Source organism: Qipengyuania sphaerica (genome assembly GCF_019711595.1).
GTDB lineage: Bacteria > Pseudomonadota > Alphaproteobacteria > Sphingomonadales > Sphingomonadaceae > Qipengyuania > Qipengyuania sphaerica.
This window is the reverse complement of the sequence record NZ_JAIGNR010000001.1, coordinates 57672-168453: the sequence shown is the minus strand read 5'-3', so window position 1 is coordinate 168453 and position 110782 is coordinate 57672. Positions and strand designations below refer to the sequence as shown.

Here is a 110782-nt window from a genome sequence, read left to right as displayed (position 1 = left end):
TCCGGGCTTGAGCGTAACGCTTTCGGCGGCGAGCACGTCCATGCCGGCCGCGCCGCTCGTCGCATAGGCGGGCAGCTCGAGCCCGTGTCCATGCGGCAATCTCTTTACTTGCACACCAATCGGATCAGTCACGCGGGTCTTCTTCCGGCTCCACTAGCGCTTCGGCTGCGCGACGTACCAGTTCGCGCGCGACTTCTTCCTTGGGCATTTCAGGCAGGCTTTCAACCCCGTTCGGGGTGACGATGTGGACCTGGTTGAGGTCCCCGCCCATCACGCTCTCGCCCTCGGCGAAGGCGACATTGTTGGCGACGATCCAGTCGGCACCCTTGCGCTTGCGCTTGGACTTGGCGTTCTCGACCACGTTCTCGGTCTCGGCAGCAAAGCCTATGAGCAGGTGCGGACGCTTGCGGCCTGCTGCCACGGCGGCAAGGATATCGGGGTTTTCGGCAAGGATCAGAGCGGGCGGTGCAGAGCCGCGCTTCTTCATCTTTTCGGCGGCCACGTGGCGGCTCTTCCAGTCGGCCACGGCGGCGACCATGAAGGCGGCATCGGCGGGCAGCGCATTGCGCACTTCCTCGGCCATGTCGTCGGCGGTTTCGACATCGATGCGATCGACGCCCAGCGGCGTGGGTAGGTGGACCGGCCCGGTGACCAGCGTCACGCGCGCGCCTGCAGCTGCGGCCATGGCGGCAATCGCGAAGCCCTGCTTCCCGCTCGAGCGGTTGGCGATGTAGCGCACCGGATCGATCGGCTCGCGCGTCGGGCCGGCGGTAACCAGCACGTGCTTGCCGTGCAGCGGACGGTGCTCGGGATCCTCGTCGAAGATCGCCTGGCCGTAGAGCGGGTCGGCGGCAATCGCCTCGGCCGCGTCGGGCTCCTCGTCATATTCTTCGGGCAGCGGCTGCGCCTTTGCGCGTGCGTCCTTCTTGCCGACCTGGTCGTTGATCGCTTCCTTGTCGGTCGGCGGCGCAGCAGCGGCCCCGCCCTTCTTGGCGAGCAGCGGGCCGTCGAGATCGGGAGCGAACTTGCCGTCCTCGTCGAAGACGTCCTCGTCGAAATCGATCTCGCCTTCCTCGAAGTCGGCTTCGTCGAAATCCTGTTCGATTTCCTCGTGGCTGCGCTTTTTGGTGCTGCGCGGGATGATCGAATTCAGAAGGCTGCCGAGGCCCGAACCCGAAGAGGAGCTTTCCTCCTCGTCGTATTCTTCCTCGTCGACATCGGGCTCTTCGAGCTCGACCTCCGCGACTTCCTCGACGAGCTTTTCGTCCTTGCCCTTCTTGGCGACCGGTGCGGCAAGCTGCGGCGCGGGCGGCGCAAGCTCGGGCACGTCGATATCCATGTCGAGCGTTTCGGCAATCTTCTGCAGGATGGCGACCGGCTCGGGCAGGCGTCCGGGGCCGAATTCGCCGCAGGCCATCGCGCCCTCGTCCGGGTCCATCACGGTGACACCCGCCTGGCGCAGCCATTCGGCGTTGCGCTGGGTGGCCGAATGCTCCCACATGCGGACGTTCATCGCCGGAACGGTGATGACCGGCTTGTCGGTTGCGAGGATCAGCGTGGTCGCCAGATCGTCGGCAATGCCGGCGGTCATCTTGGCGAGGAGGTCCGCCGTTGCCGGGCAGACGACCACGAGATCGGCATTCCGGCTCAGCTGGATATGCCCCATCTCGACCTCATCCTTGAGGTCGAAGAGCGAGGTATAGACCTTGTTTTCGCTCAATGCGGCAAGCGCCATCGGCGTGACGAACTGCTGGCCGCCTTCGGTCAGCACGCAGGTGACATCGCCGCCCGCACGCTTGATGAGGCGAACGAGCTCGCAAGACTTGTAGGCGGCTATACCGCCCCCGATCACGAGCAGGATCTTCGGGCCGCTCACGCCGCCATTCCCGCTGTTGTCATGGCGCGAAGCACTGTCCGCGCCGATCGGCTGGTGAATTCCCATTGCGTCATCGATGCGCTTGCTAGCGCCCCCTGTCCGTCATTGCCAGCGCACAAAAGCACGCTATCCAAGTCCAGCCTTGGCAGCCTATGGTGAAGAAATCGGTAACGAGGGGGAAACGACATGCATTTCATTCTGGTGGTCCTGCTGGCGCTCGGCGCGCTGCTGAACCTGTTCCTGGGGTTGAGCTTCTTCTTCGACCCCGCCACGGCGGGCGCAGATTTCGGGCTGCAATCGCCAAACGAACAGGGCCTGTCCTCGATGCGCGCCGATTTCACGGCATTTTTCCTCGTTGCCGCATTCTGCGAAGGCTGGGCCGCGTGGAAGCGCCGGGGCGATATCTTGTGGCCCGCACTCATGCTGTTCGTGATCGCTTTCACCGGGCGACTGGTGAACCTGATCGTCGTTGGAGACTACGACCTTTGGTACGGCCCGATGGCGGTCGAGGCGCTGCACGTCATAGTCATGTTGCTGGCCATCAAGACCTTCCCCGCGGGCAAGGTCAGCCCAGCAGGCCCTGCGTAACCGCGGCCCAAACGCCGAGCCCGCCGACAGCGGCGGCGGCGATATAGCCTAACCAGCTGCGGTCCTTCTGGCGGCGCTCGCGGCGGTCCCACATCAGCTCGATGTCGGGCAGCGGCGGCGGTTCGGGCGCCCCGCCCTTGGGGGGGAAGCGGTCCTCGATCCGGCGCACGAGATCCGGGATGCGCAGCAACGTCTCGGTATCCTCCCGGATACGGTCGGCAATCGCGGCTTCGGGGCCGAGTTCGTCGCGAATCCAGCTGCGGACATAGGGGGCCGACACGTCCCACATGTTGATGCTGGGATTGAGCTGGGTTGCGATGCCTTCGACCATCACCATGGTCTTCTGCAGCAGCAGCAAATGCGGCTGCGTCTGCATGTCGAAATCGCGGGTGATGGCGAACAGCCCGTCGAGCATCTGGCCGACAGACAATTCGCTCACCGGCTTGCCGCGCATCGGCTCGCCCACCGCGCGCAGCGCCGTCGCGAACTCGTCGACATTGTGATAGCTGGGCACGTATTGCGCCTCGAAGTGGATTTCGGCGACGCGGCGGTAGTTGCCCGTCGTCAGCCCATAGAGGATTTCCGCCAGCCACATACGCGCGCGCCGGTCGATCCGGCCCATGATGCCGAAATCGATCGCAGCTATGGTGCCGTCGGGCTTAACGAACAGGTTCCCCTGGTGCATGTCGGCATGGAAGAAACCTGCCGAAATCGCCTGCTTGAGGAAGGCGAGCACGAGGCGGCTCGCCAGCTCGTCCATATCGTGGCCCGCAGCGCGCAGTTCCTCGGTATTGCTGATCTTGATCCCGTCGATCCAGTCGACGGTCATCACCCGGCCATTGGTGCGGTCCCAGTCGATGCCGGGGATTTCGTATTTCTCCGTGCCGACCATGTGTTCGGCCAGTTCCGACGCACTGGCAGCCTCGCGCCGCAGGTCGAGTTCGCGATTGGTCCAGCGCTTGAAATTGGCGATGGTCAGGCGCGGGCGCAGGCGCGCGGCCTCGCCGCCGAAGCTTTCGAGATGCGCGGCGGCCCATTCATAGGTGTCGATATCGCGCGCGAACCGCTCGCGCACGCCGGGGCGCAGGACCTTCACCGCGACCTGCCGGCCCTCGGTCGTCACGGCGCGGTGGACCTGCGCGATCGAAGCGGCGCCGACGGGCACGGGGTCGAATTCTGACCATAGCGCCTCGAGCGGCTGTTCGAAGCTCGCCTCGATGCTCGCCTTGATCTGCTCGAAGGGGACGGGCGGCAAATTGTCCTGCAGGCTGAGCAGGTTCCTGGCCGCTTCCTCGCCCACGAGGTCGGGCCGCGTCGCCAGCGTCTGGCCGAGCTTGATTGCCGCAGGACCGATATCGCGGAAGGCCCCGGCATAGTCGGGCGTCTTCGGCTGCACCGTGCCGAAACGGGCGATGCGCGCGAGCCGCTTGACCGGCGGCGGCGTGTTGGGATCGCGCTCGATCCCGCGCAGCGCACCGTGGCGCGCAAGCGTGCGGCCCCATTTGAGCAGCCGCCAGATATGCGTTGCGGGTTTCGCCACCCTTTAGACTTTCCACCCCGAATGGATGTTGACCGCGCCGCCGAGGATTTTCTCGACCCGCGTGTTCTCGAAGCCCGCACCCCGGATCATCGCTTCGAATTCGGGAGGCCTGGGGAAACGGCGGATCGATTCGGCGAGGTAGCGATAGCTGTCCTCGTCATTGGCGATGGCCTTGCCGATCTTGGGCATGAGCTGGTGCGAATAGAGGTCGTAGACTTCCTTGAAGCCGGGCCAGTCGGTCTGGCTGAACTCCATGCAATAGAAGCGCCCGCCGTACTTCAGCACGCGGTGCGCCTCCTTGAGCGCCTTGTCGATGAAGGTCACGTTCCGGATGCCGAAGACGATGGTGTAGGCATCGAAAGTGCGGCTCGAAAATGCCAGCTCCTCGGCATTCTGGCGGGACCAGACCAGCCCGTCGATCCCGCGCTCCATCGCGCGTTCGATGCCGACGTCGAGCATGTCCTGGTTGATGTCGGACACGGTCACGCTCGCGCCCTTGTCCGCCATGCGGAAGGCGATGTCGCCCGTGCCGCCCGCCATGTCGAGGATCTGCTCGCCCGGCTGCGGCTTCACGCGGCGCACGAAGCGGTCCTTCCACAGACGGTGCATCCCGCCGCTCATCGCGTCGTTCATGATGTCGTACTTGGCCGCGACATTGGAAAAGACCTCGCCCACGCGGCCGGTCTTTTCGCTCGCATCGATATCTTCGTATCCGAAGGAAACGGTGTCACTCATGGCGAAGCGCCTTAGGGGGAATTGAGCCGGGCGCAAAGGGTGTTAGAGGGGAATTCATGCCGGAGCTTCCCGAAGTCGAAACCACTGTGCGCGGGCTTGCGCGCTTCCTCGAAGGCGAGACGATCACGCGCGTGACCGTCAACCGCCCCGATATGCGCCGCCCCTTCCCGCCCGATCTGGTGCAGGCGCTGACCGGGGCGAGCGTGACGCATCTGACGCGAAGGGCGAAATACGGCCTCATTCACACCAGCCGCGACCACGCGATGGTGTTCCACCTCGGTATGAGCGGGCGCTGGCGGATCGATCCGGAGGTGGACGAGAAGCACGACCATCTGGTGATCGAGACCGCGGGCCACCGCTTCGCCCTCAACGACCCGCGCCGCTTCGGGTCGGTCGATTTGATGACCAATGGCGAGCTGGTGACATGGAAACCCTTCGCCGCGCTGGGGCCGGAGCCGCTGGGTGATGGCCTCACGCCCGAACACCTGCGCGAGGCGACACGCGGGCGCAAGCAGGCGATCAAGCTGCTGCTGCTCGACCAGAGCATCGTGGCGGGCCTCGGCAATATCTATGTCTGCGAGGCGCTGTGGCATGCGGGCATCCACCCGCGAAAGGCCGGCGGCAAGGTGACCATGCCGCAACTTCGCCGCCTCGTCCCCGCGATCAAGGACGTGCTGGAGCGATCCATCCGCGACGGCGGCAGCACCTTGCGCGATTTCGCCCAGCCCGACGGCAACCTGGGCTATTTCGCCACCCGCTTCCACGTCTATGGCCGCGAGGGCGAACCCTGCCACCACGAGGACGGCGGCACGATCCGCCGCATCGTACAGGGCGGGAGAAGCACGTGGTTCTGTCCGGTGTGTCAGAGGTAATTGAGCAGAAACGTCTTCAAGCTATTATTCGCACATGCCCGAAGCATCTGAACCCCTGCCGCCGCAGAAACCTGCAACCCTGACCAAAGAGGAAGAGAGCTTCATCGTGGAGACGGTTAGACGGTTCTACGGCGACAATGCCGTGGTGCGGAACTTCGGTCCCGCTCCAGACCGGATCGACCTACATGTCGAGGCCGAAATCGGGCGCGACATGACACTATATGACTGCCTTGGAGTGCTACTTACTCGGATTGATCGCGCGGCTATTTCACTGGAGATTACCAAACGCGGCAGCAAGGTCTACGGACCTGCAAAAATCGCCTATCGCCAGGGTGTGATATTGTAAGAGCGGCCAGTCCTCACAAATCCAGCGAAGCATATTCCCGTGGCGGGGGCAGGCCATCCATCTTCTCGCTCAGCAGCGGGCGGAAGCTGGGACGGCTTTTCATGACCATGTACCAGCCCTGCGCCTGTTCGTGCCCGCGCCAGTCGACCGCGCCGAGGTAATCGACCACCGAGAGATGCGCCGCGCAGGTGAGGTCGGCGAGGCTTAGCTGCGGCCCGGCCAGCCACTGCCGCGTGTCGACCAGCCAGTCGATATAGTCGAGATGGCCGTGCAGCATCCGCCCCATCTGGCGCAGCACCTGCCCGTCGGGCGGCTGGCGCGTGATGATGCGCTTCTTCATCTTCTCGTGCAGCGCGGGCTCGGTCACGTCGGCGTAGAAATTCTCGTCGAACAAAGCGGTCAACCGGCGGATTTCCGCGCGCTGCGAGGCCTTTCCGGGGATGACCGGATTGCGCTCGACCGTCTCTTCGAGGAATTCGCAGATCGCCTGGCTGTCGCATAGCGTCACCCGGCGCGCCGGGTCGTGCAGCACCGGCGTGCGGCCTGCCGGATTCAATTGCCAGAAGGCATCGCGCCCTTCCCAGGGGTTCTCGCGCACCAGTTCATAGGCGATGGACTTTTCGGCCATCACCAGCCTCAGCTTGCGGCTGAAGGGGCATAAAGGGAATTGGTGGAGCTGCCACATGACTGGCCCACCCCATGCATCACCCGCGCGCCCGCGTCCACATGGCGCAGGCGCAGTGTGTCAAAATTTTACATGGATAATCAGTCGGCGGGGACTTCGATGTCCTTCATCCGCTCGGCCATGACCTCACCCATTTCCTGCAGGGCGGGCATCATCTTCTCGAACGCCTCGGCCATCGAGCCCATCGCATCGAGCGCGCGCGGCAGGTTCTCCTCGATTTCTTCAGGGATCCGCTCGGCCTGAGGCGACATCGAACGCAGTGTGGCGTCGGGGTCGACATCCGGCATATCCTTGCCGGTCATGTCCTTCGACATCTCGCCCATCGCCTCCATCATCGGGGCGAGCGGCATGTCGAGCAGGACTTCGCTCATCGTGCGCAGCATCAGCGCCATCTGGCGCTGGCGCTCGGGGTCCTTCATCTTCTCCGCCATTTCGGAGAAGGGCTTTTCGGGATCTTCCAGCGCAAGCGGTTCGTCTGCCTCGGCATCCTGCGCGAGCAGGGGTGCAGGCGCGGCGATCGCGGCAGCGGAAAGGGCGGTCAGGACAAGTTTACGCATGGGAATCCCCCGGTTTTCTGCGACTTTCGCGGTTTAGCAAAAGCTCGCTGAAAGGGGGCTGAACGCGGGGATTTAGAGGCCCGAGGCCTCCAGCAGCAGCAGGCAGGCCGGGAATTCCTCCGCCACATCGGTGAAATCGGTGGCGACGATTTCCTCGACCTGGCCGAAGACAAGCGCCTTTACCGCATCGCGGTCGAGGTTTTCATCGTCCATCAGCTGCGCGGTGGTGCGCACGAAAAACTCGCGGCCGCGCTCCTTCATGGCCGGAAGCTCGAGCGCGGCTTCCTCGCCCCGGTCCTGCGCCGCCGCGACCGTGCCGAACACCACGCCGCAGCGCAGGTTGGTCGCCTGCTCGAGCGAGAGCTGCGGGCTGGCGGGAGCGTCTTCCTGCGCGAGGGCAGGAGCGGCAAGGGCGAGTGCGACGAGCGGTGCGATGATCTTCATAAGGCCAGCCCTATGCGCGCAAGTCTTAACACAAAGCAACTTGCCGCTGCCCTTCGCCGTGCCTACCGATTGCGGAAGAGGAGATTCGTTTCAGATGAAAACCCGTGCCGCCGTTGCGTTCGAGGCCAAACAGCCGCTGGAGATCGTCGAACTCGATCTCGATGGGCCGAAAAACGGCGAGGTGCTGGTCGAAATCAAGGCGACGGGCATCTGCCACACCGACGCCTATACGCTCGACGGGCTGGACAGCGAGGGGATCTTCCCCAGCGTGCTGGGCCATGAAGGCGCAGGGATCGTGCGCGAGGTCGGCAAGGGCGTGACCAGCGTCAAGCCGGGCGACCATGTCATCCCGCTCTACACGCCCGAATGTCGCCAGTGCAAAATGTGCCTTTCGGGCAAGACGAACCTGTGCAGCGCCATCCGCGGAACGCAAGGGAAAGGCCTCATGCCCGACGGGACGACGCGGTTCAGCTACCAAGGCAAGCCGATCTACCATTACATGGGCTGCTCGACCTTCTCGAACTTCACCGTACTGCCCGAAATCGCAGTGGCGAAAATCCGCGAGGACGCGCCGTTCCAGACCAGCTGCTACATCGGCTGCGGCGTGACAACCGGCGTGGGCGCAGTGGTCAATACCGCGCAGGTCAGGCCGGGCGACAATGTCGTGGTCTTCGGGCTGGGCGGGATCGGCCTCAACGTGATCCAGGGCGCGAAGATGGCGGGCGCGGACCGGATCGTCGGGGTCGACATCAACGACAGCAAGAAAGAATGGGGCGAGAAGTTCGGCATGACCGACTTCGTGAACCCCAAAGATGCGGGCGACGTGGTGGCGACACTGGTCGAAATGCTCGACGGAGGGGCGGATTACAGCTTCGATTGCACCGGCAATACGGACGTGATGCGTCAGGCATTGGAATGCTGCCACAAGGGCTGGGGCACATCGATCATCATCGGCGTGGCCGAGGCCGGCAAAACCATCGAGACGCGCCCCTTCCAGCTGGTGACGGGCCGCAACTGGCGCGGCACGGCCTTCGGCGGGGCCAAGGGTCGGACCGACGTGCCGAAGATCGTCGACTGGTACATGGACGGCAAGATCCAGATCGACCCCATGATCACCCACGTCCTGAAACTGGAAGAGATCAACCAGGCCTTCGACCTGATGCATGCGGGCGAGAGCATCCGCAGTGTGGTGGTCTACGACTGACAGGATTTTTGAGGAGACGAGAAATGTATTCGCACATGATGGTCGGTTCGAACGATATCGACCGCTCGAAAAAGTTCTATGACGCCACCTTCAAGGCGATGGGCGGGCGCGAGGGCAGCCTCGATCCCAAGGGCCGGCTGGTCTACATGCACAATGGCGGGATTTTCCTCGTCACCCCGCCGATCGACGGGCAGCCGGCAACCCACGGCAATGGCTGCACCATCGGTTTCGCGATGACCCCCGAACAGGCAGATGCCTGGCACGCAGCGGGCGTCGAAGCCGGCGGCACATCGATCGAAGACCCGCCCGGCATCCGCGAAGGCGGCGGCATGAAGATGTACCTCGCCTATCTGCGCGATCCGGACGGCAACAAGCTGTGCGCACTGCACCGGGTCACCGATTGAGCGATAGGCTGCGCGGCGAAGAAGGATTGCGGGCGGATTTGGCCTCGCTCGCGATCCCCTTCGAGCATCACGAACACGAGGCGGTGTTCACCGTCGAGGAAAGCCGCGGGATCAAGGCCGCGATCCCCGGCGAGCATACCAAGAATCTGTTCCTCAAGGATGCGGGCGGCGCGTTCTGGTTGGTCACCGTGCCTGCCGAAATGCGCGTAAACCTGAAGGCGCTTCCCCAAGCCATCGGCTGCAAGCGGGTGAGCTTCGGCAAGCCAGAGGACATGGAGCGACTGCTCGGCCTTACGCCCGGGTCGGTAACGCCGCTTGGTGCGATACACGCCGAACCCGGCAGCATCACCGTGGTGCTCGACCGCGGCCTTGCTGATGCTGAGCGCATCAACGTCCACCCGCTTCGCAACACCGCGACCATCGGCCTGTCCGGCGCGGATTGCTTGCGGCTGCTCGAAGAGTGGGGCCATGCGCCGCTGATCGCAGAAATCCCGGTTCAGGAGACCGCATGACGCTCGAATACCTCTCGCAGAACAAGGCCCATGGCGGTGACCAGTTCGTCCTCACCCACCAGTCGGAGGCGACGGAGACGGAGATGATGTTCTCGGTCTATGTCCCGCCGCATGAAGAGGGCGCGAAGCTGCCGGTGCTGTGGTATCTCTCAGGCCTCACCTGCACGCATGCCAATGTCACCGAGAAGGGCGAATATCGCGCCGCCTGTGCCGAGCATGGCGTGATCTTCGTCGCGCCCGACACCAGCCCGCGCGGCAAGGCCGTGCCCGATGCGGCGGAGGAATACGATTTTGGCAAGGGCGCGGGCTTCTATGTCGATGCAACCCGCGAGCCGTGGTCGAAGCACTACCGCATGCGCAGCTATGTCGAGGACGAGTTGCCCGCACTGGTCGAGGCAAACTTCCCCGCCGACATGGCGCGCCAGGGCATCACCGGCCATTCGATGGGAGGGCACGGCGCGCTGACAATCGCGCTGCGCAATCCCGGACGCTTCCGCTCGGTAAGCGCCTTCGCCCCCATCGTCGCGCCCTCCAAGGTGCCATGGGGCGAGAAGGCGCTGTCACGCTATCTCGGTGAGGACCGCGAGGCCTGGGCCGAGTACGACACAGTCGCGCTGATCGATAACGGCGCGCGGCTCGATCACCTGCTGGTCGACCAGGGCACGGCGGACAACTTCCTCGAAAAGCAGCTCAAGACCGGCCTGCTCTCGATGGCATGTGCCAAGGCCGGCATCCCCGCCGAAATCCGCATGCAGGAGGGCTACGACCACTCCTATTACTTCATCTCGACCTTCATGGCCGAACATGTGGCGTGGCATGCGGAGAGATTGGGGTGATCGCCGGGCGAGAAATTTCCCCCGGCCAAGGAGCTCAAGCGCGCGAGCTCACAGTGCTCTCAGTGCTTGACCATGCCATCGCTGGTCCCAACAAGATGCTTCGGAGGTACGGGGTCGTTCCTCAGTTTCTCGATTAGTTTTTTGCAATTCGTAAGTTCTTCTACGGACGCGAAGACTCTCGGCGGAATGTAATATCCATGAGCCGGTCCGGTCTTGATCCAAAGTGAACCTTCTTGCTCGATTACATCGATAACACCAAGCCAGCTTGTATAGTCCTCGCTGGTTTCGGTGCTCCAGGAGACCCCCGAAGAATCCAGCCAAACAGAATTCCAACCAACTCGTTTGGGATCGACTGCTTGCAATCGTTCAAGCATTCTAATGAGAAAAATCTCAACCCCGAGCGAGACCCATATCGAGAGGCTGGCGGCCAGCACGATCCAAATCAGCACGAAAAAATCGGTATCCGGCAGCAAGGCCTTCGCCACGAAATAGGTAAGGACAAATGCAACCACCCGCGAGAAAATCGCAATTGCGTAGGAGTGGTCAAAACCGATCATCTCGCGCACATTCTGTTCGTGCGCTTTCGTATCGCCGACTACCCATTGGAAGGAGATGTGAGCGGTATCACCCTCTTCTTCATACATGCCCAGCGTCGCCCATTAGATTCATTCAACCGTAGTGTGACAACTCTCACCCATGCGCCGCAATGAATTCCTCTACCACGGGGGCGATCTTGCCGCGCCACTTGCTGCCGTTGAAGATGCCGTAATGCCCGGCACCTTCGGCCATGTAGTAGCGCTTTTTCGAGGCATCGAGGTTCGGCGTCAGCTCCAGCGCAGCGCGGGTCTGGCCCAGCCCCGAGATATCGTCGCGCTCGCCCTCGATGGCTAACAGCGCGGTACCGGTGATGTCGCCGAGGTCGATGCGCTTGCCGCGATGCATGAAGGTGCCGTTGGGGATCGAGTGGTCCTGGAAGACCTCCTGCACCGTCTGGAGGTAGAATTCCGCTGTCATGTCGCAGACGCTGCGGTACTCGTCGTAGAAATCCTTCGTCGCCTGCGCGGAGGCCTCGTCGCCGACCGTGAGGTGTTTGAACATCTCGTAATGGCTCATCATGTGATTGCCGAGGTTCATGCTCATGAAGCCGGCGAGCTGCATGAAGCCGGGGTACACCTGCCGCCCTGCGCCGCGATACTGCATCGGGACAGTGGCGATGACATTGTGACGGAACCACTCGATCGGGCGCTCCATCGCGAGGTCGTTGACGCTGGTGGGCGAGCAGCGCGTGTCGATCGGTCCACCCATCATGGTCAGCGTCTTCGGCGCGCATTCGTGCCCGTCGCGGTTCATGATCGCGGTGGCGGCAAACACAGGAACCGAGGGCTGGCATACCGCCATGGCGTGCGCGCCGGGGCCGATATGCTCGAGGAACTCGATCACGTAATCCATGTAATCGTCGAGGTCGAAATGGCCCTCGTGCAGCGGCACGTTGCGCGCATCAGCCCAGTCGGTGACGTAGACGGTGTAGTTCTGCAGCATCCGCTCGACCGTACCGCGCAGCAGCGTGGCGAAGTGCCCGCTCATCGGCGCGACGATCAGGAGGCGCGGCGCATCCTCGGGCAAATCCTCGCGGCGGAAGCGCTTGAGATCGCCGAAGGGCTTGTTGACGACGGTGGCCTCAACGACCGGGTGATGCCTGCCATCCTTCTCGACAGTCTCGATGCCCCAGGCGGGCTTGCCATAGGTGGCGGTTGCGTGCGCAAAGACCTCGAGCGCGCTCGCCGCCATCGGACCCATGCCCATGTAGCCAAAGGGCAGCGCCGGGTTGGAGAGCATCTCCGCGCCGATCGAGGCCCATGTGCTGGCGCCCGACAGCCAGCTCTTCTGCAATTCGTGTACGTGATACAGCATTCAATGCGTCCCCTGCTGGCCGCGCTCTTGTTTTCTATGCTGCGGCCCGTCCGAAAGCGGACTTTGTGACGGTAGAAACGTCATTGTGCAATGCACAAATAGGGTAAAAGTGCCATATACGCCTTTCGCCTGTGGATTTTGCCGCGCCCCGGGCCTAGTTGGGCGGCGATGGACGAGACGGGCAGCAATCCGAAACAGAAACGCGGGCTTTTCCGGCGCAAGGGCGAACGCGAGAAGCGCGACCTGCGTCCGCTGGCAATGGTCTTTGGCGCAATGCGCAAATATCCCGGCCACGTGGCGCTGGCGCTTGTCGCGTTGCTTATCACGGCGGCAGCGACGCTGGCGATCCCCGCCGGCTTCAAGATGGTCATCGACAGCGGATTTGGCGCAGACGGCGATCCGGGCGAGATGGAGCGCTGGTTCCGTTACCTGCTGATGATCGTCTGCGTTCTTGCGGCCGGTACGGCTATGCGCTTCTATTTCGTCAGCTGGCTGGGCGAGCGCGTGGTCGCCGACGTTCGCATGCGGGTGCAGGAAAACCTGCTGCGGCTCGCGCCTGGCTTCTACGAAGAAAACAGCCCCAAGGAAATTTCCAGCCGCATGACCAGCGATACTGCGCTGATCGAGACGACCGTCGGCAGCACGGTCTCGGTCGCGCTGCGCAATACGCTGGTGGCGATCGGTGGCACGATCTACCTCTTCTTTCTCGTCCCCAGTCTCACCATGGGGATGCTGCTGATCATCCCGGCGATCGTGGTGCCCATCACCCTGTTCGGGCGGCGACTGCGCAAGGTCAGCCGCACCAGCCAGGACCGCGTGGCCGATATCGGCGCAATGGTGACCGAAGTGCTATCCGCGATGAAAATCGTCCAGGGCTTCAACCAGGAAAGCCGCGAGCAGGGCCGCTTCCGCGAGGCGGTGGAGCGCACCTTCACCGTCGCCAAGCGCCGCATCATCATCCGCGCGGCCTTCACCGCGATCATCATCTTCGTGGTCTTCGGCGGCATCACCATGCTCGTCTGGACCGGCGCGGAGGCCGTCAATGAAGGCACGATCTCGGGCGGCACCATCGCCGCCTTCGTGCTTACCGCAGGTCTGGTCGCAGGCGCTTTCGGCGCGCTCACCGAAGTCTATGGCGATCTGCTTCGCGCAAGCGGCGCGGCCAGCCGCCTCTCCGAGCTGCTTACAGAGCAGCCCGGCATCGCCGCGCCGGAAAACCCGATGGCGCTGCCCAGCCCACCGCGCGGCAGCCTGTCCTTCCGCAACGTGACCTTCCACTATCCAACGCGGACGGAAACACCCGCGCTGGTGGACTTTACGCTCGAGGTCGAGCCGGGCGAAACCGTCGCCATCGTCGGCCCATCGGGCGGCGGCAAGTCGACCATTTTCCAGCTCGCCGAGCGGTTCTACGACCCGCAATCGGGCACGATCAGGCTCGACGGCATCCCGCTTACCAAGGCCGATCCTGCCGAAGTGCGCGGGCGCATCGCTTTCGTCCCGCAGGAAGGCGTGCTGTTCTCCGCCAGCGCGCGCGACAATTTGCGCTACGGCAATTGGGATGCGAGCGAGGAGCAGATCTGGGCGGCAGCCCGCGCAGCCAATGCCGCAGAATTCCTCGAACGCCTGCCTCGGGGCCTCGATACCTATCTGGGTGAGAACGGGACACAGCTATCGGGCGGCCAGCGCCAGCGCATCGCCATCGCCCGCGCGCTCCTGCGCGATGCGCCGATCTTGCTGCTCGACGAGGCGACGAGCGCACTCGATGCCGAGAGCGAGCGACTGGTACAGGATGCGCTCGACCACCTCATGGAAGACCGCACCACGCTGGTCATCGCCCACCGCCTCGCCACCGTGCGCGCGGCGGACCGGATCGTGGTGATGGAGGAAGGCCGCCTGGTCGAGCAGGGAACGCACGACCAGCTGGCAGCAAACGGCGGCCTCTACGCTCGCCTTGCGCAGCTCCAGTTCGGGCACGAGACCGCCTGATCCATCGATCAATAGGCGTAAATCGTCGATGAACCGCGACTCCCGGCCCAAATAGCTGATAGAGGTCGTTGCATGGTCGCATGTGCGCTTAGGGGAGCGTGCACGACCGGGACTGACCGGAGAAATTTACATGAAGACCAGAATCCTTGCCCTCGGAGCGTCCGCTCTGGCCCTTGCGCTGAGCGCTCCCGCCGTCGCCGAAGATGCGGCTGCCGAGGCCACTGCCGCGCCCACGATGAGCTTCGGCGAATGGGGGGTCGACCCCAAGCTGCTGTCGGAAGACATCGATCCGGGCGACGACTTTTTCGCCTATGCCAACCAGAAGTGGCTCGACGCCAATCCGCTGCCGTCCGAATATAGCCGCTTCGGTGCCTTCACCCTGCTGGGCGAAAAGTCGGTTTCCGACGTCAAGGCGCTGATGGATGACCTGATGAAGAAGGACGCGGCCGCGCTGACCTCCGACGAGAAGCGCCTCGTCGATGCGTACCGCTCCTACCTCGACACCGATGCCATCGACGCTGCCGGCCTCGCCCCGGCGCAGGTCTATCTCGATCGCATCATGGCCGCCGACACGTTGGAAGGTCTCGTGACCCTGTGGTCGACCCCGGGCTATCCCTCGCCGCTCGGCGGGCAGGTTGAAGTCGATGCCAAGGAGCCGGATCGCTATTCGGTATATCTCGGCTCGGACGGCCTCGGCATGCCCGACCGCGATTATTACCTCGACGAAACCGAGAAGGGCGAAGGCATCAAGGCCGCCTATCGCGAATATCTGACCTTCCTCTTCACCGAAGCAGGCTATGCCAATCCGGAAGCCACCGCGACCGCGGTATACGAGATGGAAGACACGATTGCGCGCGAGATTGCCTCTGACCGGGCAGCGAGCCGCAACCTCGACCTGATCTACAACCCCTTTACGCCCGCCGAACTGCGCGAGCTTGCGGGCGACTTCCCGATTGCCACCATGGTCGAAGCGAGCGGCTTCGGGGAGACCGACCGCCTGATCGTCTTCAACCTGCGCCCGAGCGAGGAGCGCGCCAAGGAACTCGGCCTGACGGCGGAAACCATGGACAAGCTGGGCAGCGGCTTCGAAGGCATGCTTGGCCTGCTTCAGGGTACGCCCATCGACACGCTGAAGGCGTGGACCGTCGCGCAGTTCCTCTCGAACAATGCCTCCATCCTGCCGACCCGCTTCGACGAGGCGAGTTTCGCCTTCTTCGGCAACAAGCTGCGCGGCACGCCCGAACAGCGCCCGCGCTGGAAGCGTGCCATCGGTTCGACTGAAGGAATGCTCGGCGAACTGCTGGGCGCAACCTATGTCGAGCGTTACTTCCCGCCGGCCAGCAAGGCCGCGATGGACGAGCTGGTCGCCAATCTGCGCAAGGCAATGGCGCAGTCGATCGACGAAATCGACTGGATGGGCGAGGAGACCAAGGAGCAGGCCATGGCCAAGCTCACCAGCTTCGACCCGAAGATCGGCTATCGCGACAATCTGGAAACCTATGAGGGCCTCGCCATCGAAGCAGGTAACCCGCTTGGCAACCGCATGGCGGCAGCGCACTGGGCATGGCGCGATATGCTCGACAAGCTGGGCCAGCCGATCGACCGGACCGAATGGGGCATGCTGCCGCAGACGGTGAACGCCTATTACAACCCGCTGAAGAACGAGATCGTCTTCCCGGCAGGAATCCTGCAGCAGCCGTTCTTCGGCGCGAATGCAGACCTTGCGGTAAACTACGGAGCCATCGGCGGCGTCATCGGCCACGAAATCGGCCACGGTTTCGACGACCAGGGTTCGAAGTTCGATTCGACCGGCGCGCTTGAGAACTGGTGGACCGATGCCGACCGCGCTGCTTTCGACGAACTCGGCAATGCGCTTGTCGAGCAGTATAACGCCTTCTGCCCGCTGGATTCCGGCGAGACCTGCGTCAACGGCCGCCTCACGCTGGGCGAGAATATCGGCGACCTTGGCGGCCTCAGCCTCGCCTACCGGGCCTACAAGATCGCTACCGAAGGACAGGAAGTCCCCGTGATCGACGGCTTCACCGGCGACCAGCGCTTCTTCCTTGCCTGGGCGCAGGTATGGCGTTCGCAGCAGCGCGAGGAAAACTATCGCAACCGCCTGCGCACCGACACGCACAGTCCCGAAGAATACCGGACCAACGGCGTCGTGCGCAACATGGACGAATGGTACGAAGCTTTCGGCGTGACCGAAGACGACGACATGTACCTGCCGCCCGAAGAACGGATCCGTATCTGGTAAGTCGCGCCGCGGCGCAAAACGATAGAAGGGCAGAGCAGGTCGCTTGACTTGCTCCGCCCTTTCTTCATGGGAGTGAACCCATGACTTTCCTTCAAGAATTGATCATCGCGATCGTCCAGGGGATCACCGAGTTCCTGCCGATTTCCTCGTCGGGACACCTGATCCTCATCCCGAAGCTGACCGATTTCCCCGACCAGGGCCCGCTGATCGATGTGGCGGTGCATGTCGGCTCGCTGCTCGCGATCATACTCTATTTCCGCAAGGACGTGATGGGCCTCGCGCGCGGCGGTTTCGCGAGCGTTGGCCTCGGCAAGGATGACGAGCAGCGCCGGCTGTTCTGGTTCATCGCGATCGGCACGATCCCCGCCGTGCTCGCCGGGCTGTTCATCAAGCTGGGCGGCTATCTCGAAGGTTTCCGCTCGACCGATCTCGTCGCGACCAATCTCATCATCTTCGGCATATTGCTCGGCCTCGCCGACAAGTTCGGCAAGCAAACCAAGGCCTATGAGGACATGAGCCTCAAGGACGCTATTCTCGTCGGGCTGGCTCAGGCGCTGGCACTGATTCCCGGCACCAGCCGCTCGGGCGCGACGATGACCGCCGCGCGCGCTCTTGGCTACGGACGCGTCGAATCGGCCCGTTTTTCCTTCCTGCTGGCCATTCCCGCAGTTTTCGGGGCGGGCCTCCTCGCCGCTTTCGACCTGTCGGAGGCGACCGCCCAGATGCAGCAGGATGCGCTCGTATCGGGCGTGCTGACCTTCTTCACCGCGCTTGCCACGATGATGTTCCTGATGAACTTCCTGAAGAAGGCCTCGATGCTGGTCTTCGTTGTCTATCGCGTCATCCTGGGCGTGGCCTTGCTGACCCTTCTCTAGGCCTTTGTCCGGCGCTGTTCGTCGCATTTGCGGAACCATTCGGCAGCTGTGTGGATTGGAGTGCGGAATACGCACGTAAGGAAGTTTGAATGGGCCTGATTATCCTGATCGTTACCGGAGCCTTGCTCGGCTGGCTGGCGACGATCGCCTTGCAGATCGAAGACGGGCGCGGAATTCTGCGGAATGTCGTGGCCGGTGTCGTCGGTTCGCTGGGCGTGGGCATGGCCACTTCGGGCGGTGTATTCCTCGGCGCGATCCGGGCCAGCACGCTGATGTGGGCGATGCTCGGCGCTATCGTGCTGATCGCGCTCTACAATGTCCTTCGCGCAAGAGCCTTGCCATAATTTAGCCACACGTTATCCATTCGATCCGGGACAGACGGCCAGCGCCGCGAGTCCCTTTAAAAAAGGGGAATCATAATGAAGTTCACCAAAGCTACCCTCGTCGCTTCGGCCGCAGCCCTCAGCCTCGGCCTCGCCGCTTGCGACAGCCCGGCAGAAGAAGCTGCTGAAGAAGAAGCTGAAGCCATGGAAGCTCAGGCCGACGACATGGAAGATGCCGGCATGATCAGCGACGAAGAAGCCGACGCCATGGAAGCCCAGGCCGACGACATCGAAGATGCTGCCGAAGGCGACACCGATGCGATGACCGAGGGCATGGAAGAAGCCGTCAACTAAGACGCTGTTCCATAGGAAAAAGAAACGGCCCGGAAGCGCTTTCGGGCCGTTTTCTTTTGCAGCGGCGGAACCAATCGCCGCCCTGACACATTTTAGCCATGAAGATTGCATCCGGACACGCCGGAGACGCGATCATAACCACTCAAGGGGATACCCAAATGAAATTCGCAAAGACCGCTTTCGTCGCTTCTGCCGCTGCCCTGAGCCTCGGCCTTGCCGCATGTGACGGCCCGCAGGAAGAAGCCATGGAAGACCAGGCTGAAGCCATGGAAACCGATCTCGAAAACCAGGCCGACGCTGCTGAAGAAGCCGGCATGGAAGCCGAAGCCGATGCTCTCAACGAGCAGGCTGACGACGTCGAAGACGCTCTGGAAGAGCAGGCCGACGAAATGGACGGCATGTAAGCCAGTCCATTCCTTCGGGAATAATTATCGAAGGGCTCCGGAGCGATCCGGGGCCCTTTCCTTTTGCCCTAGACAGGTTTCGCGCCGCTGCCCCTGCCCCCGCGCAGCGTGTATTCGAGCGTGCCGCGATTGACCACGTAATCTACGTCGATCACCGCGGTATTGGCATAGGTGAACCCTGCCCCGAGGCTCTTGTAGAGCTTGTCGAAATCGCGCTCCACCGTCTGGCGGTAAAGGTCCTCGAAGCTGGGAATGACGAAATAGGTCGGCTGCAGATCGCTGATCACGTAATCGGTGCGCATCACGCGGTCGACGTTGAGCATGATCCGGTTGGGGCTTTCGGCCTCGACCGAATAGACCGCCTCGGTCGGACCCGACAGGATGCCCGCACCATAGGCGCGAATGTCGCCCGGCTTTTCCTCGATCAGGCCGAATTCGACCGTGTACCAGTAGAGCGAACCCAGCGCCTTCAGCCGGTTGTAGCGCATCGCCTTCCAGCCGGCCTTGCCATATTCCTGCATGTAGTCGGCATAGACCGGATCGGTCAGCATCGGCACATGGCCGAAGACATCGTGGAACACGTCGGGTTCCTGGATGTAGTCGAAGGTCTCGCGCGTGCGGATGAAATTGCCCGCCGGGAAGCGGCGGTTGGCAAGGTGCCAGAAGAATACGTGATCGGGGATGAGCATCGGCACGGGCACCACGCTCCAGCCCGTCAGCGCCCCCAGATCCTCGCTCAGCTTGCCGAACTCGGGCACGCCGCCGCGATTGAGGTTCAGTTTCTGCAGCCCCGCCATGAAGGAACTCGCAGCGCGCCCGGGCAGCATGTCCATCTGGCGCGCGAACAGGTCATTCCAGATCGCATCGTCCTCGGACGAATACTCGGTCTGCTTGGGCTCCAGCCAGTCGTCGCCGACGTGGTCCGGTTTCTTCAGCGGCGCGGTAAAGACATCCTCCGGCATTTCGGGAAGCCGGGTAAAGTCCTGTTCGGGTTCTGCTAGCGTAGCCATATCGTTGCGCTAGATAGTCTTTTTGGCGGCCGCATACAAATCGGGAGGAGCCACGGGTGAAGGGCAAGGATTACGAAGCGGCTTTGGAGCCGATGCAGGAGGAGCTGGTGGCCATGGCGCGCTGGGCGCGGGTGACAGGCCAGCGCATCGTCGTGCTGTTCGAAGGGCGCGATACCGCGGGCAAGGGCGGCGCGATCCGCGCGGTGTCCGAAAGGCTGAATCCGCGCCAGTGCCACATCGTCGCGCTGGGCAAGCCGACCGAGGACGAACAGGGCCAGTGGTATTTCCAGCGCTATGTCGCACACCTGCCGACGGCGGGCGAAATCGTGCTGTTCGACCGCAGCTGGTACAACCGGGCAGGCGTCGAAAAGGTGATGGGATTCGCCGAGCCCGAGCAGGTCGAGCGATTCCTCGATCAGGTACCGACCTTCGAAAAGATGCTCGTCGACGATGGCATATTGCTGTTCAAATACTGGCTCGGCGCGGACCAGGAGCGCCAGGAAGAGCGGCTGCGCGAGAGGCTCGAAGACCCGCTGAAACGCTGGAAGCTCTCTCCCATCGACCTCGCCGCGCGCGACAAATACGATGCCTACACTAACGCGCGGGAGGAGATGCTACGCGCCACGCATACCGAATGGGCGCCGTGGACGCTCGTAGATTTCAACGACCAGAAACGCGGGCGGCTGACTTTGGTGCGCGACCTGCTCGACCGCCTGCCCGATACCCAATGCGAGCCTGCCGCAATCGACTTTCCCGACCTGGGCAGCGAGCCGCTCGAAGAGACCTACGGCGTCCTCAAGCCGATCGAGAATTTCCCCGAAAGCTAGGGTCAGGACTCATTACTGGCACGGGCGTGGCGGCAAAATGACGAAGATATCGGGCGAAACTGCGTGCAGCATAGGCTCATTGCCTTTGCAAACGCGGTTTTGTTCGAGATCGAAATCATTTTGCCGTCCTGAGGATTGAGTCAATTGGCCACTGTGCAGCGTCACGAAAGCTTGAAAATGCCACGGCATTTCCTGCGCTCCCGTTTCTCGCACACCGCTCCGCTGTGGCCAATTGCTCCCAACCACGCTCCGCGCCAGTAATGAGTCCTGACCCTAGGCCGCGCGTTCGAACACGGCGGCCATGCCCTGTCCGCCACCGATGCACATGGTCTCAAGCCCGTAGCGCACCTCGCGCCGCTGCATCTCGTGCGCCATGTCGGCAAGGATGCGGATTCCGGTCGCGCCGATGGGGTGGCCGAGCGAAATGCCCGAGCCGTTGACGTTGACGATCTCGCGGCGGCTGTCGTTATCGGCGAAACCCCAGCCCTTCATTACCGCCAGCGCTTGCGGGGCGAACGCTTCGTTGAGCTCGATGAGGCCGATATCATCCCAGCCGAGGCCGTTTTTAGCAAAGAGCCGCTCGACCGCCGGGACCGGGCCGATGCCCATGCGCGATGGATCGCAACCTGCAGCGCTCCACGAATGGAACCACAGGATCGGTTCGAGGCCGAGCTCCTCCACCTTGTCCTCGGCCACCACGAGGCAGGCAGCGGCCGCATCGTTCTGCTGGCTGGCATTGCCAGCCGTGACGATGGCATCGGGATCGCGCTTGCCGTCGATCGGGCGCAGCGCGGACAGAACTTCCATGCTCGCATCGGCGCGGAAGCCTTCATCCTTTGCGAAGAGGACCGGGTCGCCGCGCCGCTGGGGGATCTCGACCGGCACGAGTTGCTCGTCGAACTTGCCCTCCTCCCATGCCTTGGCTGCATTGAGATGGCTGCGCACGGCAAATTCATCCGATGCCTCGCGGCTGATATCGTAATCCTTGGCGAGGTTCTCGGCCGTCTCGATCATCCCGGTGATGACCCCGAAGCGCTCGATGGGCTGGCTCATCAGGCGCCCCCGCGTCAGCCGGTCCCACAGCACCATGTCGCCGAGGCGAGAGCCATGCCGCGCCTTGGTGGTATAATGCTCGACATTGGACATGCTCTCGACCCCGCCCGCGAGCACGCAGTCGGCCATGCCGGTCTGCACCATCATCGCCGCGGTCGCGACGGCCTGCAGGCCCGATCCGCACCGCCGGTCGAGCTGGAAACCCGGCACCTCAATCGGATAGCCCGCCGCGAGCCAGCTCCAGCGTCCGATGGCCGGCGCCTCGCCGCTGCCATAGCCCTGGCTGAATACCACGTCGTCGATGCGCATAGGGTCGATGCCCGAACGCTCGACTAGCGCCTTGATGATGACCGCACCCAGTTCGCCCGCCTCGAGCGGGGCAAGGCTGCCGAGGAACTTGCCGACGGGTGTGCGTAACGGCTTGCAGATGGCTACGCGGCGTAATTCAGTCATGCATCAGTCCTTATCGGAAAGGCGGGCGATATCGCGGTCGACCAAGGCGCCGATCGCGCCCGATGAGAGGCCGAGCCTTGTCGCAAGGACCTCTTCGGTATGTTGCCCGAGATAGGGTGCAGGCGCCGGCGCACCCGCCCCGCGCCCCGGGATATTGGCGAAGCTGCGGGTGGCCGGATATTCGAAGCCGCTGGGGTTATCGGCAGTGCGCATGAAGAGCGGATTGTCCTGCACCAGCACCGGGTCGTTCGCTGTCTCGTGCATGGTGCGATAGCGCTCGAAGGTGCAGCCTTCAGCGCCCATGCGGGTTTCCAGTTCCGACCAATCAATAGTGTCGGCGCGGGACTGGAACAGGTCGAACAGCGCATGGCGATGCCTGAAGCGCGGATCGTCGCCATCTGCGAAACGCACGCCGCATTCCTGCTCGAGCGCGGCAATCTCACTTTCGAGTGCGAAGGCTGCCACCAGTCCAGCCCATTGCTTGGCCGTCAGCGCGGCAACCATGAAGCGCACGCCGTCCTTGGTGCGGAAGTCGCGTCCGAAGGCGCCCCAGATGGCATTGCCCAATCGCTCGCGGTCGCCGCCGCGATAGAGCATCTCGGCCATCGCCCCGCTATTGGCAACCGTGCCGATGGCGACATCGCCCAGGGGAACGCGAAGCTCGCTGCCCTCACCCGTCTGGTCACGGTGACGGATCGCGGACACCATCGCGAAGGCGCAGTAGGCCCCGGTAATGAAATCCCATGCGGGCAGCACCTGGTTGACCGGCGGCGCGGTTGCCTCGTCCCATTCCTCCGGGCCGCACATCAGCGGATAGCCGCTGGCCGCGTTGACGGTGAAATCCATCGCCTGCCGCCCGTCGTGCCAGCCCATGATCCGCACGCTGACGAGGTCGGGACAATTCGCCGCCACGGCCTCGTGCGAGAGGAAGCTCCTCTCGGGCAGGTTGGTGATGAGATTGCCGGTCTTTGCCGCCAGTTCCACCAGCAGCTCGCGTCCTTCGCCGCTGCGCAAGTCGAGCGCGACCGACTTCTTCGCCCGGTTTAGGTTCTCCCAGCTGAGCGATCGACCTTCCTTCGTCAGCATGTAGCGGTCGTAATCGAGACCGCCCTCCTTGTGATCGACGCGGATCACCTCGGCGCCCATTTGCGCACAATACAATCCGGCGGTGGGCGAGGCGACGAAGCTGGAAGCCTCGATGATCGAGAGGTCGCCTAGGAGGTTATACACCCCTCAGAGGCCCGCGGCATATTCGCGCAGCATGCGCTTGGCGATCTGCAGCTGGAGGATCTGCGTGGTGCCTTCGTAGATGCGGTAGATGCGCGCATCGCGGAAGAAGCGCTCGGCATCGTATTCGGCCAGATAGCCCGCCCCGCCATAGATCTGCACAACGCGGTCGACCACGCGGCCGCACATCTCGGAGGCGAAGACCTTGAACGCGGCGGCATGCTTCACCGTATCCTCGCCGCGATCGACGCGGGCGGTGACGTCCGCCATCATCGCCTCGGCAGCGTAGATCTCGGTCCAGCTTTCGGCGAGCATCTGCTGGATCAGCTGGAAATTGGCGATCGGTTCGCCGAAGGCCTGCCGCTCGTTCGCATATTTGATCGCGCTGTCGAGCGCACGGCGCGCATAGCCCGCGCTCGCCGCGCCGACCGAGATGCGGCCATTGTCGAGGCTCATCATGGCGAAGCGGAAGCCCTGCCCGGTCTCGCCGCCTAGCAGCGCCTCGCCCGGCACATGCACGTCGTCGAGCATCACGTCGGAGATATGGCTGCCCGACTGGCCCATCTTCTTGTCCGGACTGCCGGTCGAGATGCCGGGCGTATCCATCGGCACGATGAAGGCGGAGACATGCGCATTCTTGGGCAGCGCTTCCTTCTCCGTGCGCGCCATGATCAGCGCGACATCGGCATGCGGGGCATTGGTGATGTAGCGCTTGGTGCCGTTGAGGATCCAGCCATTCCCGTCCGGGTCTGGCCTCGCCATGGTCTGCATCGCTGCGCTGTCCGATCCGCTACCGGGTTCGGTGAGGCCGAAGCAGGCGATCTCGCCGCCCGCGATGCGCGGCCACCATTCGGCCTGCTGCTCTGCCGTTCCGCCATTCTTGATCGCCGAGTTGAACATCCCGACATTGATCGAGAAGATCGAGCGGAATGCCGGCGCGGCATAGGCCATGGTCTGCACTACTCGCGCATATTGCGTGATGTTGAGACCCGCGCCGCCATGGTCTTCGGGCACGGTGAGGCCGAACAGGCCCATGTCCTTCATCTCGGCAAGGATATCGTCGGGGACTTTGTCCTGCTCGATGACGTCCTTTTCAGCCGGGATCAGCCGCTCGCGGACGTAGCGTTCGAGCTGTTCGAGGAACTGGTCGAAAGTGTCCTGGTCCATGCCGGGATTGGGAGTGCTCATTCGCCTGCCTCCTCGCCGGCTTCCGGCACGGGCGTTTCCGAGACCATCCGCTGTTCGTTGAGCATCGAGGCGGCGTCGTCCAGCGCCTCGGCCTCCTCCTGTGTGACGGGGCCGGGATCGGCACCTTCGGTGGAGGAATTGCAGGCCACCAGGGCCAGCGCGGGCAGCAGGACGAGTCGGTTCATGGCGGCGATGCTATCTCCCCTTGGTGCGGCTGCCAAAGCCGCTACGGAAAAGGGGCGGGCGAACCAGCCGCACCGCCCCCTTTTCGGCATTACTCTTCGTTCATCGCGTCGAGCGCGGCTTCGGCCGTGGCAGCGGCCTCGTCGCCTGCTGCCTGGACCGATGCCGCTTCGGCCTCGGATGTTGCCGCATCGTCGGCAGCTGCCTCGAGATCGGCAGCCGGATCGGCGACCGGCACTTCGGTGACCGGCTCCATCGCTTCGTCCGCAGCGACTTCGACGGTGTCGGCTTCAGCTTCGGTCGAAGCGTCGTTCGAGCTGCCGCAGGCGGCGAGGGCGAGGCTGGCAGCAGCAACGGCGGCGATATGGAATTTCATGGCATTCTCCTTGGGATTGGGTCTGCGGCGTGGTTAATCGCAGGGAAGCTCCTTCGCCAAGGGGAAAATGCGCGGAGCACGGTTGCGCGGGGCGCGCCGTGTGGCAACAGGGATGGATGGTCGCCACTCTCGACACTGCCCGCGAACACTTGCGCGCCACATTCGGCTTCGACGATTTCCGCGGGCGGCAGGCCGAGGTGGTCGAGCGCACGCTTTCGGGCCGGTCGAGCCTTGCGGTGATGCCCACGGGTGCGGGCAAGTCGCTGACCTACCAGCTTCCCTCGACCATGCTTGAGGGCACCTGCGTGGTCATCAGCCCGCTGATCGCGCTGATGCACGACCAGCTACGTTCGGCGCGTGCAAACGGCATCCGCGCCGCCACACTGACCAGCGCCGATTCCGACTGGCGCGAAACGCAGGACGCCTTCCGCGCCGGGGAGCTCGACCTCCTCTATGTCGCACCCGAACGCGCGAGCCAGCCTGCCTTTCGCGATTTCCTGAATTCGACAAGACTCGCGCTCTTCGCCATCGACGAGGCGCATTGCGTATCCGAATGGGGCCATGATTTTCGCCCCGACTACCGCATGCTGCGGCCACTGATGGACGCCTTCCCGCAAGTCCCGCGCCTAGCGCTGACAGCGACGGCGGACCGGCAGACGCGCGCCGACGTGCTCACCCAGCTCGGCATACCCGAGGACGGGTTGGTGCTGGCGGGCTTCGACCGTCCCAATATCCGCTACGCCATCCGCCACCGCGACAATCCGGTGCGCCAGCTCGCGACGCTGATGACCGAAAGGCCGGGGCCGGGCATCGTCTATGCGCAGACCCGGAAGAAGGTGGAGGACCTTGCCGAGAAGCTCGCGGCCTCGACCGGACGGAAGGTCCTGCCCTATCACGCCGGTCTCGACCCCGAGACGCGCGCCGCCAACCAGGCCGCCTTCGTCGTGTCGGAAGACATGGTCATCGTCGCCACGGTCGCATTCGGCATGGGCATCGACAAGCCCGACGTGCGGTTCGTGGCGCATGTCGGCGTGCCGAAATCGATCGAGGCCTATTACCAGGAGACCGGCCGTGCAGGCCGCGACGGAGATCCCTCGGCGGCGACGATGTTCTGGGGCGCGGGCGATTTCGCCACCGCACGCATGCGCTTGTCCGAGGTGGACGAGGAACGCCGCAATGCCGAGCGTGCGCGGCTCGATGCGCTTGCCGCACTAGTCGAGACCCCGCATTGCCGCCGCGCCGTGCTGCTCCGCCATTTCGGCGAGGACCCACCCGAGACCTGCGGCAATTGCGACAATTGCCTCGACAAGCCGGGCGTGACCGATGTGACCGAGCTAGCCCGCAAGCTTCTTTCCGCCGTCTATCGCACCGGCCAGAGCTTCGGCATGGGGCATCTGCAAAAAGTCCTCACCGGCGCCGAGGACGACCGCATACGCCAGCGCGGGCACGACCGGCTAAGCGTTTACGGCATCGTGGAAGGCGAGGACGCGCGCCTGCTCCAGCCATTGGGCCGCGCATTGCAGGCGCGCGGCGACCTCGTCCCGACCGAGCACGGCGGGCTGGCGCTGGGCGGCAGCGCCCGCGAGATCATCAAGGGCGAACGCGAGGTCGAAATCGTTGTCCCGCCGAAGCGCCAGCGCAGCCGGGGTCGGCGCGGCGGAGACGAGGCCAACCCCGTCGGCGATCCCCTGTTCGAGGCGCTACGCGAACTGCGCCGCGAGCTGGCGAGCGAGGCGCAGGTCCCGCCCTATGTCATTTTCCACGACAGCACTTTGCGCGAAATGACCGCCGCGCGGCCATCGACCATGTCCGAAATGGGCCGGATCGGCGGCATCGGCGGCAAGAAACTCGAAGCCTATGGCGAGCGCTTCCTGATGGAGATCGCGCGGCACTGAGCGATATCATTTGACATTTGCGCCTCGCGATATAAATATGATATCATAATTATATCGGAGGAGTTACACTCATGTCTGTCGAAATGACCGGAATGAAGACCAGCCGCGAAACCGCGGCGACCAGTTACAATGGCTATATCATGCTGCTGGTGCTGTTGGTGGTACTCGCAGCGCTCGCCTTCATCATACCGGGCATGGCGCCCGGGGATTATCCGACGAAGGGCGACAAGGTCGCCTTTGCGGGAACGCTGTTCGCCTCGCTCATCGGCGTGCTCATCCTCGCCTCGGGCTTCTTCATGATCCAGCCCAACCAGGCCGCGGTCATCACGCTGTTCGGCGAATACAAGGGCTCCGAACGTACCGAGGGGTTGCGTTGGGTCTGGCCGTGGATGGGCAAGAAGAAGATTTCCGCCCGCGCCCACAACATCCATTCCGAACGCGTGAAGATCAACGATCTGCGCGGCAACCCGATCGAGATCGCCTGCAACGTGGTGTGGCGCGTGCGCGATACGGCGCAGGCGAGCTTCGACGTCGACGATTACAAGGAATTCGTGAACATCCAGATCGAGGCGGGCCTGCGTACGGTCGGCTCGCGCCATCCCTATGACGATTTCGAGGGCGAGGAAGTCACGCTGCGCGGCGGTGCCGAAGTGGTGAATGCCGAACTGCTCGAAGAACTCAACGACCGCCTCAAGGTCGCCGGCGTGGTGGTCGACGAGGCGGGGCTCACCCACCTCGCCTATGCCAGCGAGATCGCCAGCGCCATGCTCAAGCGCCAGCAGGCCGATGCCATCATCGCGGCGCGTGCCAAGATCGTCCTCGGCGCGGTCGGCATGGTCGAGGATGCGCTGACCAAGCTCGCGCAGGACGATATCGTCGACATGGACAACGAACGCCGCGCGGCGATGGTGTCCAACCTGATGGTCGTGCTGTGCGGAGAGAAGGAAGCGCATCCGGTCATCAATACGGGCTCGCTCTACTAGGGCGGGCCGATGCGCTGAGGCTTCACCATGTCGCAGAAAAAAGCCTTTGCCTTGCGTCTCGACCCGGCGGTCCACGCCGCGGTCGAGCGCCTTGCCGCAGATGAATTGCGCAGCGCCAATGCGCAGATCGAGATGCTCTTGCGCGAAGCCCTGAAGACGCGCGGGATCGAGGTGAAACCATCGAAACCGCCGCGCAGGGGACGGCCGCCTTCGGGGGACTGACAAAGGTTACCGCGCAGGAAACCGCAAAATTTTATGGTGTTTCACCATGATGCGGCTTGCACCGCTCTTAACCTTTTCGCCGTATAACTTTCCTCATGGCAAAACTGGCCGCCTCGAACCCCCAGCGGATCCCCGAGTGGATCGTGGGGGCGGTTGCGGCAGCTTCGGTCGGCCTTATCCCTCTCGCCGCACTGCTGTTCTGACGGAACGCCCTCGGCTTCTCGCCCGTTGAGGGCGCAAAGGAGCTTTTCATGGCAGGCGGTTGGGCGCGCGATGGCGCGGTTCAGGACCAGATCGACGATACGGTGAGCGACGCAGTCAGCGCCGCCCGCGCGCGCATGCCACGCGGCGAAAGCGCGAAATATTGTGATGAATGCGGCGAGGAGATTCCGGAGAAGCGGCGCGAGGCTCTCCCCGGTGTGCGCACCTGTGTCCAGTGCCAGTCGGGGCGCGATGCTGCCACGCGCCAATCGGGCATCAACCGGCGCGGGAGCAAGGACAGCCAGTTGCGCTGAGGCGCGGCTCGGTCCAAGGCCCTGTCCATGAGTTCACCCTTCATCTGGCTCCAGCATGCGCTCCCCCACCACGCCGTCTCGCGCGGAGCTGGCAGGATCGCCTCCTCCGAGGTTCCGTGGCTCAAGAACCTGCTCATCCGCCGCTTCATCGATGCCTATGATGTCGACATGAGCCAGGCCGCGCGCGGAGTGGAGGAGTTCAGGAGCTTCAACGACTTCTTCACGCGCGAACTGAAGCCCGGCATGCGCCCGCTGGCAGATAGTACGACGCAAATCCTGAGCCCCGCCGATGGTGCGGTGAGCCAGATCGGACGGATCGAGGAAGGACGCATCTTCCAGGCCAAGGGGCGGCACTTCACCGCCGCACAATTGCTCGGCGGCGACGAGGAAGCAGCCAGGCGCTTCGAAGGCGGCAGTTTCGCAACGATCTACCTTTCGCCCCGCGACTATCACCGCGTCCACATGCCCGCAGAAGGGTCGCTGGCGTCGACCACCTATGTCCCGGGCGAATTGTTCTCGGTGAACCAGGTCACGGCGGAGAATGTCGACGGGCTTTTCGCGCGCAACGAGCGGCTGGCTTGCATCTTCACCGGCCCCGACGGTACATTCGCCAGCGTCATGGTCGGCGCGATGATCGTGGCAGGGATCGAGACCGTTTGGTCGGGCCTCGTCGAAACGCACCATCCGCGGCTCGTGCGCGAAAGCTTCGAGCCGACCGCCCACCAGCTCGCGGCGGGCGATGAAATGGGCCGCTTCATCCTCGGCTCGACCGTGGTGCTGCTCTTCGAACCCGGCAAGGTCGAATGGGATACCTCGCTGAAAGCTGGCGATGCCGTCCGCATGGGACAAGCGATCGGCAAGCGGCTTCAGCCGAAAGCGGGCGCGTAACGCACGGTCCCGCCCGGCGCATCGCCGTCGAGCACCAGACGCTGGAAATAATCGGGCGGAGGTCCGGGATAGGTGAGCTTCGGGTCGTGCTCGAAGCCGAAACGCGAATAATAGGCAGGCTCGCCAAGCAGGACGATGCCCTTCGCGCCCATTTCGCGCATGTCCGCAATCGCCCGCTGCATCAGCCGCAATCCGACGCCTTCGCGCTGGTGCTGCGGCAATACGCTGATCGGGCCTAGTCCGTACCAACCCTCGTTCCCGTCCGAGATAGTGACGGGCGACACGGCAACGTGGCCGATAATCCGCTCGCCGTCTTCCGCGACCAGCGAGAGGGCGAGATCGCCATCCTGCCGCAAACCTTCGACGATCCGCACCTCGCTGCCGTCGCTATGCTCGACTTCGGCAAAGGCTGCATCGGTCAGCACCGCAATCTGTGCATGGTCGGCGGGCTTTTCGGGGCGGATGGTGAGCGCGGTCATGGACGTGCTTCCCTCGTAAAAATCGCGGCGATTTCCTCGGGTGAAATCATGGTCCCGACCTTGTGCACTGCATCGAGCATTTGGGTCAAACGCTCTCGCCGGGTGCTTGATATGATGAGCGTGGCTTGCGGGACCCTCACCGAGACCAGAGCGAGGATCGCAGCGATCCTGGCCGCCCCCATGGGACCTGAAACAGCCTTGGCCGCGACATCCCAACGAGCCGAGAACCCGGGATCGGAACGCGCCAGCCATTCGGCGGTGGGGAGAAGCGAATGCAGCTCCGCTCGCTCGCGGGTTGTCGGGATGCTGTCGCCGACCAGCCAGACAGGATCGATAGCGGTCTGGGAGATGAAGTGGACAGGAAACGCAGCGTCGGTCGCCTGATCCCAACGTGCCTGATTGCCGTATCCCGGCGCGGCCGCCAGCCCCGCAGAAAGCGCTTCGAACTCGCCTAGCAATTCCGGTGTTGCCTCTTCAGGCCCGCAATTATGGAGCAGCACGGCATCGATCCGCCCCAATGCCTCGTGCGATCGCGCCAGCGAATCGCGCAGGGCCGGGTGCGAGAAATCCGCCAAATCATATCGCGCCGGGGGTTCGAGGGGCGCAAATCCCTCGAACGAGCGCGGGGCTGAGGAGCCGAGCCCTCGCTTGGCCGCACGCGCCACGCTCTTGGTCCAGCCCAAGTGTGGGCGCGGGATACCGACCTTGGTCGTCACCCTGACAGATGCATGATCGCGCACGGCCCGGCCCACCACCTTTTCGGCCAGCCCGAGGCCATAGGAAGGCGCCACATCGACAGCGGTGATACCGCCATCGAAAGCCTGCCGGAGCAAGTCAGCCGATGCGCCTGCGGACACTCCGCCTGCCAGCCTGCCGCAGCCGTATATCAGCCGGGCCGCAAGGTTCAGCGACATTGCTCGATCAGGCGATCTGCCAGCCTTTGGCCCAGCGCGATCGCAGTAAGAGTGGGATTGGCATAGCTGCCGGTCGGAAACACCGACGCCCCCGCAACATGGAGGTTGGCCGTGCCGAACACGCGGCATTCGGCATCGACGACCCCGCTGTCTGCGCTCGTCGCCATGCGGGTGCCGCCCATGTGATGGTAAGCATCGTGGAATGCGCTGATGGCGCCCGGATCGCGCGCGGCGAAGGCCGGGTCGAGCGTGACCTTGCCAAGCCCCGCCGCCACTAGCGACCTGCCCGCTTCCTCGACGAAATCGGCGATATGCGGTACCAGCGCGGGATCGACCGACCACGCCACCCCTGCCCGTGCCTCCTCGGGCGGAACCCTGTCTTCCAGCACGACCCTTCGCTCCGACGCCGCAATCTGCTCGACCTCGATGCCGAGCGGGATCGTGTCGTCGAACATGGAGGCTATGCGGCGATGGCGCACATAGCGCCACGCCGCCGGGATAATCGCCCGCGCCAGTTGGACTGCCGTGCCGATCCGTCGCCCCGTGGCAAGCGCGTCGCGCACGATCATGCCGGGCGTGCTGGCATTGAGCGTCATTGCCATGCTCGGCCTTGTAGGCGGCGGGGAGGACGGCTTGATCTTCACACCGTACTTCCGCCCGCCCTCGAAAATCCCGTCGAACAGCGCGCGTATGCGCCTGGGGTCTGCGGGCGCTAGCGTACCGACGATGCCGTGAAGATGGTCGAAATAATGCGCGCCGAGATGGGCATTTGCGGCGAAGGGCAACGCTGGATCGATGGCGGCGCTACGCATCAATATCGCCGAATTCTCGATACTGCCGGCGGCGAGCACGATATGGCGGGGCGAAAAGGTTTCGCTCCCGCCCGGCCCTTCCAGCCCTACCGTGCAAATGCCGTCTTCACCGCAGGAGATACGGCGTGCCGAAGTCGCGGGGCGGACGTCAATTTTCGCGATATCGGTTTCGAAAAATTTTGCGAAATCGGGCTGGGGTAGCCACAGATTGAGCCCGGCAACGAGCCCTTCGGCAAACTCCACCGGAGAGCCGGACTTGCGCGCGAATACGGCATCGGTGGCGCGGGCCGCTTCGCTCACGCCCAGAATGTCGTAAGCCGCGTCCAGAGTGGCGCAATATTCGTCCCAGTCGATCGGCCAGAGCTGCCTTCCCGACTCGTCCACCCGGGCAAAATCATGCCTCGAGAATGGATTGAGCTGCCCGCCCCACAGGCGGGTCGTGCCGCCCACGACTTTCATCCTGCCTTCGGTCAGGCCGGGATAGGGCTGGAGCGGCTCGGGCCCTTCATTGCGGGCCTGCCAGCTGCCGTCGGGCTGCGCCGGTCCGGCATCGATCACGACAACGCGAAGCCCGGCGCGATGGAGACGCACCGCCAGGGGAATGCCGACAGCACCTGCGCCGACCACGAGGACATCGGGACCCGGAGCATCGCTCATGGCAGGATATGCCCTGCCCGGTCGCGCTTGGTGGCGAGATAGCGCGCGTTATGCGGATTGTCGGGAAGCGAATGGGGGACGCGTTTGGCAACGGTGACACCCTCGCCCTCGAGCGCTTCGACCTTGGCAGGATTGTTGGTCATCAGCCGCACCTCCTTGACGCCAAGCAGGTCCAGCATCCGGGCAGCCGTCGGGAAGTCACGCGCCTCGTCGGGAAGGCCGAGCCGGGTATTGGCATCGACCGTGTCGAAGCCCTGGTCCTGCAAGCGATAGGCGCGCAACTTGTTGACGAGGCCGATGCCGCGCCCCTCCTGCCGCATATAGAGCAGCACGCCCCAGCCGCCCTTGTCCGCTTCTACGCTCATTGCGCGAAGCGCCGCATCGAGTTGCGGCCCGCAATCGCATTTAAGGCTGCCGAGGATATCGCCGGTGAGGCATTCGGAATGGAGGCGAACCAGCGGCGGCGTGCCCGAGCTTTCCTTGCCGATGACGAGCGCGACATGTTCGCGCGTGTCGTCGGGGCTGCGGAACGCGACGATGCGCGCCCCTTCGGCAGCAGCCACGGGCAGTTTTGCGCGCGTCGCGATGTTCAGCCGCTGCGGATCGGTGAAGGCGGCGACATCGCTGGCTTGGAGTGACGCTGCTTCGCCCGCCCCTTGCGGATCGACGATAAAGGCCGGCAGGATTCCCGCTATCCTCGCCAGCTCAAGCGCGGCGCGCGCCTGCTCTTCCCATTCGAGCGGCAGCGCCTTGAACGGCCCCTTGAGCGGGCTCTGCAAATCGAGCGCGGGGTCGGCCACCGCCAGCGCGGCGGGCAGGTCGAACACATCCGCGCCGCGCATCAGCACGGGCTTGCGCGGAGCAGCGGCCTCGATCTGGTTGGCGAGCTTCAATGTCGCGGCGCGGCTGGCCGAGACCAGCATCGCTTCGCCCGAGACATCCGAAAACGCCGTCTCCACCGGCTGCAGCAGCGGCGCTCCATCGATCGCGAGCGGCCAGCCGTGGCGCAGCGCGTCCACCGCCAGCGCTGCACGCCGCGAGGGAGATGGCTCGCTCAGATGTCGAACTCCGTTACCAGCGGCACGTGGTCCGACGGCTTTTCCCAGTCGCGCGCATATTCATGAACCGAGTGCCCTGTGGCCTGTTTCGCCAGTTCGGGGCTCGCCCACATGTGGTCGAGACGGCGGCCGCGGTCGTTCGCCTTCCAGTCCTTCGCGCGGTAGCTCCACCAGCTGTAATAGCGCTCCGGCGCCTTGATATGCTCGCGCCCGATGTCAGACCAGCCATGCGCATCCATGAAGCGCTGCAGGCTCTCGACCTCGACCGGCGTGTGGCTGACGACTTTCAGCAGCTGTTTGTGGTTCCAGACATCGCTTTCGAGCGGCGCGATGTTGAAATCGCCCACGATCAGCGTCGGCCGGTCGACTGTGTCGGCCCAGCGCGTCATCCGCTCGAGGAAATCGAGCTTCTGGCCGAATTTCACATTGATCTCGCGGTCGGGCTCGTCCCCGCCGGCCGGGACATAGACGTTCTCGATGATCATCCCGTCATGGTCGGGAAGTTCCACCCCGACATGGCGCGCCTCGCCATTGTCCTGCCAGTCGTGGCGCGAGAATTCGCGGATCGGCACACGGCTGACCGTGGCGACCCCGTGATAACCCTTCTGGCCGTGCACCGCGACGTGTTCGTAGCCCAGCGCCTTGAACGCCTCGTAAGGGAACTGGTGCTCCTGGCACTTGATCTCCTGCAGGCAGAGGACGTCGGGAGCGCTCTCCTTCAGGAAACGCTCGACGATCGGCATGCGGAGGCGGACGGAATTGATATTCCAGGTAGCGACAGAAACCATCGCGCGGAGATAGGGCGCTCACGCCACCCGGTCCACACCTCCATACAAAAAACCCTCAAGCCGGGGGCATTGGCTTGAGGGTTCCTTGTGAGCGTTCGTCACGCTTGGATACCGAGCGACCTTGAGGGCTGAGGCAATCAACAGGGGGGAAATTGCCGCCCGCCGCTTCGATGTCCCTAGGATTACGCCCCTTCGGCTTGCTGCTCAATGAACATTCGCTCTCGAGAAACCGCAAACAGAAAACGGGCTGTCGCCGAAGCGTTTATCCCGGGCGACGAGACGTGCGGCGCGGGTCCTTGAAGGTGAATGCGCTGTCAGCAACGGCGACGCCATAGCGGTTGTTGTTCAGCCGCACAGTGGTCCGGTGATTCTGCGCATCGAGCGCCACCCAGTGCGTCAGGCGAAGACCGCCGGGCGCAGAAGCATCGCGCGCGAAGATAAGCGTGATGACACCGAATTCGGGGCGCTTGGGATCGCGCACTTCGATGCTGACCACATCGTCATGACCGGTCGGAATCAGCTTGCCGTATTTCTTGACGTCGCGGCTAGGGTCGAGCAGCGCGCCGAGCGGGGAATTTTTGATGGGCCAGCGCTGGACCTGGTTCACCTCGTAGTCGATCATGTACATCGACTTGCCGTTCGACACGACGAGAAGCGGCACGCCCTTTTCGTACTCGAAACGGATCTTGCCGGGGCGCTTAAGCGTCATCACGCCCGAAACGGCCTGGCCGTTGCGGTCGGTCTGGACGAAATTCGCCTTCATGGTCGAAATGCCGCGCAGCGCCGCGACCGCCTGGTCGAGGTCGCCGGCCGCCGCCTCGACGGGGGCGGGTGCAGCGTAAAACGTCGCGGGCACGCCAACGCTGAGTGCGAGGGCGAGTGCAGAGGCGACGGGGCGATTCTTGAAGATAGACAAGGTGCTCATGCTCCTGATTTAGGTTCGGAGCATTGAACTGTCACTGAACTAAAGGCGTTCCCGCCGTTCAGCTTATCGGCCACACGGGCCGGCCAGATCACTTGATCTTGGCTTCCTTGAATTCGACGTGCTTGCGCGCCACCGGGTCGTACTTCTTGAAGACGAACTTTTCGGTGTGGTTGCGCGGATTCTTCTTCGTCACGTAGTAGAAGCCCGTGTCGGCGGTCGAGACGAGCTTGATCTTGACGGTTGCGGGCTTCGCCATGGCGTGTTCCTAAAGATCTTTCTGAGGGGCCGATTTCAGCCGAAATAATAAGGGCGGCGCGAGCTGCACCGCCGTCCGGCGCGCCCTTTGTGTGATTCACGGGGAAAAGTCAAGCGTCGAAGCCTTCCGCGCTACCAGTCCACCTTGCCGCGATTGGCCTTCACCTCGCCGCGCGCCTTCTTCGCCTTCAGTCGTTTCACCTTGCCCACCCGGTTGACGCGGCTCTTCTTGCGTTTCCTGGGCGGCGTGAGCGCCTCGCCCAGCAGCGCCACCAGCCGCTCGCGCGCGGCCTCGCGATTCTGTTCCTGCGTGCGGTATTCATTCGCGGTAAGCACGATTTCGCCCGCCTTGGTAAACTTGCTCCCCGCCACCTCCTTCAACCGCTCGAAGGCATCGGGCGGCATGCCGAGCTGGAACACGTCGACGCGCAGCTGGACGGCAGTGGCCACCTTGTTGACGTTCTGCCCGCCCGGGCCCGAGGAGGCGATGAACTTCTCCTCGGCTATTTCCAGCGCCTTGTCGGCAATCCTACCCATCCGCAAAGCCAAGCGCCGCAAAATCGCGCGGCAGCGGCGCGGCGGCCTCGATCGTCGGCTTGGTTCCGCGCGGGACGATGAGCCCCGCGGCATGGAGCATGGTGCGCGGCGCACCTTTCGCCGAACCATAGACCGGATCGCCGAGCAGGGGCATGCCGAGCCCCGCCTCGCAATGGATGCGGATCTGGTGGGTGCGGCCCGTCTCGGGGCGGAATTCGATGAGCGCCTTGCCGTCGTGCTCCATCAGCTTGCGCCAGTGGGTGATAGAGGGCTTGCCCTTCTTCGCCGCGATCATGCGCCAGCCCTTGCCCGCACTGCTGATCTTGGACAGCGAGAGCTCGATCGTGCCCTCCTCGCCCTCGGGAATGCCCGACAGGATGCCGAGATAGCGCTTCTCGACCAGCCGGTCCTCGAAGGCCTTGGCGAAGCGCTTCAGCGCCTTGGGATTGCGCGCGAGCAGCAGGCAGCCGCTGGTATCGGTGTCGAGCCGGTGGACGGGATGCGGCGCGCGCTGGAAGCCCAGCTTCAATTGCTCGAAATGGTCTTCGAGGCAGGGACCGCCACGCTTGGGGCGATCGACCGGAAGGCCGGCAGGCTTGTCGATGACGAGCGCTTCGCCGTCTTCGAAGATGATCGGAATCTGGGTCATTTCACTTTCAGTTCCGCGCGCATCAGGCCGCGCACGGCATTGCCGAGGAAGAAGCCGTCCTCGAGATCGGCGATGGTCAGCTCAGCCTCGCGCGCCTTGCCTTCTTCGAGCAGCGACTGGCGGTACACACCCGGCAGCAGGCCGAGCGTCGCGGGCGGCGTGAGCAATAGGCCGTCGCGCTCGACAAAGATACTGGTGATGCAGCCCTCGGTCAGCAAGCGGTCCTCGCGCACGAACAGCGCCTCGTGCGCGCCGCGCTGGCGGGCCACTTCCTGTCCGGCTTCGTAAAAGCCGCGATCGGTGGTCTTGTGGCGCAGGCGCCAGTCGCCCGGGTTCACCGGCAGCGGCAGGACCACGCACTGCGCAGGTTCGGGCCAGCCCTCCGGCATGGCGCACGCCTCCAGCGCCACCGCGCCGCTGCGCGAGGCGAACAGGCGCACGCGGCTCGGTCCATCGAGGACGAAGCAGCAGGCGTGCATCTGGTTGCGTGCCTCGTGGCGGTCGAAACTGAAACCGAGTTCGGCGGCGCTCTGCTTCATCCGCGCGAGGTGCATTTCGAGCAGCGGGATGCCCTCTTCGGGTGTGAAGCGCATGGTCTCGATCAGATCGAACTGCGCCGCCCTGTGATCGGGCGAGGACTTGGACGCGAACGCGCCCTTGAGCAGCGCCTCGCGCCATTCGGTGCGCGGCTCGCTGTCGGCAACGATCGCCCCGCCCACCCCGAGCACGGCCTTGCCGCGCGCATTCTCAATTTCCGTGAGGCGCAGCGTGCGGATGGCGACATTGAACGCCGCATCGCCGTCTGCGCCGATCCGTCCGATGGCCCCGCAATAGGGGCCGCGCGGTTCGCGCTCGACCTGGTCGATCAGTTCCATCGCGCGGATTTTCGGCGCGCCGGTAATCGACCCGCAAGGGAACAGCGCGCGCACGAGATCGGTTGCGCCCATGCCCTCCTTCAGGTCGGCACGGACCACACTGACCATCTGGTGGACCGTCGGATAGCTCTCGATGGCGAAGGGTTCGTCGACGCGGACGCTGCCCGCTATCGCCACGCGGCTGAGATCGTTGCGCATCAGGTCGACGATCATCAGGTTCTCGGCCTTGTCCTTGACCGAAGAGGCCAGCTCCTCTGCCAGAGCCTTGTCCTGCGCCTCGTCGGCCGAGCGCGGGCGCGTACCCTTCATCGGCTTGGCCTTGGCCTCGCTGCCCTTGAGCGAGACGAAAAGTTCGGGCGACAGGCTCAGCAGCCAGTGCGAGCCGTCGAAGATCACTCCGCCATAGCCCGCCTGCGCCGCCGGTCGCAGCGCAGCATAGAGCCCCAGCGGGTCGCCGGTGAAATTGCCGGCCAGCGGAAAGGTCAGGTTGGCCTGGTAGATATCGCCTGCGCGGATCGCTTCCTGCAGCTGCTCGAAGGCCGCTTCGTAGCCGCCCGGTGACAGCTGCGGCTCAAGCGGGCCGACGCCGCCCGGTCCCTGCACGCGTGATGCCAGCCAATCGGCCATGGCATCGGCGGCAATCCGTGTCGGTGCATCGAAAAGGCCAAGCCAGACGAGCGGCCCTGCGCCTCCAGTCTTCGCTGCAGCCAGACCGGCAAGCCGTACCTCCAGGGCAAGTCCCGCCTCATAGGCGATATAACCCGCCAGCTCGCCGCCTTCGCGCCGCGCGGCCTCGGCAGCTGCAAGCACCTCCTCGACCTCGTCTGGCCGGTTGGCGACGAAAATGGCGCGCGGGTTCTCGTAGAACAGGGCGTCGGCAGCGCCGCTTGTCCGTGCATCGTCCAGCAATACAAAGGGATGTCTGCCCGCCATCGTGGCCCCAGCATTTACAGCCCTGTGCGCCCAAGTCGAGCCATTGCTTGACCGCAAGGACCACGCTGCGCCACATCGATACACGCAAATTGACTGGCGGGAGCACTATGAGCACGATTTTTCTTGGCCTCGGCGCGAATGGCGAGAAGCAATATTTCCGGCTCGAACAGGCCAACCGCCACGGCCTGATCGCGGGCGCAACCGGCACTGGCAAGACGGTGACGCTGCAGGGCCTCGCCGAGAGTTTTTCCGCCAATGGCGTGCCGGTCTTCGTCGCCGACGTGAAGGGTGACCTTGCGGGTATCTCGATGGCCGGATCGCCACAGTTCAAGCATGCCGACAAGCTGGAAACCCGCGCGAAGGAACTGGGCATGGAAGACTATGCCTATGCCGACAATGCCGCGGTTTTCTGGGACCTCTACGGTGAAAAGGGTTTCCCCATCCGGACGACGATTTCGGAAATGGGTCCGCTGCTGCTCGCGCGCCTGCTCGATTTGAACGACACACAGGAAGGCGTGCTCAACATCGTCTTCCGCTATGCCGACGAGAACAATCTCCTGCTGCTAGACCTCGGCGACCTGCAGGCGATGCTGACCTTTGCCTATGAAAACGCCAGCGAATTGTCCGGCACCTACGGCAATGTCTCCAAGGCCAGCGTCGGCGCGATCCAGCGCCAGCTGCTCAGTTTCGAAAGCCAGGGAGCGGACCGCTTCTTCGGCGAACCGGCTCTCGAGATCGACGATTTCCTCGCCACCGATGAACAGGGCCGCGGGATCATCAATGTGCTCGCCGCCGACAAGCTGATGCGCAGCCCGAAACTCTACGCGACCTTCCTCTTGTGGCTGCTCGCCGAACTGTTCGAGACGCTGCCAGAAGTGGGCGATCCGGAAAAGCCGAAGCTCGTCTTCTTCTTCGACGAAGCGCATCTGCTCTTCGACGATGCTCCGGATGCGCTCGAGGACAAGGTTGAACAAGTTGTGCGCCTGATCCGGTCCAAAGGCGTGGGCGTCTATTTCGTCACCCAGAACCCGATCGACATTCCGGAGAAGATCGCCGGACAGCTCGGCAACCGCATCCAGCATGCCCTGCGCGCCTTCACCCCGCGCGACCAGCGCGCGATCAGGGCGGCGGCGGAGACATTCCGCATCAATCCCGATCTCGATGTCGAAGAGGCGATCACCCAGCTCAAGGTCGGCGAGGCGCTGGTCTCGACCCTCGACGAGGACGGCGCACCAGGCGTGGTCCAGCGCACGCTGATCAAGCCGCCGCATTCGCGCCTTGGTCCGGTGACCGAGAAAGAGCGCAAGATCATCAATTCGGTGAGCGACCTCGACGGCAAATACGACGAGGCGGTCGACCGCGAGAGCGCCGAGGAAGTGCTTGCGCAGAAGGCCGCCGATGCCGAAGCCACGGCCAAGGAGGTCGCCGAAAAGGGCCGGGAGGAAGTCGGCAAGCGCGAGCGCAAGTCTCCTTCCATGTGGACCAAGGCCGGCAAGGCCGCGGCTACCGCCGCAGCCGGCTCGCTGTCCTCGATTGCAGTAGCGACGGTCCTGGGCAAGAAATCGCGCGCCGATCCGGTTCGCACCGGCCTTAACGCCTTCGTGCGCAATATCGTCGGCGGCTTGATGCGTTAGAGCGGTAGACGGATTTCCGCGCGCAGACCGCCTTCCTCGCGATTTTCGAGGACCAGCCTGCCACCGTGTTGCTCCGCCACCGCGCGCGCGATGGCGAGGCCGAGCCCGGCACCGCCGGTGGCCCGATTGCGGCTTGCCTCGCCGCGCGCGAAGGGTTCGGCGATGGTATCTATCAGTTCGGGCGCGATGCCGGGTCCGTCATCCTCGACCGCAAGGATCGCAGCGCGGTTCTCGCTGGTCACCGACAAGCGCGCCGAGCCGCCGTAGCGGATCGCGTTCTCGATCAGATTGCGCAGCGCGCGCTTTAGCCAGGTGACCTGAATTCCCCGCTTGCGCCGCTCAGTCGTCCCCAGAGTGACAGGCTTGCCGAGATCCTCGAACTCCTCGACCAGCGTGGCGGCCAGCGCGGATAGGTCGACCACCTCGAATTCGACATCATGGCGGCCGACGCGGGCGAGCATCAGGATATCGTCCAGCGTGCGCGAAGTCTCGGCGATGATCTCGGCCATTTTCGCCTTGGCTTCGGCGTCGCCCTCGAGATTCTCGATCCGTACGCGCAGCGCGGCCAGCGGGGTCTTGAGGTCGTGCCCGATCGCACCGAGCATGACGTCCTTCTCGTCGAGCATGGCGCCGATCCGCGCTTCCATCTCGTTATGCGCCTCGATAAGGACACGCACGTCTTCAGGTCCGCGCGGTTCGACCTGCCCCACTGCCGCAGGATTCTCCGAAAATCGCTGGGTGCGCTCGGTAAGCTGCGCGAGCGGGCCGGTGATACGGCGCAGGACGAGCCAGAGCACGATGACAAGAAGGCCGGTCAACATCGCCGCCCTCAGCAGCGGAAACAGCGGGCCGAAATGTTCGTGGGGCCGATAAATCGGTGCGCGGACTATTTCCCAGCCTTCGCCGCTGCTGATTCCGGCGACGGCGATTTTCTCGGGCAGGTCCGCCGGAGTCATGCCGCGCCGCCGGGCCAGCCGCTCCAGAAAGCGCTGCGCGACGGGATCGTTTGAGACTTCCCGCTCGACGATACGGATATCGGCGAAGTCGCGCCCATTATTGCGCAAGGTTTCACCCAGCCTTTCCTCGAGAGCTGGCAGCCTCCGGTCCCCATCCAGGGTCAGGAAGGTGTCGGCACGCGCAAAATCGGTTCCGGCGAAAGCCCTGCGAGGCCGACGCGCCCCGGGCGGGCCACGCCTCTCGCTATGAGGTCGGAAGCGGCGTCGCTCCGCATTTTCCAGTTGCGGCGTGAGATCGACGACAAGCTCGCCATCGTCCATATCCGCAATACGACCCATCGCCACCAGGCGCAGGCTCAGCGTGTTGACAAGTCCTGTTTCGACCCGGTCCTTTTCGATGGTCCATGCAAGGTAGGCGTTGATGCCCTGCACGAGGAACAGCGTCACCGCGATCGCGAGCGTGACCTGGCCGAGCAGGCTCTTGGGCAGAAGTCGCTTCATTGCTGGCCTGCGCGCGTCACTTCCGCACCGAAGCGGTAACCTCCGCCGCGCACGGTCTGGATGAAATGCGGGTTGCGGCTGTCGGCCTCGATCTTGCGGCGCAGGCGGCTGACCTGGTTGTCGACCGCGCGGTCGAACAGTTGCGCCTCGCGGCCCTGCACCATGTCGAGCAGCTGGTCACGATCGAGCACCCGGCGCGGATGATCGCAGAAGGCGCGCAGCATGCGGAATTCGGCAGTGGAAATCGGGACGAGCGTGCCGTCGGGATCCGTGAGACGCCGCTTCAGCGGGTCGAGCGTCCAGCCTTCGAAGTGGTAGAGCTGGTCTTCGGCAGGAAGCACCGGCTCGCGTTCGGACCGGCGCAGGACCGAGCGAATGCGCGCGACCAGTTCGCGCGGCTCGAAGGGCTTGGTGACATAATCGTCGGCGCCGATTTCAAGGCCGATGATGCGGTCCATCGCTTCGCCCTTGGCCGTCAGGAGGATAACCGGGAGCTTTTTCGTTTCAACGAGGTGGCGGCAGAGCGAAAGGCCGTCCTCCCCCGGCATCATGATGTCGAGCAGGACGAGATCGGGGGTGTCACTGCCCAGCACCGTTCGCGCAGCAGCGGCGCTTTCCGCCTCGCGCACGGCGAACCCCTGGCCGGTGAGATACTCGGCCAGGGGTTCGCGAAGGCTGCGTTCGTCGTCGACGAGCAGGAGGGTGGTTGGCGCGGTGTCGGTCATGTAATCCTCGCCGCGCCTACCGTGCGGCGCTTGCCATGCGCAAGCGCGTTACTGCGCGGCTTCGCGCTTTGCCTTCCGCTCGGCACGCATTGTTTGGTGCATCGCCTCGCGCTCCTCGGCGGAGATTGCACCGTCGCCATTGGCATCGGCCTTGGCGAAATGAGCCGCGAGAGCCGCATCGAATTCGGCGCGGGTGACGGCCTTGTCGCCATCGGCATCGGCCATGCGCATCATGTGCATGCCGCCGCGCATGCCGTGACCACGCTTGCCTCGCTTTCCGGCATGACGTTCGCTGCGTGCTTCATGCATCGCCTTGAGTTCGTCCTGCGAGAGGCCACCAGAGTTGTCGGTGTCCATCTTGGCGAAACGCGCGGCCATGCGGTCTGCGCGGCGATCGGCACGGGCTTCGCGGCGTGCTTCACGCCGTTCCATGCGCGCTTCGTGCATCGCCTTCATCTCGGTCTGCGACAATTCGCCATCGCCGTCGGTATCGGCCTTGGCGAACATTTCCGCGCCATGTGCCTGACGGTCATTCGCGTCGATTACGCCATCATTGTTCGCATCCATCTTTGCGAACATCTCGTCGGCATGCGCGGTGAGTTCGGCGCGGGTGACGTTGCCGTCACCATCGGTGTCCATCTTGGTCATGTGGCCATGCGCCAGCGCGGCAGTCCCGGTTAGGGCCAGCGCAGCGGCGGAAAGGGTCAGTGCGGTCTTGTTCATCATACTCTCCAGCAAAAGGGGAGAGCTGCGACGGTCCGTCGGGAGGGGAGGGGAGAAACACTTCGATCCCGCCGCAGCTCATGTATCACTTTTAGGAGTGTATTGTCGCAGCTTTATGCCGAAGAGAGGCTGAATTGTAACGAAGTGTCGCATTCAGCCCGCCATGTTCACATGACCGAAAGCCATCTCGCTCAGCCGACCTTGTCCATCAGATAGGCGTTGAGCTTGTTGCCGTCCGGATCGCGGAAATAGGCGGCGTAGAACAGCATGCCGTTCTCGTCGGGTTCGCCGCGCGGACCGGGTTCGCCTTCGCAGGACCCGCCGTTGGCGAGCGCGATGTCGTAAAGCCGCTTGACCTGGTCGCGGTCCTTGGCCTCGAGCGCCACCATCGTGCCATTCCCGACACTCGCCGCATTGCCGTCGAACGGCTTGGTCGCTGCAACGCCCGCGCCGCCATCCCACTTGCCCCAGGCGATGAAGGTTTCGAATTCCATCATCCGCCCCACGCCCATTTCGGCCGCGATAGCGTCATAGAATTTGGCCGCCTTCTCGAGGTCGTTTGTGCCCACCGTAACGTAACCGATCATTCGCCTGCTCCTTCAGAAAACGACTCGCGACCGCCGGAACATTACGTGAACATACGTAATCCTACAAGGGGGCGCATTCCCGCTCGAGCCAGGCGAGGTCCTCGCCCTCGAGCTGCGGCGCGAGGATCTCGCGGGTGCGTGCATGATAGGTGTTCCACCACTCTATCTCGCGTGCCGTGAGGAGCGACTTGTCGACCAGCCTGCGGTCGAGCGGCACATGCGTGAGCGTTTCGAAGCCGAGATATTTGCCCTCGCTGCCCTCGATATCGGCGTCGACCACCAGCACGAGGTTCTCGATCCGGATGCCGTATTCGCCCGGCTTGTAATAGCCCGGCTCGTTCGAGAGGATCATCCCTTCGCGCAAAGGCGCGCCGGTCCCGGCAAAGGCACCACCGGGCTTGGAAATGCGCTGCGGACCTTCGTGGACCGAGAGGTAGCTGCCGACGCCGTGGCCGGTGCCATGGCCGTAATCCATGCCGACCTGCCACAAATGCATGCGGGCCAGCGCATCGAGCGCGCCGCCGCTGGTCCCGTCGGGGAAGCGTGCAAGATCAAGCTCGATATGGCCCTTGAGGACGCGGGTGTTGCGATCGACCATTTCGGCCGTCGGTTCGCCCGGACCGACCCAGACGGTACGGGTGATGTCGGTCGTACCATCGAGATACTGTCCGCCCGAATCGCACAGGTAGATGCTCGAGGGCGGGATGGGGATATTGCTGTCCTCGTCGACCTTGTAATGCGGCAGCGCGGCATGGCCAGCAGCCGCGCTGATCGTGTCGAAGCTGCTGTCCTTCATGTCCGGGCTTAGGCCGCGGAATTCGCGCAGCTTGGCTGCAGCGGTCAGTTCGTCGATTTCGCCCGAGGGTGCGTTTTCCTCGATCCAGCGCAGGTATCTGACGACAGCCGCCCCGTCGCGCGCCTGCGCATCGCGGTGGCCCTGCTGCTCGGCCTCGGTCTTGATCGCCTTGGGCAGCACGGCAGGATCGTCCTCGCGCACGACCTTCGCCCCGCCCGCTTCGAGCGCGTGCAAGATGCCGGCGACAGCATGCTTGGGATCGACCGCGACGGTCTTGCCCTTGAGGTCCGCAAGCGCGGGCTGGAAATCCGCGCGATCGCGCACCCTCACCGCATTGCCGAGATGCTTGGTCAGCTCGGGCGAAACCTTTTCGGGCGCAATGAAGAGGTCAGCCGTGCCGTCCGAATTGACAAGGACGTAGGACAGCGCGACCGGCGTGTTGTCGACGTCCTGCCCGCGCATGTTGAGCAGCCAGCCAACCGAATCGAGTGCGCTGATGACAGTCGCGTCGTAGCCTTCCTTGTTGAGCCAGTCGGCAATGACCGCGCGCTTGTCGGCGCTCGAGCGGCCCGCATATTTATCGTCATGCGGGACGGCTGCAGCCTTGCTCGGTTCAGGGCGGTCGGCCCAGACCGCGTCGATCGGATTGCCGTCGACCGCGACCAGTTCGATGCCCTTCTTGGCGAAAAGCTTTTCCGCGCCTTCCGCCCACTCGATCCCGTGCAGCCAGGCGTCGTAGCCGATCTTTGCACCCTCGGGCGCATTCTCGGCGAGCCATTTGGCGGGCGAGGTCGCGGGCACGTCCTCGTAATCGTAGAGCTTGCCGTCGACCTGCTCGCGCACCTGCACGGTATAGCGGCCGTCGGTGAACATCGCGGCCTTGTCTTTCAGCACCGCCGCGCTGCCTGCGCTGCCGCCAAAGCCGGTCAGCCAGTGGAGACGCTGGGCGTAGGAGCCGACATATTCGCTCATATGCTCGTCGGAAATCGGGATGACGAAGCCGTCGAGGCCGCGCTTCTCCAGTTCGGTGCGCAGCGCGTCGAGACGGGCTTCATGGGTTTGCATCAGCATGGCGGTAATCCTTTCGTCGGTGCTGCATGCGCATTGGGCGATGCAGCGCTTGCGGCTTGTGCCTGCCGCTCGTAATCGCCCCTCTCCAATAGGGACTTGCGGCGGTTCTTTCCAGTTCTGTGCCGCGAACAAGGGATCGCACGTGACTTTCATTCGACTGGCGGCATGCCTATCTGCCGCTTCGCTGGCTTTCGCCGCTCCGACACATGCCCGGACAGAAGGGAAATCCGTGACCGAACCGACCGCTCCGCCGACAGCCGAGAAGCGCGACCATGCCTATACGCATCACGGGATCACGATTTCCGATCCCTATTACTGGCTTAAGGACGAGAGCTATCCGACCATCGATGACGAGGACATCCTCGACTACGTAAAGGCCGAGAACGCCTGGTTCGAAGCGCGGATGGAACCGCACAAAGCGCTGGTCGACGAGCTCTACGAGGAAATGAAGGCGCGCGTGAAGGAGGACGACAGCTCCGTCCCCCAGAAGGACGGCGACTGGCTCTACTGGACCGAGTTCGAGAAGGGCAGCGAATACAAGAAGTTCTACCGCCGTGCGGTCACAGGCGGCGATGCCGTTCTGATCCTCGATGAAAACGCGCTTGCGGAAGGGCACGAATATTTTCGCCTCGGCGCATTCTCGGTCTCGAAGGACGGACGCTACCTCGCCTATTCGACCGATACCGACGGTTCCGAACGCTACACCGCGCGCTTCAAGGATTTGCAGACCGGCGAGATGCTGGCCGATGAAATCCCCGGCATCCGCACCAGCCTCACCTGGGTCGCGGGCGGCAGCGCGGTGGTATACGGCGAATCGACCGAACAGTGGCGCACGCTCAACGCCAAGGTCCACACGATGGGCACGCCTGTTTCGGACGATGTCGAGATCTACCGCGAGGCCGACGAGAGCTTCGGCGTGTCGACGGGCCTCACCGCACAGGAAGACTGGCTGGTTATTTCCACCGGCGACAACGAGACCAGCGAAATCCGCCTCGTTCGCGCCGATGATCCGACCGGCGAGCAAATCCTCATCGCACCGCGCCAAAAGGGCCGCGAATACGATGTCGATGTGCGCACTGTGGACGGAAGGGGCACGATCTACGTCCACACCAACGACGATCACGTGAACTTCCGCCTCGCCACCGCCAGTATCGACAATCCCGGCAAATGGACCACGCTGATCGCGGGATCGGACGAATTCTATCTTTCAGGCTTCGAACTGTTCAAGGACTTCTACGTCACCGAAGGCCGCCTGCGCGGGCTCGACCAGATCCAGCTGCGCAGCTACGCCGACCCCAATCTTGTCAAGCCCATCGCCTTTGCCGAAGCGAGTTTTTCGACCGGGCTTTCCGACAACCCCGAATACGATGTCGACAAGCTGCGGCTCGTCTATGACAGCATGGTCACGCCCGACACGGTCTATGATTACCACGTCGCGAGCGGCGAACTCGAACAGCTCAAGCAGGTCGAAATCCCGAGCGGATACGATGCGAACCTTTACAAGGTCGAACGCATCGACATCGCCGCGCGCGACGGAACGCTGATTCCCGTCTCGATCGTCAGCCGCAAGGATCGCCCGAAAACCGGACCGCTCCACCTCTACGCCTATGGTGCATACGGCTATGCGGTGCCGCCGGGCTTCTCCTCGACGCGCCTCAGCCTCGTCGATCGCGGCTATGCCTATGCCATCGCGCATATCCGCGGCGGCGATGACCTCGGGCGCAATTGGTACCTGCAGGGCAAGCTCAACGAGCGCACCAATACCTTCAACGATTTCGTCGACGTGGCGAAGGGCCTGATTGCCGAAGGCTATACCGAGCAGGGCAAGATCAGCGCGAGCGGCGGTTCTGCGGGCGGCGAACTGATGGGCGTGGTGCTGAATACCAATCCCGAGCTCTGGGGCGCTGTGGTGGCGCATGTGCCTTTCGTCGACGTGCTCAACACCATGCTAGACAAGGATCTCCCGCTCACGCCGGGCGAATGGCAGGAATGGGGCAATCCCATCGAAAGCAAGCAGTCCTTCGCTTATATTCTTAGCTATTCGCCCTACGACCAGGTTGTGGCGCAGGACTATCCGCCGCTGCTGGTCACCGCCGGCCTCAACGATCCGCGCGTGACCTATTGGGAACCCGCAAAATGGGTCGCCAAGCTGCGCGAACTGAAGACCGACGAGAACGAACTGCTCTTGAAGACCAACATGGGAGCGGGCCACGGCGGCAAGTCGGGCCGATTCGCCTCGATCTACGAGGTGGCCGAGGAATACGCCTTTATCCTGTGGCAGATGGGAGCGGCCTCGAGCAGCCAAGCGGCGGGTCAGACAAGGAAATGACCGCGAAGTTCGAGCAGACCTTCACCGCACGCCCCGAGCACATCGACGAGCTCGGCCACGTCAACAATACGGTCTGGGTGCGCTGGATCCAGGACCTCGCGGTAGCCCATTGGGAAAAGACCGCGGCCCCCGATCACAGCGCACAGTTCTTCTGGGTCGTGACCCGGCACGAAATCGATTATCGCGGCAATGTGGCCGAGGGCGAAACAGTGACTGGGGAGACCTGGATCGAAGGCACCCCGCGCGGTGCCACCTCCACGCGCCGGGTCGATTTTCGCAACGAGGCGGGCAAGGTCATCGTTTCAGCTGCCACAACCTGGGCCATGCTCGACCGCGAGACCCAGCGGCTGGTCCGCGTAAGGCCCGAGGTGCTCGCGCCTTTCACCTGACGGCTCAGGCCGTTTTCAGCTCGCCGCCCACAGCTTCTTCACCTGTCAGGATCTCGAACTGGTAGATATTCTTGCCGAGCCGCTTGGCCTGGTAGAGCAACTTGTCGGCATGGGCATAAAGCGCGTTGAAGTCGCCCCGGGCACCCTCGTCTGCACCGTCGAAAATTACGATGCCCATGCTTGCGCTTACCCGCTGGCGGATCGCGGGGACCGAACGCTTGACAATCTGCGTCAGGTCGAGCCGGCGCATTTCGGCGCGCTCGATGGCATTGGGGCCGCGCAACAACAGCATGAATTCCTCGCCGCCGAGGCGCACTGCGACAACATCGGGCCCCGGTGCAAGTGCCCTTGCCGCGGCGACTAGGACCTCGTCGCCCACGTCATGGCCGTAGAGGTCGTTTACATCCTTGAAGTCGTCGATGTCGTAGATCGCCATGGCGGAAAATCCCTGCGCCACTAGCCCATCGAAATTCCTGCGGATCGCGCGGCGGTTGAGAAGCCCAGTAAGCGGATCGCGCTGCGAGATGTCTTCAAGGTCGCGCTTGTCCCTTAGCGCTTCGTCGCGTTCGCGGCGAAGCACCATGATGCGGGTAACCACACCGACACCCGTTACGCAGACTTCGAAGGCCATGGCATAGAAGGGGGCGGTCACCCCGAGCGTACGCGCGCTTTGCAGACCAAGTCCGTTGGCGATCATGTCGAAGCCGGTCAGTATTGCAGGTACCCAGCCCACGATGATGAACCAGACCATGCGGCTCCTGCGCACAAGCGCATCGCCTATCGCCCAGGCCACGGCGAGGAACATGGGCAGGAAGCCGTACATGTAGAAATTCTGGTCGAGTGGCCCGAACCCTCGCTGGGCAATTGCGAGCAGGCCCGAAGTCGCCAGCATGATTGCGATGGCGGCCTTCAGCAACCGGCGCGACCATTCGCCAAGGCATTCCCGCTCGATGAAGGTCATCGCGAAGAGGGCAGCCGAACCGACGATGGTGACATAGCCGAGCTGCGTCAGCGTCACGAGCGTTGCAAGCCGTGGTTCGAACAAGGCCGTGAACAGGCCATTCGAGGAATTCAGCACCATAAGCATCCCGACGCACATGCCGGCATGCGCAAGCATGAAACGCTGTCGGAGGATTGCATATAGGCTGGCATCGAAGAGTAACGGCATAATCACGAGGCCCGCCAAAGCAGCGAGGATCAGCGCCGTTGCCCGTGAAAACCCAACATCGTTCTCGCTCGCGACCAGCCGTGCCTCGGAACCCGCGCTGCTGAGGTCGGGGCGCACTATTTTCACGAGCAGCCTGTCCGCTTGTCCGTCGGCCAGTCCGATCTCATCCAGCGGCACGGACGCGAAAGGGCCGAAGAGCGCCGGTTCAACCTGCGAACCTTTCCAGCTGCGCTCGGACAAGGTTTGATCGCCGGCCAGCGCGTAGATCGTGATGCTCTGAAAATGGGCGTGGCGCATCGCGAAGATTCTCGGCTCCGCCTGCGCCCCCACTCGATCGAGCGGAAAGGTGAGCCAGGTGGCGCCGCGTTTGCTTTCCCAACCCTCGTGATCGCAGCGCCAGGCGAAATCTTGCTGCATCACTTCGGACACTTTCGTGGTCGCGCTCGTCGCTGCATGGCAATCGTACAGTTGACCCGGTGCCTCTTCGCGCGCTTGCGCAGATCCAAGGCCGAGCAACATCGAGCACAGCAACACTGCGATCATCGCCAACAACCGGCGCGATGCATGCAGTGTACGGGCGGTCATGCAGCTGCCCTCGAATGCGCGATGCGCCTGTCCGGTTCGCCTGTCACCATTGAGCGCGTGCAATTTCGTCCCGCGCACTTGGCATCGTAGAGCAGTCGATCGACCTGTGCGTAGAGCTTGGCGAAGCCGTCTCCCGCATTTTCTGCCAAGGCGGAGAAATCGAGATAGCCCATGCTTGCCGTCACCGGACGCGCCAATTCGGTTACATCGGCCGATATCCGCTGGCGTACGGCCAGGCGCCGCTCCTCCGCCTTTTCGACCGCACCTTCGCCGCGCAGCAGGAGCAGGAACTCTTCCCCGCCGATACGGAAGGCGGCAATATTCGGGTCATCGCCCGGGCTCAACGCAACCGCCGCGCTCCGGATCACGCGGTCTCCGACGGGGTGGCCGTGAATATCGTTGATCGACTTGAAGTGGTCGAGGTCGACCACCGCCATTGCGTGGAAGCCCTCCTCCACAAAACGCGCAAAACGCGTGTCGAGCGCGCGGCGGTTGCGCAGGCCGGTAAGCTCGTCGTGCTCGCTCAACACCTCGAGGTCGCGTGCAGCGCTCAGTGCGTGATCGCGCTCGCGGCGGATGGTGATGAAGCGGTCTGCTACCGCAAGCGCAGTTGCGACGACTTCGAACAGCAGCGCGAAATTCTGCGGCCATGTCTCGTCGATGGTGGCAAAAACCGCCTCACCATAGACCGTGACGGCCTGCATCAGCACCACCAGCGCGAGCGGCGCGATGCCCCAGGTGAGATAGGGCGCCATCCGGCTGCCCTGACCGCGCGCCTGGTACAAGACATAGAAATAGGCGGCAAAGACGCAAAGCAACACGCCGAAATAGAAATGGTCGACCCACGGGCCAAACAGGTCGATGGCAAAGGTGGTGGCAAAGCCGTTGGCGATCTGGATGACCGGCAGGAACAGAAGCCAGCGCCGGTAACGCCGCGGGAGGCGGCCGTCCTCGATGAAATGATAGGCGAACAGGAACGTCGCCGAGATCATCACGTCGAGGCTGAGATAGGTGACGTAAAGTTCGTAGTCGTAGCTCAGCGGGAGAACCATCGGCAGCAGGCCAGACACCGCCGCGGTCTGGATAACCGCCATGACGCAGAACAGCGCGTGGTAGAGCGGGAAGGGTTCGCGCAGCGCTCGGTAGAAGCCGAGGTCGAAGATGATCGGAGCGAGCAACAGTCCGCACAGGACTGCGGCGAGTATGTGCACCCAACCGGCGATCGCCGGGACTTTCGCTTCCTCGCTCAGTCGCGCAGTGACGAAGGCTTCGGGGAACCAGCCTCCTTCATGAACGAAGGTAACGGCAGTGACCCGCGAACCGGGATCGGGCAGATCGACCAGCGCCTTGAGGCTTGAGGAGCCGAGCTTCAAGCTTTCGAAACTGTAGCTGCGCACGGCGCGCGCGCCGTTTTCACCGTCGACGATCAGGGTGAGCTTTTCGAATTCGTGACGATCGAACTCCGCCACCCGCGGCGAGGCCGCAGTTTCAGGCGCATTGGTGAGATCGTGGCGGACGAAATGGCGCTCGGCGTGCCAATCGAATTCTGCGCCTTCACAGGTCCACAGTTTCGGGTTTTCCAGCGCTTCGGCGAGCTCGATATCGGCCTTCACCGAGGCATGGCATACCGATCCGGAAGACAGCGGTGCTTCGGCGGAAAGCGGAGCGGGGACGAGCGAAAACATCGCGCATAACGCGAGTGAAAGCGCGGCTCGCACAAGGGCTAGCCGCGGAAAGATGAAACCGTCCCGTCCCATTGGACGCGGTGCATAGCAGCGAAGGCCTTAAAGTCCCATTACCTATTAGCTAAGGCTAAATTAGGCCTCTTCAGGCGGTCAGGACCTCGGCAACAGGGCGATAATCATAAGACAGTTCGCGGGCCACGGCCTCGTAGGTGACCTCGCCTGCGTGAACGTTGAGACCCTCGGCCAGATGCGGGTCGTTGCCCAACGCCTTCTTCCAGCCCATCCGGGCGATGCGCAGCGCGTGCGGCAGGGTCACATTATTGAGCGCATAGGTGCTCGTGCGCGCGACTGCGCCCGGCATGTTCGCAACGCAGTAATGCACGATATCGTCAACCACATAGGTCGGATCGGCATGGGTGGTGGGCTTCGACGTTTCGAAGCACCCGCCCTGGTCGATGGCGACATCGACGAGAACTGCGCCCTTCTGCATGTCCCCCAGCATCTCGCGCGTCACCAGCTTGGGAGCGGCCGCGCCAGGGATCAGAACCGCACCGATCACGAGATCTGCGCCGCATACGGCATCGTAGAGGTTGGCAGCGTTCGAGAAACGCGTGCTTGCGCGGGCTTCGAAATGCGTGCCGACCTTTTCGAGAACGTCGGGATCTCGGTCGAGAATGGTTACGTCGGCACCGAGACCGGCCGCCATCTGCGCCGCGTTGAAACCGACCACGCCGCCGCCGATCACGACGACTTTGCCGGGCATCACGCCCGGTACCCCGCCCAGCAGCACGCCGCGTCCGCCATGCGCCTTTTCAAGCGCGGTGGCACCTGCCTGCACGCTCATGCGTCCAGCGACCTGGCTCATCGGTTTGAGAAGTGGCAGCTGGCCGCCCGGTCCGGTCACGGTTTCATAGGCGATGGCGGTGACACCGCTCTCGACGAGTTCGCGGGTCTGGTCCGGGTCGGGGGCAAGGTGGAGATAGGTGTAGAGGATCTGCCCTTCGCGCAGCTTGGCGCGTTCGACCGCCTGCGGTTCCTTGACCTTCACCACCATTTCGCATTCGGCGAAGATCTCGTCGGGCGTGTCGACGATTTTCGCGCCTGCCTCGACATACTGCTCGTCGGTCGCATCGATGCCGCAGCCTGCCTGCGTCTCGATCCAGACCTCGTTGCCCTGGACGATCAGCTCCTTCGCGCTCTCCGGCGTCAGGCCGACGCGATATTCGTGATTCTTGATTTCCTTGGGGCAACCGATACGCATTTGCCGAGTCTCCTTCTCGGCGCACCCGTTACAAGTGAAACCGGTTTGCGGCAAGCGCGGTGCAAGCCAAGCGGATCAGCGCGGCATATCGGCCCATTGCACGGTGACGAAGGGTCCGGGTCCTTCGATCACCTCGTCGACGATAGCATCGCCATCGCGCAGCCGCTTGGCCAGCGCCCCGGTCTGGGGGGCGGGCCCCGTAAGCACGATGGGCAGTTCAAGCCGCTGGGCCGCCCAGAGGACGATGCCTTCCGAAACGGAGCCTGCGCCGGTCGGCCCCTTCTCTCCAAGCTCGATCGCCGGAAGGCGCTGCACCGGCGGTCGCAGGACTACCGTCCAGCCCGGCGTCTTGCCGGCAACGCGACGTTCAAGCTCGCGGTAACCCTCAAGGGTGAGGCCCGGCAAAGGCCTTGCGCTGGCGATCATCCGGCGTGTGTCGCGATCGAGCATGACGTCGCCCCGATCGACGCCCGCAGCCATCGCCATGCGCGCAACCATCGCGGCAATCTGCCGTTCCGTCGCCGCAGCCTGTTCCGCTGCGCGCGCACGGGCCAGTTCGGCCTGTTCGGCCGCGCCCGGGTCGGCGCCGACACGGAACTGTTCGACATTGACCGTGACCTCGCGACCGAGCTGCTGGCCCAGCGAGCGTGTGAGATCGGAATTGGCATCGGTGTCGAATTCGGGGGTGAAGACCGTTGCCGAAACGGACATGGGTTCACTCTCCCAATCGATCGACTGCTCGCTGATGCGCGAGCGCGCACCGAACTCCGCCTGGATTGCGTTGCGGACCACCCGCTGGGCATTTGCTTCCCATGCGATGCTACGCAGGGACAGACCCAACGGAACAGCCATGGCGACGAAGATGAAGAAAATACCGACATTCTGGAACCAGCCCTGGCGCCTCGAGAGGGTCGTGCGAAAACCGTAGAGGCGCGCCATCAGCGTGGCGGTCAAAGCAATGGTCAGGAAGTTGGTGACGAACAGTCCCAGCGCGCCGAAGAACACCGTCCAGTTGAATGTCGCAAGCCCGAAGCCGACTACCGCGAGCGGCGGCATCAAGGCAGTTGCAATGGCGACGCCGACAATCGTCCCTTCGCGCCCGCGGATCATGGCATAGGAACCCGCGATCGAACTGAACAGGGCAACAAGGAAATCGAGCAGGTTTGGCCGGGTTCGCGAAGCGATCTCTTCGGTAATGGTTTCGAGCGGCGAGACCAGGACGATGAAGGCAGAGAACAGCACCGCTGCAAGACTGCCCAGCGCAACCGAGCGCGCGCTGATCCTGAGCCATTTCTGCTTGCCCGTCGCAAGCGCGAAACCGACCCCGAGGATCGGGCTCATCAGCGGCGAGAGGAGCATCGCCCCGATCACCACGGCCGCCGAGGAAAGAAGCAGGCCGAGAATGGCGATCCCGGCCGACATCATGACCATCAGGAAGTAGCGTGCGGTGGCTGGACACTCGAGTGCCACTTTTGCGATCACGGCTTGATGATCGACATCCGCCACGACGGCATCGCGCCAATAGCGACGTAGCGGCGCCAGCGAACGTCCCAGGGGCGAGAATACCCAGCTGGCCCTGCGATCGGCTTCCTGGTCGGCGGTTTCGGTGGGTGCGTCGGTGGCAGCAGCGTTCATCGATCCGCCCTAGATCGGATTGCCGTCCTGGTCGCGATAAATTTCGCGGCGGCCGACATGGTTGGCGGGGCCGACGAGACCGTCCGCCTCCATCCGCTCGATCCACTTGGCCGCGGTGTTGTAGCCCACGCCCATCTGGCGCTGGAGCCAGCTGCCGCTCGCCTTCTGGTTCTCGATCACGATCTGGCAGGCCTGGCGATACTTCCGCTCTTCGGGATTGTCCGAGGCGGTGAAATCGTCCTCGAAATTGAAGCCGCCATCCTCGGGCTCTTCGGTGACCGCATCGACGTAGTCGGGCTTGCCCTGCGCACGCCAATGATCCGCCACGCGCTCGACTTCGTCGTCGCCGACGAAGGGGCCGTGCACGCGTATCATCGCTCCGGTGTTGGGCTTGTAAAGCATGTCGCCCTTGCCCAGCAGCTGTTCTGCGCCCTGTTCGCCGAGGATCGTGCGGCTGTCGATACGGCTCGTGACCTTGAAGCTGATACGGGTCGGAAGGTTTGCCTTGATGACGCCGGTGATGACATCGACCGAAGGGCGCTGCGTCGCCATGATCAAGTGGATGCCCGCCGCACGCGATTTCTGGCTGAGACGCTGGATCAACACCTCGATTTCCTTGCCCACGGTGACCATGAGGTCGGCCAGTTCGTCGACGATCAGCACGATCAGCGGCAGCGGTTCGTAGTCGAGCTGCTCTTCCTCGTAGAGCTCCTCGCCCGTTTCGGGATCGAACCCGGTCTGCACGCGGCGGCCCAGCGGTTTGCCCTTCGCGATGGCCGCGGAAATTTTCTCGTTGAAGCCAGCAATATTGCGCGAGTTCACCGAGGACATCATCCGGTAGCGCTTCTCCATTTCCTCGACCGCCCATTTCAGGGCGCGGACCGACTTGGCGGGCTCGGTCACCACCGGACTGAGCAGGTGGGGAATGTCGTCATAGGTGTTGAGTTCGAGCACCTTGGGATCGATCAGGATCATGCGGCACTCGTCGGGCGTGAAGCGATAGAGCAGCGACAGCAGGATCGCGTTGAGACCCACCGACTTGCCCGAGCCGGTGGTGCCGGCAACGAGCAGGTGGGGCATCGCGGCAAGGTCGGCGATGATTGGCTCGCCCGCGATATCCTTGCCGAGGATCATCGGCAGGCTGCCCTTGTGGTCCATGAAGGCGCTCGATGTGGCGAGCTCCTTGTAGCTGACCATCTGGCGGTCGGCATTGGGCAATTCGATCCCGATCACGGTCTTGCCCGGAATGGGCGAAACGCGTGCGCTGATGGCGCTCATGTTGCGGGCGATGTCTTCTGCGAGGCCGACCACGCGGCTCGCCTTGATGCCGGGCGCGGGCTCGAGCTCGTACATCGTCACTACCGGCCCGGCACGCACCGCAGTAATCTCGCCCTTCACGTTGAAATCGTCGAGCACGTTTTCGAGCAGGCGCGCGTTGCGTTCGAGCGCGATCTTGTCGAGTTTCACACCCTTGTGCTCGGGCTGGTCGGCGAGCAGGTCGTGGCTCGGCAGCTGGTAATTTGCGAACATGTCGCGCTGTTTGGCTTTCGCCGGACGCGACTTTGCGGGTGCGGCAACGGGATCGGCGATTTCGGGCGCGCGGCGCGGTTCGCGGGCGGGTTCGTCCTCGTCTTCGTCTTCGACCACCGAGCGTTTCGCACGCTTCTGCTTTTTCGGGCTGACCGGCAAATCGATGTCCGAAAGCTGCGGGCGCCGCTTGAGCATTTCGGGCAAGGTAAAGAACTGCGCCCAATCGATGGCGAACACCTTGGTTACGAGCGCAAGCCCGCCGCCCAATGCGACCAGGCCGAGCGCGCCGATGATCCAACCCGAATAATCGCCGCCGAAGCGCGTTGCGACAGCATCGATACCGCCCGCGCCGAGCAGGCCGGCAAGGCCTCCTGCCCCGGCAGGAAATGGACCGGGAGTTCCTGCGAACAAGAGGGAGATGACCGTGCCGAGCAGCACCATGGCCAAAATCAGAAGCGCAAATGGGCTCCACCACTTTCCGGGCGTTTCCTCTTCGTCCGGGTCCTCGACACCGGTCCACAGGCGGCGGGCCGAAATCCAGAGGAGTGGGAGCAGGAGCAGCGCAGGCAGGCCGAAGAAGAAATAGGCCCGTTCGGAAGCCCATGCGCCGCTTGCGCCCATCCAGTTGGCGATGCCCGTTCCCGCAGCTGCGGTGGACAGACTCGGGTCGGTCTGGGTGTAGCTGGCGAGCGCCAGGGCAAGGAACAGCAGGAGCACGAACAGCAGCCCCGCCCCCGCCATATGCGTGGCGCGGCGCAGCGAGCGGCGGAAAGCCGCCCGCCAATCGGATTTGGCGCCTGCGCGCGTGGCCATTGAAATTCCCTTCTACCGTCTTGGCGCGCAGTATGAGTCCTCGGCGAGTCCGAGGTCAAGTAATGTTCGTCGAGGTGAGTCCGTCGATCGCCCCCCAGCGCGGCCAGTCGAGTTCCCGCGCCCGCTCGTGGTTCATGCCGCCAAGGGCGATGACCGGCACGGAGGATTGCTGGGCGAGGACGTGGAAGCCGTGCACGCCCAAGGTAGCGCTGGCGGGGTGCGAGGCCGTCGGGAATACGGGACTGAGGAAGATGCCCGCAGCTCCGGCCGAGATGGCATCGCGGATCTCGTCCCCGTCATGCGTGGTGGCGAGCCAGAGTCCGCTTCCTTCAACGCGTCTTGCGCCGTAATGGCCGTCTTCGCCCCAGCCGCTCGCACGAGACAGGATGACAGAATGCGATCGCTCTCGTGCGATGCGGGAAAGGGTCTCGAACCGCTGACGACGCTCTGCCTCGGGCAGATGGTAATGGCGGAATACGAAGCCCGACCCGCGCGGCAGCGCAGCGAGCGCATCTTCCAGCCCCGCATCGTTGCGGGCATCGGAAAGCAGCCACAGCAGGGGAAGGGTCTGGCGCGAGGTCACGGGGACGCTATAGCGCAGCCCCATGGAAAAGGCAGATACTCCGCTCCGGTCGGTTCTCCACACTATCCAGCAGGCCTGCAAGCGCGCGCGGCGCGATCCAGGCGATGTCACGCTGGTGGCGGTGAGCAAGAAACATCCCGCCTCGGCGATCGAGCCGCTGCTGCTCGAAGGCCAGCGCCATTTCGGCGAGAACCGCGTTCAGGAAGCGCAGGAGAAATGGCCCGCGCTGCGCGAAGCCCATCCCGGCGTCCAGCTACATCTCGTCGGACAGTTGCAATCGAACAAGGCCGAGGATGCCGCCGCTCTGTTTGACTTTATACACTCGCTCGACCGAACCAGCCTCGTGACGGCTCTGGCCAAGGCCTTCGACAAGACCGGGCGACAGGTCCCCTGTTTCGTGCAGGTCGATGTGGGTGACGAACCGCAGAAGGGCGGCTGCCCCGTGTCGGAATTGCCCAGCCTCCTCGAACAGGCGCGTGATGCCGATATCCCCTTGGCAGGACTGATGTGCCTGCCGCCCGCCGATATCGAACCCGCACCCTTCTTCGCCTTCCTCGACAAGCTCGCTCGCGATCACGGGCTTGAAGGCCGCAGCATGGGAATGAGCGGCGATTACCCGACCGCCATCATGCTCGGCGCAACGCACATCCGCGTTGGCACCGCCTTGTTCGGACAGCGATCCGGCTGAAACGAAAAAGGGGCGCCTCGCAGCGCCCCTTCCCGATTGGGTAATGCCCGGTTCGATCAGAACTCGAACTGCGCCTCCACGCCGACCTGACGACCCTTCGACAGCGGCGAGAGCGTGCCTAGCGCAGGGAAGAAGTCGAACGGGCGGTTCACACCATTGCTTAGCGGTCCGCCGAAGGGCAGCTGCGTATCGCCGCCGGCCTGCACCTGGTCGAGCAGGTTCTTGCCGTAGAGCGAGAAGCTGAGCCCTTCCATCGGGGTTTCCCAGGTGATGTTGGCGTCGAGGTTCTGCGCATCCTGAATGTAACCGAAGTTGTTGTCGGTATAGGCGAACTCGTCGCGGAACTGGTAGTTCACGCGGGTCGTGATCGATCCCGATCCGAGATAGAGCTCGTGGATCATGCCCACACCCCAGGTGATCTCAGGGACACGAGGTAGCGCGAGCGCAAGGTCCGCATCGTCGATCACGCCGTCGCCCGAAATGTCGAACTTGACGCTGTCATACTCGGCATCGATTAGGCCCAGATTGGCGGTGAACAGCAATGAATCGGAAACCCGCATGCGGCTTTCGGCCTCGAAGCCGAGGATTGAAGTGTCGGCCGTGTTCAGAATGTTCTGGACCACCCCCGCACCGGGTCCGGAGGTATTCACCTCGCGCTGCATGTCCGAAATGTCGGTGTAGTAGACGGCCGCATTGAGTGTGAAGGCACCGTCGTCGGTCTGGAATTTCCCGCCCAGTTCGTAATTGTCGACTTTCTCCTCATCGAAAGAGAACTCACCGCCATTGAGCGGCACGACGACATTTTCGAACGTCGGGACATCGGTGACGCGGAAGTTGTAGCCGCCCGAACGATAACCACGCGTCCAATGCGCATAGATCTGGCCGCGACCGAACTCGTATTGCAATCCGAGCTTGGGCGACCAGTTCGACCAGCTGTTGTCATCGGTGAACCCGTTATTTTCGCCGGTGAATGGATTGATCCCGCTTGTCGGGCATGTTCCGTCGACAACCGAACATTCGGGACGAGGACGCACATAGGTAACGCCTGCGTCCTTTTCTTCGCGGCTCCACCTGATCCCTGCAATCACCGAAAGGGCATCACTCAGGTAAATCTGCCCGTTAACGAAAGCGCCAAGGACCTGGTGATCCTGCTCGCCGCCACCGTAGAAGGTGAATGCGGTGAGCGGCGGAAGGTCGCGTACCTCGTCATAAGCAATACTTTGGTCGAAAAAGAATCCGCCGAAGGTCAGGTCGAAACCGTCGCCCGACATGGCATAGCGCAGTTCGTTGGAAATCTGCTCCTGATCGGTCTTCGTGCTGGAATGGAAACCGAAGATCGGCAGGCTGTCGATGTCGCCAAGCGTCGTCGCGCTATAGGTGCGATAGCCGAAGATATTAGTCAGCGTGCCAGGGCCGATATCGAGTTCGGCATGGACCGAGCCGGTCCAGATCTCGTTATCGTAGTTCCCGCGCTCGTCGATCGACATGTCGAAGGTGTCGCGGCGGAAGAGGCCGCGGTTCTGGCCCGAGGGGCCGTCGCCCTCGCTGGTGAAATAGTCGAGCTTGCCGCGGATCATGAAGTCGCCGAAGCGCCCTTCCAGCGCGCCGCGCAGGATTTTTGTCTCGGCCTTGCCGTGGTTCGAATTGTCGAACAGGTTGGTGAAGTAGCCTTCGTCCTTGTTGTAGTAGCCGCCCAGCTTGAACAGCAGAGTATCGGGGACGATCGGGCCTGAGACTACGCCGCTGACGGTGTAGTTCGACCCGCCGCGATCATCGAACCAGGGGCCATCGACCGATGCACGGAACTTGCCGGTGAAGTCCGTGGTCGGATTGCCGGTGTTGAGCAGTACTGCACCGCCGGTCACGTTGCGTCCGAAGAGGACGCCCTGCGGGCCGCGCAGGATTTCCACGCTGTCGAGATCGAACACGTCGAACACGACGCCGCCGTTGAAACCGAGATAGACGCCGTCGACGAAGACACCCACGGTCGGGTCGATCGAGGGAATGGAGGAGTTGATGCCGAGACCGCGGATCGAGAAGTTGGCCGTACCACGGCTGGTGCCGATCTGGTCGAGCGAAACGTTCGGCGCGGCGTAGGTCAGCGACTGGACATCGCGTACCTTCAGGGCATCGAGGCTGTCCGAATTGAATGCCGTCACTGCGAGCGGTACGTCCTGCACGTTTTCGGCGTTGCGTGTCTTGGTGCCGGTTACGACGATGGTGTTATAGGCATCGATCGCCCGGTCGCTTTGCGGCTGCTCGTCCTGCTGTTCGAGCGTGTCCTCGTCGACCTCGTCCTGCGCAAGCGCGGCTTGCGGAAGCAGGGTGAAGCCGGCGCCGAGAACGGCGAGTGTGCGCAATGAAAGCGTTGTTGAACGCATGGGTGCTCTCCTCAGGGTTAATCTCTCGCAAGAATCAGTGGCGGATTTGCAACCTATCTGCAACAAACAATGTGCATAGGTATGCTAGGCATCCTCCAAGCGTGCCTGTAAAGCATCACTTGCCGCCTCGATCAGGCGGGTTTCGAGCTGGTTCTGGCGATCGCCCTCGGCCAGTTTCCCGCCTGTCAGATCGGTCACATAAAAGGTATCGACCGCGCGTTCGCCATAATTTGTGATATGCGCGGAATGGACCACCAGCCTGTTCTCGAACAGCACGCGGGCCAGGCGGTTGAGCAGCGCAGGACGGTCGCGAGCGTTCACCTCTATGACGGTAAAGCGGTTCGATGCCTTGTTGTCGAACAGCACCCGGGGTGACACGTCGAATGCCTTGGACCGGCTGTGCGCCAGCGGGCGCTGGGCCAGTTTCGGCGTGAGGTCGACCCGGTTTGCCAAAGCATCCTCGATGCTTTTCTCCAGCCTTTCGAGCTGCTGCGCCTCGCGGAACGGCGCGCCGTGCGGATCCTGCACGAGAAAATTGTCGAGCGCCCAGCCCGTGCGCGTGGTGTGGATGCGCGCGTCGATGATATTCCCGCCCGCGAGGTGGATGCCGCCGGCAATACGATAGAACAGGCCTGGGTGGTCCGAAGCGATCACCGTCACCAGCGTCGCCCCGCGCGCCTCGTAATATTCGCAATGCACCGAAAGCTCATGGCCCAGATCACGCGCGGCGGCATAGTGGACAAGGTTGAGCGCGATGATGTCGAGCGGCTCGGCCACCCAATACGCATCGCCGAAGGTCTCACCATGCACGTCGACCAGCGCTGCCTTGTCGCCGAGCAATTCGGATACCTGCGCCCGCTTGGCAGCAACCTTTTCCTTGCGGCCATGGCGCATGTGGCCGAGCCTGAGCCGCTCCGACGAGACATCGTAGAGCTCGCCGAGAAGCTGGCCCTTCCAGCTGTTCCATGTTCCCGGCCCCACGGCGCGAATATCCACAGCAGTCAGGATCGCGAGGTGACGCAGGCGTTCGAGGCCCTGCACCTGCCCGACGAAATCCTCGATCGTCTTGGGGTCGGTCAGGTCGCGCTTCTGCGCCGTGTGGCTCATCAGAAGATGGTTGAGCACCAGCCATGCGACGAGCTCGGTCTCGCTGTCGTTGAGGCCGAAGCGCGGGCACAGTTCATGCGCGACCTCGGCCCCGAGCACAGAATGATCTCCGCCGCGCCCCTTGGCGATATCGTGCAATAGCGCCGCGACATAGGCGACCCTGCGCGAATTGACCTTGTGGATCAGGCGCGTGGCGCGCGGGTGATCGTCCTTGAGTTCGCCCTTCTCGATCTGGTTGAGCAGGCCGATCGCGCGGATCGTATGCTCGTCCACCGTATAGTGGTGGTACATGTCGAACTGCATCTGCGCGTTGACCTTGCCGAAATCGGGCACGAAGCGGCCGAACACGCCCGCCTCGTTCATCCAGCGCAACACCATTTCAGGATCGTTTCGGCCGCACAGCAAGTCGAGGAAGAGCTGGTTGGCGCGCGGATCCTCACGCACTTGATTGTCGATCAGCTTTGCATCGCGGCCCGCCTGCCGCATGGTTTCGGGGTGGACTTCCAGCCCCTCTTCCTCGGCAATCTGGAAGATCTCGACAAGCCGCACCGGGTCCTTGCGGAACCAGTCGTCCGAAGGTGCGCGGATGCGCCCGCCGAAGACGCGGTACCCCTTCACCTCGCGCGACTTGGGGCGCCAGCCTGCAAAGAAGCCCTTGCGCGCGGCATTCTTGGCAAGATCGTCCTCGATGTGCGCGAGGAAGACGCCGGTCAGGCTGCCGACCCGCTTCGCCTGCAGGAAATAGAACTGCATGAAGCGTTCGACCTTGCTCTTGCCCGGCCGGTCGGCGAATTTCATCTTCTCTGCCACCTGCCGCTGCAGGTCGAAGGTCAGCCGATCCTCCGCACGACCCGTGATAATGTGCATGTGGCAGCGCACAGCCAGCAGGAAGCGTTCGGCACGGCGGAAGCTGCGATATTCGGCATCGGTCATCAGCCCGGTATCGACGAGTTCGGCGGCATTGGTGACGCGGTGGAGGAACTTGCCGATCCAGTAGAGCGTCTGCAGGTCGCGCAAGCCCCCCTTGCCGTCCTTCACATTCGGCTCGACCACATAGCGGCTGTCGCCCATCCGCTTGTGACGGTTGTTACGCTCTTCCAGCTTCTGGGAGAGGAAAGCGCGCTCGTTGCCCTTGACCACTTCGAGCGTGTAGCGCCGCTCGCCCTCGTCGTAGAGGTCGCGGTCGCCCCAGACATAGCGCCCTTCGAGCAGCGCGGTGCGAATGGTGAGATCGTCTTTCGCCAGCCGGATCGCCTCGTCCAGCGTGCGGGTGGAATGCCCGACCTTCAGCCCCAGGTCCCACAATATGTAGAGTATCGCCTCGACCACCTGTTCGCACCAGGCGTTGCGGCGCTCGCCGACGAGGAAAGCGATATCGACGTCCGAATGCGGCGCCATTTCGCTGCGCCCATATCCGCCCACCGCCATGATCGCGAGGCGCTCGCCCCGGCTGCGATTGGGGTTCGGATAGGTGTGCTGCGTCACATATTCATGGATCACGCGCACCAGTTGGTCGACGAGGAATGAATAGCCACCTGCGACGGAATGGCCGGCCGAGGGGCGTGCCTCGAGCCGCCGCTCCATTTCAGCGCGCCCGGCTTCGAGCACGGTCTTGAGCAGAGCCACGACAGGCTGGCGCGACTTGCCGCCATGCTCCGCGACCAGCGCTTCCACCCGGGAGGCGACGTCGCGCCGGTCGAAGATGGCGCGCTGGTCGGGGATCGCGGGTGTACTCAAGCGGCAGTTATACTTTCGGCATAGGTCGATTTCACCGTGCGCTTGTCGACCTTCTGCGTGCCGAGCCGCGGCAGATGGTGCTCGGACCGCCAGACATGCGCCGGGACCTTGAAGGCCGCGATGTGTTCACGCAGGAATTCGCGCAGTTCCTCGGGTTCGAGATCCTTGCCTTCGTGCGTGAAATAGACCGCTGCGGGAATCTCACCCAGCCGCTCGTCAGGCACTCCGAAGACGCTGCATTCTGCGATAGCGGGGTGTGCGTAGATCGCCTCTTCTACCTCGATGCAGGAGATATTCTCGCCGCCGCGGATGATGATGTCCTTCTTGCGGTCGACGATGAAGAGATACCCGTCCTCGTCGAGATAGCCGAGGTCGCCGGTGCGGAAATAGGCATCCTTGGTATAGGCAGAAGCGGTAGCTTCCTCGTTTTTCCAGTAGCCGAGGAAATTGGCGACCGAGCGAATGCAGACCTCGCCCACCTCGCCCTGCGCCAGCTTGTTGCCGTCGTCGTCGAGTATGGCGAGATCCACCAGCGGTTTCGAAGCCATGCCGGTCGAACCGGGCTTGGCCATGTAGTTCTCGTTGAGGTTGCCGCAGCCCACTGCGTTGGTTTCGGTCAGGCCATAACCAAGCAGGGGGAAGCCATCGGGAAAGGCTTCCTTGATCTTGGTTACATGCTCTGGCGGACGCGGGGCGCCGCCGGCGGCAAAGCTCTTGCACTGCGAAAGGTCGAACTGGTCGCGCTCGGGATGGGTGGCCAACTCGAAACTCATCAGCGGGACGCCGACGAAATAGGTGATCTTTTCCTCGTCGAGCAGGCGCAGCGCCTCGCGCGCATCCCACTTGGGCATCAGCACCAGCTTGCGGCCCAGCGCAAAACTCTGGAGGAAGAGCGGAACCTCGCCGGTGACATGGAACAGCGGCACGGCCACCAGCGCGCTCGGCTGGACGGTCGGCGCTTCGCCGCGCTCGGTCAGGATCTGGAGGATCATCGCGGTCTGCGCGACATAGTTCATCGTGCCCGAGACCACGCCGAGGTGGTCCGAATAGGCACCCTTCGGATTGCCCGTTGAACCCGAGGTGTAAAGGATGGTCGCCAGGTCGTCCGGCCCGAGTTGGCCGAGCATCTGCATCGCCGTGTCGCCTTCCGCCCAGATCGGCGCGAGGCCCTCGGACGGCTCGCCATGGTCGAATACGACCACATTCGCCTTGATGTCCTGTCCTTCCATGCGCGCTGCGCGCTGCGGATCGGCCAGCACCAGCGAACATTCGCACAGGTCGATGCCGTAGGCCATTTCCTCGCCGGTCCACCAACCGTTCAACAGCGTGGCGCATCCACCAGCCATCAACGTGCCCATATAAGCGAGGATCCAGTTGACCGAGTTGCGCGCGGCAATCCCGACGCGGTCACCCTTCTTCAATCCATGCCTGGTCGCAAGGCCATGCGCCACATTGGCAGCGGCGGCATAGACTTGCCCGAAGGTGAGACGCAGGTCGCCGTCGACGAGGAAAAGCTCGTCCTTCTTCTCGTTGGCGAAGTAAGCAAAATAATGCGCGAGGCTGGGGGGTGCGTTCTTGAAGGCCGGCATTTCTACGCCGCGGCGGGTCGTTTCGATGAGTTCGAACATCTGGCCGGGGGCAGTGACGGCGGCAGTGAAACGCTGGATATCCTTGTCGAGATCGGTCGGCATGGCTTTAGTCTGGTCCTCTCCAATGTGGTTGCGCGTGGCATGGGCCGCACGCCCCTGCCGCATAAAGCGAAAAGGGATGCGAGACAGGCTTTCCCCAAAAGGCCTGCTATGCCAAAAGCCGCATCCGAAACGGGTCGCGCATGGCGGCTTTCGAATAGTCTCTAAGGGGATAAAACCTTGCTGTCACTACTGGCCGCGACCGCGGCTGCATCCGAACCGATCCAGTGGGCGGAACTGGGGCTGAGACCCTACCTGTTCGAGATCGGCGGCTTCCAGCTGCGTTACTACTCGCTCGCCTATATCGGCGGGGTGGTGCTGGCCTATTGGCACCTGTCGAAGATGATCAAGGCGCCCGGTGCCCCGCTCGCACAGCGGCACGCGGACGACCTGTTCTTCTATTGTACGCTTGGTGTCATCCTCGGCGGGCGGCTCGGATATGCAGCCTTTTACCGGCCCGAATTGTTCGGCAGTGTCGAGCTGTTCCAGATGTGGAACGGCGGGATGAGCTTCCATGGCGGGGTCATCGGCGTGCTGGTGGCGATCAGCTGGGTCGCGTGGCGCGGCGGGCTGAACTGGTTGCGCGTGTGCGATTACATCGCGGTCAATGTCCCGCTCGGCTACATGCTCGGCCGCTTCGCAAACTTCATCAATGGCGAGCTTTACGGCCGCCCGGTCGAAAGCGATGTGCCATGGGCGATGGTATTCCCGACCGGTGGCGACGTCGCCCGCCATCCCAGCCAGCTCTACCAGGCGGGGCTTGAAGGCCTGCTGCTCGGAATATTCCTGATCGCTCTCTTCTGGAGCACCCGCGCCCGCTATCGCGCCGGATTGCTGGTCGGCCTGTTCACAGTCGGCATGGGCATCGGCCGCTTCGTCAACGAGTACTTCCGCGCCCCGGACGAACACCTTATCTATGTGGTCGAACAGACCGGGCTCTCGCGCGGTCAATGGCTCAGCCTGCCGATGATCGCAATCGGCCTTGCCGTCATCATCTATTCGCTGGTCAAACCGCCTGTGGGAGGCAGCAAGAAGGCAGCACCCAAGCCGCAGACAGCATGAGCGGGGGCGGCGATCTTGCCGCGACGTTCCGCCGCCTGATCGAGGGCCACGGGCCGATGCCCGTCTCGCGTTACATGGGCGAAAGCAACGCGCGCTATTATGCAAGCCGCGATCCGCTGGGTGCAGGCGGCGATTTCACCACCGCGCCCGAAATCAGCCAGATGTTCGGCGAGATGGTCGGTCTGTGGTTGGCTGATTTGTGGAGCCGGTCGGGCAAGCCCGATGCCTCCTATGTCGAGCTGGGCCCCGGACGCGGAACGCTGGCGCGCGATGCCCTGCGTGCAATGGCGAGCCAGGGGCTGATGCCGAAGGTGCACCTGATGGAGGGATCGGAAGCCTTGCGGCAAGTCCAGAGCGGCGCGCTCACGGCCGCGACATTCCACGATGGGCTGGACACGCTCCCCGAAGACGGGCCGCTCTACATCGTGGCCAACGAGTTCCTCGATGCGCTGCCGATCCGCCAGCTGGTGATGACCGAGCGCGGTTGGCGCGAACGGATGGTCGCATTCGACGGGGATCAGTTCGTGTTCTCTGCGGGCCCGAGCCCGATGGACGATGCCGTACCCGAAGGCCGCCGCGCGCAGCCAATCGGCACGGTCATCGAGACCTGCCCGGCAGCCGCCGCGACGATCGAGGAGATTGCGCGGCGCATCGATATCCAGGGAGGCGCCGCGCTGTTCATCGATTACGGCTATCTCGAGCCCCGGTGCGGCGAGACACTGCAGGCGGTGAAAGCGCACGAGAAAACCGGCGTCTTCGATGCGCCGGGCGAAATGGACCTGACCGCTCTCGTCGATTTCGCAACACTTGCGGAGATCGCGAAACGCGAGGGACTGGCGGTCGCCACCGCGACGCAGGGCGACTGGCTGCGCGCCATGGGCATCGACTTGCGCGCACAGGCACTCTCACAGCGCAGCCCCGAGCGCGCGGAGGAAATTGCCGCCGCCCATGCCCGCCTCACGGGAACCGAAGCGATGGGCGAACTCTTCAAGGTCATGGCGATCACTCCGCGCGGCGGCCAACGCGGCGCGGGCTTCGGCTGAGGTTCATCTGCTTAAGCTAGCAATTCGCCATTGGAGGTTGCCGATGAAGAAGCTGCTCGCCCTTGCCACCTTGTTCGCAGCATCTCCGCTGCTCGCAGCCCAGCCGGTCGAGGGCCGGTGGCTGACGGCGGAGCGGGACGCGGTCATCACGATCGGCGATTGCGGGAAATCGGTGTGCGGACGGATCAGCAAGTTCCTCGTCGCTCCGCCGCAAGGCGCCGACCAGCGCGACGTCAATAACAGGGAACCGAAGCTGCGAAGCCGAAAGCTTCTCGGTATGGCGATCCTCACCGGCTTTTCGGCCGACGGCGATCAGTGGCGAGGCCAGATCTATGATCCGAAGAGCGGCAAGACCTATCGTTCGGTCATCCGCCGGCTGAATGCCACGACCCTCGAAGTCAAAGGTTGCCTCGGCCCGTTCTGCCAGACCCAGACCTGGAAGCGCGCGCCTTAGGTTAAAGCCCGGCTCGCGCCGCCAGCCGCCGGGCTGCCTCGTCGAAGGAAAGTTTGTCTTCTTCGCGGTCGACCGAGTAATTGGCCTCACGCATCGCGCCCACATCGATGGCATCGACGAGCGGTTCGAGCGCCGCCACTAGCGCCGCGTTACGTCCCGCCGCCGGGCTGAGCAGGATGATCGCGTCATAGTTGGGAAAGGCGCCTTTGGGATCGGCGAGGATGGCAAGATTGTCTGCCTCTATTCGCCCGTCCGAGGTGTAGGCTCCGATCACATGCGCTTCGCCCGAAACCAGCGCGTTGTACATGAAGGTTGGCGAGAAATTGCGCTTTTCCCCGAACCGCAGGCCATAGGCATCGCGCACCGCGATCCATTCAGGCCGCTCGAAGAATTCCGGATCACCGCCGATCGTGAGCTGCGGCGCGACGCGCGCGAGGTCCTCGATCGATTGCAGCCCGCTCATATTCGCGCGTTCCTGCGGGACGGCCAGCCCATAGGCATTCTCGAACCCCAGCCGGCCGAGCACTCGCATCCCCGTATTCTCGGTCTCCCACGCCACAAGTTCGTCGTACATGGCCTCGCGCGGCAGACTGTCGGTGCGCTTCATCTGGTTGGCCCAGATCGTGCCGGTATAGTCGACGTAGACATCGACATCCCCGCTCGCCGCAGCGCTATGCGCGACCGCCGAACCCAGTCCGTCGCGATATTCGACCGCAAAGCCTTCCGCTTCGAGCCTCTGACCGATCAGGCGCGCGAGAATGTATTGCTCGGAAAATCCCTTGGCGCCGATGACGATGCGGTCATCGTCCTCGCTGCCGCCGAATTGTGCGAACAGGGCAGCCCCCACACCAAGCGACACGGCAACCAGCCCGCCGAGCCACAAGCGGCGCCGCCGCTCTCGAAAGCCGCGCTCGATCAGGCCGAGCAGTGTATCGGCCACCAGCGCCAGTCCGGCGCTCGCGATGCAGCCGGCAAGAACCAGCACCCAGTTCTGGGTCTGGAGCCCGGCGAAGATCGGATCGCCCAAGCTCTTCTGACCGATGGTCGTTGCGAGTGTGGCGGCGCCGATGGTCCACACTGCGGCGGTACGGATACCAGCCATGATGTAGGGCGCGGACAGGGGCGCCTCGACAAGCCAGAGGCGCTGGCGAAAGCTCATGCCGACGCCTTCGGCAGCCTCGATCACACCGGGGTCGAGATTGGCCTGCGCGGTCACCGCATTCCTGAGGATGGGCAACAAGGCATAGAGCGCCAGCGCCAGCAGCGCGGGCAGGAAGCCGAGCGTCGGCAGGCCCTCGCCGAACACTGCGCGCAGGCTCAGCAGGATCGGGAAGAAGAGCGCCAGCAGCGCCAGCGCGGGGATGGTCTGGACGAGGCTTGCGAAAGCGAGCGACGCGCGGGCGACCTTTTCCGACTGGCTGGCCCACACGGCCAGAGGAAGCGCCACTGCGATCCCCAGCGCGATAGCCGCTGCCGACAGCAGGACATGGGCTGCCAGCTGGTCGCCCAGTCCTAGAAGAGCAGTCCAGAGACCGTTCATTTCGACAGCTCCTTGAGGCGCTCGGCCTGGTGGCGCGGGACGGCAACCAGCGATTGCGCGATCTCGCCACCTTCTCCGGCCACCAGCGCTTCGGGCAATTCGTCGGCCACGATGCGCCCCGCGTCCATCACCAGCACACGGTCTGCGAGCAAGAGCGCCTCGGCCATGTCATGCGTCACGAGGATCGTGGTGAGACCAAGTTCGGCATGCAGCGCGCGCACGCGTTCACCCAGCGCATCGCGGGTCACCGGGTCGAGCGCGCCGAAGGGCTCGTCCATCAGCAACAGCTCGGGCGATCCGGCCAGCGCTCGCGCAACGCCGACCCTCTGCCGCTGGCCGCCGGACAGGGCATCGGGCATCCGCCCCGCCATCTCGCTCGGCAATTCGACCAGTTCGAGCAATTCATCGATCCGCCCGGAGGCTAGGCGCTCGCCTGCAAGCCTTGGCCCGATGGCGATGTTCTCCGCCACGCTCATATGCGGGAAGAGGCCGATGGACTGGAAGACGTAGCCGATGCGCCGCCTGAGCGAGGGCAAAGGCATTTCCGCAACATAGGGTTCATCGAACAGCACTCTGCCGGAGCTTGGCTCGACCAGCCGGTTGACGGTCTTGAGCAGCGTCGATTTGCCCGATCCGCTCGCGCCTACCAGCGCGACGAACTGGCCGCGCGGAATTTCGAGCGAGACGCCGTCGACGGCACAGGTCGCGCCATAGCTCTTCGCAATGTCGCAAAAGGAGAGCGCCGGACGTTCGGTCGAAGTCACTCTTCGGCTTCGCCCTCGGCGTCACCCGTTTCAGGTGCGGTATATGCGACCTTGAGAAGCTCTATCCGCCGGTCGCCCGGCCCGGTAGCGATCATCGCATCGTCCTTCATCCGGCCCGGCTGCCAGCATCGTTCGCGACCATCTTCATGATCGGGCTTGAGACACAATTGCTTGCCGCCCGGACCGTCGGCATAGGTCCAGTCGCCTTCCTGCCAAGGATCCCCATTGCGCAGGTCGCGATAGGTCCCATCCTCATCGAGCAGCGTCGTATAGCGCGCGCCGTCTTCTGCCGTGATGCGCCAGGCGGTTCCGGCGAAGGTGTCGGGGGCAGGCTTGCCCGAGGGCGTTTCGCTCGGCGTTGCGACGACCTCTCCGCTGTCGGCAGGCGCATCTTCCTCCGCAGGAGCGCATGACACCACGGCCAAAGCCGCTGCCGTCGCCAGAACCGTGAAATTGCCCCTCAAACCTGCCTCCATTCGCTATCTCGAGGCCGACCATAGGAAATGACCGCCAGCTTGGCGAGGGGCTGGTTCAGTGGCCGAGCGAAGCCAGTGGGAATGCGATTTCCACGTCGAGGCCATCATCGGAAAAGGCACGGCTGAACCGCCCGCCCAGCTGGCCTTCGATCGCCATGCGCAACATGCGCGAGCCGAAGCCTTCGCCTTCGCCGTCCTCGCGCTTGTCCTCGCAGCTCGACGATTCCCGCCAGAAAACGCAGACCTCGTCTTCCTCGCCGCACGGCTGGCGGATTTCGATCTCTACCTTGCCGTCATGATTGCCGAGCGCACCGTATTTCGCCGCATTGGTGGCAAGTTCGTGGAAGATAAGGGCCAGCGGGGTCGCGGCGCGCGAACCGATGATCACATCGTCGCCCTTGATATGAACACGCTCGCCCTTCGCCCCTTCATAGGGGGCAAGCAGGTCTTCGAGGAGGCCCTGGAGATTGTCTGCCCCGCGCCCGTCGTCGGGGCGCACATAGTCATGCGCGGTCCCCAACGCCCGGATCGCCGAACTCAGATCGTCCGCAAACTCCTTCGCCTCGGGCCGGTTGCGCGAGCGCAGGGCGATGAGGCCGGACACGACGGCGAAGATGTTCTTGATCCGATGCGAGAGTTCGCCCGCCAGCAGATCGCGTGCTTCGGACAGGCGATGGGCCTTGTCGATATCGATCACCGTGCCGAACCAGCTCGTCGGCTGACCCTCGGTAATCACCGGCATGGCGCGCGACTGGACCCAGCGATAGCTGCCGTCGGACATGCGCAAGCGCCATTCGTCCTCGAACAGGGAATTGGTCTCGACCGCCGTGAGGAATTTCGCGAGCGATCCATCCCAGTCCTCGGGATGGATGGCGACCTTCCATTCCTCGGTGGTCGTGGGGGGCTCGATGCCGGTAAGTTCTTTCCACCGCGCGTTCACATAGGTGAAATTGCCCTTGTCGTCGGCGCGCCAGGCGATGCCGGGCACACTGTCGACCATGCGGCGCAATTCGCGCTCGCTCTTTTCAAGCGTCAGGTTGACGTGGCGCCCCAGCCGCCTCTGCCCCAGCCGGCGCATGACCGATTGCGCGAGCACTGCAAGGCCCTGGCGCTGGAGGTCGGTCAGACCCTCTGCACGCGGCTTGGTATCGATAACGCAAAGCGCGCCCAGCGGGGCGCCTTCGGGAGAGATCAGCGGCTGGCCGGCGTAGAACCGGATATGCGGTTCGCCCGTGACCAGCGCATTACCCTCGAACCGTTCGTCTTCGCGCGCATCGGGGATGACCATCGGCTCTGCACCGAGCATGGCGTGCGCGCAGAAGCTGGTCGGGCGCGGGGTGGTTTCCGCATCGAGCCCGGTCTTGGCGAGAAAACGCTGGTGCTCCGCCTCGACCACGGTGACCATCGCCATCGGAACTTCGCACAGCTTCGCGGCGAAACCGGCAATGTCTTCAAGTTCCGGATCGCCGACAAGGTCCTGACCGCCGTAGGTGGCGAGCACGGACAGCCGCTCTTCCTCGCCGCAATAGCGAGCCTCGGGCGCACGCCCCTCCGGCCAATTCGACCCCTTCGATGCCACCATATCCATTCTTGATTAGACTTATTAGCCGATAACCCCCTCACAATCAAAAGTTTTTGAGTTTCGCAGACTCCGGGATTCAGCCCCGAAATTCATAGGTTTGCACGCGTCCGCCACCTCGGCTATCGCGCGGCGGAGAATTGATGGCGGCCCAGTGCCGCTGCAGGAGAGAGACTTTGCGCGCCACCCCAGACTTCGATTTTCAGCTCGGCGAAAGCGCCGAGATGATCCGCGATGCCGTCAGCCGGTTTTCCGATGAACAGATCCAGCCGCTGGCCGAGAAAGTCGACCGCGAAGACTGGTTCCCGCGCGAGCTGTGGCAGCCGATGGGCGAGCTCGGCCTCCATGGCATCACCGTTCCCGAAGCCGACGGCGGCCTCGGCCTGGGCTATCTCGAACACGTCATCGCGGTCGAGGAAGTCAGCCGCGCGAGCGCCTCGGTGGGCCTGTCCTACGGCGCGCATTCCAACCTCTGCGTCAACCAGATCGCGCGCTGGGGCAATGAGGAGCAGAGGGCGAAGTACCTCCCCAAGCTGATCAGCGGCGAGCATGTCGGCAGCCTGGCCATGAGCGAGGCGAGCGCCGGATCGGACGTCGTCTCGATGCGCACCAAGGCCGAGCGTGTCGATGGCGGCTATGTCCTCAACGGCACCAAGTTCTGGATCACCAACGCGCCTTATGCCGATACGCTGGTGGTCTATGCCAAGACCAGTCCCGAGGCGGCCAGCCGCGGCATCACCACCTTCCTGATCGAGAAGGATTTCGAGGGTTTCTCGATCGGCCAGAAGATCGAGAAAGTCGGTATGCGCGGCTCGCCCACAGCAGAGCTGGTGTTCGACGACTGCTTCGTGCCCGAAGAAAACGTGATGGGCCCGGAAAACGGCGGCGTCGGCGTGCTGATGAGCGGCCTCGATTACGAGCGCGTGGTGCTCGCCGGTTTGCAGCTCGGCGTGATGCAGGCCTGCCTCGACACGGTCATCCCCTACCTTCGCGAAAGGAAACAATTCGGAAAGCCCATCGGCAGCTTCCAGCTGATGCAGGCCAAGGTGGCCGACATGTATGTCGCTCTGCAATCGGCCCGCGCCTACACCTATGCCGTGGCCAAGAGCTGCGATGCGAACCAGACCACCCGCTTCGATGCGGCAGGCGCAATCCTGCTGGCTTCGGAAAACGCCTTTCGCGTGGCCGCTGAAAGCGTCCAGGCGCTGGGCGGCGCAGGTTATACGCTCGATTGGCCGGTGGAGCGCTACATGCGCGATGCCAAGCTGCTCGACATCGGTGCGGGGACGAACGAGATCCGCCGCATGCTGATCGGGCGCGAACTTATCGGGGCTGCCGGGTGAGCGTCGTTCGCCCGCAGCCGGACGGCTCTATTGATCTTGCCGAAGCCGACCTGAAAGATGCCCGCGAGATCATGCGCGTGTTCCTTGAAGGTGAACAACCCATCCACGGTGGCATCTTCATTGATCCGCCCTCAAGCCTTCAGCCTTTTGGTTTCGGCATCTTGCTTTCGGATCTTTTGCATCACGCGGCCCACGCCTACGCATATAAATTCCAGATTGAAGACGTCGATCGAGTCAGAGAAGCCATCATCGCAGGATTGATGGCGGAACTTGAGAATCCGACTGATACGCCCAAACCCGCGAGTAACTGAAACAGATGACCGCACCCGTTCTCACATCCACGCTCGACCGCGAGGCACCTGACGCCAAGGCGCGGTTCGAGCATAACAAATCGCTCGCTACAGACCTGCGCTCCACCGTCGCAGCAGCCGCACTTGGCGGCTCGGAAGGCAGCCGCGAGCGGCATGTCGGGCGGGGCAAGCTTTTGCCGCGCGAGCGGGTGGAGCGCCTGCTCGATCCGGGAAGCCCGTTCCTCGAGATCGGCCAGCTGGCTGCCAACGGCATGTACGGCAAGGACGAGATCAACGGCGCCGGCATGATTGTCGGGATCGGCCGGGTTTCGGGGCGGCAGGTGATGATCGTGTGCAACGATGCCACGGTGAAGGGCGGTACCTATTACCCGATGACGGTCAAGAAGCACCTGCGCGCACAGGAAATCGCGCAGGAGAACCGGCTGCCGTGTATTTATCTTGTGGATTCCGGCGGGGCGAACTTGCCGCACCAGGCGGAGGTTTTTCCCGACCGCGACCACTTCGGCCGGATCTTCTTCAACCAAGCCAATATGTCGGCGATGGGCATTCCGCAGATTGCCTGCGTCATGGGCAGCTGCACTGCGGGCGGAGCCTATGTTCCTGCGATGTCCGACGAGACAATTATCGTTCGAAATCAAGGAACTATCTTCCTTGCCGGACCGCCGCTGGTGAAGGCGGCGACGGGCGAGGAAATCAGCGCCGAGGACCTTGGCGGGGGCGATCTCCACGCGAAGAAGTCGGGCGTGGTCGACCACCTCGCCGAAAACGACGAACACGCGCTCACCATCGTGCGCGATATCGTCAGCCACCTCGGCGACAATTACGCCGCCGCAACCGGGTTACAATTGATTGAACCGCGCCCGCCGAAGTTCGACGCCGACGATTTGTACGCGATCGTGCCCGAAGATGTCCGCGCGCCCTACGATGTGAAGGAAATTATCGCCCGGCTGGTCGACGGGTCCGAGTTCCACGAATTCAAGGCCAATTACGGCAGCACGTTGGTCTGCGGTTTCGCGCATATCTGGGGCATGCCGGTGGCGATCCTCGCCAACAACGGGGTGCTGTTTTCCGAAAGCGCGCAAAAGGGTGCGCATTTCATCGAGCTCGCGTGCCAGCGCCGCATCCCGCTGCTGTTCCTCCAGAACATCTCCGGCTTCATGGTCGGCGGGAAATACGAGGCGGAAGGCATCGCCAAGCATGGTGCGAAGCTGGTGACAGCCGTCGCCACCGCCACCGTACCCAAGGTTACCGTAGTCATCGGCGGCAGCTTTGGCGCAGGCAATTACGGCATGTGCGGCAGGGCTTATTCCCCGCGCTTCCTCTTCACCTGGCCCAATGCGCGCATTTCGGTGATGGGCGGCGAACAGGCCGCCAGCGTTCTCGCCACCGTCCACCGCGACGCCGACAGCTGGACCGAGCAGCAGGCCGAGGAATTCAAGGCCCCCATCCGCCAGAAATACGAGGACGAGGGCAACCCCTATTACGCCACCGCGCGGCTTTGGGACGACGGCGTGATCGACCCGGTCCAGACCCGCGACGTACTGGGTTTGGCGTTTGCAGCAACGCTTGAAGCGCCGATACCAGAGAAGCCGCAGTTCGGCGTGTTCAGGATGTAGGCATGGTAGAACTCGAAGATCTCATCGGCAGCTTCGACGCTAGCGCTCCCCCTTCGGTTGGCGAACAGCGCATCGAGTCCTTCGAGAAAAGTGTGGGTTTCAAGATGCCCGAGCCGCTCAGGAAAATTCTGTTGGCGCGTGACGGAGGCGATCTAGAGCCGAACTACTTGGTTGAGTTTCCGAGCTCAAATTTCGCCGGCGGCTACGGCCATGCTCCGATAGCCCAGGTATTCGGGATCGCGCGAGAACCTTGGCAGAATATCCGCCCCTTGCAGGAGCACTTCGCGGGCATGGAAGCCGAAGTCACTAATGTACCGCCTGAGATTTTCGTTTTTGCCGACGATTGGGGCGGAAATGTCCTGACTTTCAACATGCGAAGTGGCGAGATTGGTTTCGTCGATCACGAAACCTTTGGCAAAGACTTTACCGACCGGGAAACTTATTACGTCATCGCAGCAAATTTTCACGATCTGCTTGCCCGAATGTCCGCTGCCGAAGCGTAAAACTCAGCGCTATTCGCGTCCAGTCGAGGAACCTCCAAGCCCCTCCGGACATTGCCAAATTATACCATGGGGGTTGGACCGGGCAGAGGAGAATTCCCGTGGAAGGACAAGAAGTCACCATCGCTGTCATTGCCATTGTCGTCGTCGTCGGCGCGCTGTTGGCATGGCTCTTCGTCCAGAGAAAACGCACGCAGGAATTGCGCGATAAGTTCGGCGAGGAGTACGACCGCACCGTGAGCACGCATGGCAAGCGCCGCGATGCCGAAGCCGATCTGATCGAGCGCGAAGAGCGCGTCAGGAAACTGGACATCCGCCCACTCACCGCTTCGGAACGCGACCGCTACACCACCGAATGGACCGCCACCAAGGCACTGTTCGTCGATAGCCCGGTCGAAGCCGTCGCCAAGGCCGACCGCCTCCTGACTGATGTGATGAACGCGCGCGGCTATCCCATGGCCGATTTCGAGAAGCGCCATGCCGACCTCACCGTCGACCATGGCGATGTCGCCAAGCATTACCTCGCCGGTCACGAGATCGCCGACCGCTCGAGCGATGCCACGACCGAGGAATTGCGCCGCGCCTTCAACCACTACGAAGCGCTGTTCGGCGAAATGACCAGCGATGTCGCCGATGGTGACAAGGACAGGGATGGCGTGCCCGATGCCGTCGATGGCCGCGTCGATGCAGATAACGACGGGGTGGACGACCGCGTCGAAGATGCGCCCGTGCGTCCCGACAGCGATCCGGCGCTGACTGACCGCGACAAGGTCTGAATATCGCAGCGCATCCCTCTCGCTTTCCTGTGCGTACCTGCTAGGCCTCGTGAGGCAGGAGAGAGAATGCCAAAGGCCAATTTCAGGAAGCCGTCGCTGCTGAGCCGTATCGTGCGGCGCATCATCATGGTGCTGTACCGGTGGAAGGGCTGGAAGCTCGACGGACGCTTGCCCGACATCGACAAGTTCGTCATCGCCGGCGCGCCGCATACTTCGAACTGGGACTTTGTCTTCTTCATCGGCGCCACCGCCGAGGAAGGCGTGCAGCCCAATTTCATGGGCAAGCACACGCTGTTCCAGGGCATGATGCGCAATTTCATGTTCGACATGGGCGGCATCCCGGTGGACCGCCGCAAGCGGGCCAATGTCACCCAGCAGATTGCCGAAGAATTCGCCAGCCGCGAGCGGCTCGCGCTGGTCATCGCGGCGGAAGGCACGCGCTCGACCGATGGCAGCTGGAAATCGGGTTTCTACCACATCGCGCGCGCGGCCAATGTCCCGATCGTGCCGGCATGGGTGTGTAACGAAACCATGACGCTGGGCTTTGGCCCTGCGATCGTGCCCACCGCCAGCTATGGCGAGACGCTGGCGGAGATCGCGCGCTTCATGCGCTCGAAACTGCCCGAATACGAGCGATTCAGGGTACTCGAGGCGCAGGCACAGGAACTGATCGAGGAGGAGCGCGCCAATGGTTGAGATGCTGCTGGTCAACGCGGGCGTATTGGTGGCAACCGTCCTCGTCCTCTGGGCCATCTCGGTGAAGATCGACGACGTCTCCTTCATCGACAGCTTCTGGGGCGCAGGGATGGCGCTGATGGCCTTTACCAGCTGGCTCCAGCTGGAAGAGCGCGGCGTGCTGGCGCATCTCCTGCTGGCGATGACGGCTGCCTGGGGACTGCGGCTCGGCATCTACCTCCTGCGCCGCTGGCGTGCGGAGGGCGAGGACAAGCGTTACGAACGGATGCTGAGGAAGGACCGCGAAAAGGGCCGTTTCGCCTTTGCCGCGCTGACGAAGATCTGGCTGGGGCAGGCCGTGCTGCTGTTTCTCGTGTCCTCGCCCGCGCAGGTCGGCATCCTTTCCAGCGAGCCATCACAGGAAATCGGCGCGCTCACACTCGCCGGCATTTCGATCTACCTGCTCGGCATCATCTTCGAATGGGTTGGCGACTGGCAGCTTTCGCAATTCAAGGCCGATCCTTCCAACAAGGGCGAAGTGATGGACAAGGGGCTGTGGCGCTATACCCGCCACCCGAATTACTTCGGCGATGCCTGCGCTTGGTGGGGCATCTGGCTGGTCGCGGCGAGCGTCGGCTGGGAGGTTGCCGCATGGACTGTGGCGGGCCCGCTTTTCCTCACTTTCACGCTGGTCAAATGGTCGGGCGCTGCGCTGCTCGAAAAGGGCATGAAGCATACGCGCCCCGGCTATGAGGAATACAAGCGCCGCACCTCTGCCTTCGTCCCGCTTCCGCCCAAGAAATCGGGCTAAATCCGCCGACAAAGGGCTTTAACCACAAGCCCGATGCTCTACATTGCTGGTGCGACACGCAATGAGGGCCCTTCGGTGAGCGAGGAAGATATCGAGCAGTTACGCAGCCGCTTCGCGCGCGAGGCGATGGCGCTAATGGAGCGTACCGGCGAGGAAGTGACCCGCACGCGGCTCGCCGCCGAGCTCAAGATCGCCCGCGCCCGGCTAGATGCGGTCTTCCCCGATGAAGGCGACATGCTGGAGGCGATCACCGGCGAATGGTTCGCGCCCAAGATCGAAGTGATGGACGAGGTGATGGCGAGCGGGCTGCCGCCGCGCCGCAAGATGTACGAATTCTTCGCCCGCCGCTTCATCATGCTGCGGCAGAACTTCAGGGACGATCCGGCGACTTTCAATCTCTATGTCGAAATGGGCGAACGCTATTTCGAATATGCGCAGAGCTATATCGATCTTGCCGACCACATGCTGTGCGAACTGATCGCCGAAGCACAGGCCGATGGCCATCTTCCCGGCATGGATGTCGACCTGGCGCGTTCGGTCATCAACCAGATGGTTTCGACCTATCTCATGCCCTACAATATCGCGATGCTGGGCGACCGGCTTTCCGAGGACAAGCTGGCGCTGATCATCGATGCCATCTTCGACGGGCTCGACGCCAAAGACGGGGGCGCGCGCGGAACGGGCACGCTGGGCGCAGCCTGACGTGGCGACGCCCCGCCGCATTCTTTTCCTCAGTCTCAATTACGCGCCCGAGCCGATCGGGATCGGGCCCTATTCGGCGGGACTGGCAGAGGCGCTGGTCGAGCGCGGGCACACGGTGCAGGTGGTGGCGGGCCAGCCTTACTACCCTGAATGGAAGCTGTTTCCCCGCTTCAAGCGACGCTGGCAGACAACGGTGGAGAACGGGGTGAAGGTCACCCGCTGCCCGCATTATATCCCCGCCGACCCCACGGGCAAGAAGCGGATGGCACATCACGCCAGCTTTGCCAGCAGTTCCTGGCCCGCGGCGCGCAAGGCCCGGCGCGAGCTGGAGCCGGACATCGTGTTCACTGTCGCGCCCTCGATGATCGCCGCTCCCGTGGCGGTCAGCATGGCAAAGCGCGCGGGCGTGCCGCTGTGGATGCATGTGCAGGATTTCGAAGTCGGCGCGGCGCTGGCGACCGGGCTTATCGATCGCAGCAGCAAAGTGGCCGATGCCGCGGCGCGGTTCGAGGACCGGATGCTGCATGCGGCAGACCTTGTCTCGACCATCAGCGGGCCGATGTGCGAATTGCTGCTGCAAAAAGGTGTCGAACCCGAACACATCCTCGAAATGCGCAACTGGGCCAATCATGCCGAGGCGATGGACGCGGCGGACGAGAACCATTTCCGCAAGGAATGGGGGCTCGAGGGCAAGACCGTCGCGCTCTACTCGGGCAATATCGCCAACAAGCAGGGCCTCGACGTGGTGATCGAGGCGGCGCGCCAGATGGCGACACGCGAAGACATCGTGTTCGTCATTTCGGGCGAAGGGCCCAACCGGGCGAAGCTGGAGGAACTGGCGAAGGGCCTTCCCAATATCCTCTTCCGCAATCTCCAGCCCGAAGAGCGGATCGGCGACCTGCTCAAGCTGGCCGACATCCATTTGCTCCCGCAGCTGCACGATGCGGCCGACCTCGTGCTGCCGTCGAAGCTCGGTAATATGCTGGCTTCGGGCAGGCCTGTGGTGGCAACGGTGCGGCCGGGCACGGGCATCGCGCGCGAGCTGGTGAACTGCGGCATCGTGGTTCCGCCCGAAGTTCCCGAGGCGATCGTCTCGGCGATCAATGCGCTCGCCACGCACCCCGACTATCGCAGGACGATGGGCACGGCGGCTGCGGGCCGCGCGGCGGAGGCCTGGTCGAAAACCTCGGTGGTCGACACATTCGAGGAAGGGCTCGAACGCCTGCTGGGCTAGATGCCCATCTTTTCGAGCAGCCGCGCGATATTCCCGCGATAGGCGGCGAAGTCGCGTTCGCGCGCCTCCTCCATCGCGGATAGCCGCATCGCGTGGAGCATGTCCCGGTCATCGATCAGCGCGCGCATCGCCTCTTCGACAGCATCGGTATCGGGCCGGTCGTGGACGAAACCGCTCGCCGCGCTCGCGCCCAGCCCCGAGGCCCTGGTCTGGATCACGGCCAGCCCCGATGCCATCGCCTCCAGGAGGACCGTTGCCGAGCCTTCATTATAGCTCGGGAAGACCAGTGCATCATGGCGGCGCATGATCGCCGGAACCTCGCTGCGCGGGACGGCTCCCACGAATTCCACCCGGTCGCGAAAAGGAGCGAGCAGTTCTTCGGGGAGCGCCACCGGCCCCACCACGGTCAGCCTCGCCCCGCTCTCCGGCAGTCGCGCGATCGCTTCGAGCGCGTGACGGATGCCCTTGCGCGCCGCGACCTGCCCCACGAACAGGAACCGCACGGGCTCTCCTGCGCGCACCGGCTCGGGCGCATCGGGCCGGGCGAAGAGCGCGGCGTCGAAGCAGTAGGGAAGCAGTTCGAGCTTGTCCGCGAGGCCCGGGACTTGGGAATATTCGAGGATCGTCTCCATGACGAAGGGGCTGCCGCAAACGATGCGGTCGGCTGCGGCGTATTCCTCGTCGTCCTGCTCGATACGGCGGGCGCTCCATGCCGGAGAGCCTCCGGTGAACCATTCGCCCTGGAGTGCTAGCTGCCGCTCGCGCTCGGCATTCCAAGAGCGGCAATCGGCCATCGTGCGGTCGAGGATTTTCGGGCAATCCTTCGTGCGCGGGTGGCGGAAGGCGGAGAAGGACGACCCGTCATAGCCCCACAGGGCGAGCGGTCCTTCGTCCTTCGCGATTGCCGCGATCCGCTCCCCGAAAGCGGCATTGAGCGACTGGTCCAGCCTCCCGGCCAGACCGCGAGCGCCCAGGCGCGTGGCGATCCTTTCAGGCAGTTCGTAGCGCGGGAATCCCCTTACCTTAGCCGGATCGAGGCGGGGAAAAGCGAAGCGCCCCATCTCCCTCTCGATCTTCGAGGAAAGGAAATCGGGAAGCATCCCGGCGAGCTTTCGCGCGGCACTATCGGGATGATCGAACAGCCCGGTGGCAAGGAAGGCCAGCCGGCCGAGATCCTGTAGGGCGAGCGCGGTCTGGCGGCTGTGTTGGGTACCGGGATGGAAAACGCCGACCTGCATCGCCCCGTGTCCTAGCGCGGGCGCAGCAAAAGCCAAAAAGCATTTTCCTACTCACCAACTCGTGATTAACCGGATTGGCTCATTCGATTGAATCGAGGAACCACAAGCGATGAGCCATCCCATTCCCCTGCAGACCCCCGGCGGCTTCGCACCCGCCTATGCGCTCGGCATCGACGACGGTACCGGCAATCTTGCGCTGGTGGCCGACAGCCGCCCGCTACCCGTCCAATCCGCCCTTCCCGCAGCGCCTGCACCGCTGGAGGGGTGGACCGGCAACGATGCCCTCGTCGGACCCTTCACCCCTGCCTCCCCCGCCCCTGTCTATTGCACCCTGTCGGGCGATTGGCAGGGCAGCGTTGCCGTCAAGCGCTCGACCGATGGCGGGACCACGCTTCACCCGCTGACTGTCGCGGGCGACGCTTGGGGTGCGTACTCATCCAACGCCTGCGAACCGGTCTGGGAGGAAAGCGAGAGCGGCGCCACGCTCTGGCTCGATTGCCGCATCGCCTCGGGTACCCTGACCTACAGGCTCGCCCAGTGAGCGCGCTTGCCATCCCTGCTTTGGGGCTCGCCAACCGCGCCGCACAGGCACTGCCCGCGCTCTTTGCCGACCTAGCCCTGCGCTCGCCGTCACCCGATGTGGTGCGGCTCGAAAGCACCGGCCACGGCGAGGACGGCAAGGGCGCCGCAACCTACATCAGCGATGCGCGATGCGACGCAGGCCTGCTCGCGGCGCACCCCCGCTTCGTCTTCGCGACGGCCAATGGACGCATCTTCCGCCTCTTGCCCGAAGCCGGTTCGCTCTCGGCCGAACAGGGCGGCGCGGCAGGTGACGGCCTCGCCAACGACCAGGGCGCGCTGCAGGCCGCGATCGACTATGCCGAGGCGGTGGGCGCGGCAGAGCTGCGTTTCGAAGCCGCGTATTACCGCGTCGATTGCCCGCTCCGCACCTCGCCCGCCGGAGACATTCGCGCCGAGGACGGCCACCCGCTCGTCGTTCGCCGCTCGCTTTGCTTGCGCGGCTGCGCGGCACAGCGAACGGTGCTCGACTTCCGTGCCCTCGACGGCGAGGACCCCGAAACCGATTTCCAGCTCGTCGCCACCTCGGCCAGCGACCCGACGCTGGCGGTATGGCGCGGCGGAGGGCTGTACCTGCAGGGCGATACCTCCGATCCCGGCGAAGGCCAGCGCAGCATCGGACGGCTTGAAATCGACCGGCTGGTTTTCCGGGGCAACCGCCACCGCACGGGCGAATACTCCTGGCCCGCCGACCCGCTTACGGGCGACGGCTGGGACACCAGCGACAAGGCCCTTTGGATGCAGGACTGCTTTGCCGGCGAGATCGTCGTCAGCGATACCGACATGATCGGCTGGAAAGGCGAGATCGTGTTCGTAGCGGGCGAGGCCAACGCCCTCGAAAGCCTCGAGCTCCACCGCTGCCGCCTCGAAACCGGGAATGGCAATGCGCTAAATGCCGGAACCGATTGCGATCTGCTTGCCGTCGATTGCAGCTTCGGCGATTGCTACCAGGCGCAGGAAGACGTGGCGAAGACGCGCGCCACCTACCGCAATTGCAGCTGGCACGATTGCGTCGCCACCGGCATCGGCAACGGCCCCACCGACGGCCCTTATCATTCGCTTGCCTATCCCACGCGTGACGAGACAGCGCCCCTGCCGACGATCCGGCTGGAGAATTGCAAGTTCCGCGACATCGATGTGCTGCGATTCACTAGCTGGGTTTCGGGCTCGATACGGACGATCGATTGCACCGTCGTGCTCGACGGCAACGAGGCGATGGCACTGCGCGATACCGATTTGCGCATCGAAGCCTGGCTCGACCGCAAAAGCGGCATTCACGCACTGCAATTCGACGGAGTCGACACCTTGGCCGAGCCTGTGCCGGGAGCGCCTGCCGGCATCTTTAAACTGCCCCCGTCGCAGGTGCGCATCGATGTTGCGCTTCGCCGCACCCGGCTTGCGCAGGAGCAGGATCGTCAATGGCTCGGCTGCTTCTGGACCGGCTATATCGACAAGAGCTGCGAGCTGGCGTTCTCCGGTCCGACCGTCAGCGGAGGCGGACCCCATGGCGGCGCTGCGCCGGTCTCGATGCCGCGCGTCAGCCAGCGTGTGCCGGAAACGACCAGCAGCATTTGGGCACGCGGATGGTACAAGCTTCCCGATGTCTCGGGCGCGGGAGAAATCATACCGTGCGCGCCTTTCATGGCGATCGAGATGACGAGCGGCATCATCGCGGACGTGACGCTCGCCCGGACACCGCTTGGCGGCGATCAATTTGGCTATGCCGACGGCCAGCGCATCCGCATCGTCAAGCACGGGCCGACCGGTTCGATCCGCTTCGCCAAGGGCGCATCGGGCTCCTTCGCCGTGCGCGAGACGCGCGTGCTCGACAATCCCAACGACTGGATCGAGTTCAGCTATAATCGCGACTGGCAGCGCTGGGAGGAGGAGGGCTTTCTCTCCGACGCCTGATTATCGCCACGCGGGAGGGGACAAAATGCCCCTCCCGCTTGCCGCGCGCCCTTCCATGCGGAATCTATTCGCCATGGCGATTCTCTCCGACAAATGGATCCGCGAAGCGGCAACGACCCGCGGCATGATCGAACCCTTCGTGGAAGCCCAGCGGCGCGAGGGGAATATCTCCTACGGGCTGTCGAGCTTCGGCTACGACGCGCGCGTGGCGGACGAGTTCAAGATCTTCACCAATATCGACAGCGCGGTGGTCGATCCCAAGGATTTCGCCAGCAACAGCTTCGTCGACAAGCAGACCGACGTCTGCATCATCCCTCCCAACAGCTTCGCGCTGGCCCGCACGGTCGAATATTTCCGCATTCCGGACGACGTGCTGGTGATTTGCCTCGGCAAGAGCACCTATGCGCGCTGCGGGATCATCGTGAACGTGACCCCGCTCGAGCCAGGCTGGGAAGGCCATGTCACGCTGGAATTTTCCAACACCACGCCGCTGCCGGCCAAGATCTACGCCAATGAAGGCGCGTGCCAGTTCCTGTTCCTCAAAGGTAACGAGCGGCCCGAAGTCACCTATGCCGACCGCGCGGGCAAATACATGGGCCAGCGCGGGGTCACGCTGCCGAAGCTGTAGGAACCAATCAGGCGGCCACAGCCGCCTGTCTTGCAAGTACGACCGGTGAGACCGGAAACCAGCTTTTCGCGCTGTCGACGAGCAGGCGCTCCCCCGTCATCACGATCTCTTCGGCTCGCATCGCATCATCCAGGTTTGCCTCGTCCATCCATACCGCAAGGATCGTCTCGAGAGGGCCGTGAATATAGACGTCTACGGAGCGGCCGGGGTCCTTGTCGCACAGATCGACCCTCTCGCCCTGTGCCACTATCCACCAGCGATTGTGCTTGTCCAGATCGGACAGCGTGATCGAGAAGACGGTCTCGCCATCGGGAAGGCCGGTCGTGCGTAAAGTGCGGTGCAGGTCCCACATGGCGACGCCCACGTCGATCTGGTCCGTGCGCATGTTTCGCTTAGCCCAGCGCAGGCCCCATTCTGCCATCATCACCACTATCGGCCCTGCTTCGCGCCCGGCGGGTGCGAGCCGGTATAGCGCCTGCTGACCGGTATCACCCCGCTTCACGATCAACCCCTCATCGCAAAGCCGCTTCAGCCGCGCGCTGAGGACGGATGGCGAGATCCGCGGCATGGCTGCTGTAAAATCGGAGTATCGCTGCGCCCCGAGAATCATCGCTCGCAGGATCTGCAGTGTCCACTTGTCGCCCAGGATGTCCGCTGCTTTCGTGGCTGGACAATGGCTCGCCAATTCTGGCATCGGTCATCTCCCCGCACCGCATTGAAGGCGCGCAAAGATACGCTTTTTCGCGATTTTCCGCAATCGCTACGGATTTAGTAGTGAGTTGCTGCGAATTGCGTAGCGGCCTGCTTCGGATCGCGAACTATCCCGAATCCGGGCCTGGAGGCACTTTCTCCCCATCGCCATAATCAATTGGCGAAGATCAAAAGGAGAAAGACCATGAGCAACCGCATCACGAGCTTCATCTGCGCAATTGCTGCAGTACTGGCCACAACGATCACCTTCTCGGAGGTCACCACCGTACCTGCGGCGCGCGTCGAAAGCGGAGCGTTCGCGGCCCGGGCAGCATGACTGCGACCGAAGGAGTTCCGTGTCCTTTCGGGCGGGCGCTACTGAGCGCAAATCCCGGCAGCACCGATGCTCGGACAGGGGGCTTTGACGCTGCGTCTTTGACTCTCGCGCGGTCGCGGCGCACATCTCTCACCTTACGTGGGAGAGTGACATGGCAGATCGCGAATTCGACATCATCGTCTATGGCGCAACCGGCTACACCGGCCGCCTCGTCGCCGAACATTTCGTGCGCGAATACGGCAATAGGGACGACGGGCCGAAATGGGCGATGGCGGGCCGCAGCGAGGACAAGCTTACTGCCGTGCGCGACGAGATCGGCGCGCCATCGACCACGCCGATGATCGTCGCCGATGCCTCCGATCCTGCGAGTCTCGAAGCGATGTGCAAGAGGACGAAGGTCGTCCTGACCACGGTCGGTCCCTACCAGCTCTATGGCGATGCGCTGGTCGAGGCCTGCGTGAAGACGGGCACCGATTATGCCGACCTCTGCGGCGAACCGGCCTGGATGGCCGAGCAGATCGAGAAGCATCACGAGGCCGCCAAGGCCAGCGGCGCGCGGATTTGCTTCTCATCGGGCTTCGATTCCATCCCCTTCGATCTCGGGGTGTTGATGCTGCAGAAGGAAGCGGTGGCGCGGCACGGCTCGCCCGCACCGCGCGTTAAGGGCCGCGTGCGCGCGATGCAGGGGACTTTCTCCGGCGGCACGGCCGCCAGCCTCGGCGCAACGATGAAGGCGGCGATGAAGAACCCCAGGATCATCGGCCAGCTGCGCGATCCCTTCGCGCTCACTCCCGGTTTCGAAGGTCCCGACCAGCCGAGCGGCATGGTCCCGCGCTACGAAGACGAGACCGGCAAATGGGCTGCGCCTTTCGTCATGGCGCCAATCAACACCAAGAACGTCCACCGCACCAATTTCCTGCGCGGCCATCCTTACGGCGAGGATTTCCGCTATGACGAGATGATGCTCACCAGTCCCGGCGATGCCGGCAAGGCAGCGGCCAATGCCATGGTCGAGCTGATGAAGAACCCCTTCGGCGCCAAGCCCCCCAAGCCGGGTGAAGGGCCGACCAAGGAAGAGCGCGAAAACGGATTCTACGACGTGCTCTTTATCGGCTCGTGGCCCGACGGCAGCGGCATACATTATGCGGTGAAGGGCAAGTTCGATCCCGGTTACGGATCGACCAGCCGCATGCTGGGCGAAACCGGCATGGCGCTGCTGACAAGCGATGCGGAAGGCGGCGTCGGCACGCCCGGCTCCTTCCTCGGCGAGGCATTGGTCGAGCGGCTGCGCGACCATGCCCACCTGACTTTTCAACTGGAAGAATAAGAAAAAGGGGGAGCACGCGGCTCCCCCTTCGAAATGCCTAGATGCTCATCCGCACCGCGAGGCTGAAATTGCGGCCCGGCAACGGCACGAAATCCTTCGTGAAGCTCGAATGGCGGCGGCCGGTCTGGTCGAAAATGTTCTCCGCCTTGAGGATCACGGCCAGTGCCGGCTCGCTTTCGAGCGGTCGCCAGATTGCCGAGGCGTTGACGAAGGTAAAGCCCTCTGTGGGTGTTTCGAACGGGGCGACGTCTCTCTGGTCGTCGAACCATTCCACCTCGCCGCGCAAGGTAAGATTGTCCACGTCGGCCTCGAGAGCGCCCAGCACGCTGAGCGGCGGGATGCGGGGCACGTTGAAACCATTGTCGAGTTCGGCCTCGATGTAGGATGCCCGCAGGTCTGCGGTCAGGTCGAAACCGTCGCTGTCGATGAAGGTCCAGGCGACCTCGCCTTCGATCCCGGTATAGGTCGCACCTTCCTGAAGGTAGACGAAGACCGGCAACTCGTCCTCTTCTTCGCCCGTTTCGCTCAGATAGATGAAATCGTCGAACCACTGGCGGTAGGCGGCAAGGCTGAGGTCCACCGGCCCCACGCTACCGCGGGCGAACAGCTCCACGCCCCAGGCCTTTTCCATCGACAGGTCGACATCGCCGATCTCGAACTGCTGGGTGGCGATATGCGGGCCTTCGGAGAATAGCTCCTCTGCGCTCGGCGCGCGCGAGACGCGCGAAATGTTCACGCCGGTGCGGAAGCTGGGGGTCAGTTCGTAGACCAGTCCCAGCGCACCCGACAGGCCATCGAAATCGCGCTCAACGCCGAGCGGGACGGACTTCACATCGGTCATTTCGTAACGCAGTGCGCCTTCGACCTGGAACGGGCCATTGCCGTATTCCTGCAAGGTGAAAAGCGAGAACTGTTCGGTCTCGTTCGGCGCGACATAGGCCTCTGCGCCCTCCGCCGCGAAATCGCGGATATAAAGCTGCATGCCCGTCGAGCCGCGCAGCACGCCATCGGGGTTCTGCAGCAGCTCGGCACGCGCTTCGATGCCCTGCACGTCGAATACGGTGCCGACCTCATCGCCCTCGAATTCGGTGTGCGTGTAATCGGAATAGCCCGCCCGAAGCTTCAGGCGCTGGAAGAATCCGGTGCCGAGCTGGATATCGCCGCGGAAGTCGGCGCGATACTGGCGCAGGCCGATGCTGACGGTCTCGGGACCTTCCTCCTCGCCCTCTTCCTCGCCGTGATCCTCGTCGCCATGCTCCTCACCTTCTTCCTCGTGGTGGTGGTGCGCACCGGGCAGGATCGGAACGCCGTAGAAGGTGTCGTAAACGCCAAAGGCAACGCCGAAGTTCGACCCGCCCCTGAACAGCCCGAAGCCGCCGTTGACCGCCCAGGTCTCGGTACCGCTGTTGAACAGCGTGTCTTGCGCATTGGCCGCCTCGCGCAGTTCTTCGGCTTCCTCGAACTCGCCCTCTTCCTCTTCCTCGGCCGCATCGGCGAGGAGATCGGCGCGCAGCCCGGGCGAAAGCACGTAACCCGGCACGTCGAGATCGTCTGTTTCGCGATAGACGCCGTCCACATGGAAGACGAGACCGCCGCCAACGGGCAGGTCGAGCGAAGCGCCGCCTTCGCGCAGGTCCGCCACCGTGTTTGCGCGCACCAGCGCATCGATATGGACGTCTTCGGCAGGCACGCGGCGCGGGATGCGCTTGTCGATGATATTGACCGCGCCTCCGATGGCCTGGCTACCGTAGAGAAGGACGGCGGGGCCGCGCAGCACTTCGATGCTTTCGGCGGTCAGCGGGTCGATCGACACGGCATGGTCGGCAGAAGTATTCGAGACGTCGATCGCCCCGATGCCGTCAACCAGGACCTTGACGCGTTCGCCCGAAAAACCGCGCAGGATCGGGCGCGAGGCTCCGGGCGCGAAGCCCGTGGCGGTGACGCCCGGGATACTGGTGAGGACTTCGCCGATCTGGCCATCCATGTTGAGGTCGAGTTCCTCCGCCTCGACCACGCTCACACCGGCGAGCAGGTCGAACTGGCGTAGGCCTTCCGCGCTGACGATGATGGTGCCATCGGCGCCGATCCGGCGGTTATGGAGGTCGTCCTCGGCGGAAACGCCTTCGACTTCGATCTCGCGATCATCCGCTTGTTCCTGCGCAAGCACTGGAGCAGCGGCGGCGATTGCAATGAGTGAGAGTGAGGCAGCCAGGCTGCGGCGAAGCGGTGCGGTTTGATACAACATCACGCGCCGAAATAGCGAGGCGAGGCCCGACTGCAAGCGATTTCGCGACGAAACGCATATGCGCACGACGAATTGCAACCGCGGTGCGGTTGGATCGACATTTCGACTGGAGGAAAATGGAGCGGGCGAGGCGATTCGAACGCCCGACCCCAACCTTGGCAAGGTTGTGCTCTACCCCTGAGCTACGCCCGCTCACTGACGCTCGCCGAACCGCATGGCTCGGTGGGGAGGCGCGCAACTAGCAACGGCTCCTGAGTCCCGCAAGCGAAAAAATGCACTTTTTTGACCCGCCGCGCATCAACGCCTACGCCCCTTCACATTCGCGCTCCAAGGCCCACATGGGGCGCACAGGAATTTCCGCAAAGAAAGGGTGCATACGTGGCGAGCATGGGTTTGAGCATCGACGAGCAGAAGGCAGTCGAGAAGTTCAAGAAAGACGTCGTCGAACCGTCGATAACGAAGCTCGTCATCCTCGATTTCTTCGCCGAGTGGTGCGGGCCGTGCAAGGCGCTCGCCCCGATGCTGGAAAAGGTCGCGGGCGAATATGCCGACAAGGGCGTGGTGCTGGTGAAGGTCGATGTCGACCAGGAAAAATTCATCGCCGCGCAATTCCAGGTCCAGTCGATCCCGACCGTCTATGCTATGTTCCAGGGCCAGCCGGTGGCCGACTTGACCAGTGCGCGCAGCGAATCGCAGCTGAAAGAAGTGCTCGACCAGATCCTCGGCCAGCTTCCGGTCCAGGGCGGCGATGCCGACGGCGCACAGGCGCAGATGGCCGAGCAGGTCGAACAGTATATCGCCATGGCCGAGCAGATCCTTGCCGAGGGCGATGCGCCCCGCGCGGCTGGCATCTTCGCGCAGGTCACCGAGATGGCGCCCGACAATGCCGCAGCGCATGCGGGGCTTATCCGCGCGCTGACGCAGGCCGACCAGGTCGAGGAGGCCAAGGCCGTGCTCGCAGCAGTGGAGGCCAACCCGGCACTGGCTGGCGACACGCTGATCGAGAACGCCAAGGCCGCGCTCGAACTCGCCGGTAACAAGGTCGACGATGGCGAACTGGCGGCGCTGCGCGACAAGGCCGCTGCCGATCCTGCCGACATGGACGCGCGCCTCGCCTATGCCGAAGCCGCCTTTGCCGCGGGCCAGCGCGATGCGGCAGCGGACGAGCTTCTCGCCATGATCGAGGCCGATCGCGAATGGAACGAGGGCGCAGCGCGCACCAAGCTGATCGATATCTTCAACGCCGTGGGTCTCGAGGACCCCTGGGTAGTGGCGACCCGTCGCCGCCTCTCGAAGCTGCTGTTCGGGTAAGCGCGGCTTGACCAGACGCCTTTCCATCTTCCCCCTGCCCGGCGCGATCCTGTTCCCCGGCCTGCAATTGCCGCTGCATATCTTCGAGCCGCGCTATCGCGAGCTGGTCGGCAGCGCGCTCGCCAAGGACCGGCTGATCGGCATGGTGCAGCCGCAGCGCAATGCAGAAGGCTCGCCGCTCTATGCGGTCGGCTGCCTCGGGCGGATCGGCGATGTCGAGGCGCTGGAAGACGGGCGCTACAATATCGTGCTCGAAGGCGAGGCCCGCTTCCGCATCGTGCGCGAGCTGGAAGTCACCACCGCCTTCCGCCAGGTCGAAGCCGAGATGATCGATGACCCGGAAGATGAAGTGCTCGCCAGCGTCGAGCGGGCGGGGTTTGAATTCGAAGCCAAGCGCTTTGCTGCGATGCAGGGCTATTCGGTCGACTGGGATTCGGTCGAGCGGCTGGACGACGAGACGCTGATCAACGGCGTCGCCCAGATCGCGCCCTTCGACAGCGCGGCCAAGCAGGCCTTGCTCGAAGCCGAAACGCTATCCGACCGCTGCGAACTGATGGTCCAGCTGATGCAGTTCTTCGCCCTGCGCGACGACGGGGACGAGATCGTCACCTTGCAGTAATTATTTCGAACCGACCTCCGTCGGTTCGTCCTCGGGGCTATTCTTCCGCTTCGCTACAGGCCCCTGCGGGCGGCCGGTCGGCCTTTGACTGCCGTGACCAGGAACCGGGCCGGCGGAGGCCCGGCAAGGGCGACCGCCCGCCCGCAGCGGGTGCAGCTTGCTGCACGTCTAGCGAGGACGAACCCGCGGAGGCGGGTTCGCAAATCAGATGTTAAAACTGCCTCGCAAGCCATCGATGACGTACTGGGCCGCCAGCGCGGCCAGCAGCACGCCGAGCACGCGGGTGATCGCCGCTTCCACTTTGTCGCCCAGAAGGCGCAACAAGGGCCCTGCCGCGATCAACGCCAGCATCGTTATGAACAGCACTGCGGCAAGCGCACCGAGCACGGTGAAGGTTTGCGTAAGGTCGTCCGCCTCGTTCATCAGGAGCATGATCGCCGCAATCGCGCCAGGGCCTGCCAGCATGGGGATGGCCATGGGGAAGATCGACACGTCTTCCACTTCGGGTGTGGCGGCGACTTTCTCCGCCCGCTCCTCGCGGCGCTGGGTACGCTTTTCGAACACCATCTCGAAGGCGATCCAGAACAGCATGAGCCCGCCCGCGATGCGGAAACTGTCGAGGTCGATATGCAGCGCACCCAGCAATTGCTCGCCGAACAATGCGAAGATGAGCAGGATAATTCCCGCGATAAAGGTCGCGCGGATCGCCATGTTGCGCCGCTGCGCCTGCGTCGCCCCCTTGGTCAGTCCGGCGTAAATCGGCGCGCAGCCGGGCGGGTCGATCACGACGAAAAGCGTGATGAAGGCGGAGAGGAAAAGCTGGGTCATTGCGGCCTGTCAGCGGCAAGCGCGACGTCGACGACCTGTTCCCAGCCTTCGTCGCCCGCGACCCATACATCGTAATGTCGCTCGCCCTCGCCGACGAGATGGAAGCTCCACGCCAGCGTGCCATCAAGCGACGTCGCCATCGCTGCCCCTTGAGGAACTTCGGGAGAGGCGAGGCGCGCATCGCAGTCTGCCACCTTCGACGCGATCATCTCGGGCTTCTCCGGCGCCTCCTCCTCAGGATAACCGAAATCGAATACCCAGCGGTACTCGCCGTCGCTCTGGCGTCGCCACACCGTGTTGAAAGTCCCGACCTGCCCGTCGGGATCAACGAAACCCCCTTGCGTTACGGCAAGCGAGCCATCGCAGCTCGACCAAACGCGGTGCGGTTCCCATGCCACGGCGGCGGGCGGATCGGTCTGTGTCTTCAGCCAGGGCTTGGCTTCGATCGCGCCATTGCGCCCGAACAACAGGCCACCGTCGGCAGCATATTCGGCGAAAGCGGTCCACTGCCCGTCCTCCTGCGCGGCGCGGGCGAAGGCGATTTCCGTCGCCACGACCTTGCCCGGATTGGCGACCGGCTGGATGAAGCGCCCGTAGCGCTCGCGCGGGCCTGCCGTGCAGGCGGCAAGCCCCAGGACCATGGTCGCAGCAAGGATCGCTCGATACATTTACAGCCCCTCCGGAACTTCGAGACCGGCGTTGCGGTAGGCAGCCACCAGAGTGTTTCGCAGCAGGACGGCAATCGTCATCGGCCCCACGCCGCCGGGCACGGGTGTGATCGCACTCGCCACACCTTCGGCGCCCGCATAGTCGACATCGCCGACCAGCCGGCCCTTCTCTTCGCCCTCTGCAGGCGGGAGGCGGTTGATGCCGACATCGATGACGGTCGCGCCGTCCTTGAGCCATTCGGCCTTGACCATTTCGGCACGGCCTACGGCGGCGACGACGATATCGGCGCGCTTGACCACTGCGGGCAAATCCTTGGTGCGGCTATGCGCGATGGTTACGGTGGCATTGGCGTCGAGCAGCAGCTGCGCCATCGGCTTGCCGACGATGTTCGAGCGGCCGATCACGACTGCCTCGAGGCCCGACAGATCGCCCAGCCGGTCGGTGAGCAGCATCATGCAGCCCAGCGGCGTGCAGGGCACAAAGCCGCTCTGCCCCACCGCGAGGCGACCGGCGTTGGTGACGTGGAAGCCATCGACGTCCTTGTCCGGACTGATCGCGCCGATAACCGCCTGTTCGTCGAGATGGCCGGGCAAGGGAAGCTGGACGAGGATGCCGTCGACCGCTTCGTCCGCGTTCAGCTGTTCGACCAGCTTGAGCAGTTCGAGCTCGCTGGTTTCGGCAGGCAGCCGGTGCTCGAAGCTTTCCATGCCCGCTTCCACCGTCGCCTTGTGCTTGCTGCGCACATAGACCTGGCTCGCCGGGTCCTCGCCCACCAGCACGACCGCGAGGCCGGCCTTGCGCCCCGTTGCCGAGGCGAACTTGCCCGCATGCGCACCGACCCGCTCGCGCAGGCCGGCGGCGAAGGCCTTCCCGTCGATCCGTTCGGCGGTCATACGGAGTAGATGATGTTGCGCAACACGATCAGCACGATGTTGAGCAGGATGATCAGGACGAGCGGCGAGAAGTCCATCGCGCCGGTGTTCGGCATGAGGTTGCGGATCGGCCGCAGGATCGGGTCGACCAGCCTGTTGATGGCATCATAGACCGCCATCAGGAATTCGTTGCGGCCCACCACGTTGAAGGCGAACAGCAGGCCGATGATGAACTGGATGATGATCAGCATCACGAAGACATTCGTGATCATCGCGATGATTTCGTAGAGGGTAATCAGCACTTGGGTCGCACCCCGTTTGATGAGCTTTGGCAGTCCCGTTGATCGGCCTCTACTAAAGGCCTGCGTTCCCCGCCACCCCTAGCTTGCGCTTATCAAGGTCCCTGCGCCGCGCGCGGTGAAGAATTCGAGCAGCATGGCATGCGGCACGCGCCCGTCGAGCACCACCGCCGCCTCGCAGCCGGCCTCGACAGCGGTGACGCAGGTTTCCAGCTTGGGGATCATCCCGCCGCTGATCGTCCCGTCTTCGCGCAGGGCAGCGATATCGGCCGGGGTAAGGTCGGTGAGCAGATTGCCCTTTTTGTCGAGCACGCCATCGACATCGGTCAGCAGCAACAGCCTTGCCGCGCCCAGTGCCGAGGCCAGCGCGCCGGCCATCGTATCGGCATTGATATTGTAGGTGTGGCCGTCCTCGCCCGTGCCGATAGGCGCGATGACGGGGATCATGCCCGCTGCCGTCGCCGTCTCGATGATCGTCGTGTCGACCGCGCTGGGCTCGCCCACGAAGCCGAGATCGAGCGCCTTTTCGATATGGCTTTCCGGGTCCTTCGTCGTCCGTTCGACCTTGCGCGCGGTTACCAGCCCGCCGTCCTTGCCCGAAATGCCGACCGCCTTGCCGCCCGCACGCGCGATCGAACCTACGATCGCCTTGTTGATGGCGCCGGAGAGGACCATCTCGGCCACTTCCGCCGTCGCCTTGTCGGTCACCCGCAGCCCGTCGACGAAGCGCGTTTCCACGCCCAGCTTCTCCAGCATCGCGCCGATCTGCGGGCCGCCGCCATGGACCACCACCGGGTTGATGCCCACCGCCTTCAGCAGCACCACGTCCTCGGCGAACTCGCGCGCGGCATCCTCGTCGCCCATGGCGTTGCCGCCGTATTTCACGACGAAGCTCTTGCCCGCATAGCGCTGGAAATAGGGCAGCGCCTCGATGAGGGTCTGTGCCTTGGTGCTGGCGTCGCTCAAATCCATGCCTGTGCTTTCGTTTCCCTGTTGGGCCATTGCACTAGCTTCCCCTCCGCCTGTGGGAAAGCCTATCGTCTGTTCGCGCGCGCATAGCTGCGCTAGGCAGGTGCAATGAAAACAGCATTCACGATCCTTGCCGCCCTGCCGCTCGCCGCCTGCGCTTCGGCTCCCGACATCCCTGCCTTGCCAGCATCGCAGCAAGCCTTCTGGGAGGCGCTGCAGAGCCATTGCGGCAAGGCCTATGACGGGAAGCTTGCCAGCAGTGATGCGCGCGATGCTTCATTCCCGCAGCGCCGGCTGGTCGCGCATTGGGCCGAGTGCAGCGACACGCGCACCGCCATCGCCTTCCACACCATGGATTTCGGAGCCGCCGACGAGCCCGTATGGGACCGGAGCCGAACCTGGATCGTCACCCGCAGCGCCGACGGCCTGCGCCTCAAGCACGATCACCGCCACGAGGATGGCGAGGAGGACGCGGTCACCCAGTATGGCGGCGACACGCTGTCGGCCGGGACCGCGCGGGTGCAGGACTTCCCCGTCGATGCCTATTCGATCGCGCTGTTCGAACGCGAGGGGCTGGATGCCTCGCTCACCAATGTCTGGCGCGTCGAGGTCGACCCGGCTGGCGCGAGAGGCGCGCGTTTCGCCTACCAGCTGACCCGCCGCAACGATCCGACCCGCCTGTTCCGCGTCGAGTTCGACGCGACCAAGCCCGTCGCCCCGCCGCCCGCTGCCTGGGGCTGGGAGTGAGACCTACTTCGCGCCCTCGGGCGGGTATTGCGGCGCGGGGCCGTGATCGAGGCTGAGGCTTTCCAGCAGGCGGAAGCGCCTTTCGCCGGGCATCCACTGCCAGACATGCAAGTATCGCCCGCCGCCGGTCTGGACCCAGCCGATATCCTCGCCGCGCCATTCGTGGAAGGTGTGATGCGCTTCCTCGAGCGCGCCCCATTTACCGAGCGGCTTGATCGTGCGGCTGCCCGGGACGAGCAGGCGCCGGTTCCTGTACCCCTCGTTTTCGCCGCCCGGCTGGCGCCTGGCGCAATCCTCGCGCGAGCTGTTCACGATTGCATCGGCACTATCGAAGACGAGGCCGCCAAGGTCGTGCACCATGCGATAGTCGGGATGGAGCAGCGCTGCCACCGCGTCCGGATCGCAGCCTTCGAAGAAGCCCCAGAATAGCTGCGCGTCATTGGCCTCGATGCGCGCGGTCATGTCCTCGCCGGTCGGCATGGGAGGCGGCGTATCGGCGACGGCGGTCTGCGCTAGCAAGAGTGCGGCAATTGGACTCATGTCATCTCCTCAAGTGTAGTATTCCCATAAGACACCAGCATTGCAGGTCAAGCTTTGCCTTTCGCGCCTGGCGCGGTATCGTCTGGGCTGAACGGACAGGGAGGGAGAAGACATGACCGACGACCGTAACAGCCTCGAGGGCGACCGCGCACAGATGGGCGAGCGACCACAGCGTGCCAGTTACCCCGATCGCTCCGCCACGCCGCGGCGCGAGATGCAGCGCTCGAATGCCGAGGGTTTCGACAGCAACAAGCCGACGATCATTGCCATCCTCTACCTCGCCAGCTTCCTGACCGGCATCACCGGCCTCATCGGCGTGGTGCTCGCCCATGTCTGGCAGGGCGACCGCAACGAGGAAGCGTGGGTGGCCTCGCATTACACCTACCTCATCCGGACCTTCTGGTTCTCCTTCCTCGCCGGGATCGTGGCGATGGTGCTGAGCGTGATCTTCATCGGCATCCTGCTGTTCCCGCTTATCGCGATCTGGTTCGGCGCGCGCAGCGTCTTCAGCCTGATGCGCGCCCAGAGGCGCGAGCCGATGCCCAATCCGCAGACGCTGGGCTTCTGACCCGTCCGGTTGGAGTGCCACCCGCGCACTCCGACAGGATAGAACACATGGACCATACCCTTGGCGGACAAAATCCCGCCAGATACAAATCGGCCCGCGTCCGGAGGGGATGCGGGCCGTTTTGGTGTGGCCATGCGAGCAGTCTGGCACGCGCAGCTGCGAGTAGGAAAGCATGCTGCTGCGCTTCAGCGGTACGGCTCGCAGGCTATGCCGTCTCCATCGCCGTCCATATGCTCCCCGTAGCCGGGCTGCCCGCGGTAAAGCGGTGCCTTGCCCTGTGCGCGAACCTCGTTGCAGCCCTCGTAAGTGACAGAGCGTTCGATAGCGAGCCGCGCGGCAGTCTCCTCCTCGGATTCGAAAAGAATGTTGCCGGGCGTTGTGGAGAGATTCCAGATGAACAGGCCGAGCATTACCACCAAGACCATTTGCGCTGCGAAAACTCTCACTAGCACCCTGCCGAAGCCTTGCTTGCGCGTCTTGTGGCGGAACACTTTCCGTCCGGCGAGCACCCCCAGCCAGCCGCCGAGGAATGCGAATGCCAGCAGCGTAGTTTCGCTGATCCGCCACGAGCCTGTTTCGGCAAATTCCTTGTCCAGCCCGAAGGCTACAAATCCGCCAAGGTTCACGGCGATCAGGTAATAGACCAGCAATTCGACCATCGCCTCCCCCCCCCGAAAGACCGGCGCAAGCCATATCATTGGGATCACTGCAGTTCCACTTACCATGGAGCGGGACTATGCAAAGGGCCATGCCGCGCAAGCCCCGCCTTCCTGCCTATCGCCGCAAGCCGAAGCCCAACCGGCCAAAGGTTCGCAATGCGAAGTGGACGGCTGGCAGGCGGCGGCGCGGTGGCGGGCATGGCCGGTGGCAGGCCTTCAAGAAATCTGCCCCGTGGGTGCTGCTGGTCGTGCTGGTCACGCTCTGGTTGATCCTCGGCGACCGCCTGCGCGAGCCGGAACATCCTGAGCAACTGGTCGAGGTCGCCTTGGACTTTCGCCTCTGCCCCGAGCAGGAATGGGGTGCGCCTTGCGTGATCGACGGCGACACGGTGGCCATCGGCAAGCGCCGCGTGCGGCTGACCGGCTACGATGCGCCCGAGATGGACGGCCCCTGCGATGCCGAGCGCGCCAAGGCGATGCAGGCGCGCGATGCCCTACTTACCTGGCTGATCAAGGGCCGCTTCAGCTGGACCGGCGGCTCCGAGCCACCCTACGACCGCTACGGCCGCGAATTACGCGAAGCGCGGCGGGGCGAGGAATTGCTGGCGGAGCACATGATCGCTGCGGGACTGGCCGAGGAAATGGGTTGGGGCGCGCAGAAGCGCGAGTGGTGTTGAGGGGCTGTTGTTTTTCGCCCCGACAGCCTACTCCGCAGCCACAGCCCCCTCGCCGTCCTCGAACAGGCCCGGGCCGTCGGTCTCGGCCTCTTCCTCGTTCGCGGCCTTGGCTTTCTGGCGCTTGTCGAAGCTCGACCACACGTCGTTCCAGTTGCCCTTGGTCGCGCCCTTCGAATACTCGGTCGCGCGGGTTTCGAAGAAGTTGGCGTGCTCCACACCGTTAAGGAGCGGGGCGAGCCAGGGGAGCGGGTGGTCGTCGACCATGTAGATCGGGTCGAGGTTCAGCTGCCCCAGGCGCCAGTCGGCGATGTAGCGGATATACTTCTTGATATCCTTCGCCGTCATGCCGGACACGGGACCCATCTCGAAGGCGAGGTCGATGAAGTTGTCTTCCAGCCGCACCGTCTTCTGGCAGATGTCGATGATGTCTTCCTTGACCGCCTTGGTCAGGCAGTCGCGCTCGCGCACGAACTCGTGGAACATACGGATGATGCCTTCGCAGTGCAGGCTCTCGTCGCGCACCGACCAGCTGACGATCTGGCCCATGCCCTTCATCTTGTTGAAGCGCGGGAAGTTCATCAGCATGGCAAAGCTGGCGAAGAGCTGCATGCCTTCGGTAAACGCGCCGAACATGGCGAGCGTGCGGGCGATGTCCTCGTCGCTGTCGACGCCGAACTGCTGCATGTAATTGTGCTTGTCGGCCATTTCCTCATATTCGAGGAAGGCGGAATATTCGCTTTCGGGCATGCCGATCGTGTCGAGCAGATGGCTGTAGGCCGCGATGTGCACCGTCTCCATGTTGGAGAAGGCGGTGAGCATCATCTTCACTTCGGTCGGCTTGAACACGCGGCCGTATTTGTCGTGATAGCAATCCTGCACCTCGACATCGGCCTGGGTGAAGAAGCGGAAGATCTGGGTGAGCAGGTTGCGCTCGTGCTCGGTCAGCTTCTGCGCCCAGTCGCGGCAGTCTTCGCCCAGCGGCACTTCTTCCGGCATCCAGTGGATCTGCTGCTGGCGCTTCCAGAACTCATAGGCCCAGGGATATTCGAAGGGCTTGTAGGTCTTTCTGGCTTCGAGCAACGACATATAGTGTCTCCGGCGTTCGTGTTCAGCGACTCATATAGGGAATCATGACTGCGAATCGAAGGCAAGGGGGGATGATTCGGCGGGGATAAGACTGGAAAACTCGGCGATGGGCAGGAACCGCCCCGCGCGTGCGACGAGTTGCGGAACGTGGACGCTGTTTCAGCCGTTCTAGGGTCGCAACGAAATTACACCGTGGAGAACGATCATGGCCAGCAGCGACCGCCCGCAGGGCGAGGGCGCGCAGCCCGGTAACCAGCAGCAGGCACTCGCCGCACAGGTCGGTGGCCCGCGCCCGGAATACGACCAGTACGAGGTCAACCAACCCGGTAATATCAACAAGCTGGGCCAGGCCCAAGCGCAGCAGGGCTATGGCAATGCGCGCAACGAAGAAGGCCAGATGGAGCAGGATGCGGCCGAGAGCGGGCAACCCTCCGCCGAGGACTGACACGAGTTTCACAGTACGGGGCTAAGCGAACTTGTTCGGTTTCCCCTTTTTGCGGGCAAGTCTCGCAACCCCGACGCCCCGTCTCCTGTTGGCGGGGCGTCATCTTTTTTGCGGCCCTATCGAGTTCCTTTTTGCCCTACCGCGCCTTGCGCTCCTTGAGGGTGGGATTGAACTACAGGGCGGCGGCAGGCATCACCACGCGAGATGTCACGGACGACCGAAGCACTTATTGCCGAGATATACGCCGCCTTCCCGGCCAAGCGCCCGCATGTCTTCGATCCGCTGGTAAACTCGACCCAGGGCGAAGAGCCCTACGAAACCGCCGAGGCCTTTGCTGACAAGGAAGACTGGACCGCGCTCGAAGGCCAGTGGGTCGACCAGGCGGCCAATGGCTGGGCATCGGCGCTCTCCTTCCTGTCCGACGAAGCCGTGTGCTTCTACCTCCCTGCATGGCTGGTCGCGGATCTGCGCGGCCAGTTGATGACCAGCGATCCGACCTTCCAGCTCACCCACGGCTTTACCGTCGGCACACAGGAAGCGCGCATCTGGCCGCGCAAGGAAGCGACCTGGACCGAATATACAAAGCGACGCTGGGCTTCGCTGACACAAGCGCAGGTCCTCGCAGTCGTCCACTACCTCGAATGGCGCCGCGAGCAGGATGTCGACGATCTTGACCACGGCATCGAGGAGGCGCTGGCTTTCTACTGGTACAAGCGCGCGGCTCGTCCCGACCGGCTTTGACCGCGCGCACTCCGAGGCGTGCCCTACTCTCGCCGAAGCGTGGACCGAATAGGCGTACGACCCGTTGATTACGTGTAACCAACTTAAAACAAAAGGGTTTTACATGTTTGAGAAACTACGCATCAAGGAACATATGGAAGTCACCGACTGTCGCGGACAGCATGTCGGCACCGTCGACCACGTACAGGACGATGCCATCAAGCTGACCAAGTCGGACAGCTCGGATTCCATGCACCACTTTCTTTCGCTCGATGACGTCGAGAAGATCGACGATAACCGCGTCTATCTGAAGGAAGGCGCACGCATCCCTGAAGGTCTTGGCAACAAGGCAGTCATGGAAGACGCATAACGCCGATATCCGGAATTGGTCCGGACTGTCGAAAGCCCCGCTCTCCTACCCGGAGGGCGGGGCGTTTCGCATCCAATATGGCGCGACCCTCGCGCTATCGTTTGCTTGGGCCGGCAAATGTCATAGTGTGGTCACAGAACGATGGAACGGGCGCAAAAACCGGAGCGCGGCAAGGAGGCCACACTTCTGGATTGGTGGATGGGCAAGCCCGTTCCCTGTCCTGCGCATTTGCGCGCCGAGCTTCAGGCCGCTGTAGACGATCGGCAATATCGCGAGGGGCGCTTCGTGCTGATCGTCGGCTTTCTGGTCGCCGTGTTCTCGCTGGTCGTCGATGCCCTCACCATTCCAGAACATCTCGGCCAGGTTGCGCTTCTGCGGCTGGGCGCCACTTTACCGGTCCAACTGGCTGCTTTCCTGACGCCGCGTGAAAGAATGCGGCAGTTCAAGTTCTTCCTCGGCCTGTCGCTATGCGTGTTCTCGCTCTCGCTCATCTACGCCAGCTCGCTCGCCCCGCCGCCTGCAAACGCCTTCATGGCGCTGGGCGTCGTCGCCTTGCTGGGGATTGCGGTGCCGCTCCTGCCGTTCGGGCGGCTTGGCATCGTGCTGTTCCTTGCCGGTGTCGTTATCCCATGCGCGCTGCTTACCCTCGAATTGCATGAGGATTTCGAATTCTCCCAGACTTTCCTGGCGATCCTTGTCCTGGTGGCGCTGGGCGGAGGTGTCCTGGCGCGCAGGGTACGCTGGCTCGAGCGCTGGACTGCCTTGCTCACCCTCGAGGCCGAGGACCGCGCCGCCGAGCTCGAGCAGAGCAACCGGCGCCTGACCGAACTCTCGATGCAGGACCCGCTTACCAATCTCGCCAACCGGCGCTGGGCGGAACTGGCGTTCAAGCGGGATTATGCCCTCACCGCCGAGGAGGGGCCAGGCCACACCGCCCTGCTCCTCATGGACCTCGACCATTTCAAGGACTTCAACGATCGCTGGGGACATGACGCCGGCGACAAGTGCCTGCAGGCGGTTGCCGAAGTGCTGCGTCATTCGGCCGGAGCCCATGGCGGGCTGGCTGCGCGCTTCGGCGGCGAGGAATTCGTCGTGGTCCTGCGCGCAAACGAACCAAACGAAGCGATCGAAGTGGCCGAGGAACTGCGGCTGGGCGTCGAACGCATCGAGATGGCGCACGGCGGCTCGCCGGCTGCGATCAGTTGCACCACCAGTATCGGCATCGCGCTGCACGAGGGCGAGGGCAAGCCGCAGCTATCGGACCTGCTCAAGCGCGCGGACAAGGCGCTTTACGAAGCCAAGCGCGACGGGCGCAACCGGCACAGGCTGGCGGCCTGACTGCTGTCCGGTCAGACCCAGAAACGGAAATAGCAATACCGCGCGAGTATCACCGCGAGGACAAGCGAGGTCACCAGCATCAGCAGTCCGAGCAGCTTGTAGAAGCGCCGCAAGGCGGGCCGGCGGTAAGCCTGCGCCACGGCAAGCAGCCAGCGGCGCGCTTTCGCATCGCGCGGATGACCGGCCAGACGATACTTCTCGTGCTTGCGGAAAGTGGTCCGACCACGGAGCCTGAGGATCCTGTCGGCCCAGAGGAAGTTCGCAGCGCCGAAGGAGACGCCGAACAGAACGATCGCCCAGAACGACCACACGGGCATGGCCTCGAGTACCGGTCGCGCGATGTCCATGGAGTTTCCCCTATCCGACTGCTTTGAGCCGGATAGGGGAGAAAAGTTAAGAGAGCTACCGCAGCCGGCTTACTGGCAGGCGAGGCATTCCTCGTAGTCGGTCTGTTCGGCCGCGAGTTCGTACTTCGCCGCGTCGGCCGTATTGTCGGCTTCCACGCCGCCTGCGAACCCGGCGCGCTGGACCGACTTCGAGCGCAGGTAATAGAGCGACTTGATGCCCTTCTCCCATGCCTGGAAGTGCAGCATCATGAGGTCCCACTTGTCGACATCGGCGGGGATGAAGAGGTTCAGCGACTGCGCCTGGTCGATATAGGGTGCGCGGTCGGCGGCGAATTCGAGCAGCCAGCGCTGGTCGATTTCGAAGCTGGTCTTGAAGGTAGCTTTCTCTTCCGGCGTCAGGAAATCGAGGTGCTGGACGCTGCCGCCCTTCTCGAGGATCGAGTTCCAGATCGCGGTCGAGTTCTTGCTCTTCTTGTCGAGCAGCTTTTCCAGGTACGGGTTCTTGACCACGAAGCTGCCCGAAAGCGTCTTGTGGGTGTAGATGTTCGCCGGGATCGGCTCGATGCAGGCGCTGGTGCCGCCGCAGATGATCGAAATCGACGCAGTCGGTGCGATCGCCATCTTGCAGCTGAAGCGCTCCATCGCGCCCATTTCTTCTGCGTCCGGACATGCGCCGCGTTCCTTGGCGAGCATCATCGATGCTTCGGAAGCCTTGCCCTGGATATGCTTGAACATCTTCAGGTTCCAGACCTTGGCCATCGGGCTTTCGAAGCCGATGCCCTTCTGCTGGAGGAAGGAGTGGAAGCCCATGACGCCGAGGCCGACGCTTCGTTCGCGCATGGCGGAATATTTCGCGCGGGCCATCTCGTCGGGGGCGCGGTCGATATAGTCCTGCAGCACATTGTCGAGGAAGCGCATGACGTCCTCGATGAACTGCTTGTCGGTGTTCCACTCGTCCCACTTCTCGATGTTGAGCGAGGACAGGCAGCACACCGCCGTGCGGTCGTTGCCGAGGTGGTCGATGCCGGTCGGCAGGGTGATTTCGGCGCACAGGTTCGAGGTCGAGACCTTGAGGCCGAGATCGCGGTGATGCTTGGGCATCATCCGGTTCACCGTGTCGGAGAAGACGATATAGGGCTCGCCCGTGGCAAGGCGGGTTTCGACGAGCTTCTGGAAGAGGCTACGTGCATCGACCGTCTTGCGCACCGATCCGTCCTTCGGGCTGACGAGGTCGAATTCCTCGCCATTGCGGACCGCTTCCATGAAGGCATCGGTGACCAGCACGCCGTGGTGCAGGTTCAGCGCCTTGCGGTTGAAGTCTCCGCTAGGCTTACGGATCTCGAGGAATTCCTCGATTTCCGGATGGTTCACGTCGATGTAGCAGGCAGCCGAACCGCGGCGCAGCGAACCCTGCGAGATCGCAAGCGTCAGGCTGTCCATCACGCGGACGAAGGGAATGATGCCGCTGGTCTTGCCGTTGAGGCCGACGGGTTCGCCGATGCCGCGGACATTGCCCCAGTAGGTGCCGATGCCGCCGCCCTTCGAGGCGAGCCAGACGTTCTCGTTCCAGGTGTTGACGATCCCGTCGAGGCTGTCGGAAACCGAGTTGAGGTAGCACGAGATCGGCAGGCCGCGCGTGGTGCCGCCGTTCGACAGAACGGGGGTAGCGGGCATGAACCACAGCTTGGAAATATAGTCGTAGAGGCGCTGGGCATGGTCCTGGTCGTCGGCGAAATAATCGGCGACGCGGGCGAACAGGTCCTGATAGGTTTCGCCGGGTAGCAGGTAACGGTCTTCGAGCGTTTCCTTGCCGAATTCGGTCAGCAGCTCGTTGCGGCTGTCGTCGGTCTTCACGTCGAAACGGCGGTCGAGAACCTTCTTGCTGTCTTCCTTGACCGCAGCCTTGGCGACTTCGGCCATGGCACCGGCCATCGCCTCACCCGCCTTTTCGGCGACGAGTTCGTCGGTGCCCTTGTCCTGTTTCGCCATGCTCACCGCCTTTTTCGGCTCGGGAGTAGCGGTATCTTCGACAGTGCCCTGATCATCGAGGTCCAGTCCCATCGCCGCTTCGTCTCCGCTTTTGAAATCCATCGTGTCCCCACCGTTTGCTAGTGCCCGCGGCGGGTCTCTGCGCGCCCCGCCAAACCGCTGTTTCGAGTCGGCGAGCTAACCCTCCCCGCCTATCATCTTATGCCGGGAAACCGGACTGAAACTTATCCAGTCTTGTCCACAGGACCGGGCCGAATCCTTGGCTCCACCCCATATGGGGATGAAGGGAGAAATCGCTAGGTCTTGTAGGTACCCCCAGGCAACCGACCACTAGATACTGAATCAGTCGCGGATTCGGCGCAAGAGGGATAACGAAAATTTAACGCGCGAAATGGGCGGGTTTGGGGGCGTCATCATTTGATGCAGCGCAGCGACGCGTGGACAAAGCTGGCTTTGCGGATTCGCAAGCCCCAAAATGCATTCGTGCAAAAAATTTTGCGGGCAAAAATTGTGCTGCGCGCTTGCGATTCAATCGAATCCGTGGGCGCAATTTTTGAATCAGGCGGTCGCTGCCGCAGCCGTTCCGAGAGCGTCCGCCGCGCGCCGAATCGCGCCCCGCATAGCATGCAAGACAAACCCCCGGCCTCGCACCATTCCCGCAGAACGGTTGGCGAAGCCGGGGGCGTTCCCGGTCAGAGGGCCGGGAAGGGGGAGGTGCGCTCAGGAGGTCGGACGGGAAGGCGCACTTCCAAAAGCGAACACGTGGCGTTCCGCCGGGCTCGATGCGATACGTGCCGCTTCTTCCCTTGCCAGCTGTCTTTCGAGGTCATCCTTGCTGGCGTGGCTCGTGGCAAAGATGATGTTGGCCTGGTAGGTTTGCTCGGCCGTTACACCGGAGGGCACGACATCGAGCGAACTCAGGCGCCTGACCGACTTGAGCGCGATGCGATCAAGGCTGGTCCGGCCCGATTTGCGCATCATCCGCACATTTGCCGGATCCCCGCTGGCATCGCGTTCGAAACGCACGATGGCGATTCCGTCACCGTTGACGTTGCGATCGATGCCTCCCCGGCGATTGAGCTGCCGGTTCAGGTCGTCCGAGACCTTCGTCACGAAAGCTTCGTGCGAGGTCGCCGGCGTAACGACGATGTTTTGGGAGAATACCGGTCCGGCCAGCACGGTGGCAGAGAGAGCGGTAGCGATAGTGAGGGCAACAATTTTATTCATGGTGATCATCCTTTTTCGATAAAAAGCGATGATCGGCCGCAGAGGGTAACGCCGTATGTGCGACAGCCGTTATTGTATTTTAGAAGCGCAGACGGTCATTGGTCGATCTGGCTCACCGATATCTGCGGGACCATCCGAGAGCCGTTGCCGTAAATGCACCCTTCGCACGATTATGTCAAATGATGCACCAAAACCTGTCACGATCTTACAAGTTTGAACACTAATATTAAGTCCCGGACAGATTTATTTCGTGGGACGCAACTTCGTTCGCCGTCACGAAATCATCTCCCAAGCCTCGCGATTGCGACTCACTCGCCTGTTATAATTCGGTCATGAAGGCTGCGATTGGCGCCAATCATTCTGCCGCATGCGTTGCACGCTCTGTCGAGACGTTTGCATGCCCTGAAATGGCCCCTGCGATATCGCCGACCAGTTCGAGCGGGAGATCGTGCCCCCATCCGGGAATGGTCTTGAGCTGCGCATCGGGAATGCAGGCAGCCGTATCTCGCCCGCCCTCGCAAGGGACGAGCGGATCGTCTTCGCCATGCAGGACCAGCGTCGGCACGGCGATCTTGCGCAGCATGGCACTGCGATCGCCGTCGGCGACAATCGCCGAAAGATGGCGGGTGGGTCCCTGCGGATAGAAGCTGCGCCTCACGCTCGTCCGCGTCCTTTCTCGCAGACGATCCTCGGGAGACGGATAGGCGGGCGATCCGATCGTGCGCGCCAGCATGATTCCGTGTTCGACCAGCACTTCTTCCTCGTCGCTGGAAGGCCGCGTGACGAGCGCCTTCAAGGCTTCCTTCCTTGCCGGCGGCAGCTTGGGATTCCCGGTGGTCGAGAAAATCTGCGTGAAGCTGAGGCAGCGCTCGGGATATTTGGCTGCGACATGCTGCGCGATCATCCCTCCCATGCTCGCCCCGACGATATGCGCCTTGTCGATATCGAGCGCGTCGAGCAGGCCGACACCGTCAGCGGCCATGTCGGCCAGCGTATAGGGCACCCTGGGCGTAAGGCCGACCTTCGACATCAGCGTCATCTTGATGAGGCCCGGCGCCTTCACCCCATCGAACTTGTGGCTGAGACCGATGTCGCGATTGTCGTAGCGGATGACGCGGAAACCGTGCCCGGCGAGCTCTTCGACCAATTCGTCAGGCCACAGGGTCAGCTGCGCGCCAAAGCCCATAATCAGCAGCATTGCCGGATCGGACCGATCGCCATGTTCCTCGTAATGAAGCTCGATCCCGTTCGCCATCGCCTTGGGCATGCACATCTCCTGTTCCCGGTGCCTTTGCGTTGTGGCCTGATCGGGACAGGTTTGTCCACTACAAGGAAGGCCCGCATCAAAAGATAGTAAACACCAAGTAAATATCCACAATCGATTGTCGCTCATCTACAATTCATACACTCTTCACCACTATATCTGCCTTTAAGGGAGGTAAGGGTTGCAGTGCTAGAAGACCGTAGGCTCGGACATCGTAGCGAAACGCGCGAAAGCATCCGCTTCGAGCTGCGCGGCGCGCTGCGCTTCGGCACCATGCGCAACCTGTCGCAATTGGGCTGCATGCTCGAAAGCCCCGCGCTCGACGTCGAGGTCGGCGAGCGCTGCGAAGTGCGGCTCATGGCGGGCTATGTCGTCAGCGGGCGGGTGGCCTGGCAACTGGGCGATGCCATCGGCATTTCCTTCCACCTTCCCATACCTTCCAGCCTCGTGCGCGATTTCGCCCTCGACGACTGGTCGCTCCGCGCTGCAAACGGCCAGGCCGGGGGCCGCTATTAAGGGCACCTAAACGGCAGGCGCCCGTTTCCCCTTCGCGCGCGCCGCGCGTAAAGGGAGCTATATCATGCTGAACATTGTCGGTGCCATACTGTCCGGACTGCTGGTCGGCGCGCTCGCGCGCTGGTTCTATCCCGGTGAAGTGGCGATGAGCTGGCCGATGACGATCCTGCTCGGCATCGCAGGTTCACTACTGGCGGGATTGCTGGTCCATCGCGGCAGGCCCGGAATAAATCGCGCGGGGTGTTTGTCGAGTATCCTCGGGGCAATGGCCCTGATATTTATCGGGCGAGCATTTCTGTAAATTTGTTACAGATGCAGAAATACTTGCATTTATTCATAATCTTCGCGCCTCTTTCCTTGCGCCGCGAAAATATTAACTCGCTGCGGCTATAGAGCTTTCGAGCGATGGCGACGGAGGCCTGATGTGGACCAAAGGGCAAGCGAGAGACTGGACGTGGGGGGTACGGTTCTGTGCCGCATCGGCGGCGCCGAAATGCGCAGCGAGCTATGCGACATGTCCATCCGTGGCTGCAAGCTCACCGGTGTTTCCGGCGAGTGGCAAGAGGGTGCGCAGGTCGATCTCACCCTCCTTGCAGGCATCGAGACGGCAGGCATCGTGCGCTGGGCCGTGGATGGCGCGGTGGGCGTGGAATTCGCGCAGGATATCAACATGGCAGCCGTGCGCTATTTCACGCTGGGATCGGGCGGCGCTTACGTCAACGATGCCCCGAATGATTCCTTCGGCCGGAAGCTGCCAACGCTCGACCGTCTCGACAGCCTTGGCATAGCGCCCGCCTGAGCGAGGTCTCACGCGTCGGCGAGTTCCCTGCCCTGCTTGTCCCTGTAGAGAGCGCGGTCGGCGCGCTCGATTGCCGCTTCCAGGTCGGCGACATCGTCAGCGTCCAGCTCGGTGATCCCGAATGCGAAACTGACCGGCATGCCGTCAATCTTCGATAGCGGTCTCCGGCGCATCGACTGGCGCAGTTTCTCAAGCCGGAAATTGGCTTCGACCGGATCGCAATCGGCAAGGAAGATCACGAACTCGTCTCCGCCCCAGCGTGCGGCAAGGTCGTCGCCCTTAATGCTTTCGGCAATGCGCTCGGCCATGGAACGCAGCACGCGGTCTCCTTCGAGATGGCCATGGACGTCGTTCACGCGCTTGAAATTGTTTCCATCGAGGACGGCCAGCGTCCCGGCCGGGGTGCTGCGCTTGCCCAGCGCTTCGAGGAACCCGCGCCGGTTGGCGAGGCCGGTGAGGAGATCGGTGGTGGCCAGACCCTTGAGGTCTTCCATGCGCTCGGCAGTCGACCGGGCGGCGTGGGCGACGGACTCGAGAAGTTGCCCCGCCATGTCGGGTCCACCTACCGGGATCGGCTGCGAAAGGTCGCCGTCGCGCAGCGCGCGCAGCGAGCGCGTGGCCTGCTCCATCGGGGCCAGCAGCCCCCAGATACCCGCAATCGCAGCCACGCTTCCGACCACCGTGGCGACCAGCAGGGCGAAGAAAATGCCCCAATGCCACTGGCCCCGGATTGCCTCGAACACGAGGAATGTGAGGAGCGGAATGTGCACCGCGCCGAAGCACAGCGCGAACATGCGCGCCGGGTAGTGGCGCGGGAACAGGAAAGACGTGGCCTTGTAAAATCGCATTCGGGATTATTCCTTCGGCGACCCCCTTAGATGCACAAAGCCTAATATTCCGACAAAAGCCAGCGGATGCGCCTAAGGGACAAGCACTGTGTCGCGCGCAACGCTGTCAGTTTCGGGATAGTCGAGGATGAAGTGCAGGCCGCGGCTTTCGTGCCGCTTGAGCGCGCTTTTCACGATCAGGTCCGCGCATTCGAGCAAATTGCGCAGTTCGATAAGGTCGGTGGTGACACGGAAATGGCCGTAATAGTCCTCCACCTCGTCCCTCAGCATGCGGATACGGTGGGCGGCGCGTTCCAGCCGCTTGGTGGTGCGCACGATACCGACATAGTTCCACATGAAGCGGCGAATTTCGGTCCAGTTCTGCTTGATGACCACCTCTTCGTCGGAATCGGTCACGCGGCTTTCGTCCCAAGGCAGGATGGCGGGCGGATCGTCGAGATCGTCCCAGCATTGGAGAATGTCCTTGGCCGCCGCTTCCCCGAAAACGAAGCATTCGAGCAGCGAGTTCGACGCGAGGCGGTTCGCGCCGTGCAGCCCGCTCTCGGTGCATTCGCCTGCCGCCCAGAGGCCCGGCAGGTCGGTCTTGGCATCGAGCGAGATTTTCACCCCGCCGCAGGTATAGTGCTGCGCAGGCACGACCGGGATCGGCCCCTTGGTCATGTCGATACCCAGGCCCATCAGCTTCTCGTGAATGGTCGGGAAATGCTCCGTTACGAATTCGGGCGGCTGGTGGCTGATGTCCAAATGGACGTAGTCGAGGCCATAGCGCTTGATCTGGTCGTCATTGGCGCGCGCCACGATGTCGCGCGGGGCCAGCTCCATGCGCTCGGCGTCGTATTTCTCCATGTATCGTTCGCCGGTGACGGGATTGAACAGCCGTCCGCCCTCGCCGCGCACCGCTTCGGTAATGAGGAAGTTCTTGACCTCGAGATTGTAGAGGCAGGTCGGGTGGAACTGCATCATCTCCATGTTGGAGACGCGCGCGCCCGCCCGCCATGCCATGGCGATCCCGTCACCGGTCGCGCCGCGCGGCGCGGTGGAGAAGAGATAGACGCGGCCCGCCCCGCCTGCCGCCAGCACGGTGGCGCGCGCGACGTGGGAGACCACCTCCCCGCTCTCCTCGTCGAGCGCATAGGCGCCCCACACGCGGCCCGATCCCGAATAGTCCTGCTGGTTGCGACCGGTGATGAGATCGACGCAACTCTGGTGCGGAAGCAGGGTGATGTTCGGGTTTTCCTCGGCCGCCTTGAGGAGCGCCGCCTGTACCGCCCAGCCGGTCGCATCGTCGACATGCACGATCCGGCGATGAGAGTGACCGCCCTCGCGGGTGAGGTGGAGGTCGTCCTTGTCGCGGTTGAAAGGTACGCCCAGTTCGCACAAGCGGTCGATCGCAGCGGGCGCGCGTTCGATCACGAACTCGACCGTTGCGAGATCGTTGAGGCCGGCGCCGGCAACCATCGTGTCGCGGATGTGATTCTCGAAGGTGTCGCCAGCGTCGAGCACTGCAGCGATCCCCCCCTGCGCCCAGGCTGTCGATCCACTGGTCAGCTTTCCCTTGGCCAACACCAACACTCTCTTGGTTTCGGCCAGCGCCAGCGCGGCAGTCAGTCCGGCCGCGCCGGAACCGATGACGAGGACATCGTGGGTCATAGCTGTCATGGGCTGCGTCATGGCCGCGCAAACGTTACGCGGCAAGCACAGAACGACTCGCCGAAACCATGGTTAAAATATGACAAACGCCGGATATGCCCCGAATCGACAGGGACAAATGCGGGGGCGCATGGGATCTTGGAGGGTCGCAAAAAATGAAAATGGGTCTGCTCGCCTGCGCTTTCGGGCGCCACTCGGTCGATCGTGCGAATATGCGCAAGGCCGGTGGTTCGCACGTTTGCAAGTGCCGCAACTGCAAGACGCCGATGGAAGAGATCGAACCGCATGTGTGGCAGGTTCTCCAGATCAAGGATGCCGGTCTCGGCCCGCGTTCCTTCGGCTAGAGCCTGACGCCAGGGGCGCGGCTCAGCCCGCGCCCGTCAACTGAACGAACACATCTTCCAGATCGGCTTCGCGGGTGGTGACATCCTCGATCCCGTAGCCGTGGCTCTGCACCAGCGCGAGGACCTGTCCCGCGCTCGCCTTGTCGCGATCATAGGTGATGTTGAGCCTGCGCGGATCGACGGCCTCGGCCTTGAGGAAGGCCTCTTCCATGATCGGGCCGCCGAGGTCCTTGTCGACGCTGATCGAAACGATC

General features: G+C 63.4%; 114 protein-coding genes and 1 tRNA gene (2 of these 115 only partly in view). 53 read left to right on the top strand and 62 right to left on the bottom strand.

What is annotated here, in order from left to right:
- Both dut and K3178_RS00815 read right to left on the bottom strand, forming a co-directional pair.
- Positions 1 to 132 carry the beginning of a dUTP diphosphatase gene (dut, locus tag K3178_RS00820; protein WP_221569502.1) on the bottom strand. Its footprint begins 330 nt before the window's first position, so only the first 132 of its 462 coding nucleotides appear in the window; the start codon lies at positions 130 to 132; the stop codon falls past the left edge of the window.
- Positions 125 to 1942: a bifunctional phosphopantothenoylcysteine decarboxylase/phosphopantothenate synthase gene (locus K3178_RS00815; protein WP_221569501.1), complete on the bottom strand. Its 1818-nt coding sequence runs from the start codon at positions 1940 to 1942 to the stop codon at positions 125 to 127. Before K3178_RS00815 ends, dut begins: the two co-directional genes overlap by 8 nt.
- Positions 1943 to 2062: 120 nt before the next feature.
- On the opposite strand from K3178_RS00815, the gene K3178_RS00810 reads away from it, so the two are divergent.
- Positions 2063 to 2464 carry a hypothetical protein gene (locus tag K3178_RS00810; protein WP_221569500.1) on the top strand — a complete coding sequence of 134 codons (402 nt, stop codon included), beginning with the start codon at positions 2063 to 2065 and terminating at the stop codon, positions 2462 to 2464.
- On the opposite strand, the gene ubiB is transcribed toward K3178_RS00810, so the two are convergent.
- Positions 2442 to 4004 (bottom strand): 2-polyprenylphenol 6-hydroxylase, encoded by a 1563-nt coding sequence (gene ubiB, locus K3178_RS00805; RefSeq protein ID WP_221569499.1) that lies wholly within the window; start codon positions 4002 to 4004, stop codon positions 2442 to 2444. The two genes, K3178_RS00810 and ubiB, sit on opposite strands and share 23 nt — an antisense overlap.
- A gap of 3 nt (positions 4005 to 4007) precedes the next feature.
- A complete protein-coding gene (locus tag K3178_RS00800; RefSeq protein WP_221569498.1) occupies positions 4008 to 4739 on the bottom strand; it encodes a class I SAM-dependent methyltransferase in 732 nt (243 codons plus the stop codon).
- A 56-nt stretch (positions 4740 to 4795) separates the two neighbouring features.
- Here K3178_RS00800 and mutM point away from each other — a divergent pair, with 56 nt between their 5' ends.
- A complete protein-coding gene (gene mutM, locus K3178_RS00795; protein ID WP_221569497.1) occupies positions 4796 to 5611 on the top strand; it encodes a bifunctional DNA-formamidopyrimidine glycosylase/DNA-(apurinic or apyrimidinic site) lyase in 816 nt (271 codons plus the stop codon).
- Positions 5612 to 5645: 34 nt separating this feature from the next.
- Positions 5646 to 5957 (top strand): hypothetical protein, encoded by a 312-nt coding sequence (locus K3178_RS00790; RefSeq protein WP_221569496.1) that lies wholly within the window; start codon positions 5646 to 5648, stop codon positions 5955 to 5957.
- A gap of 13 nt (positions 5958 to 5970) precedes the next feature.
- Here K3178_RS00790 and K3178_RS00785 read toward each other — a convergent pair whose 3' ends face one another.
- From K3178_RS00785 to K3178_RS00775, 3 genes are all read right to left on the bottom strand, one after another.
- Positions 5971 to 6642, bottom strand: a complete 672-nt coding sequence (locus tag K3178_RS00785; RefSeq protein ID WP_221569495.1) for a glutathione S-transferase family protein — start codon at positions 6640 to 6642, stop codon at positions 5971 to 5973.
- A gap of 80 nt (positions 6643 to 6722) precedes the next feature.
- Positions 6723 to 7199, bottom strand: coding sequence for a hypothetical protein (locus K3178_RS00780; protein WP_221569494.1), 477 nt, complete (start codon positions 7197 to 7199; stop codon positions 6723 to 6725).
- Between the two features lie 72 nt (positions 7200 to 7271).
- Complete coding sequence (locus K3178_RS00775; RefSeq protein ID WP_221569493.1) at positions 7272 to 7643, bottom strand: hypothetical protein; 372 nt, start codon at positions 7641 to 7643, stop codon at positions 7272 to 7274.
- Between the two features lie 94 nt (positions 7644 to 7737).
- Between K3178_RS00775 and K3178_RS00770 the strand changes: the two genes are divergently transcribed.
- The 4 genes from K3178_RS00770 to fghA are packed head-to-tail and all read left to right on the top strand — an operon-like array spanning position 7738 to position 10599.
- Complete coding sequence (locus tag K3178_RS00770; protein WP_221569492.1) at positions 7738 to 8847, top strand: S-(hydroxymethyl)glutathione dehydrogenase/class III alcohol dehydrogenase; 1110 nt, start codon at positions 7738 to 7740, stop codon at positions 8845 to 8847.
- A 23-nt stretch (positions 8848 to 8870) separates the two neighbouring features.
- Positions 8871 to 9251, top strand: a complete 381-nt coding sequence (locus K3178_RS00765; protein WP_221569491.1) for a VOC family protein — start codon at positions 8871 to 8873, stop codon at positions 9249 to 9251.
- Positions 9248 to 9763, top strand: coding sequence for a prolyl-tRNA synthetase associated domain-containing protein (locus tag K3178_RS00760; RefSeq protein ID WP_345719829.1), 516 nt, complete (start codon positions 9248 to 9250; stop codon positions 9761 to 9763). The genes K3178_RS00765 and K3178_RS00760 overlap by 4 nt, the downstream gene beginning before the upstream one ends.
- The gene (gene fghA, locus K3178_RS00755; protein WP_221569490.1) at positions 9760 to 10599 is read left to right on the top strand and encodes an S-formylglutathione hydrolase; all 840 of its coding nucleotides are present in this window, start codon (positions 9760 to 9762) and stop codon (positions 10597 to 10599) included. Before K3178_RS00760 ends, fghA begins: the two co-directional genes overlap by 4 nt.
- Positions 10600 to 10658: 59 nt before the next feature.
- On the opposite strand, the gene K3178_RS00750 is transcribed toward fghA, so the two are convergent.
- Positions 10659 to 11243 carry a hypothetical protein gene (locus K3178_RS00750; protein WP_221569489.1) on the bottom strand — a complete coding sequence of 195 codons (585 nt, stop codon included), beginning with the start codon at positions 11241 to 11243 and terminating at the stop codon, positions 10659 to 10661.
- Positions 11244 to 11289: 46 nt separating this feature from the next.
- Positions 11290 to 12510, bottom strand: a complete 1221-nt coding sequence (locus K3178_RS00745; protein ID WP_221569488.1) for a polyhydroxyalkanoate depolymerase — start codon at positions 12508 to 12510, stop codon at positions 11290 to 11292.
- 168 nt (positions 12511 to 12678) lie between these two features.
- On the opposite strand from K3178_RS00745, the gene K3178_RS00740 reads away from it, so the two are divergent.
- From K3178_RS00740 to K3178_RS00715, 6 genes are all read left to right on the top strand, one after another.
- Entirely contained in the window at positions 12679 to 14496 is a 1818-nt protein-coding gene (locus K3178_RS00740; RefSeq protein ID WP_221569487.1) for an ABC transporter transmembrane domain-containing protein, read from the top strand.
- Between the two features lie 130 nt (positions 14497 to 14626).
- Positions 14627 to 16756, top strand: coding sequence for a M13 family metallopeptidase (locus tag K3178_RS00735; protein WP_221569486.1), 2130 nt, complete (start codon positions 14627 to 14629; stop codon positions 16754 to 16756).
- Positions 16757 to 16836: 80 nt separating this feature from the next.
- Positions 16837 to 17631, top strand: a complete 795-nt coding sequence (locus K3178_RS00730; RefSeq protein WP_221569485.1) for an undecaprenyl-diphosphate phosphatase — start codon at positions 16837 to 16839, stop codon at positions 17629 to 17631.
- A gap of 89 nt (positions 17632 to 17720) precedes the next feature.
- Positions 17721 to 17975 (top strand): GlsB/YeaQ/YmgE family stress response membrane protein, encoded by a 255-nt coding sequence (locus tag K3178_RS00725; protein WP_221569484.1) that lies wholly within the window; start codon positions 17721 to 17723, stop codon positions 17973 to 17975.
- Between the two features lie 75 nt (positions 17976 to 18050).
- Positions 18051 to 18308 carry a hypothetical protein gene (locus K3178_RS00720; protein WP_221569483.1) on the top strand — a complete coding sequence of 86 codons (258 nt, stop codon included), beginning with the start codon at positions 18051 to 18053 and terminating at the stop codon, positions 18306 to 18308.
- 158 nt (positions 18309 to 18466) lie between these two features.
- Positions 18467 to 18712, top strand: coding sequence for a hypothetical protein (locus tag K3178_RS00715; RefSeq protein WP_221569482.1), 246 nt, complete (start codon positions 18467 to 18469; stop codon positions 18710 to 18712).
- Between the two features lie 68 nt (positions 18713 to 18780).
- Here K3178_RS00715 and phhA read toward each other — a convergent pair whose 3' ends face one another.
- Positions 18781 to 19722 (bottom strand): phenylalanine 4-monooxygenase, encoded by a 942-nt coding sequence (phhA, locus tag K3178_RS00710; RefSeq protein ID WP_247713470.1) that lies wholly within the window; start codon positions 19720 to 19722, stop codon positions 18781 to 18783.
- Between the two features lie 56 nt (positions 19723 to 19778).
- Here phhA and ppk2 point away from each other — a divergent pair, with 56 nt between their 5' ends.
- Complete coding sequence (ppk2, locus tag K3178_RS00705; RefSeq protein WP_345719828.1) at positions 19779 to 20549, top strand: polyphosphate kinase 2; 771 nt, start codon at positions 19779 to 19781, stop codon at positions 20547 to 20549.
- Positions 20550 to 20822: 273 nt separating this feature from the next.
- On the opposite strand, the gene K3178_RS00700 is transcribed toward ppk2, so the two are convergent.
- The 5 genes from K3178_RS00700 to K3178_RS00680 form a co-directional block, all read right to left on the bottom strand.
- Positions 20823 to 22055, bottom strand: coding sequence for an acetyl-CoA C-acetyltransferase (locus K3178_RS00700; RefSeq protein WP_221569481.1), 1233 nt, complete (start codon positions 22053 to 22055; stop codon positions 20823 to 20825).
- 3 nt (positions 22056 to 22058) lie between these two features.
- Entirely contained in the window at positions 22059 to 23285 is a 1227-nt protein-coding gene (locus K3178_RS00695) for a CoA transferase (RefSeq protein ID WP_221569480.1), read from the bottom strand.
- 3 nt (positions 23286 to 23288) lie between these two features.
- Entirely contained in the window at positions 23289 to 24470 is a 1182-nt protein-coding gene (locus tag K3178_RS00690) for an acyl-CoA dehydrogenase family protein (RefSeq protein WP_247713469.1), read from the bottom strand.
- The gene (locus tag K3178_RS00685; RefSeq protein WP_221569479.1) at positions 24467 to 24655 is read right to left on the bottom strand and encodes a hypothetical protein; all 189 of its coding nucleotides are present in this window, start codon (positions 24653 to 24655) and stop codon (positions 24467 to 24469) included. Before K3178_RS00685 ends, K3178_RS00690 begins: the two co-directional genes overlap by 4 nt.
- A gap of 89 nt (positions 24656 to 24744) precedes the next feature.
- Positions 24745 to 25029, bottom strand: a complete 285-nt coding sequence (locus K3178_RS00680; protein ID WP_221569478.1) for a hypothetical protein — start codon at positions 25027 to 25029, stop codon at positions 24745 to 24747.
- 116 nt (positions 25030 to 25145) lie between these two features.
- Between K3178_RS00680 and recQ the strand changes: the two genes are divergently transcribed.
- The 5 genes from recQ to asd all read left to right on the top strand — a co-directional run bounded on the left by recQ (position 25146) and on the right by asd (position 29532).
- Entirely contained in the window at positions 25146 to 26924 is a 1779-nt protein-coding gene (gene recQ, locus K3178_RS00675; RefSeq protein ID WP_221570727.1) for a DNA helicase RecQ, read from the top strand.
- 71 nt (positions 26925 to 26995) lie between these two features.
- The gene (locus tag K3178_RS00670; RefSeq protein WP_247713468.1) at positions 26996 to 27907 is read left to right on the top strand and encodes an SPFH domain-containing protein; all 912 of its coding nucleotides are present in this window, start codon (positions 26996 to 26998) and stop codon (positions 27905 to 27907) included.
- Positions 27908 to 27934: 27 nt separating this feature from the next.
- A complete protein-coding gene (locus K3178_RS00665; RefSeq protein ID WP_221569477.1) occupies positions 27935 to 28129 on the top strand; it encodes a type II toxin-antitoxin system antitoxin in 195 nt (64 codons plus the stop codon).
- Between the two features lie 251 nt (positions 28130 to 28380).
- Entirely contained in the window at positions 28381 to 28644 is a 264-nt protein-coding gene (locus K3178_RS00660; RefSeq protein WP_221569476.1) for a DksA/TraR family C4-type zinc finger protein, read from the top strand.
- A gap of 27 nt (positions 28645 to 28671) precedes the next feature.
- Positions 28672 to 29532 (top strand): archaetidylserine decarboxylase, encoded by an 861-nt coding sequence (asd, locus tag K3178_RS00655; protein WP_221569475.1) that lies wholly within the window; start codon positions 28672 to 28674, stop codon positions 29530 to 29532.
- Here asd and K3178_RS00650 read toward each other — a convergent pair.
- From K3178_RS00650 to pabB, 10 genes are all read right to left on the bottom strand, one after another.
- A complete protein-coding gene (locus K3178_RS00650) occupies positions 29511 to 30011 on the bottom strand; it encodes a GNAT family N-acetyltransferase (protein ID WP_221569474.1) in 501 nt (166 codons plus the stop codon). The genes asd and K3178_RS00650 overlap by 22 nt on opposite strands.
- Positions 30008 to 30925 (bottom strand): aldo/keto reductase, encoded by a 918-nt coding sequence (locus tag K3178_RS00645; RefSeq protein ID WP_221569473.1) that lies wholly within the window; start codon positions 30923 to 30925, stop codon positions 30008 to 30010. Before K3178_RS00645 ends, K3178_RS00650 begins: the two co-directional genes overlap by 4 nt.
- Positions 30916 to 32394 carry a GMC oxidoreductase gene (locus K3178_RS00640; RefSeq protein WP_221569472.1) on the bottom strand — a complete coding sequence of 493 codons (1479 nt, stop codon included), beginning with the start codon at positions 32392 to 32394 and terminating at the stop codon, positions 30916 to 30918. Before K3178_RS00640 ends, K3178_RS00645 begins: the two co-directional genes overlap by 10 nt.
- A complete protein-coding gene (gene ribA, locus K3178_RS00635; protein WP_345719827.1) occupies positions 32391 to 33413 on the bottom strand; it encodes a GTP cyclohydrolase II in 1023 nt (340 codons plus the stop codon). Before ribA ends, K3178_RS00640 begins: the two co-directional genes overlap by 4 nt.
- A 35-nt stretch (positions 33414 to 33448) precedes the next feature.
- The gene (gene xth / locus K3178_RS00630; protein ID WP_221569471.1) at positions 33449 to 34240 is read right to left on the bottom strand and encodes an exodeoxyribonuclease III; all 792 of its coding nucleotides are present in this window, start codon (positions 34238 to 34240) and stop codon (positions 33449 to 33451) included.
- Between the two features lie 262 nt (positions 34241 to 34502).
- Positions 34503 to 35165, bottom strand: a complete 663-nt coding sequence (locus K3178_RS00625) for a LolA family protein (RefSeq protein WP_221569470.1) — start codon at positions 35163 to 35165, stop codon at positions 34503 to 34505.
- An 88-nt stretch (positions 35166 to 35253) separates the two neighbouring features.
- Positions 35254 to 35421 carry a 50S ribosomal protein L33 gene (gene rpmG, locus K3178_RS00620; protein ID WP_006832561.1) on the bottom strand — a complete coding sequence of 56 codons (168 nt, stop codon included), beginning with the start codon at positions 35419 to 35421 and terminating at the stop codon, positions 35254 to 35256.
- A 131-nt stretch (positions 35422 to 35552) separates the two neighbouring features.
- Positions 35553 to 35957 carry an alternative ribosome rescue aminoacyl-tRNA hydrolase ArfB gene (gene arfB, locus K3178_RS00615; RefSeq protein WP_221569469.1) on the bottom strand — a complete coding sequence of 135 codons (405 nt, stop codon included), beginning with the start codon at positions 35955 to 35957 and terminating at the stop codon, positions 35553 to 35555.
- A complete protein-coding gene (locus tag K3178_RS00610) occupies positions 35950 to 36606 on the bottom strand; it encodes an RluA family pseudouridine synthase (protein WP_221569468.1) in 657 nt (218 codons plus the stop codon). Before K3178_RS00610 ends, arfB begins: the two co-directional genes overlap by 8 nt.
- On the bottom strand, positions 36603 to 38414 hold the full coding sequence (gene pabB / locus K3178_RS00605; RefSeq protein ID WP_221569467.1) for an aminodeoxychorismate synthase component I: 1812 nt from the start codon (positions 38412 to 38414) through the stop codon (positions 36603 to 36605). Before pabB ends, K3178_RS00610 begins: the two co-directional genes overlap by 4 nt.
- Before the next feature lie 107 nt (positions 38415 to 38521).
- On the opposite strand from pabB, the gene K3178_RS00600 reads away from it, so the two are divergent.
- Positions 38522 to 40048: a helicase HerA-like domain-containing protein gene (locus K3178_RS00600; RefSeq protein WP_221569466.1), complete on the top strand. Its 1527-nt coding sequence runs from the start codon at positions 38522 to 38524 to the stop codon at positions 40046 to 40048.
- Here the strand turns inward: K3178_RS00600 and K3178_RS00595 are convergent.
- From K3178_RS00595 to K3178_RS00575, 5 genes are all read right to left on the bottom strand, one after another.
- Complete coding sequence (locus tag K3178_RS00595) at positions 40045 to 41505, bottom strand: sensor histidine kinase (protein WP_221569465.1); 1461 nt, start codon at positions 41503 to 41505, stop codon at positions 40045 to 40047. The two genes, K3178_RS00600 and K3178_RS00595, sit on opposite strands and share 4 nt — an antisense overlap.
- Entirely contained in the window at positions 41502 to 42230 is a 729-nt protein-coding gene (locus K3178_RS00590; protein WP_221569464.1) for a response regulator, read from the bottom strand. Before K3178_RS00590 ends, K3178_RS00595 begins: the two co-directional genes overlap by 4 nt.
- Before the next feature lie 48 nt (positions 42231 to 42278).
- Entirely contained in the window at positions 42279 to 42953 is a 675-nt protein-coding gene (locus tag K3178_RS00585) for an EF-hand domain-containing protein (protein WP_221569463.1), read from the bottom strand.
- Positions 42954 to 43144: 191 nt separating this feature from the next.
- The gene (locus K3178_RS00580; protein ID WP_221569462.1) at positions 43145 to 43540 is read right to left on the bottom strand and encodes a VOC family protein; all 396 of its coding nucleotides are present in this window, start codon (positions 43538 to 43540) and stop codon (positions 43145 to 43147) included.
- A gap of 61 nt (positions 43541 to 43601) precedes the next feature.
- On the bottom strand, positions 43602 to 45407 hold the full coding sequence (locus tag K3178_RS00575) for an aminopeptidase P family protein (RefSeq protein ID WP_221569461.1): 1806 nt from the start codon (positions 45405 to 45407) through the stop codon (positions 43602 to 43604).
- Positions 45408 to 45636: 229 nt separating this feature from the next.
- On the opposite strand from K3178_RS00575, the gene K3178_RS00570 reads away from it, so the two are divergent.
- Both K3178_RS00570 and K3178_RS00565 read left to right on the top strand, forming a co-directional pair.
- Entirely contained in the window at positions 45637 to 47736 is a 2100-nt protein-coding gene (locus K3178_RS00570; RefSeq protein WP_221569460.1) for a S9 family peptidase, read from the top strand.
- Positions 47733 to 48125 (top strand): acyl-CoA thioesterase, encoded by a 393-nt coding sequence (locus tag K3178_RS00565; protein ID WP_221569459.1) that lies wholly within the window; start codon positions 47733 to 47735, stop codon positions 48123 to 48125. Before K3178_RS00570 ends, K3178_RS00565 begins: the two co-directional genes overlap by 4 nt.
- Before the next feature lie 4 nt (positions 48126 to 48129).
- Here the strand turns inward: K3178_RS00565 and K3178_RS00560 are convergent, their stop codons facing one another.
- The 6 genes from K3178_RS00560 to K3178_RS00535 form a co-directional block, all read right to left on the bottom strand.
- The gene (locus tag K3178_RS00560) at positions 48130 to 49878 is read right to left on the bottom strand and encodes a GGDEF domain-containing protein (RefSeq protein WP_221569458.1); all 1749 of its coding nucleotides are present in this window, start codon (positions 49876 to 49878) and stop codon (positions 48130 to 48132) included.
- Positions 49875 to 51563, bottom strand: a complete 1689-nt coding sequence (locus K3178_RS14270) for a sensor domain-containing diguanylate cyclase (RefSeq protein ID WP_221569457.1) — start codon at positions 51561 to 51563, stop codon at positions 49875 to 49877. The genes K3178_RS00560 and K3178_RS14270 overlap by 4 nt, the downstream gene beginning before the upstream one ends.
- Positions 51564 to 51705: 142 nt before the next feature.
- Positions 51706 to 52824, bottom strand: a complete 1119-nt coding sequence (ald, locus tag K3178_RS00550) for an alanine dehydrogenase (RefSeq protein ID WP_221569456.1) — start codon at positions 52822 to 52824, stop codon at positions 51706 to 51708.
- Positions 52825 to 52899: 75 nt separating this feature from the next.
- The gene (locus K3178_RS00545) at positions 52900 to 54459 is read right to left on the bottom strand and encodes a DUF389 domain-containing protein (protein WP_221569455.1); all 1560 of its coding nucleotides are present in this window, start codon (positions 54457 to 54459) and stop codon (positions 52900 to 52902) included.
- 9 nt (positions 54460 to 54468) lie between these two features.
- On the bottom strand, positions 54469 to 56802 hold the full coding sequence (locus K3178_RS00540; protein WP_221569454.1) for an FtsK/SpoIIIE family DNA translocase: 2334 nt from the start codon (positions 56800 to 56802) through the stop codon (positions 54469 to 54471).
- A gap of 55 nt (positions 56803 to 56857) precedes the next feature.
- The gene (locus K3178_RS00535) at positions 56858 to 57385 is read right to left on the bottom strand and encodes a thiamine phosphate synthase (protein WP_345719826.1); all 528 of its coding nucleotides are present in this window, start codon (positions 57383 to 57385) and stop codon (positions 56858 to 56860) included.
- Between the two features lie 22 nt (positions 57386 to 57407).
- Here K3178_RS00535 and K3178_RS00530 point away from each other — a divergent pair, with 22 nt between their 5' ends.
- Positions 57408 to 58073: a YggS family pyridoxal phosphate-dependent enzyme gene (locus tag K3178_RS00530; RefSeq protein ID WP_221569452.1), complete on the top strand. Its 666-nt coding sequence runs from the start codon at positions 57408 to 57410 to the stop codon at positions 58071 to 58073.
- Positions 58074 to 58129: 56 nt separating this feature from the next.
- On the opposite strand, the gene K3178_RS00525 is transcribed toward K3178_RS00530, so the two are convergent.
- The 3 genes from K3178_RS00525 to K3178_RS00515 all read right to left on the bottom strand — a co-directional run bounded on the left by K3178_RS00525 (position 58130) and on the right by K3178_RS00515 (position 64989).
- Entirely contained in the window at positions 58130 to 60454 is a 2325-nt protein-coding gene (locus tag K3178_RS00525) for a TonB-dependent receptor (RefSeq protein WP_221569451.1), read from the bottom strand.
- Between the two features lie 84 nt (positions 60455 to 60538).
- Positions 60539 to 63298, bottom strand: a complete 2760-nt coding sequence (locus tag K3178_RS00520) for a [protein-PII] uridylyltransferase (RefSeq protein ID WP_221569450.1) — start codon at positions 63296 to 63298, stop codon at positions 60539 to 60541.
- On the bottom strand, positions 63295 to 64989 hold the full coding sequence (locus K3178_RS00515; RefSeq protein WP_221569449.1) for a class I adenylate-forming enzyme family protein: 1695 nt from the start codon (positions 64987 to 64989) through the stop codon (positions 63295 to 63297). The genes K3178_RS00520 and K3178_RS00515 overlap by 4 nt, the downstream gene beginning before the upstream one ends.
- Positions 64990 to 65166: 177 nt before the next feature.
- On the opposite strand from K3178_RS00515, the gene lgt reads away from it, so the two are divergent.
- Genes lgt through K3178_RS00500 form a run of 3 tightly spaced genes read left to right on the top strand, consistent with a single transcriptional unit; the run spans position 65167 to position 67545 of the window.
- Positions 65167 to 66048 carry a prolipoprotein diacylglyceryl transferase gene (gene lgt / locus K3178_RS00510; RefSeq protein WP_221569448.1) on the top strand — a complete coding sequence of 294 codons (882 nt, stop codon included), beginning with the start codon at positions 65167 to 65169 and terminating at the stop codon, positions 66046 to 66048.
- Positions 66045 to 67091 (top strand): class I SAM-dependent methyltransferase, encoded by a 1047-nt coding sequence (locus tag K3178_RS00505; RefSeq protein WP_221569447.1) that lies wholly within the window; start codon positions 66045 to 66047, stop codon positions 67089 to 67091. Before lgt ends, K3178_RS00505 begins: the two co-directional genes overlap by 4 nt.
- A 43-nt stretch (positions 67092 to 67134) precedes the next feature.
- Positions 67135 to 67545 (top strand): DUF2147 domain-containing protein, encoded by a 411-nt coding sequence (locus K3178_RS00500; protein ID WP_221569446.1) that lies wholly within the window; start codon positions 67135 to 67137, stop codon positions 67543 to 67545.
- Position 67546: 1 nt separating this feature from the next.
- On the opposite strand, the gene K3178_RS00495 is transcribed toward K3178_RS00500, so the two are convergent.
- From K3178_RS00495 to K3178_RS00480, 4 genes are read right to left on the bottom strand one after another with little or no spacing between them, the layout of a single operon-like run.
- Positions 67547 to 69085, bottom strand: coding sequence for an ABC transporter permease/substrate-binding protein (locus K3178_RS00495; protein WP_221569445.1), 1539 nt, complete (start codon positions 69083 to 69085; stop codon positions 67547 to 67549).
- Complete coding sequence (locus tag K3178_RS00490; protein ID WP_221569444.1) at positions 69082 to 69849, bottom strand: ATP-binding cassette domain-containing protein; 768 nt, start codon at positions 69847 to 69849, stop codon at positions 69082 to 69084. The genes K3178_RS00495 and K3178_RS00490 overlap by 4 nt, the downstream gene beginning before the upstream one ends.
- Complete coding sequence (locus tag K3178_RS00485; protein ID WP_221569443.1) at positions 69846 to 70325, bottom strand: hypothetical protein; 480 nt, start codon at positions 70323 to 70325, stop codon at positions 69846 to 69848. Before K3178_RS00485 ends, K3178_RS00490 begins: the two co-directional genes overlap by 4 nt.
- Before the next feature lie 55 nt (positions 70326 to 70380).
- The gene (locus K3178_RS00480) at positions 70381 to 71907 is read right to left on the bottom strand and encodes a sensor histidine kinase (protein WP_221569442.1); all 1527 of its coding nucleotides are present in this window, start codon (positions 71905 to 71907) and stop codon (positions 70381 to 70383) included.
- Positions 71908 to 72080: 173 nt separating this feature from the next.
- Between K3178_RS00480 and K3178_RS00475 the strand changes: the two genes are divergently transcribed.
- The 9 genes from K3178_RS00475 (at position 72081) to K3178_RS00435 (ending at position 79872) form a co-directional block, all read left to right on the top strand.
- Positions 72081 to 73247 (top strand): isovaleryl-CoA dehydrogenase, encoded by a 1167-nt coding sequence (locus K3178_RS00475; RefSeq protein WP_282098826.1) that lies wholly within the window; start codon positions 72081 to 72083, stop codon positions 73245 to 73247.
- The gene (locus K3178_RS14265) at positions 73244 to 73558 is read left to right on the top strand and encodes a DUF5076 domain-containing protein (RefSeq protein WP_221569440.1); all 315 of its coding nucleotides are present in this window, start codon (positions 73244 to 73246) and stop codon (positions 73556 to 73558) included. Before K3178_RS00475 ends, K3178_RS14265 begins: the two co-directional genes overlap by 4 nt.
- 5 nt (positions 73559 to 73563) lie before the next feature.
- Positions 73564 to 75174, top strand: a complete 1611-nt coding sequence (locus tag K3178_RS00465; RefSeq protein WP_221569439.1) for a carboxyl transferase domain-containing protein — start codon at positions 73564 to 73566, stop codon at positions 75172 to 75174.
- 2 nt (positions 75175 to 75176) lie between these two features.
- A complete protein-coding gene (locus K3178_RS00460; protein ID WP_221569438.1) occupies positions 75177 to 75677 on the top strand; it encodes an SMI1/KNR4 family protein in 501 nt (166 codons plus the stop codon).
- Between the two features lie 98 nt (positions 75678 to 75775).
- Positions 75776 to 76450: a hypothetical protein gene (locus tag K3178_RS00455; protein ID WP_221569437.1), complete on the top strand. Its 675-nt coding sequence runs from the start codon at positions 75776 to 75778 to the stop codon at positions 76448 to 76450.
- A gap of 66 nt (positions 76451 to 76516) precedes the next feature.
- Positions 76517 to 77146, top strand: coding sequence for a 1-acyl-sn-glycerol-3-phosphate acyltransferase (locus tag K3178_RS00450; protein WP_221569436.1), 630 nt, complete (start codon positions 76517 to 76519; stop codon positions 77144 to 77146).
- The gene (locus tag K3178_RS00445) at positions 77139 to 77936 is read left to right on the top strand and encodes a DUF1295 domain-containing protein (protein ID WP_221569435.1); all 798 of its coding nucleotides are present in this window, start codon (positions 77139 to 77141) and stop codon (positions 77934 to 77936) included. The genes K3178_RS00450 and K3178_RS00445 overlap by 8 nt, the downstream gene beginning before the upstream one ends.
- Positions 77937 to 78011: 75 nt before the next feature.
- A complete protein-coding gene (locus K3178_RS00440) occupies positions 78012 to 78638 on the top strand; it encodes a hypothetical protein (RefSeq protein ID WP_345719825.1) in 627 nt (208 codons plus the stop codon).
- A gap of 1 nt (position 78639) precedes the next feature.
- Positions 78640 to 79872 carry a WcaI family glycosyltransferase gene (locus K3178_RS00435; protein ID WP_345719824.1) on the top strand — a complete coding sequence of 411 codons (1233 nt, stop codon included), beginning with the start codon at positions 78640 to 78642 and terminating at the stop codon, positions 79870 to 79872.
- Here K3178_RS00435 and K3178_RS00430 read toward each other — a convergent pair.
- Positions 79869 to 81110 (bottom strand): glycosyltransferase family 4 protein, encoded by a 1242-nt coding sequence (locus K3178_RS00430; RefSeq protein WP_221569432.1) that lies wholly within the window; start codon positions 81108 to 81110, stop codon positions 79869 to 79871. The genes K3178_RS00435 and K3178_RS00430 overlap by 4 nt on opposite strands.
- 109 nt (positions 81111 to 81219) lie before the next feature.
- Here K3178_RS00430 and K3178_RS00425 point away from each other — a divergent pair, with 109 nt between their 5' ends.
- The 3 genes from K3178_RS00425 to dcd all read left to right on the top strand — a co-directional run bounded on the left by K3178_RS00425 (position 81220) and on the right by dcd (position 84228).
- Positions 81220 to 81651 carry a hypothetical protein gene (locus K3178_RS00425; RefSeq protein WP_221569431.1) on the top strand — a complete coding sequence of 144 codons (432 nt, stop codon included), beginning with the start codon at positions 81220 to 81222 and terminating at the stop codon, positions 81649 to 81651.
- Positions 81648 to 83600, top strand: coding sequence for a hypothetical protein (locus K3178_RS00420; protein WP_221569430.1), 1953 nt, complete (start codon positions 81648 to 81650; stop codon positions 83598 to 83600). The genes K3178_RS00425 and K3178_RS00420 overlap by 4 nt, the downstream gene beginning before the upstream one ends.
- A 73-nt stretch (positions 83601 to 83673) precedes the next feature.
- Positions 83674 to 84228 carry a dCTP deaminase gene (dcd, locus tag K3178_RS00415; RefSeq protein WP_221570724.1) on the top strand — a complete coding sequence of 185 codons (555 nt, stop codon included), beginning with the start codon at positions 83674 to 83676 and terminating at the stop codon, positions 84226 to 84228.
- 7 nt (positions 84229 to 84235) lie between these two features.
- On the opposite strand, the gene K3178_RS00410 is transcribed toward dcd, so the two are convergent.
- On the bottom strand, positions 84236 to 84922 hold the full coding sequence (locus K3178_RS00410; protein WP_221569429.1) for a winged helix-turn-helix transcriptional regulator: 687 nt from the start codon (positions 84920 to 84922) through the stop codon (positions 84236 to 84238).
- Between the two features lie 201 nt (positions 84923 to 85123).
- Here K3178_RS00410 and K3178_RS14260 point away from each other — a divergent pair, with 201 nt between their 5' ends.
- Both K3178_RS14260 and K3178_RS00405 read left to right on the top strand, forming a co-directional pair.
- The gene (locus tag K3178_RS14260) at positions 85124 to 85255 is read left to right on the top strand and encodes a hypothetical protein (RefSeq protein ID WP_282098824.1); all 132 of its coding nucleotides are present in this window, start codon (positions 85124 to 85126) and stop codon (positions 85253 to 85255) included.
- Positions 85256 to 85406: 151 nt separating this feature from the next.
- Positions 85407 to 86582, top strand: a complete 1176-nt coding sequence (locus tag K3178_RS00405; RefSeq protein ID WP_221569428.1) for a saccharopine dehydrogenase family protein — start codon at positions 85407 to 85409, stop codon at positions 86580 to 86582.
- Positions 86583 to 86619: 37 nt separating this feature from the next.
- On the opposite strand, the gene K3178_RS00400 is transcribed toward K3178_RS00405, so the two are convergent.
- A complete protein-coding gene (locus tag K3178_RS00400) occupies positions 86620 to 88827 on the bottom strand; it encodes a TonB-dependent receptor (RefSeq protein WP_221569427.1) in 2208 nt (735 codons plus the stop codon).
- Between the two features lie 117 nt (positions 88828 to 88944).
- Positions 88945 to 89019, bottom strand: a tRNA-Gly gene (locus tag K3178_RS00395).
- 195 nt (positions 89020 to 89214) lie between these two features.
- Between K3178_RS00395 and K3178_RS00390 the strand changes: the two genes are divergently transcribed.
- Positions 89215 to 90138, top strand: coding sequence for a tetratricopeptide repeat protein (locus K3178_RS00390; protein ID WP_221569426.1), 924 nt, complete (start codon positions 89215 to 89217; stop codon positions 90136 to 90138).
- 7 nt (positions 90139 to 90145) lie between these two features.
- Positions 90146 to 90757, top strand: coding sequence for an LON peptidase substrate-binding domain-containing protein (locus tag K3178_RS00385; RefSeq protein ID WP_221569425.1), 612 nt, complete (start codon positions 90146 to 90148; stop codon positions 90755 to 90757).
- Positions 90758 to 90961: 204 nt separating this feature from the next.
- On the opposite strand, the gene K3178_RS00380 is transcribed toward K3178_RS00385, so the two are convergent.
- The 5 genes from K3178_RS00380 to argB form a co-directional block, all read right to left on the bottom strand.
- Positions 90962 to 91585, bottom strand: a complete 624-nt coding sequence (locus K3178_RS00380; RefSeq protein ID WP_221569424.1) for a MarC family protein — start codon at positions 91583 to 91585, stop codon at positions 90962 to 90964.
- Complete coding sequence (locus K3178_RS00375) at positions 91582 to 92253, bottom strand: hypothetical protein (protein WP_221569423.1); 672 nt, start codon at positions 92251 to 92253, stop codon at positions 91582 to 91584. The genes K3178_RS00380 and K3178_RS00375 overlap by 4 nt, the downstream gene beginning before the upstream one ends.
- Positions 92254 to 93147, bottom strand: a complete 894-nt coding sequence (gene folD / locus K3178_RS00370) for a bifunctional methylenetetrahydrofolate dehydrogenase/methenyltetrahydrofolate cyclohydrolase FolD (RefSeq protein ID WP_221569422.1) — start codon at positions 93145 to 93147, stop codon at positions 92254 to 92256.
- Complete coding sequence (locus tag K3178_RS00365; protein ID WP_345719823.1) at positions 93144 to 93428, bottom strand: YggT family protein; 285 nt, start codon at positions 93426 to 93428, stop codon at positions 93144 to 93146. The genes folD and K3178_RS00365 overlap by 4 nt, the downstream gene beginning before the upstream one ends.
- A 78-nt stretch (positions 93429 to 93506) precedes the next feature.
- Positions 93507 to 94397 (bottom strand): acetylglutamate kinase, encoded by an 891-nt coding sequence (gene argB / locus K3178_RS00360; RefSeq protein ID WP_221569421.1) that lies wholly within the window; start codon positions 94395 to 94397, stop codon positions 93507 to 93509.
- Between the two features lie 105 nt (positions 94398 to 94502).
- On the opposite strand from argB, the gene K3178_RS00355 reads away from it, so the two are divergent.
- The gene (locus K3178_RS00355; RefSeq protein ID WP_221569420.1) at positions 94503 to 95141 is read left to right on the top strand and encodes a hypothetical protein; all 639 of its coding nucleotides are present in this window, start codon (positions 94503 to 94505) and stop codon (positions 95139 to 95141) included.
- A gap of 3 nt (positions 95142 to 95144) precedes the next feature.
- Here the strand turns inward: K3178_RS00355 and K3178_RS00350 are convergent, their stop codons facing one another.
- Positions 95145 to 95681 carry a DUF4440 domain-containing protein gene (locus tag K3178_RS00350; protein ID WP_221569419.1) on the bottom strand — a complete coding sequence of 179 codons (537 nt, stop codon included), beginning with the start codon at positions 95679 to 95681 and terminating at the stop codon, positions 95145 to 95147.
- A 112-nt stretch (positions 95682 to 95793) separates the two neighbouring features.
- Here K3178_RS00350 and K3178_RS00345 point away from each other — a divergent pair, with 112 nt between their 5' ends.
- Positions 95794 to 96249: a DUF4870 family protein gene (locus K3178_RS00345; RefSeq protein WP_221569418.1), complete on the top strand. Its 456-nt coding sequence runs from the start codon at positions 95794 to 95796 to the stop codon at positions 96247 to 96249.
- A gap of 185 nt (positions 96250 to 96434) precedes the next feature.
- Here K3178_RS00345 and K3178_RS14080 read toward each other — a convergent pair whose 3' ends face one another.
- A complete protein-coding gene (locus tag K3178_RS14080) occupies positions 96435 to 96908 on the bottom strand; it encodes a DUF1294 domain-containing protein (RefSeq protein ID WP_247713467.1) in 474 nt (157 codons plus the stop codon).
- An 89-nt stretch (positions 96909 to 96997) separates the two neighbouring features.
- Between K3178_RS14080 and K3178_RS00330 the strand changes: the two genes are divergently transcribed.
- Positions 96998 to 97585, top strand: a complete 588-nt coding sequence (locus K3178_RS00330; RefSeq protein ID WP_221569417.1) for a thermonuclease family protein — start codon at positions 96998 to 97000, stop codon at positions 97583 to 97585.
- A gap of 27 nt (positions 97586 to 97612) precedes the next feature.
- Here the strand turns inward: K3178_RS00330 and K3178_RS00325 are convergent, their stop codons facing one another.
- Positions 97613 to 98671, bottom strand: a complete 1059-nt coding sequence (locus tag K3178_RS00325; RefSeq protein WP_221569416.1) for a ribonucleotide-diphosphate reductase subunit beta — start codon at positions 98669 to 98671, stop codon at positions 97613 to 97615.
- Positions 98672 to 98876: 205 nt separating this feature from the next.
- Between K3178_RS00325 and K3178_RS00320 the strand changes: the two genes are divergently transcribed.
- The 4 genes from K3178_RS00320 (at position 98877) to K3178_RS00305 (ending at position 101544) form a co-directional block, all read left to right on the top strand.
- Positions 98877 to 99116 (top strand): hypothetical protein, encoded by a 240-nt coding sequence (locus K3178_RS00320; protein WP_221569415.1) that lies wholly within the window; start codon positions 98877 to 98879, stop codon positions 99114 to 99116.
- 204 nt (positions 99117 to 99320) lie between these two features.
- Positions 99321 to 99857, top strand: a complete 537-nt coding sequence (locus tag K3178_RS00315) for a DUF6714 family protein (RefSeq protein WP_221569414.1) — start codon at positions 99321 to 99323, stop codon at positions 99855 to 99857.
- A 103-nt stretch (positions 99858 to 99960) separates the two neighbouring features.
- Positions 99961 to 100206 (top strand): DUF2171 domain-containing protein, encoded by a 246-nt coding sequence (locus K3178_RS00310; RefSeq protein WP_221569413.1) that lies wholly within the window; start codon positions 99961 to 99963, stop codon positions 100204 to 100206.
- Positions 100207 to 100347: 141 nt separating this feature from the next.
- Positions 100348 to 101544 (top strand): GGDEF domain-containing protein, encoded by a 1197-nt coding sequence (locus K3178_RS00305; RefSeq protein ID WP_221569412.1) that lies wholly within the window; start codon positions 100348 to 100350, stop codon positions 101542 to 101544.
- Between the two features lie 11 nt (positions 101545 to 101555).
- On the opposite strand, the gene K3178_RS00300 is transcribed toward K3178_RS00305, so the two are convergent.
- The 4 genes from K3178_RS00300 to K3178_RS00285 form a co-directional block, all read right to left on the bottom strand.
- Complete coding sequence (locus K3178_RS00300) at positions 101556 to 101891, bottom strand: hypothetical protein (protein WP_221569411.1); 336 nt, start codon at positions 101889 to 101891, stop codon at positions 101556 to 101558.
- A 69-nt stretch (positions 101892 to 101960) separates the two neighbouring features.
- On the bottom strand, positions 101961 to 103982 hold the full coding sequence (locus K3178_RS00295) for a ribonucleoside-diphosphate reductase subunit alpha (RefSeq protein ID WP_221569410.1): 2022 nt from the start codon (positions 103980 to 103982) through the stop codon (positions 101961 to 101963).
- A gap of 618 nt (positions 103983 to 104600) precedes the next feature.
- Positions 104601 to 105107 (bottom strand): energy transducer TonB, encoded by a 507-nt coding sequence (locus K3178_RS00290; protein WP_221569409.1) that lies wholly within the window; start codon positions 105105 to 105107, stop codon positions 104601 to 104603.
- 355 nt (positions 105108 to 105462) lie between these two features.
- Positions 105463 to 106374, bottom strand: a complete 912-nt coding sequence (locus tag K3178_RS00285; protein WP_221569408.1) for an alpha/beta fold hydrolase — start codon at positions 106372 to 106374, stop codon at positions 105463 to 105465.
- A 183-nt stretch (positions 106375 to 106557) separates the two neighbouring features.
- On the opposite strand from K3178_RS00285, the gene K3178_RS00280 reads away from it, so the two are divergent.
- The 3 genes from K3178_RS00280 to K3178_RS00270 all read left to right on the top strand — a co-directional run bounded on the left by K3178_RS00280 (position 106558) and on the right by K3178_RS00270 (position 107686).
- A complete protein-coding gene (locus tag K3178_RS00280) occupies positions 106558 to 106887 on the top strand; it encodes a PilZ domain-containing protein (protein ID WP_221569407.1) in 330 nt (109 codons plus the stop codon).
- A 64-nt stretch (positions 106888 to 106951) separates the two neighbouring features.
- Entirely contained in the window at positions 106952 to 107188 is a 237-nt protein-coding gene (locus K3178_RS00275) for a GlsB/YeaQ/YmgE family stress response membrane protein (protein ID WP_221569406.1), read from the top strand.
- A gap of 123 nt (positions 107189 to 107311) precedes the next feature.
- Positions 107312 to 107686: a PilZ domain-containing protein gene (locus K3178_RS00270; protein ID WP_345719822.1), complete on the top strand. Its 375-nt coding sequence runs from the start codon at positions 107312 to 107314 to the stop codon at positions 107684 to 107686.
- 8 nt (positions 107687 to 107694) lie between these two features.
- On the opposite strand, the gene K3178_RS00265 is transcribed toward K3178_RS00270, so the two are convergent.
- Positions 107695 to 108534, bottom strand: coding sequence for a GGDEF domain-containing protein (locus K3178_RS00265; protein WP_221569404.1), 840 nt, complete (start codon positions 108532 to 108534; stop codon positions 107695 to 107697).
- 72 nt (positions 108535 to 108606) lie between these two features.
- Positions 108607 to 110193: an L-aspartate oxidase gene (nadB, locus tag K3178_RS00260; RefSeq protein WP_221569403.1), complete on the bottom strand. Its 1587-nt coding sequence runs from the start codon at positions 110191 to 110193 to the stop codon at positions 108607 to 108609.
- 146 nt (positions 110194 to 110339) lie between these two features.
- Between nadB and K3178_RS00255 the strand changes: the two genes are divergently transcribed.
- Positions 110340 to 110528: a hypothetical protein gene (locus K3178_RS00255; protein ID WP_221569402.1), complete on the top strand. Its 189-nt coding sequence runs from the start codon at positions 110340 to 110342 to the stop codon at positions 110526 to 110528.
- Between the two features lie 22 nt (positions 110529 to 110550).
- Here K3178_RS00255 and K3178_RS00250 read toward each other — a convergent pair whose 3' ends face one another.
- Positions 110551 to 110782, bottom strand: partial view of an ABC transporter ATP-binding protein gene (locus K3178_RS00250; protein WP_221569401.1) — the end only. Its footprint extends 707 nt past the window's final position; only the last 232 of its 939 coding nucleotides appear in the window; its start codon lies off the right edge, out of view; the stop codon is at positions 110551 to 110553.

What these genes read in the sequence shown, in the direction of transcription:
- K3178_RS00680 (WP_221569478.1), bottom strand. Translation starts at nt 25,029, where the DNA reads ATGAAATTCCATATCGCCGCCGTTGCTGCTGCCAGCCTCGCCCTCGCC.
- K3178_RS00750 (WP_221569489.1), bottom strand. Translation starts at nt 11,243, where the DNA reads ATGTATGAAGAAGAGGGTGATACCGCTCACATCTCCTTCCAATGGGTA.
- K3178_RS00780 (WP_221569494.1), bottom strand. Translation starts at nt 7,199, where the DNA reads ATGCGTAAACTTGTCCTGACCGCCCTTTCCGCTGCCGCGATCGCCGCG.
- K3178_RS00410 (WP_221569429.1), bottom strand. Translation starts at nt 84,922, where the DNA reads ATGCCAGAATTGGCGAGCCATTGTCCAGCCACGAAAGCAGCGGACATC.
- K3178_RS00765 (WP_221569491.1), top strand. Translation starts at nt 8,871, where the DNA reads ATGTATTCGCACATGATGGTCGGTTCGAACGATATCGACCGCTCGAAA.
- K3178_RS00275 (WP_221569406.1), top strand. Translation starts at nt 106,952, where the DNA reads ATGCTGAACATTGTCGGTGCCATACTGTCCGGACTGCTGGTCGGCGCG.
- xth (WP_221569471.1), bottom strand. Translation starts at nt 34,240, where the DNA reads ATGGTTTCTGTCGCTACCTGGAATATCAATTCCGTCCGCCTCCGCATG.
- K3178_RS00720 (WP_221569483.1), top strand. Translation starts at nt 18,051, where the DNA reads ATGAAGTTCACCAAAGCTACCCTCGTCGCTTCGGCCGCAGCCCTCAGC.
- K3178_RS00800 (WP_221569498.1), bottom strand. Translation starts at nt 4,739, where the DNA reads ATGAGTGACACCGTTTCCTTCGGATACGAAGATATCGATGCGAGCGAA.
- K3178_RS00375 (WP_221569423.1), bottom strand. Translation starts at nt 92,253, where the DNA reads ATGTATCGAGCGATCCTTGCTGCGACCATGGTCCTGGGGCTTGCCGCC.
- K3178_RS00595 (WP_221569465.1), bottom strand. Translation starts at nt 41,505, where the DNA reads ATGAAGCGACTTCTGCCCAAGAGCCTGCTCGGCCAGGTCACGCTCGCG.
- phhA (WP_247713470.1), bottom strand. Translation starts at nt 19,722, where the DNA reads ATGGCTACGCTAGCAGAACCCGAACAGGACTTTACCCGGCTTCCCGAA.
- K3178_RS00610 (WP_221569468.1), bottom strand. Translation starts at nt 36,606, where the DNA reads ATGACCCAGATTCCGATCATCTTCGAAGACGGCGAAGCGCTCGTCATC.
- K3178_RS00265 (WP_221569404.1), bottom strand. Translation starts at nt 108,534, where the DNA reads ATGCGATTTTACAAGGCCACGTCTTTCCTGTTCCCGCGCCACTACCCG.
- K3178_RS00350 (WP_221569419.1), bottom strand. Translation starts at nt 95,681, where the DNA reads ATGAGTCCAATTGCCGCACTCTTGCTAGCGCAGACCGCCGTCGCCGAT.
- K3178_RS00785 (WP_221569495.1), bottom strand. Translation starts at nt 6,642, where the DNA reads ATGTGGCAGCTCCACCAATTCCCTTTATGCCCCTTCAGCCGCAAGCTG.
- K3178_RS00485 (WP_221569443.1), bottom strand. Translation starts at nt 70,325, where the DNA reads ATGGAGGCAGGTTTGAGGGGCAATTTCACGGTTCTGGCGACGGCAGCG.
- K3178_RS00450 (WP_221569436.1), top strand. Translation starts at nt 76,517, where the DNA reads ATGCCAAAGGCCAATTTCAGGAAGCCGTCGCTGCTGAGCCGTATCGTG.
- K3178_RS14260 (WP_282098824.1), top strand. Translation starts at nt 85,124, where the DNA reads ATGAGCAACCGCATCACGAGCTTCATCTGCGCAATTGCTGCAGTACTG.
- K3178_RS00810 (WP_221569500.1), top strand. Translation starts at nt 2,063, where the DNA reads ATGCATTTCATTCTGGTGGTCCTGCTGGCGCTCGGCGCGCTGCTGAAC.
- K3178_RS00295 (WP_221569410.1), bottom strand. Translation starts at nt 103,982, where the DNA reads ATGGATTTCAAAAGCGGAGACGAAGCGGCGATGGGACTGGACCTCGAT.
- K3178_RS00790 (WP_221569496.1), top strand. Translation starts at nt 5,646, where the DNA reads ATGCCCGAAGCATCTGAACCCCTGCCGCCGCAGAAACCTGCAACCCTG.
- mutM (WP_221569497.1), top strand. Translation starts at nt 4,796, where the DNA reads ATGCCGGAGCTTCCCGAAGTCGAAACCACTGTGCGCGGGCTTGCGCGC.
- K3178_RS00460 (WP_221569438.1), top strand. Translation starts at nt 75,177, where the DNA reads ATGGTAGAACTCGAAGATCTCATCGGCAGCTTCGACGCTAGCGCTCCC.
- K3178_RS00685 (WP_221569479.1), bottom strand. Translation starts at nt 24,655, where the DNA reads ATGAACCGACTCGTCCTGCTGCCCGCGCTGGCCCTGGTGGCCTGCAAT.
- recQ (WP_221570727.1), top strand. Translation starts at nt 25,146, where the DNA reads ATGGTCGCCACTCTCGACACTGCCCGCGAACACTTGCGCGCCACATTC.
- K3178_RS00495 (WP_221569445.1), bottom strand. Translation starts at nt 69,085, where the DNA reads ATGAACGGTCTCTGGACTGCTCTTCTAGGACTGGGCGACCAGCTGGCA.
- K3178_RS00775 (WP_221569493.1), bottom strand. Translation starts at nt 7,643, where the DNA reads ATGAAGATCATCGCACCGCTCGTCGCACTCGCCCTTGCCGCTCCTGCC.
- K3178_RS00545 (WP_221569455.1), bottom strand. Translation starts at nt 54,459, where the DNA reads ATGAACGCTGCTGCCACCGACGCACCCACCGAAACCGCCGACCAGGAA.
- K3178_RS00565 (WP_221569459.1), top strand. Translation starts at nt 47,733, where the DNA reads ATGACCGCGAAGTTCGAGCAGACCTTCACCGCACGCCCCGAGCACATC.
- K3178_RS00290 (WP_221569409.1), bottom strand. Translation starts at nt 105,107, where the DNA reads ATGAATAAAATTGTTGCCCTCACTATCGCTACCGCTCTCTCTGCCACC.
- K3178_RS00345 (WP_221569418.1), top strand. Translation starts at nt 95,794, where the DNA reads ATGACCGACGACCGTAACAGCCTCGAGGGCGACCGCGCACAGATGGGC.
- K3178_RS00725 (WP_221569484.1), top strand. Translation starts at nt 17,721, where the DNA reads ATGGGCCTGATTATCCTGATCGTTACCGGAGCCTTGCTCGGCTGGCTG.
- K3178_RS14080 (WP_247713467.1), bottom strand. Translation starts at nt 96,908, where the DNA reads ATGGTCGAATTGCTGGTCTATTACCTGATCGCCGTGAACCTTGGCGGA.
- dcd (WP_221570724.1), top strand. Translation starts at nt 83,674, where the DNA reads ATGGCGATTCTCTCCGACAAATGGATCCGCGAAGCGGCAACGACCCGC.
- nadB (WP_221569403.1), bottom strand. Translation starts at nt 110,193, where the DNA reads ATGACAGCTATGACCCACGATGTCCTCGTCATCGGTTCCGGCGCGGCC.
- K3178_RS00355 (WP_221569420.1), top strand. Translation starts at nt 94,503, where the DNA reads ATGAAAACAGCATTCACGATCCTTGCCGCCCTGCCGCTCGCCGCCTGC.
- K3178_RS00330 (WP_221569417.1), top strand. Translation starts at nt 96,998, where the DNA reads ATGCCGCGCAAGCCCCGCCTTCCTGCCTATCGCCGCAAGCCGAAGCCC.
- K3178_RS00430 (WP_221569432.1), bottom strand. Translation starts at nt 81,110, where the DNA reads ATGCAGGTCGGCGTTTTCCATCCCGGTACCCAACACAGCCGCCAGACC.
- K3178_RS00285 (WP_221569408.1), bottom strand. Translation starts at nt 106,374, where the DNA reads ATGCCCAAGGCGATGGCGAACGGGATCGAGCTTCATTACGAGGAACAT.
- K3178_RS00315 (WP_221569414.1), top strand. Translation starts at nt 99,321, where the DNA reads ATGTCACGGACGACCGAAGCACTTATTGCCGAGATATACGCCGCCTTC.
- K3178_RS00405 (WP_221569428.1), top strand. Translation starts at nt 85,407, where the DNA reads ATGGCAGATCGCGAATTCGACATCATCGTCTATGGCGCAACCGGCTAC.
- K3178_RS00525 (WP_221569451.1), bottom strand. Translation starts at nt 60,454, where the DNA reads ATGCGTTCAACAACGCTTTCATTGCGCACACTCGCCGTTCTCGGCGCC.
- K3178_RS00740 (WP_221569487.1), top strand. Translation starts at nt 12,679, where the DNA reads ATGGACGAGACGGGCAGCAATCCGAAACAGAAACGCGGGCTTTTCCGG.
- K3178_RS00660 (WP_221569476.1), top strand. Translation starts at nt 28,381, where the DNA reads ATGGCAGGCGGTTGGGCGCGCGATGGCGCGGTTCAGGACCAGATCGAC.
- K3178_RS00300 (WP_221569411.1), bottom strand. Translation starts at nt 101,891, where the DNA reads ATGGACATCGCGCGACCGGTACTCGAGGCCATGCCCGTGTGGTCGTTC.
- K3178_RS00580 (WP_221569462.1), bottom strand. Translation starts at nt 43,540, where the DNA reads ATGATCGGTTACGTTACGGTGGGCACAAACGACCTCGAGAAGGCGGCC.
- fghA (WP_221569490.1), top strand. Translation starts at nt 9,760, where the DNA reads ATGACGCTCGAATACCTCTCGCAGAACAAGGCCCATGGCGGTGACCAG.
- K3178_RS00500 (WP_221569446.1), top strand. Translation starts at nt 67,135, where the DNA reads ATGAAGAAGCTGCTCGCCCTTGCCACCTTGTTCGCAGCATCTCCGCTG.
- K3178_RS00465 (WP_221569439.1), top strand. Translation starts at nt 73,564, where the DNA reads ATGACCGCACCCGTTCTCACATCCACGCTCGACCGCGAGGCACCTGAC.
- K3178_RS00665 (WP_221569477.1), top strand. Translation starts at nt 27,935, where the DNA reads ATGTCGCAGAAAAAAGCCTTTGCCTTGCGTCTCGACCCGGCGGTCCAC.
- argB (WP_221569421.1), bottom strand. Translation starts at nt 94,397, where the DNA reads ATGGATTTGAGCGACGCCAGCACCAAGGCACAGACCCTCATCGAGGCG.
- K3178_RS00590 (WP_221569464.1), bottom strand. Translation starts at nt 42,230, where the DNA reads ATGACCGACACCGCGCCAACCACCCTCCTGCTCGTCGACGACGAACGC.
- K3178_RS00770 (WP_221569492.1), top strand. Translation starts at nt 7,738, where the DNA reads ATGAAAACCCGTGCCGCCGTTGCGTTCGAGGCCAAACAGCCGCTGGAG.
- K3178_RS00625 (WP_221569470.1), bottom strand. Translation starts at nt 35,165, where the DNA reads ATGAGCACCTTGTCTATCTTCAAGAATCGCCCCGTCGCCTCTGCACTC.
- K3178_RS00670 (WP_247713468.1), top strand. Translation starts at nt 26,996, where the DNA reads ATGTCTGTCGAAATGACCGGAATGAAGACCAGCCGCGAAACCGCGGCG.
- K3178_RS00715 (WP_221569482.1), top strand. Translation starts at nt 18,467, where the DNA reads ATGAAATTCGCAAAGACCGCTTTCGTCGCTTCTGCCGCTGCCCTGAGC.
- K3178_RS00325 (WP_221569416.1), bottom strand. Translation starts at nt 98,671, where the DNA reads ATGTCGTTGCTCGAAGCCAGAAAGACCTACAAGCCCTTCGAATATCCC.
- K3178_RS00815 (WP_221569501.1), bottom strand. Translation starts at nt 1,942, where the DNA reads ATGGGAATTCACCAGCCGATCGGCGCGGACAGTGCTTCGCGCCATGAC.
- K3178_RS00645 (WP_221569473.1), bottom strand. Translation starts at nt 30,925, where the DNA reads ATGTCGCTGAACCTTGCGGCCCGGCTGATATACGGCTGCGGCAGGCTG.
- K3178_RS00730 (WP_221569485.1), top strand. Translation starts at nt 16,837, where the DNA reads ATGACTTTCCTTCAAGAATTGATCATCGCGATCGTCCAGGGGATCACC.
- K3178_RS00575 (WP_221569461.1), bottom strand. Translation starts at nt 45,407, where the DNA reads ATGCTGATGCAAACCCATGAAGCCCGTCTCGACGCGCTGCGCACCGAA.
- K3178_RS00380 (WP_221569424.1), bottom strand. Translation starts at nt 91,585, where the DNA reads ATGACCCAGCTTTTCCTCTCCGCCTTCATCACGCTTTTCGTCGTGATC.
- K3178_RS00745 (WP_221569488.1), bottom strand. Translation starts at nt 12,510, where the DNA reads ATGCTGTATCACGTACACGAATTGCAGAAGAGCTGGCTGTCGGGCGCC.
- K3178_RS00640 (WP_221569472.1), bottom strand. Translation starts at nt 32,394, where the DNA reads ATGAGCGATGCTCCGGGTCCCGATGTCCTCGTGGTCGGCGCAGGTGCT.
- K3178_RS00425 (WP_221569431.1), top strand. Translation starts at nt 81,220, where the DNA reads ATGAGCCATCCCATTCCCCTGCAGACCCCCGGCGGCTTCGCACCCGCC.
- K3178_RS00585 (WP_221569463.1), bottom strand. Translation starts at nt 42,953, where the DNA reads ATGAACAAGACCGCACTGACCCTTTCCGCCGCTGCGCTGGCCCTAACC.
- K3178_RS00690 (WP_247713469.1), bottom strand. Translation starts at nt 24,470, where the DNA reads ATGAGCACTCCCAATCCCGGCATGGACCAGGACACTTTCGACCAGTTC.
- rpmG (WP_006832561.1), bottom strand. Translation starts at nt 35,421, where the DNA reads ATGGCGAAGCCCGCAACCGTCAAGATCAAGCTCGTCTCGACCGCCGAC.
- K3178_RS00650 (WP_221569474.1), bottom strand. Translation starts at nt 30,011, where the DNA reads ATGACCGCGCTCACCATCCGCCCCGAAAAGCCCGCCGACCATGCACAG.
- asd (WP_221569475.1), top strand. Translation starts at nt 28,672, where the DNA reads ATGAGTTCACCCTTCATCTGGCTCCAGCATGCGCTCCCCCACCACGCC.
- K3178_RS00390 (WP_221569426.1), top strand. Translation starts at nt 89,215, where the DNA reads ATGGGTTTGAGCATCGACGAGCAGAAGGCAGTCGAGAAGTTCAAGAAA.
- K3178_RS00600 (WP_221569466.1), top strand. Translation starts at nt 38,522, where the DNA reads ATGAGCACGATTTTTCTTGGCCTCGGCGCGAATGGCGAGAAGCAATAT.
- K3178_RS00445 (WP_221569435.1), top strand. Translation starts at nt 77,139, where the DNA reads ATGGTTGAGATGCTGCTGGTCAACGCGGGCGTATTGGTGGCAACCGTC.
- K3178_RS00320 (WP_221569415.1), top strand. Translation starts at nt 98,877, where the DNA reads ATGGCCAGCAGCGACCGCCCGCAGGGCGAGGGCGCGCAGCCCGGTAAC.
- K3178_RS00700 (WP_221569481.1), bottom strand. Translation starts at nt 22,055, where the DNA reads ATGACTGAATTACGCCGCGTAGCCATCTGCAAGCCGTTACGCACACCC.
- K3178_RS00505 (WP_221569447.1), top strand. Translation starts at nt 66,045, where the DNA reads ATGAGCGGGGGCGGCGATCTTGCCGCGACGTTCCGCCGCCTGATCGAG.
- K3178_RS00400 (WP_221569427.1), bottom strand. Translation starts at nt 88,827, where the DNA reads ATGTTGTATCAAACCGCACCGCTTCGCCGCAGCCTGGCTGCCTCACTC.
- pabB (WP_221569467.1), bottom strand. Translation starts at nt 38,414, where the DNA reads ATGGCGGGCAGACATCCCTTTGTATTGCTGGACGATGCACGGACAAGC.
- K3178_RS00305 (WP_221569412.1), top strand. Translation starts at nt 100,348, where the DNA reads ATGGAACGGGCGCAAAAACCGGAGCGCGGCAAGGAGGCCACACTTCTG.
- K3178_RS14270 (WP_221569457.1), bottom strand. Translation starts at nt 51,563, where the DNA reads ATGTTTTCGCTCGTCCCCGCTCCGCTTTCCGCCGAAGCACCGCTGTCT.
- K3178_RS00530 (WP_221569452.1), top strand. Translation starts at nt 57,408, where the DNA reads ATGGAAAAGGCAGATACTCCGCTCCGGTCGGTTCTCCACACTATCCAG.
- K3178_RS00255 (WP_221569402.1), top strand. Translation starts at nt 110,340, where the DNA reads ATGAAAATGGGTCTGCTCGCCTGCGCTTTCGGGCGCCACTCGGTCGAT.
- K3178_RS00540 (WP_221569454.1), bottom strand. Translation starts at nt 56,802, where the DNA reads ATGGCCACGCGCGCAGGCGCCAAATCCGATTGGCGGGCGGCTTTCCGC.
- arfB (WP_221569469.1), bottom strand. Translation starts at nt 35,957, where the DNA reads ATGGGTAGGATTGCCGACAAGGCGCTGGAAATAGCCGAGGAGAAGTTC.
- K3178_RS00735 (WP_221569486.1), top strand. Translation starts at nt 14,627, where the DNA reads ATGAAGACCAGAATCCTTGCCCTCGGAGCGTCCGCTCTGGCCCTTGCG.
- K3178_RS00310 (WP_221569413.1), top strand. Translation starts at nt 99,961, where the DNA reads ATGTTTGAGAAACTACGCATCAAGGAACATATGGAAGTCACCGACTGT.
- K3178_RS00515 (WP_221569449.1), bottom strand. Translation starts at nt 64,989, where the DNA reads ATGCCGACCGATCTCGACAAGGATATCCAGCGTTTCACTGCCGCCGTC.
- K3178_RS00560 (WP_221569458.1), bottom strand. Translation starts at nt 49,878, where the DNA reads ATGACCGCCCGTACACTGCATGCATCGCGCCGGTTGTTGGCGATGATC.
- K3178_RS00480 (WP_221569442.1), bottom strand. Translation starts at nt 71,907, where the DNA reads ATGGTGGCATCGAAGGGGTCGAATTGGCCGGAGGGGCGTGCGCCCGAG.
- ald (WP_221569456.1), bottom strand. Translation starts at nt 52,824, where the DNA reads ATGCGTATCGGTTGCCCCAAGGAAATCAAGAATCACGAATATCGCGTC.
- folD (WP_221569422.1), bottom strand. Translation starts at nt 93,147, where the DNA reads ATGACCGCCGAACGGATCGACGGGAAGGCCTTCGCCGCCGGCCTGCGC.